This is a genomic window from Nonomuraea recticatena (assembly GCF_039533245.1).
GTDB classification, from domain to species: Bacteria; Actinomycetota; Actinomycetes; order Streptosporangiales; family Streptosporangiaceae; genus Nonomuraea; species Nonomuraea roseola.
In genome coordinates, this window is record NZ_BAAATE010000017.1 from 55833 (window position 1) to 169718 (window position 113886).

Here is a 113886-nt window from a genome sequence, read left to right on the forward strand (position 1 = left end):
GCCGGTGACACGCCATTGACACTGGCTGCCAGGCGCGGCGCGCTCGGCGTGGTGCAGGTGCTGCTGGCGGCCGGCGCGGACGTCGGGAAGTACGACGGCGACGGCGACAGCGCGCTCGACATCGCGGCCGACTGGGTGGGCGTGCATCTCGAGAGCGCGCTGCTCGACCAGATCCAGCACGACGGTCCCGACGACAGGCAGTACGTCGTGACCAGGCAGTACGCCAAGGACGGCACCGAGCTGGTGACGGTGACGGCGCTGACCGCCGACGGCGAGCGCACCGTCGAGGCCCAGGCGCAGCGCGGCCACGCCGCGATCGCGACCGTGCTGGAGGAGGCCGAGGGCGTCGAGACCCCGGTGGAGCAGCTGGTCGCGCGGGCGCTGGCGCACCGCGACACCGACGAGGACGCCGAGACCTGGTGGATCGTCGCCGACAACCTCGCGCGGCGCGGCGACGAGGCGACCTACGAGGCGCTGTCCAGGCTGTGTGTCAGCGAGGACGCCCGCGAGCGCGAGTTCGGCGTCGACGCGATCGCCCAGTTCGGCGTGACCGAGGACGGCGAGAAGCCCTATCGCGAGCGCACCCTGCCGCTGCTGCAGAAGATGGCCACCACGGAGGGCAACCCGCAGGTGCTGCGCTCGGTGCTGTCCGCGCTCGGCCACCAGGGCGACCACAGGGCGCTGCCGCAGGTGCTCGACATCATCGGCAGGCCCGGCCACAAGCGGACGATGACCGACGCCATCGCCCTGGCCGACGTGCTGCCGAACGACCACGCCGAGGGGCTGGCGCTGCTGATCGACATGACGGGCGACTCCGACGAGGAGGTCCGCGACTGGGCCACCACCGGTCTCGCCAACCTCGACGCCGACACTCCCGGCATCCGCGAGGCCCTGGCCGCGCGGCTGACGGACACCGATCTGCACACCGTGGCCGAGGCCGCCCGCGGGCTCGCGCTGCGCAAGGACGAGCGGGCCAGGCAGGGCATCGAGCGGGTGCTGGCCGAAAGCGACGACGACTACGCCCGCGACGTGGCCGAGGAGGCCAGGACGACGCTGGGCTCCTGACGGCGCAGGGGAAGGCGGCTGACGAGCCACGCCGTGAGGCCGTTCGGTTCACACGGAGTGTCAGGTCGCGCTAACGTTCCGTGGTCACCTCCGGCTTGGCCACCCGCAAGGAGCGTGTGTGAAGACCAGACTCGCTGTCGCTTCGGCGTTGCTCGTCGCCGTCCTGCCGGGCCCGGCCGCCCAGGCGGCCGCGCCGCGCCGTGACGCGTGCGCGGCCGACGCCGCCAGGGCGCTCGACGCCCAGCTGCGGCGGCATCCAGGAGGCAGGCGGGTCGACGGCAACACCGTCTCCTACGACGGCGGGGCGCTGTCGGTCCACGTCTTCCCCGAGACCTGCGCGCGCTTCGACGGCCTCGGCGACTGCGACTCGGGCGTGGCCTGCTTCTGGCAGAAGGCGGGCTACCTGGGCACGCAGTGGGTGCTGAGCGCCGCCGACAGGTGGACCGACCTGCGGGTCGGCTCGTTCGGCTCGGCGCACAACAACCACCGGGGCCAGCTGCTGCTGCGACGCGAGAGGACCGGGGCGACGGTCAAGATCTTCCCCTCCGACACCGGCAGCCGCGACACGAGGCCTCCAGGCGAGGCCGCGCCGGTGGGCAGGGCGGGCTGGGCCTGCCTGCGGACCTCGTCGCGCGGCTGCGCCTGACGGACGGGCGAGCCCGCGCGATGACACGCCCCCTGGCGTGGCAGGTTACGCACGGTTACCGGGATATGTTGGGATTTTCCAGCGAAAGGACATCGCCATGGCGACCACTCGTACCGCGACGACCCAGTGGAAGGGCGCGCTGCTCGACGGTTCGGGCACCGTTTCGCTCGACACCTCGAAGGTCGGCACCTTCGACGTCTCCTGGCCCTCGCGCGCCGAGGCCGCGAACGGCAAGACCTCCCCTGAGGAGCTCATCGCGGCGGCGCACTCCTCCTGCTTCTCGATGGCGTTCTCGCACGCCCTCGCCCAGGCCGGCACCCCTCCGCAGACCGTGGAGACCAAGGCCGACGTGACCTTCCAGCCTGGCGAGGGCATCACGGGCATCGTGCTCAGCGTGCGCGCCCACGTGCCCGGCATCACGGCCGAGCAGTTCCAGGAGACGGCCGAGGCGGCGAAGGCGAACTGCCCGGTGAGCAAGGCGCTCACCGGCACGACCATCACGCTCAACGCCGAACTGCTCTCCTGAAGCGCCGCGGCCTCCCGCGCCCCGCGTGGGAGGCCGCCCAGATGACCCGAATTGGAACTCCAGGTGAGGTGCAAGAGCCGTCCTGGCGACGAAGAGGCGGACACGTGCGACAATTGGGCCACATGCGAGAGGTCTGGCCGGGCGAGCCTTATCCACTCGGCGGCACCTGGGATGGAGTCGGCACCAGCTTCGCGGTGTTCTCCGAGGTCGCCGAGCGGATCGAGCTGTGCCTGTTTCACGATGACGGCTCTGAGGAACGCCTCGACCTTCCCGAGGTCGACGGCTTCGTATGGCATGGCTACCTACCGGGGATCGCCCCTGGCCAGCGGTACGGCTACCGCGTCCACGGCCCCTACGATCCCTCACGGGGCTACCGAAGCAACCCCGCCAAGCTGCTGCTCGATCCCTACGCCAAGGCGATAGAGGGTGAGCTGCGCTGGAACGAGGCGGTCTTCCCCTACCACTTCACCGACCCTGCGAAGATCAACACCGTCGACAGCGCGCCGTACATGCCGAAGAACGTGGTCATCAACCCGTTCTTCGAGTGGGGCAACGACAGGTCGCCGCGCACGCCGTACCACCAGACGGTCATCTACGAGGCGCACGTACGCGGGCTCACCATGCGCCACCCCTCTGTCCCCGAGGAGCAGCGCGGCACCTACGCGGGCATCGGGCATCCCGCGGTCATCGACCACCTGCTCTCGCTCGGGGTCACCGCGGTCGAGCTGATGCCGGTGCACCACTTCGTCCCTGAGCACTTCCTGGTCGCCCGAGGGCTGACCAACTACTGGGGCTACAACACGATGGCCTACCTGGCCCCGCACGGCGCCTACTCCAGCGCGGGGCAGCGCGGCGAGCAGGTGCTGGAGTTCAAGGCGATGGTGCGGGCGCTGCACGAGGCGGGCATCGAGGTGATCCTCGACGTGGTCTACAACCACACCGCCGAGGGCGACCACATGGGCCCGACCCTCGGCTTCCGCGGCATCGACAACAGCGCCTACTACCGCCTGCACGACGGCGACAGGCGCTACTACCTCGACTACACCGGCTGCGGCAACAGTCTCAACGTGCGCTCGCCGCACGCGCTGCAACTGATCATGGACTCCCTGCGCTACTGGGTGCTCGACATGCACGTCGACGGCTTCCGCTTCGACCTGGCCGCCGCGCTGGCCCGCGAGCTGCACGACGTCGACAGGCTGAGCGCCTTCTTCGACCTCATCCAGCAGGACCCGGTGATCTCGCAGGTCAAGCTCATCGCCGAGCCGTGGGACGTCGGCCCTGGCGGCTACCAGGTCGGCAACTTCCCTCCCCTGTGGACGGAGTGGAACGGCAAGTACCGCGACTCGGTGCGCGACTTCTGGCGCGGCACCGGCTCGGCGCTGCCCGAGTTCGCCTCCAGGCTGGCCGGCTCCGCCGACCTCTACGCCTCCTCCGGACGCCGCCCGGTCGCCTCCATCAACTTCGTCACATGCCACGACGGCTTCACCCTCAACGACCTGGTCTCCTACAACCGCAAGCACAACGAGGAGAACGGCGAGGAGAACCGCGACGGCACCGACGACAACCGCTCGTGGAACTGCGGCGCCGAGGGCCCGGTCGAGGATCCCGAGATCGTCAGGTTGCGCCACCGCCAGCGCCGCAACTTCCTGACCACGCTGTTCCTGTCGCAGGGCGTGCCGATGATCTCGCACGGCGACGAGCTCGGCCGCACGCAGCGCGGCAACAACAACGCCTACTGCCAGGACAACGACATCTCCTGGGTCGACTGGTCGCTGGCCCGCACCGAGAACGGGCTGCTCGACTTCGTCCGCGCGCTGTCGAGGCTGCGCCGCGAGCACCCGGTCTTCCAGCGCCGCCGCTTCTTCGCGGGGCGCACCCATGAGGACAACAGGCGCGACCTGGTCTGGCTGACCCCCGCGGGCGCCGAGATGAGCGCGGGCGACTGGCACACCGGCTACGCCAAGTCCATGGGGGTCTACCTCAACGGCGAGGCGATCACCGAGCCTGGCCCTCGCGGCGAGCGGATCGTGGACGATTCCTTCCTGCTGCTGATCAACGCCCACCACGAGGACATGACGTTCACGCTGCCCGGCGCGGAGTTCGCCGCCTCGTGGGTGGTCGTGCTCGACACCAACGACGACACGCCCCGCGAGGACCCCTATCCCGACGAGCAGCTCGCGCCCGGCACGCAGGTGGAGGTCACCTCCAGGAGCATCCAGGTCCTGCGCCACCCGCGGCGGGTCGTCTAGCTCGCCGGACCAGGGCCGCGGCTAGCCGATCGAGGAGGCGGCCACCAGCACCAGGACGAAGGTCGTCAGGCCCACCAGGCCGTGGGCCACCACGGCCAGCACGGGGAAGCGCTGCTCGGCGCCCCTGGCATGCCGTCCGCCGCCCAGCCATCGGGTGAACATGGTGAAGCCCAGCAGCGCGGCCACCGAAAGCACGGCGAAGGCCAGCCAGGCCAGCAGGCGCTGGCCGGTCAGCAGGTAGGCCACCCAGAACGCCAGCGCCGTGACGGCCAGCGCGGGGTGGGAGAAGATCAAGGTGGTCGGGAAGCGCGTCACCTTGGTCGCCTGCTGCCGCAGCCCACCGCCCGACAGCCAGAGGTAGAGCAGATAGACGCCGATCAGAGCATTGATCACCCAGGCCGCAACCGTGACCAGACCCACAGGGCCTCCCAGATTCCCCGATCCCTGCCGCCACGTTATGCACAAACAGCTATGTACGTCCTCTGATACACCAAACTGCTAATAACGCCCCTCGCCCCGGTTGTCGGGGCCGTGTGCCAAGGTAGAGGGGTGCGTCGCATCCATCCCGACATAACAGACGATCCAGACATCCCCCAGGCCTACGCCTACCCCGCCGACCGGCCGTGGCTGCGCGTCAACATGGTCGCGAGCGCCGACGGCGGCGCGTGGATCAAGGGCCTGTCCGGCGGCCTGTCCAGCAAGGGCGACAGGCGCATCTTCGGAGTCCTTCGCGGGCTGTCCGACGTCGTCCTCGCCGGAGCGGCGACCGTCAGGACCGAGGGCTACGGCCCCGCCAAGCCCCGCGAGTCGTGGGTGCCGCTGCGGGAGGGCAGGCCCGCCGCACCGCCCGTCGCGGTGGTGACCCGCAGGCTCGACCTCGATCTGGGCAGCCCCCTGTTCACCGAGGCCGCGCCCGACGCCAGGACCATCGTGATCACCTGCGAGGCCGCGCCCAAGGACCGCCGCACCGAGGCGGCCGATCGGGCCGAGGTGATCGTCGCGGGCGACGACAGGGTCGAGCTCGACCTGGCCGCCGCCGCGCTGCACGAGCGCGGGCTCACGAGGATCCTGTGCGAGGGCGGGCCCAGGCTCAACGGGCAGCTCGCGGCCGCGGGCCTCATCGACGAGCTGTGCCTGTCGGTCAGCCCGATGCTGATCGCGGGCGGCGCCGCGCGCATCCTGAACGGCGAGGCGGGCCAGACCGACCTGCGTCTCGCGCAGGTGCTGGAGGAGGAGGGCGTCCTCTTCTGCCGATACATCAGGGAGTAGGCCATGGACGACGAACTCGAACTCCACCTCGATCTGCCCGTGCTGCCGCCGGTCGCGCCGATGCTGGCCAAGGCGGTCAAGGGCATGCCCAAGCAGAACGGCACGCTGTTCTACGAGCCCAAGTGGGACGGCTTCCGCTGCGTCATCTTCCGTGACGGCGACGAGGTCTTCCTGGGCAGCCGCAACGAGCGGCCCTTCACCCGCTACTTCCCCGAGCTGGTCGAGGCGGTCAGGGCCGAGCTGCCCGACAAGTGCGTGGTCGACGGCGAGATCGTGCTGCGCAAGGGGCAGGAGCTCGACTTCGAGGCGCTGCAGCAGCGCATCCACCCGGCCGCCTCGCGGGTGAAGATGCTCTCCGAGCAGACGCCCGCCTCGTTCGTCGCCTTCGACCTGCTCGCCTTGGGCACGCAGTCGCTGATGGAGACCCCCTTCGCCGAGCGCCGCGCCCGGCTGGAGTCGATCTTCCCCGAGGCGGGCGGGTCGATCAGGCTCACCCCCGTGACCACCGACGACGAGCGGGCCTCGGAGTGGTTCGAGATGTTCGAGGGGGCGGGGCTCGACGGCATCATCGTCAAGCCGGGCGACCAGCCGTACCTGCCCGACAAGAGGGCCATGTTCAAGGTCAAGCACGAGCGCACGGCCGACGTGGTGATCGCGGGATACCGCGAGCACAAGAGCGGGCCGATCGTGGGGTCGCTGCTTCTGGGGCTCTACGGCCCCGACGGCAGGCTGCACCACGTGGGCGTGGCGGCCTCCTTCCCGATGGCGCGAAGGGCCGAGCTGGTGGAGGAGCTCACGCCCTATCTCGCCAAGCTGGGCGAGCACCCGTGGGGCGAGTGGGCCGACCAGGCCCTGCTGCGGGTGGGTCAGCCGGCGGCCACCCCGTCGAGCGGCGGGCAGCGCATGCCGGGCGCCGTCTCACGATGGAACGCCAAGAAGGACCTGTCGTTCATCCCGCTCAGGCCCGAGCTGGTGATCGAGGTGGCCTACGACAGCATGGAGGGCGACAGGTTCCGGCACACCGCGCAGTTCCGCCGCTGGCGGCCGGACCGGACGCCCGAATCCTGCACGTATGAGCAACTCGAGAAGCCGATTTCGTACAACCTCGATGACATTCTTGCCCGCTGACCACAAGATGCGTTATATCTCGATCTATGACGTCATCAACGGGCGATGAGCTGCGCGCGGCCGTCGCGGCACGCCGCGACCTCGGCCCCGACTTCGAGGACTCCATCGTCGAGTCCTTCCTCGACAAGATGGGCAAGGAGGTCGACAGGCGCGTCGACGAGCGCATGGCGGCCGACTCCGGCCACGTGCGGCGCCAGCTCCAGCAGCAGCAGAACGCCGCGGGGATGCGGCTGGCGCTGGCGATCGTCTCCCTCGTGATGGGCACGATCGCGACCGTCGCCCTCACCCTCGGCGAGTCGGACATGCTGGCCTATCTGGCGGTGTGGGGCGGCGTCGCACTGGTCAACATCGCTTTCACGCTGAGCTCGACGCGCCGCTAGCCGCCGCCAGTCAAGCAAGCATATGCTTGGTTGCGTGATGGAGTATCGCAACCTGATCGGCGGCAGGCTCGTTCCCTCGGCCGACGGCCGCACCCTCGACTCGGTCAACCCCGCCACCGGCGAGGTCTGGGCGCGCGTCCCCGCCAGTGGCAGGGCCGACGCCGAGGCCGCCGTGGCGGCCGCCCGCGCCGCGCTGCCCGCGTGGTCGGCGATGCCCGCCCTCGGCAGGGCGCACTTCCTGCGCCAGGTGGCGGCGGTCTTCGCCGAGCACACCGAGGAGCTGGCGACGATCGAGACCCGCGACAACGGCCGCATCCTTCGCGACACACTCAAACGTGACCTGCCCGGCATGAGGTTCCTGTGGGAGCTGGCCGCCGGCCAGGTGCTCGACGCCGTCAGGGGCGACACCGTCATCCTCGGCCCCGACAGCCTGGGGCTGACCAGGCGGGAGCCGTACGGTGTGGCGCTGGCCGTCATCCCGTGGAACTCCCCGATCTCCACCTTCTCCGCCAAGGCCGCCTTCGCGCTGGCCGCCGGCAACACGGTGATCGTCAAACCGGCCGAGCAGGCCAGCGCCTCGGTGCTGCGCCTGGGCGAACTGCTGGCCGACGTGCTGCCGCCTGGCGTGCTCAACCTCGTCTCCGGCATGGGCGAGGACGTCGGAGAGGCGCTGGTACGGCACCGCGGCGTCAACAAGATCAGCCTGACCGGCTCGACCCAGACCGGCGTGGCCATCACCCAGGCCGCCGGGATCAAGCCGCTCACCTTCGAGCTGGGCGGCAAGTCGCCGAACATCGTCTTCCCCGACGCCGATCTCGACGCCGCCACCCAGGGGGTGACGGTCAACTCCATCTACACCGGCAACGCGGGCCAGGTGTGCGTGGCGGGGTCGCGCATCCTCATCCACCGCTCGATCTGGGAGGAGATGCTGGAGCGGATCTCCGCCGCGGCGGCCGGGCTGGTCCTCGGCGACCCTCTCGACCTGGCCACCACCATGGGCCCGATCGTGTCGGCAGGGCAGTACGAGCGCGTCGCCTCCTACCTGGAGATCGCCGAGAAGGAGGGCGCGCGGCTCGTCTTCGGCGGCAGGACCGGCGCCGAGGTGGTGCCCGGCCTGCCCGGCGGCTACTGGGTAGCGCCGACCCTCTACACCGTCACCGACAACACGCTGCGGATCTGCCAGGAGGAGATCTTCGGACCTGTGGCGGTGGCGCTGCCGTTCGAGAGCGACGAGGAGGCCCTCGCCCTGGCCAACGACTCGGACTACGGGCTGGCAGCCGGGGTGTGGACGCGCGACCTGGGACGCGCCCACCGGTTCGTGCGCGACCTCGAGTGCGGCACGGTGTGGGTGAACACCTTCCGCCAGATGCCGCCGGGCCTGCCGTTCGGCGGCGTGAAGGACAGCGGCTACGGGCACGACGCGGTGCTGGAGTACACCAGGGAGAAGGCCGCGATCATCAACCTGTGATCGCCCCTGGCCACCGACCGAATAAGGTTCTAGATTCGGGCGCATGGGCATCGCACTGACAGAGGAACACCTGGCCCTGGCGAGCTCGGTCAGGGGGCTGCTCTCACGGTCGCCCGGGCATGAGGCTCTGGCCGCACACGGACTCCTGGGGCTGCATCTGCCCGAGGAGGCGGGCGGGCAGGGCTACGGGCTGGTCGAGCTCGCGGTGGCGCTGGAGGCGCTGGGCGAGGGGCTCGTCGGAGGGCCCTGCCTGCCCACCGTGCTGGTCTCGGCGGTGCTGGCGAGGTCGGGCAGGTGCCTGTCCCTGCTGCCTGGCCTGGCCGACGGCACGACCACGGCGGCCGCCGTCCTGGAGGGGCACGGGCTCGGCTCGCCCGACGCCAGCCTCTTCCTGCTGCCCGTGCGGGACGCGTGGGCGGTGCTCGACAGCTCCGATGTCGAGGTGGAGCCGCTGGAGGGCATGGACCTGTCACGCCCGCCGGTGCGCGTCAGGGCGCTGAAGGTGCCCGAGGAGCGCCTCCTGGGCGCCGCGCCGGTGCGCGAGCTGGCGGCGGTGCTGCTCGGCGCCGAGGCGTGCGGAGTGGCCGAGTGGGCGGTGGCGACGGCCGCGGCCCACGCGAAGGTCCGCGAGCAGTTCGGACGCCCGATCGGGCAGTTCCAGGGGGTCAAGCACCGGGTGGCGGCGGCGCTGGTCGCGCTCGAACAGGCGAGGGCCGCCGTGTGGGACGCCGCCCGCGCCCTCGACTCTTCGGGCGGAGGGCCCGTCCCCGAGGAGGCGCGGCTGGCGGCGGGGGTGGCCGCGGTGCTCGGGCCCGACGCGGCGGTGCGGTGCGCCGCCGACGCCATCCAGGTGCTGGGCGGCATCGGCTACACCTTCGAGCACGACGCCCACCGCTACTACCGGCGCGCCCTGTCCCTGCGGATGCTGGCAGGAGAGCCGGGCGGCTGGGCGGAGGAGGTGGCGGGGCTCGCCGTCGGCGGCGTGCGCAGGAGCATGGAGCCCGACCTCCCTCAGGAGGCCGCCCCCATCAGGGAGCGGATCAGGGCAGAGGTGGTGGCGCTCGCCGAGGAGGAGCCGCCTGCCAGGCTGGGCAGGTTCGCCCGCGAGGGCTGGATCATGCCCCACCTGCCCGAGCCGTGGGGCCGAGGGGCCTCGCCGCTGGAGCAGGTGATCATCCACCAGGAGCTGCGCGGGCTCAGGCGGCCCAACCTCGGCATAGCCGCGTGGGCGGTGCCCTCCATCGTCCGGTACGGCACGCGGGAGCAGCAGGACCGCTTCCTGCCGAAGACGTTCACCGGCGAGATCGTCTGGTGCCAGCTGTTCAGCGAGCCAGGAGCCGGCTCGGACCTGGCGGGGCTGTCGACGAGGGCCGTACGGGTCGAGGGCGGCTGGTCGATCAGCGGTTCGAAGATCTGGACCTCTCTCGCTCAGTACGCGCACTGGGGCATCTGCCTGGCCAGGACGCGCCCCGACAGGCCCAAGCACGAGGGGATCACCTACTTCCTCGTCGACATGGCCGCGCCGGGCGTGACCGTGCGGCCGTTGAAGGAGATCAACGGGGACGAGCTCTTCAACGAGGTCTTCCTCGACGACGTCTTCGTCCCCGACGACCTGGTCGTGGGCGAGGTGGACGGCGGGTGGCGGGTCGCGCGCGACACGCTGTCGCACGAAAGGGTGGCGCTCGGCGACAGCTGGGGCCCCGGCTCGCAGCACACCGACATGGTGAAGCTTCTCCAGCGCCTTCCCGATCTCCGGCAGGCCCGGCGCGAGCAGGCCGGACGGCTGTGGGCCGAGGGGCAGGCGATCTCGGCGCTCGGCCTGCGGGTCACGCTCTCGCAGCTGGCCGGGACCGACGCGGGGACCGCCTCCAGCGTGCGCAAGCTGCTGGGCATGCGGCACGCCCAGGCGATCTCGGAGTTCTGCTGGTCGCTGGCGCCCGCCGATCCGCACTGGGCCAGGATGATCCTCACCACCAGGGCGTTCACCATCGGCGGCGGCACCACGGAGGTGCAGCTCAACATCGTCGCCGAGCGCGCGCTCGGGCTGCCCCGCGACCCCTGACCCGGTCAGCTCCCGGGGTGGTAGGCGTGCGCCAGGTGGGCGTAGACGATGGTGTTGTCCTGGTAGCTGTGCGCCTTCCTGTCGAAGGCGCCGCCGCAGGTCACCAGGCGCAGGCCCGCGTACTTCACCTTGCCGAAGACCTTCTCGGTGGGGAAGACGCGCTTGGCGACCTGCTCGACCCTGTCCACCACGAAGATGGCCACCGACCTGTCGGCCCGCATCACCTGCACCTGGTCGCCCCGCCTGATCGACCTGAGCCTGGCGAACACCGCGGGTCCCGTGCGGGTGTCGAGGTGACCGGTGATGACCGCGGCGCCGCGCGCGCCGGGGACCGGCGCGTAGCGGTACCACCCCGCCACGTTGGGATGGTCGAGCGGCGGGTTCTCGATCGCGCCCTTGGCGTCGACGCCGAGCTCCATGAGCGGCGCGGAGATGCCGAGCTTGGGGATGTAGACCGCGGTCGGCCTGGCGGTCCTCATCGGCTTGGCCACCCGCCCGACCAGCACCTCGGGCGGCTCGGTCAGCGCGGGCGCGCCCACCCTCGGCAGCTTCGCCGCGGCTGTGGCGGAGACGGGCGCGGGCTCGGCGGCGCCGCTCACCATGCCGCTGACGCCGAACCCGATCAGGGCGATCCCCGCCAGCGAGACCACCACCGCGCCCACGAGGACGAGCCGCTGCCCAGGAGGCGTGCTCACTCCGCCGTCGCGGGGCGTCCCCGCCGTTGTGCGAAGCCGGCCAGGCCCGCGCCCGTCAGCAGCGCCGCGCCACCGGCCGCGAACGGCCACATGGGGTCGGCGCCCGCAAGACCGCCGGCCCCCGTCTGCGGCGGGCCGTCCGGCATGCGGTGCCTGTCCTCGTCGACCGGCTTCCACGGCGCCTCCTGCTTCGGAGGCTGCGCGGGGCCCGACGACCAGGTGTCCTGAGGGGCCGGCGCGTTGGACCAGGTCTCCTGAGGGGCCGGCGCGTGGGACCAGGTGTCCTGCGGCGCGGGGGCGTTGGACCAGGTGTCGTGCGGAAGCGGGACGTCGGGCACCCTGACGTCGGGCTTCCACGGGTCGTCAGGGTCTCCGCCCTGCACGGGCTCGTCGCAGACCAGGACGAGCAGCTTGCAGTCGCTCGCCATGGCGGTGCCCGCACCCGCCACCATGGTCACTCCGCCGACGATGAAGGCCGTCACCGCTCCCGCGGCGGCGAGCCGTCGTGCTGATGCCAAAGCCATAGCCCGAGAGCCTTCCGAACTATTGGACCGGGCGTCAAGTAATGTGATTCAAGTGATACACGTCACTCGTCGCGCGCCTTGCTCGGCTGCACCCGCTTGGGCTCGCCCGGCATCTTCGGATAGTTCGGCGGGTACGGCATGTCGCCGCGATCGTCCTTGGCGTACCACTCCAGGAGCGGCTCGATCGAGAAGGCCCGCTCGTCGATCGCCTCGTGCACGTCGCCGACCCTCGCGAAGCGCTCGGGCATGGTCCTGATGTCGAAGTCGGCAGGCTCGGCGTCGGCCAGCTCCTCCCAGGTCAACGGCGCCGAGACGGACCCGCTCGGCTTGGCGCGCACCGAGTAGGCGCTCGCGATCGTCCTGTCCCTGGCGTTCTGGTTGAAGTCGATGAAGACCCTGTCGCCGCGCTCCTCCTTCCACCACGCCGTCGTCACCAGGTCGGGCGCGCGCCCCTCGATGGCCCTGGCCAGCGCGATGCCCGCGTGCCGTACCTCGACGAAGTCCCAGCGGGGCTCGATCCTGACCGCGACGTGCACGCCCCTGTTGCCCGAGGTCTTCACGAAACCGGTCATCCCCGCCTCCTCCAGCACCTCGCGGGCCAGGAAGGCGGTACGGCGGGCGGTGTCGAAGCCGAGCCCAGGCTGCGGGTCGATGTCGATGCGCAGCTCGTCGGGGTGCTCGACGTCGGCGGCGCGCACCTGCCACGGGTGGAAGTCGATGGTGCCGAGGTTGGCGCAGTAGGCGATCGAGGCGACCTCGGTCACCCTGAGCGCGTCGGCCGTCCTGCCGCTGGGGAAGGTCACGGTGACCGTCTCGAGCCACTCGGGGTGCTTGGCGGGCATCCGCTTCTGGTAGATGGCCTCGCTGCCGACCCCGTCAGGATGCCGCTTGAGGTGGGTCGGCCGGTCCCTGAGCGCGCGCAGCGCCCCCTCCCCGACGCTGACGTAGTACTCCACCAGCTCGCGCTTGGTGGCGCCGAGCTCCGGAAAGTACACCTTGTCGGGGTTGGTGACCTTGACGGTACGCTCCCCGACCTGCAGCTCGATGAAAGGTGACGGCATGCGCTGAACCTACCCCGATTCGGCGCGAAGAGTTGGGTGGGTCCGTCCCGGAGACCGCCACGGTGGCGGGACCGGGCACTCGACGGGACGGACCTGAAGACCGTCCGCCTCGTGCCGCACCGGACGCTGGCGCGCCGTCCGGCCGGCCTCGGTGGGGCCACCGGCGCACAACACGGGCGCGGCTGTGCAGCGGCGACGGCCCCGGGCGAGCGGTCTCACCCCTCAGTGAGGAGGCGATGCCACACCTCCTACATAGACAAAGACGCCGAAATGCCGCAGAAAGGATGCTTCGCCCATGGAGATCTTTCCGCGCTCGCATAAAGTGGGGTCATGGACAAGGTCGTCAAGAGCGAGGCCGAGTGGCGCGCGCAGCTGTCACCCGAGGAGTACCACGTGCTCAGGGAGGCGGGCACCGAGCGCCCCTTCACCGGCGAGTACGTCGACACCAAGACCGAGGGCGTCTACTCCTGCCGCGCCTGCGGCGCCGAGCTGTTCCGGTCCGACACGAAGTTCGAGTCGCACTGCGGCTGGCCGAGCTTCTTCGAGCCGTCGAAGTCCGAAGCGGTCACGCTGATCGAGGACCACACCCACGGGATGGTCCGCACCGAGGTGCGCTGCGCCCGCTGCGACTCCCACCTGGGCCATGTCTTCCACGGCGAGGGCTACGCGACCCCGACCGACGATCGCTACTGCATCAACTCCGTGTCCGTACGGCTGGAGCCCGCGCCGTAGCGGGCGTCAGTCCGTCGCGGGATGGGTGACCCTGCAGTCGCCGTCGTCGGGGCCGAGGACGTTGGCGAGCACGGGGTTGCCGTTCTCGCCGAACTCGGCCTGCACGAAGACCACGGGCCGCTCCTCGCCCATCTCCTTGAGGTACTCCAGACCCCGCTCGCACAGCGTGATGGCCTGCTTGGAGTTGTCGGCCGACTCCGGCAGGTCGGTGTAGATGCGCAGGTAGCCGCCGACGGTGCGGATGTCCTTGAGCCGCTTGGCCGCCTTGTCGCCCTTGCCCCAGCGCTTGTCGAAGTACTCGGCGGCCTTGGCGTCGGTGTGCCCGCTTTCCGCGGCGCCCGAATCGTCCTTCACGCTCGCGGGCGCGGGCGGCTCGGGCGGTGACGCGGAGGGAGAGGCGGCCGGGGGCGACACGGCGGGCACGGGTGCGCTCACCTGGCTGGCCACCTCGCCGTTCCCCGTCCTGGCCTGCTTGGCGGCCTGCCCGCCCGCCGCGACAGGAGCGCCGGGCGAGCCTGGCCGCTCGGTCGAGCCGCCGGTCGCCCCTGCGGAGGGCAGGCGCGCCGCGGCCTGCTCGGAGCCTTCCCGCGCCAGCATCCCGCCGCCGACCGCGAGCCCCGCGACCATCAGCGCCGCCCCGGCGACCGAGCCTCCCAGCGCCCATGGCCCGCGCGACTTCCTGCGCCGCCGCCTACCCCGCGAACCGCGTCTGGAGCGTGCCAGACTCCCGCCTTCATGCACCCTTTGCCTCACTACGACAGGGGATTTCCCCTGATTATGGCAAAGAAATGTGGATCAGGAACCAGAGATGACACGGGCGAGTGCCTTTACAAAGTCAGGCAAGCGCTGCGATCAGCTCGCCGACCGGCTTGCGGACCCCGGTGTAGAACGGCACCTCGATCCTGGTGTGCATCCTCGCCTCGGCCCCGCGCAGGTGGCGCATGAGATCGACGATCCTGTGCAGCTCGTCGGCCTCGAAGGCCAGCATCCACTCGAAGTCGTTGAGCGCGAAGCAGGCCACCGTGTTGGACCTGACGTCGGGGTACTCGCGCGCCATCATCCCGTGCTCGGCCAGCATCCTGCGCCGCTCGCCGTCGTCGAGCAGGTACCACTCCAGTGAGCGCACGAAGGGGTAGACGCACACGAACCCCCTGGGCTCCTCCTCCGCGAGGAACGCGGGGACGTGCGACTTGTTGAACTCGGCGGGCCTGTGCAGCGCCATCGCCGACCAGACGGGCGTGCTCAGCCTGCCCAGCGTGGTGCGCCTGAACCTGGAGTAGACGTCCTGCAGGTCCTCGGCGGTGGGAGCGTGCCACCAGAACATGTAGTCGGCGTCGGCGCGGAAGCCGGCCACGTCGTAGCAGCCGCGGGTGACCACGTCCTTGCCCGCCGCCTGCTCCAGCAGCTCGTCGACCTCGTCGGCCATGCCCTCACGGTTGCTCGGGCACTGCTCGGCGGTCTTGAAGACCGACCACATCGTGTAGCGGATCACCTGGTTCAGGTCGCGAGCCTTGGGCCGCTGGGTCGCCTCTGTCATGTTCTCATTCTCCCTGCGTGGCGAGGTGGTCCAGAATCCGGGCGGCCGCCGTGCGCGCGGTCGAGACGCAGGCGGGCACGCCGAGCCCGTCGTAGGCCGCGCCGCACACCGCCAGCGCCGGCTCGACGGCCACCGCCGCGCGGACGCGGGCGACGCGGTCGAGGTGGCCGACGTTGTACTGCGGAAGCGAGCCGCCCCAGCGGCTGACCCTCGAGTCGAGCGGCAGCCCGCGCACCCCCATGACCTCGCTCATCTCGGCCATCGCGACCGCGACCAGCTCGGCGTCGTCGCGCTGGAGCACGTGTTCCTCGCCGACGCGGCCGATCGAGCAGCGCACCAGCAGCACCGAGGGGTCGGCCTCGGTCAGGTGCGGCCACTTGACCGAGCTGAACGTCGCCGCCTTCACCACCCTGCCCTCCACGGGCGGCACCAGATAGCCGCTGCCGGTGGGCGGCGAGGGGAAGGCCGACAGAGGGTAGGCGAGCGTGACGATGGCCATGCTGGAGTACTCGATCCTGGCCAGCTCCGCCGCCGCCTTCGGCACCTCGTCCTTCAGCAGCCTGGCCGACGACGTGGCGGGCGTGGCGACGATGACCGCGTCGGCCTCCAGCGTCTCAGGTCGCGGCACGGGGCCGGTGACCAGCTGCCAGCCGTACGGCGTGCGGCGCAGCTCGCGGACGGTGACGCCCGTCCTGATGTCGGCCCCCGACGCCTTGGCCACCGCCTCGGGCAGGCCGCCGAGCCCGCCGCGCAGGCTGGTGAAGACCGGCCCCGCGTCCTTGGGCGTCTCGCGCACGATCTCCCGCACGGCGCCGAGCAGCGAGCGCTCCGAACGGGCCGCGGTGGCGATGCGCGGCATCGTCGCCTCCAGCGACAGCCTGTCGGAACGCCCCGCGTAGACGCCGCCGAGCAGCGGCTCGATCAGCCGTTCCACGACCTCTGACCCCATGCGGGCGCGGATGTAGGAGGCGACGGAGACGTCGCTGCGTACCAGCGTGGCGGGCAGCACCTGGTCCAGCGGCACCCTGATGAGCCCGCCCGGCGAGACCAGGCCCGATCGGGCCAGCTCGGCCAGGTCGCCGGGCACGCCCATGACCTGGCCCTTGGGCATCGCCCTGAGCTCGCCCCTGGAGTAGATGGCCGCCTGGGTGGTGCCGGGGGCGACCAGATCGCCGCCGAGGCCGACCGCTCTGGCCAGGTCCTTGCCCTCGGGCCGCCTGGCCAGCATCGACTCGGCGCCCTCGTCCACGCTGACACCCGCGACCTCGCTGGTCCGCAGCTTGCCGCCGATCCTCGGGCCCGACTCGAGGACGGTCACCCGCACCCGCTCGCCGCCGCCCTGCCTGAGGAACCACGCCGCCGCGAGACCCGAGATCCCGCCGCCGACGATCACTACATGCCGTCGATTCCCTTCCACGTCTCAAGACGCTATCGCCTCACCGCCCCGGACCTGCTACCGGAGCCGGTAGGAGCTGACGGCGTAGGGCCTGCCGCCGTCGTGTTCGACCTGTTCGTCCCGCCTGACCAGCAGCGGGTCGCCGTCCACGAAGTGGTGCAGGCGGCGGGCCTCGGGCCACGGGTGCACCAGGACGAGCGTGCCGCCGGGGGCGAGGAAGGAGCGCAGCCGCTCGGAGGCCAGGCGCAGCCTGTCGTCCCTGCCGACGTAGTAGAGCGTCTCCGCGCACACGACCAGGTCGAAGCGCCCGCCGGGGTCCTGGTTCAGGAAGTCCATCGCCGCGAACCTGGTCCTGCCGCTCGGGCGGGCCTTCGACCTGGACGCGGCCCTGTGGACGGCCCGCTCGGAGACGTCCACGCCGAGCACGTCGGCCTGCGGATAGGACTCGGCCGCCAGCAGCGTGAAGGTCCCCTCGCTGCAGCCCACGTCGAGGACCCTGTCGAAGGTGTCGCCCTCGACGTGCGCGAGCGTGGTGGCGTACTTCCTGGCCTCGTAGGGGTCGACGGCGTGCCGCCACGGGTCGGGCGTGCGGTGGAACCACTCGAAGTAGTGCCGCAGAAGGAGGCCCTGTCCTCTGGCGGGCAGCAGCGACATCGACCTGAAGAACGTCCTGTGGAGTTTGTCCGGAAGCGAGCGCATCTCTTCAGCCTGTGTCACGAGATCGTCTCCCTCGTCGTACCCCAGGATGACTTCGCTGCCCTCCAAGTGGTCGCCGTGATCGACCGGAGGGATGAACGTGACATCTTCGTGACAGCACAGGGCGGCTCGCGTCCGTCTCACGGGTATGACCAGATTCCGGTACGGCATGGCGTTGACCGCGGCGTGCGCCGCACTCCTCGTGTCCGGCTGCGGCGGCGGAGGCCATGTCGCCACATCGGGCTCCGCCCCCCAGCGGATCAGCCCCGCCTCTGACTCCGACGTGAGAGAGCAGTCCGACGAGCGCCTGAGCACACAGGCGACGCGCGCGGGCGGGCGCGGGGCCGAGCAGGTCAAGGTCGCGCCCGAGCAGCGGTCGATCATCTACGTGTCCCAGCTGACGGTGCGCGCCAAGGACGTCACCAAGGCGGCCGACCAGGCCAAGCAGCTGGTCACCGGCGCGGGCGGCCATCTGGCCAGTGAGGACTCCGGCTCCTTCGACGGCGGCGGGGGCGAGGCCACCCTGATCTTCAAGGTGCCGCCCGCGGTCTACGCGCAGGTGCTCGACCGGCTCGGCAAGGAGATCGGCAAGCGCGAGTCGCTACGGCAGAACACCAGCGACGTGACCGAGGAGGTCGCCGACGTCGCCAGCAGGCTGAAGTCGGCCGAGCAGGCGCTCGCCGCCATGCGCGCGCTGCTGGCCAAGGCCGACACCGTCGGCCAGGTGATCCAGGTCGAGCGGGAGATCGCCTCACGCGAGTCCGAGATGGAGTCGCTGCAGGCCAGGCAGAAGGCGCTGGCCTCGCAGGTCGCGATGGCGACGCTCACGCTGCGGCTGGTCGGGCCCTCCACGCCCGTGGCCGAGCCGTCCGACGAGCCCGCGGGCTTCCTCGGCGGGCTGGCGGCGGGCTGGGCGGCGCTGGTCGGCTTCGTGAAGGTGCTGCTGACCGTGATCGGCGCGCTGCTGCCGTGGCTGATCGTCATCGTGCCGCTGGTCGTCGCCCTCCTGCTGCTCGTCCGGCGGCTGCGCACCCGCCGTCCCTCGCCGCCGAAGGCTTCGCCGCCTCCCGTGCCGGTGACCCACGGCGCGCCGTCCCGTCAGCCCGAGGACGACGACGCTCGTCCCTCCTCCGACTGATCCGCGCGCGCGGCGGTCAGCCGATCCAGCACGCCCCGGATCTCCTCGGCGCGGGCGCTCTCGCCCACGCCGGCCGACAGTCGCGCCGCCTCGGACAGGACGGCGGCCGCCTCTCTTGTCCTGCCCATGCCCGCCAGCGCCTTTCCCTTGCCCTCCAGGCCCATCGCGACGTGGGCCAGGTCGCCCCAGGAGCCCGCGACCTCGACCACGGTGCGGTACAGCTCGTGCGCCCTGGCGTGCTCGCCCCTGCGCGACGCGATCCTGCCCAGGCGGGTCGAGACCTCCACCTCGATCCGCCCGATGCCGAAGGTGGGCACGCCGGCCAGCAGCTCCTCCGCCTCGGTGTAGCGCCCCAGGTCCTCGTAGACGCCCGACATGAAGCACAGCGTGAGCCCGAGGGCGGGCGGGTCCTGGGTCTGCCGCACCAGGGCCAGCGCCTCCTCGTAGAGCGGGAGCGCCGCCTCGGGCCTGCCCGTCCTGCGCTCGACCGAGGCCAGGTTGACCAGGGCCAGGATCCTGGTGTGGCCGCTCACCTCGGGCAGCGCCTCGGTCAGCAGCGGGCGCGCCTCCGCGTAACGGCGCTCGAGCGTCGCCAGCGCCCCGAGCGAGACCAGCATCGCGTTCTCGCCCTTCCTGTCGCCATGGGCGCGGCAGGCTCCCAGCGCGAGCCGCGCGGTGGCCCTCCAGTCGTCGAGGTAGCCCCTGAGCTCGTACAGCCGCACCCCTGACAGCGCCAGGTCCCAGCAGTGTGTCGTCAGGCCGAGCTCGGCCGAGCGTTCGACCAGCCCCGTGAGCGTGCGGCGTTCGGCCTCCAGCCAGGCCAGCGGCTCGGCGAGCACGATGGCGGACACCTCGGGCGCCGGCCTCCAGCGCGGCGCCTCGCCGTGGAAGGGGATGAAACCGTCGAGATAGTCACGGGAGACCGCCTCCTCCGCCAGCGCGAGGAAGGCCTCGAACGCCCTGCTCAGCGCCTCCCGCCTGACGGCGGGCTCCATGGCGGCGTCGGCGCGCTCGCGGGCGAACAGCCGGATCAGGTCGTGGAAGCGGTAGCGCTGCTGGCCGGCGGGGTCGGTGCCGAGCGGCAGGACGAGCTGGGCGTCGGCCAGCCGTTCGAGCAGGTCCGCCGCCTCCTCCGTCGAGCTGTCGAGCAGGGCGGCGGCGATCCAGGGCGCGTAGCCGCCGGGCAGGTCGAGCAGGCCGAGCCGTTCGAAGAGGGTCCGCTCGGCCCCGGGCAGGGCGCGGTGGCTCAGCTCGAGGCCCGCCCGCACGTCGAGCTCCCCCGCGCGCAGCTCGTCGAGGCGGCGGCGCTCCCTCTCCAGCCTGGCGGCCATGTCCTGGACGGTCCAGCCTGGCCGGGTGGCCAGGCGCGCTCCCGCGATGCGCAGCGCGAGCGGCAGCCCGTCGCACAGCGCCGCCACCCGCGACAGCGACTCCTCCTGCTCCCGCCTCGCCCCGCCCTCGGGCCGCTCCCGCGAGGCGAGGCTGGCGACCAGGGCGGCGGCCTCCTGCGGCGGCAGGACGTCGAGCTGGAGGGGCAGGGCTCCCTCCCCCGCCACGAGCCCGTCGAAGCGCCTGCGCCCCGTCACCACGACGCAGCAGCCTTCCGCGCCGGGCAGCAGCGGCCTGACCTGCGCGTTGCCCGCCGCGTTGTCGAGCAGGATCAGCATCCGCCTGTCGTGCAGCAGGCTCCGGTAGAGCGCCGTGCGCTCCTCGAGCCCCGCCGGCAGGCGGGTGACGCCGAGGGCGTGGCAGAAGCGTTCGAGCACGTCGGCGGGGTCCAGCGGGGCGGCCTGTCCTCGCAGGTCCACGTAGAACTGGCCGTCGGGGTAGCGGTCGGCCACCCGGTGGGCCCAGTGCACCGCCAGGCCCGTCTTGCCCACCCCTCCGGTACCGCTGATCACGATGAGCGGCGGCGCGCCGTCCAGCGCGGACAGCTCGGCGGCGCGTCCTGTGAAGGGGAAGACGTCGGGCGGCAACTGCGCGGGCCGCCCGGCGGCGACGGGGCTCTCCTCGCGCAGCATCTCCGCGTTCAGCTCCCTCAGCCCGCGGCCGGGCTCGATGCCGAGCTCCTCGGCCAGCAGCTCGCGCGCCTCCTGGTAGCTGCGCAGGGCGTCGGCGCGTCTGCCGGCCAGGCGCAGCGCCCTCATGAGCTGCTCGCGCAGCCGTTCGCGCAAGGGGTGGGCGGCGACGGCGGCGGCCAGCCCTTCGACGGTCTCCTCTGCCCTGCCGAGGGCGAGCATCGACGCTGCGCGCTGTTCGACCGCGCGCAGGCGCAGCTCCTCGAGCCTGGCGGCCTCCTCCCCCACGGCCTCGTCCGGCAGGTCGGCGTAGGCGGGGCCGCGCCACAGCGCGAGCGCCTCTCCGAGGACCTCGGCGATCCTGGCGGGGTCGTCGAGGTCGGCGGCCGAGGCGCACAGCCGCTCGAAGCGCTCGGCGTCGAGCTCGCCGGGGTGGACGGTGAGGAGGTAGCCCTCGGGCCTGCGGGTGAGGCGGTCGCCGCCGAGCGCCTGCCGTACGTGGTGGACGTGCCAGCGCAGCGTCGCGGGCGCGGGAGGGCTCTCTCCCCAGGCGGCGTCGGCCAGTCTGTCGGAGGGCACGGGCCTGTTCGCCTCGGTCAGCAGCACGGCCAGCAGCGTGCGCTGTTTGGCGGAGGTCACCTCGACCGCTTCCCCGTCACGACTGATCGACAGCCGCCCTAACACCCCGAACTGCACCCACCCAACGGTGGCACAACGGCCGCCCAACGGCCACTTGGGACCTTCCCCTCAGGGGACCGGGGCACTTCGGGGGATATCAGGTGGAAGTCGAGCTGATCTTGTTGTTGCTCGCCGTCGCGCTGGCCGCGGGGTGGGTGGACGCCGTCGTGGGCGGAGGAGGGCTGGTGCAGCTGCCCGTCCTGCTGCTCGCCCTGCCCGCCGCACCGCCGCCCGCCGTGCTGGCGACCGACAAGCTGTCGTCGATAGCGGGGACGACGGTCTCGGCGGTGGGCTTCGCCAGGAGGGTCCGCGTGCAGGCGCGGGTGGCGGTGCCCGCGACGGTGCTGGCGGTCGCGCTCTCGGGGGCGGGCGCCGTCACCGCGGGCCGGGTGCCCGCCGAGGTCTTCAGGCCCTTCGTGCTGGTGACGCTGGCCCTGGTGGCGGTGCTGGTGGTCGCCAGGCCCACCCTGGGCACGCGCGTACAGCCGCGCCCCGCGCGCCGGCGCACCCTGGTGCCCGCGGTCGTGCTGGTCGGGGTCGTGCTGCCGTTCTACAACGGCCTGGTGGGGCCGGGAACAGGCGCGATGATCCTCATCGCCCTCACCACGCTGCTCGGGCTGGACTTCGTCATGGGCTCGGCGACGGCGAAGGTCGTCAACGTGGGAGCCAACCTGGGCGCGCTGGTGGTCTTCGCCGCGCAGGGCCAGGTGTTCTGGCTGCTCGGGCTCGGCATGGCCGCCTGCAACGTCCTCGGCGCCCGCGTGGGCACCCGCACGGCGCTGCGCAGGGGCGCGGCCTTCATCAGGGCGACGCTGCTGTGCGTGGTGGCCGCCCTGATCGTCAAGCTCAGTCTGGACCAGCTGCGCCTGTGAGGCGTCAGCGGAAGGAGTGGACCAGGTCGGTGAGGCGGCGCAGCTGGTCGGGGTCGGTGCTCGGCAGCACCCCGTGACCGAGGTTGAACACGTGACCCTCGGCCGAGCGCCCCTGTTCGAGGATGCTCAGCGCCTTGCGCTCGACGGCCTCCCACGGGGCCAGCAGGATCGCGGGGTCGAGGTTGCCCTGCAGCGCCCTGCCGGGCCCGACGCGCCGCGCGGCCTCGTCGAGCGGCACGCGCCAGTCGACGCCCACCACGTCGGCGCCCGCCTCGCCGAGCACGCCGAGCAGCTCGCCCGTGCCGACCCCGAAGTGGATGCGCGGCACGTCGGGCACCGCCTCGAAGATCCGCCTGGTGTACGGCAGGACGAACTCGCGGTAGTCGTCGGGCGCGACCGCCCCCACCCATGAGTCGAACAGCTGGATCGCCGAGGCGCCCGCGTCGATCTGGACGCGCAGGTGCCGGCTCACGATGTCGGTCAGGCGCTCCATGAGCGCGTGCCACAGCGCGGGCTCGCCGTACATCATGGCCTTGGTGTGGTCGTGGTTCTTGGAGGGGCCGCCCTCGATCAGGTAGGAGGCGAGCGTGAAGGGCGCGCCCGCGAAGCCGATCAGCGGCGTGGAGCCCAGCTCGCCGACCAGGCTCTGGATCGCCTCGGTCACGTAGGGCACGTCGCCGGGCTCGAGCGGGCGCAGGACCTCGAGGCCCGCCCTCTCGCGGATCGGGTCGGCGATGACCGGGCCCACGCCCGGCTTGATGTCGAGGTCGACGCCGATGGCCTTGAGCGGCACGACGATGTCGCTGAAGAAGATGGCCGCGTCGACGCCGTAGCGGCGCACCGGCTGCATGGTGATCTCGACGATCAGGTCGGGCGTCGCGCACGCGGTCAGCATGGGCACGCCCTCGCGCACCTTGAGGTATTCGGGCAGCGAACGCCCTGCCTGCCGCATGTACCAGACCGGGGTGTGGTCGACGGGCTGGCGACGGCAGGCGCGCAGGAAGGCGGAGTCGGCGAGATTCACCATTCAAGGGTGCCACGCCATGGTGGCGGTCGCTCCACCGGCGCTAATCGGAAACATACGCATGCGAGGGCTAAAGTCACGATCAGGAGTCGAAGTAGAGGTTTAGCGCAGTTCATCCCTTTAGCTCGGGCCTGCCCTCCGGACCCGGCCCCGAGCTTCGCGTCGCCCAGGTACAGTTCATCTCACGGTCGCCCCCAAATCCCCTCCTGACTGGACCAAATGTTCGCCAATCCACCGCGCGTCATCGAATACCGCCTCACTTTCAGGACACGCCGAGCGCGTTGCGCGGAATTGTCAGCGCGGCATGCCAACGTCGGAGCCACGTCCGCGAAGAAAGGCTCCGTACCGATGACCGCGTTGTGGAGTTCCCCCGAGCGCCGCAGTGAGCACTGCCCCTCATGCGCAGGTGAGAGGCCGTTCGAGCAGCCGCCATGCATGGAGGGGCACGAGGCCTGCCCCGAGTGGGCGTGCCTCGAGTGCGGTCACGCGCTGCTCGCCGGTCCCTTCGAGCCGTCAGAGCCAGGCTCGCGCCCGCTGACGGTCGCGGCTTGATCGGCCCGGATGAGCACCCCCGTGGTCCCCATGCGACCGACCTCGACCTACGCTTCGGCTATGACCCTCGGTGACACGCCGCAGGCCCCCGCCGCCTTCAGGCGGGCGGTCGAGAGCCTGCGCATGGCCGAGGTCAGGCCGGAGATCGAGCTGGAGGACCTGCCGGCCCCCCAGCGGCTCGCGCCCTTCACCGCCGCCATCGGCGCCTCTGTCTACCGCGACGACGAGGAGCTGGCGGTCGGCAGGCTGATCCTGCTGTTCGACCCCGAGGGCCAGCGTGGCTGGCAGGGCCAGTTCCGCCTGGTCGCCTATGTCAGGGCCGACATGGAGCCCGAGATCACCTCCGACCCCATGCTGGGGCCCGTGGTGTGGAGCTGGCTGACCGAGGCCCTCGACTCTCGCGAGGCGGGCTACTCGGCGGCCGGCGGCACGGTGACCAGGGCGGTCTCCGAGGGCTTCGGCGACAAGGCCGACGACCCGGTCTCCACCGAGCTGGAGCTGCGCGCGTCGTGGTCTCCCTCGCAGGAGGACCTGTCCGGCCATGTCGCCGCCTGGTGCGACCTGATGTGCCTGGCGGCAGGCATCCCACCGCTCCCACCCGACGTGGCCACGATGCCGCGCCGTCGCGAAGATCCGGAGTCCACCAGGCCGTGACCGAAAGCAGTGAGAGCACCACCGAGGCCGTCGTTCCCCTCCTCGAGCCACGCGAGGGCATCCCGCCGGTCGTCACCTCCAGGCAGGGGCTCGAGGCCACCGTCGAGGCGTTCGCCAAGGGCGACGGCCCGGTGGCAGTCGACGCCGAGCGCGCCTCGGGCTACCGCTACGGCGGTCGCGCCTACCTGGTGCAGCTGCGCCGTGCGGGAGCCGGCAGCGCGCTGATCGATCCGATCGCCTGCCCCGACCTGTCGGAGCTCGACGCGGCGGTCGCCGACGCCGAGATCGTGCTGCACGCCGCCTCGCAGGACCTGCCGTGCCTGGCCGAGGTGGGGTTCAGGCCGCGCAGGATGTTCGACACCGAACTGGCGGGCCGGCTGCTCGGCTACGAGCGGGTCGGCCTGGGCACGATGGTCGAGACCGTCCTCGGGCTGCGCCTGGAGAAGGGGCACTCGGCGGCCGACTGGTCGACCAGGCCGCTGCCCGAAGACTGGCTGCGCTACGCCGCGCTCGACGTGGAGGTGCTGGTCGAGCTGCGCGACGTGCTCCACGACGAACTGGTCGCCAGCGGCAAGCTGGCGTGGGCGCAGGAGGAGTTCGCCGCGATCCTGGCCATGCCGCCCGCGCCGCCGAGATCCGACCCGTGGCGGCGCACCTCGGGCATCCACAAGGTCCGCAACGTGCGGGCGCTGGCGATCGTCCGCGAGCTGTGGACCATGCGCGACCAGATCGCCCGCGAGGGCGACATCGCTCCCGGCAGGGTCCTGCCCGACGCCGCGATCATCACCGCGGCGCTCGAGATGCCGCGCACCAAGAAGGCGCTGACCGACATCACCGCCTTCACCGGCAGGTCCGCCAGGCGCCACATGGGGGCCTGGCTCGACGCCGTCCACAGGGCGCGCACGCTCGCCGACTCCGAGCTGCCCGCGCCCAGCACGCCCGGCGAAGGGCCGCCGCCGGCCAACCGATGGCCCGACCGCGATCCCGCCGCCGCCAAGCGGCTGGCCGCCGCCCGCGCGGTGGTCGCCGCGCTGGCCGACGAGCACCGCATGCCGACGGAGAACCTCCTGCAGCCCGAAGCGGTGCGCAGGCTCACGTGGGAGCCGCCCGCCCAGATCAGCGACGAGACGGTCGCCGAGCGGCTGCGCTCGCTCGGCGCACGCGAGTGGCAGATCGGCCTGGCCGCCCACCCGCTGGCCAAGGCGCTCGACAGGCTCGAGACCAAGGGCATCCTCTAGACCGCTTGACGCCTCGGCGTCCACGGCCTTACGGTCATCTGGAAAGCGCTTTCCCCTTAGGAGAGGTCACATGAGCGTGCGCACCATCAGCGTCGTGATGAACGGCGTCACCGGGCGGATGGGCTACCGCCAGCATCTGGTCCGGTCGGTCCTGGCCATCAACGAGCAGGGCGGCGTGACGCTCTCCGACGGCGACAGGGTCGTCCTGCGCCCGATCCTGGTCGGCCGCAGCGAGGCCAAGCTCGCCGACCTCGCGGGGAAGCACGGCATCGCCGACTACACCACCGACCTCGACGCCGCCCTCGAGCAGTCCGACGTCTACTTCGACGCCCAGGTCACGCAGGCGCGGGTCAAGTCGGTGCTGAAGGCGATCGAGGCGGGCAAGCACGTCTACGCGGAGAAGCCCACCGCCGAGACCGTGCAGGAGGCCGTGGCGCTGGCCGAGGCGGCCAAGGCCAAGGGGATCAAGAACGGCGTCGTGCAGGACAAGCTGTTCCTGCCCGGCCTGCTCAAGCTGAAGCGGCTCATCGACGGCGGCTTCTTCGGCCGCATCCTGTCGGTGCGCGGCGAGTTCGGCTACTGGGTCTTCGAGGGCGACTGGCAGAGCGCGCAGCGGCCCTCGTGGAACTACCGCTCGGCCGACGGCGGCGGCATCATCCTCGACATGTTCCCGCACTGGCACTACGTGCTGGAGAACCTGTTCGGCGAGGTCGAGTCGGTCTACGCCAAGGCCGTCACGCACATCCCCTCGCGCGTCGACGAGCAGGGCCGCACCTACGAGGCGACCGCCGACGACGCCGCCTACGGCGTCTTCGAGCTGAAGGGCGGCATCATCGCGCAGATCAACTCCTCGTGGGCGGTCAGGGTGAACCGTGACGAGCTGGTGGAGTTCCAGGTGGACGGCACGCACGGCAGCGCCGTCGCGGGCCTGCGCAACTGCCGCGTGCAGAGCCGCGCCACCACGCCCAAGCCGGTCTGGAACCCCGACCTGCCCGTCACCGCGCGCTTCCGCGACGACTGGCAGGAGGTGCCCGACAACGCCGACTTCGACAACGGCTTCAAGACGCAGTGGGAGCTGTTCGTCAGGCACGTCGTGGAGGACGCCCCCTTCCCCTACGACTTCGCCTCGGGCGCACGCGGCGTGCGGCTGGCCGAGCTCGGTCTGCGCAGCTCGGCGGAGGGCCGCAGGATCGCGCTGGAGGAGCAGTGAGGATCGACCTGCCCTCGGGCCCCTACACGCTCGCCGAGCCCGTCGTCTGGCCGGTCGTCGAGCGGCCGGCCACCAGCCGCGTCGTCTACGCGGCCGCCCACGTGGTCGCCGACCCGCTGGGCGACAACACCCCGGGCTCCCCCGCCGCGGTCGACTGGGAGGCGACGCTGCGCTTCAGGCGTCACCTGTGGTCGCACGGCCTGCGCGTCGCCGACGCCATGGACACCGCGCAGCGCAACATGGGCCTCGACTGGGCGGCCACCCGGTCGCTGATCAGACGCAGCGCCGAGGAGGCCCGATCCTTCGGCGACGCCGCCGAGCTGGTGGCCTGCGGCGCGGGCACCGACCACGCGCCGCAGGCGGCCACCCTCGACGAGATCACCGCCGCCTACACCGAGCAGATCGAGACCGTGCGCGACGCGGGCGCGGGCGTGATCGTGATGGCCTCCCGCCAGCTGGCCCGCGTCGCCACCGGCCCCGCCGACTACCACCAGGTGTACGGCAAGCTGTTCGGCGTGGCGGGCCGCCCGGTGATCCTGCACTGGCTGGGCGAGATGTTCGACCCCCAGCTGGCCGGATACTGGGGCTCGCGCGACGTGTCGCGGGCCACCGAGTCCTTCCTCGAGCTCATCCACGCGCACGCCTCCTCCGTCGAAGGCGTCAAGGTGTCGCTGCTGGACGAGGAGCACGAGGTGGCGCTGCGGGCCTCGCTGCCCGAGGGCGTCAAGCTCTACACCGGTGACGACTTCAACTACCCCTCGCTGATCAGGACCGGCTCGCACGCGCTGCTCGGCATCTTCGACGCGATCGCGCCCGCCGCGGCGGCCGCCCTGCAGGTGCTCGACGCGGCGGAGGCCGCCTGCACCGAGGAGGCCCGCGAGCGGCTGCTGGCCCACTACGACGAGATCCTCGCCCCGACGGTGCCGCTGTCGCGCAAGATCTTCGAGACGCCCACCTACAACTACAAGACCGGCATCGTCTTCCTGGCCTGGCTCAACGGCCACCAGGACGCCTTCGCCATGGTCAACGGCGCCCAGGCGGCCAGGTCGCTCCCGCACCTGTGCGAGGTGTTCACGCTGGCCGACCGGGCCGGCCTGCTGGCCGACCAGGAGCTGGCCGTCCACCGGATGCGGTCGCTGCTGGCGGTGAACGGGCTGTGAAGCCGGCGCTGAACCAGTGGACCACCAAGCGGTGGACGGTGGCCGAGGCCGTCGACGGGTGCGTCAGGCACGGCCTCGAGGCGATCGGGCTGTGGCGGCAGGAGGTCGCCGCGCAGGGTCTGGCCGAGTCGGTCAGACTGGTGCGCGACGCCGGCCTGCGGGTCTCGTCGCTGTGCAGGGGCGGCTTCCTGACCAGCGGCTCGAAGGAGGCCCTCGACGACAACCTGCGGGCGATCGACGAGGCCGCCGAGCTCGGCGCGGCCTGCCTGGTGATGGTCGTCGGCGGCCTGCCCGGCATCCCCGCGGGCCAGGCTCCCCCCGAGGGCTTCTCCCGCGACCTGGCGGGCGCGCGCGCCCAGGTGGCCGAGGCGCTGTCGGTGCTGGCGCCCTACGCGGGCGAGCGCGGGGTACGGCTGGCGCTGGAGCCGCTGCACCCGATGTACTGCGCCGACAGGGCCGTGCTCTCGACCCTCGGCCAGGCGCTCGACCTGGCCTCGCCGTACCCGTCGTCGCAGGTGGGAGTGGTCGTCGACACCTTCCACGTGTGGTGGGACCCCTCGGTGTACGAGCAGATCGCGCGGGCGGGCGAGCGGATCGCCTCCTACCAGGTGTGCGACTTCCTGCAGCCGCTCCCCTCCGACGTGCTGCTCGGCAGGGGCATGATGGGCGACGGCGTGATCGACTTCGCGCCGCTCACGAAGGCGGTGCTGGAGGCGGGTTACACCGGCGACATCGAGGTGGAGATCTTCAACGCCGACGTGTGGGCGGCCGACCCCGACTCGGTGATGGCGACGATGAAGGAGCGCTTCGCCGCCCTCGTCGCCTGACGCCGCCTCCTCCCGGGCGCCGGGAGCCGGCGCCCGGCCCCCTCCCTCCGGAGGGGCCGGGTCAGCCGGCGACCGAGACGATCCCGCCTGAGCCGTCCACGGTGATCGTCGCGCCTGTGACGATCACGTGCGTGGCGTCGGCCACCCCGACGACCGCGGGGATGCCGTACTCCCTGGCCACCACCGCGCCGTGCGACATCGAGCCGCCCATCTCCATCACCAGCCCTCCCGCCGTCAGGAACAGCGGCGTCCAGCCCGGGTCGGTGGAGGGCGCGACGAGGATCTCGCCCGGCTCCAGGTGCGCGCCGGTCGGGTCGAGCACCACCCTGGCGGTCCCTGTGACCGTCCCCGCCGAGGCGGGGGTGCCGGTGAGCCCGCCCTCTCCCGCCTCGGCCCTGACCGCCAGCGCCTCCGGCTCGGTGCCGTCGGACAGCAGCATCCTGGGCACGTGACGGCGGCGCACCTCCTGCTCGTAGGCGGCTCTGCGCCCGGCCACCAGCTCTCTCAGCGAGCCGCCGGTCAGCGCCTGGCGCGTCTCGCGCAGGTCGAGGAAGTAGACGTCGTCGGCGCTGTCGAGCACGTCCTTGGCCACCAGCTCCTCGCCCACCACGCGCATGCTGCGCCGTACCGCAGCCAGCACCTCGACCGCGTAGTACTTCGGCAGCTCGCGCAGTCCCGCGAACATCCTGGTCCTGCGCAGGGCGAAGGCCGCCAGCCGTCCTCGACGCCTGCCCTTGGCCGCGGCCATGGCGACGATCGTCCGCACCGCCCGCTCGGCTTCCTGGGCGCCCCTGGCGAACATCGCGTCGGGCGCCAGGTCCTCGTTGTCGAGGCGCAGGTAGTTGGCCAGCACGCCGAGGATGTGCGCGGGCTCGTCGGACCAGCGCGGCATTCCCAGGTCGATCTCGGCGACGCCGCGGTGGCCGTACCTGGACAGGAAACCCGCGACCGCCCGCTGCGCCCTGAGCTCGCCGCGCTCGTAGGCGTCGGCGAGCTCGCTCACCCGCGCGGACCTGAACTGGCCGGCCGCCTCGGGGTCGGCGGCGATCTCCCTGGCCAGGTGCCACAGCTCCAGGTCCATCTCGGTGGTGGGGTTGTTCGGCAGGCTGCGCAGGACGGCCTGCAGCTGCTCGCCCTTCGCGCCCGACAGCTTTCCCGCGAGGCCCAGGCCCGCGTAGCCTGCGATGGCGATCGGCATGATCGACAGGATCGTCGGGAACGTGCCGCGCAGCACCCGCTCGGCGTGGTCGAGCCGCTGCTCGGCGGTGGCGTCCGGGCTGATCGCCAGCCTGGCCTCCAGCTTGTCTCCGAGACGCCTGGTGAAGGCGAGCGCCGCCCGCGGCCTGGCCAGCGCGAGGGCCACGCGCTCGGGCGCGCCGACGCGGCCGGCCGCCCGCATCGCCGTACGGATGAGGGGGAGCATCGAGGTGCTGGTGACCGAGAGCCTGGGGTCCTGCGCGACCTGCTGGAAGATCACCCCCGCGCGGGCCTCGCCGACGGCGAGCATCCGCGGCAGGATCATCCGCCCCGCCCTGCTCCGGACGGCGGGCGTGATGTCGAGGAACACCCGCTGCCCCGCCTCGGCCATGATGGGCGCTCCGGCCAGCCGGTCGGCGGGCGGGAAGCCGCACAACGCCGCCGCGCCCGCGCTCACCAGTTTGAAGGCCGCCATCCCCATCGGGGTGAAGGGGCGCATGACGCCCTGGACGACGTTCACCGAGAAGTAGACGCGCAGGCCGTCCCTGGTGGTCTCGGGCACGGGGTAGAGGGTGGTGATCGGCCTGGCCTGGGTGAGCCAGAGCGTGCCGTGGGCGTCGATCGCCCACTCGGTGTCCTGCGGGGAGCCGTAATGGTCCTCCACCCTGGCGCCCAGCGCGGCCAGAGCGCGCACCCGCTCGTCGGTGAGGCACGGCTCGTCCGAGGGGGTCTCGATCCGCTCGGTGCCGCCTCCGGGCAGCGAGCGGATCGCCACCCGCTTGTCGCCGATCCTGCGCTCGACGATCCGCGTGCTCGCCAGGTCCACCACGAACCTGTCGGGGTTGACCGCCCCCGACACCACGGCCTCGCCGAGCCCGGGAGCGGCGTCGATGACGGCCTCACGGCGGCGCCCCGTCACCGGGTTGGCGGTGAACATCACACCCGCCACCTCGGCCTCGACCATCCGCTGGAGCACGACCGCCAGCCGTACCCCGGCGTGGTCGATCCCGTTGGAGGCGCGGTAGGCCACCGCCCTGTCGGTCCAGAGAGAGGCCCAGCAGCGGCGGACGGCGTCCTGCACGGCCTCGACCCCGACGACGTTGAGGTAGGTGTCCTGCTGACCCGCGAAGCTCGCGTACGGCAGGTCCTCGGCGGTCGCCGACGACCGCACCGCCACCGCCGCCCCCTCGCCGAGCCGCGCGTAGCACCCGGCGATGGCGGCGCGCACCTCCTCGGGGACCGGGGCCTGCAGCAGCAGCGCTCTCGCCCTGCCCGCCAGCTCGGCCAACGCGGGGGTGTCCGTCGCCGCCGTGCCCGCCAGCTCGGCGATGACCTCCTTGAGGCCGGCCCCCTCGGCGACGCGGTGGTAGGCCCGCGTGGTCAGGCAGCAGCCGGGGGGCACCGGCAGGCCGGCCCTGGTCAGCTCACCCAGGTTCGCCGCCTTGCCGCCGACCTCGGCGAGCATCGCCGCGTCGATGTCGCCGAACCCGAGTGCGAGCGATGCGCTTGCGGTCCTCATCGGGCGTTCCCCTTGCCGTCAGTCGTGCTCCTCACCCTGTTCGTCAGAGTCTGCAGCGCACGGCGGCATGGCGGAATGCCTTTCCGCAAAAAAATTCATCAAGTGATGAACTTCTGTCCTTCGCGACTGATCACCCCAGGATGCCCACGCCCAGTACCTCGGGCCGCTCGGCCGGGGAGGCGCCGCTCACGAGGCTGCGGCGGGGGCGTGGCGGCGCACCCACGCCGCCGCGCCGGGCAGGATCTCCTCGACCGGGGCGACCTGCGGATACCAGGTGCGCTCCCACTCCAGGGAGACCCACCCGTCGTAGCCGTGCGCCCGCAGCAGCTCTCCCGCCTCCTCCAGCGGCACGGTGCCCGAGCCCATGGGCACGGGCGTGGTGTCGGTGGCGGAGACGGCGTCCTTCACCTGGACGTAGGCCAGGTGGGGAGCCAGCGCCGCCAGGCTCTGCGCGGGAGACTCCCCGTGCCGCCAGGGGTGCAGCAGGTCCCAGAGCGCGACGGCGGCGTCGGGCCTGCCGGTCAGATCGAGCAGCCTGGCCACGGCCGCGCCGGTGGCCATCTTGTCGTGGGTCTCGACGAACACGCGCACGCCCAGGGCGGCGGCCTCGTCGGCGACGGCGCGCAGGCGGCGGGCGCCCACGGCGGGATCGTCCCCGCGTGGGAAGACCCGCACGCCCTGCGCCTCGAGATCGGCCGCCAGGCGGAGATCGGCCAGGAGGGCCTCGACGGCGGCGGTGTCCGCCACCGCGGAGTCGCATATACCGACATATCCCGCCAGGGCGGCGACGGTGAGACCCGCGTCGGTGATCTGCCGCAGCACCGCCTTCCGCTCCTCGGCCGCCAGCCCCGCGTGCACCCCCGTGTCGGGATGCAGCCGCAGTTCGAGCCCTTCACACTCCCCCGCCGCCGCGATCGAGATCGACGACGTCAGGTCCTGCCCCGGCATTCCCAGGGTGCTGACCGCGAGCCTCACTTATGCCTCCACTGCTCTGACGCTCTCACGCATGACCACCTCACCGCTCACCCGCTCCACCCGCGCCTCCTCACCGAGGTCGAGCGCCATGGCCAGCGCCCTCGCCCCCATGTCGGCCAGCGGCAGCCGTACCGTCGTGAGGGCGGGCACGTGGTCGCGCAGGGTCGTGATGTCGTCGAAGCCGGCCACGGACACGTCCTGCGGCACCCTGACGCCCCTGTCGCGGTAGGAGGCCAGCGCGCCGACCGCCATCACGTCGTTGACCGCGAACACGCAGGTCGCCTCGCCCGTCCTGGCCGCCGCCTCGTAGCCGCCGTCGCGGTCGAAGGGGCCGTGGAGCACCAGCGGCTCGGGCAGCCCCAGCTCGGCGAGCGCGCCGGTGAAGCCGGCGCACCGGTCGGCGGCGGTCAGCAGCCCAGGGGGCCCGGCCAGCACGGCGAAGCGGGTGTGACCGAGCGCGGCCAGCGACCTGGCAAGGTCGGCGGCGCCTTCACGGTTGGCGGGTGCGACGGTGTCGACGTCGAGCAGGTCCTGGCCGACGCAGGCCACCCTGCCGCCGCTGGCGAGGTAGCGGCCGAGCTCCTCGCGCAGCCTCCCTGTGACGTGCGGGTCGTCCACCCTCGATCCGGCCAGCAGGACGGCCCGCACCCGCTGCGCGTTGAGCGAGGCGACGTAGGCGATCTCCTGCTCGGGATCGCGGTGCGTGGTGCCCACCATGACCAGCAGGCCCTCCTCGGCGGCCACCCGCATGGCGCCGTCGGCCAGCGCGGCGAAGTAGGGGTCGGTGAGGTCGTGAACCACGATGCCGATGACCTTGCTGGCGCCGCGGGCCAGCGTCTGCGCCGCGAAGTTGGTGCGGTAGCCGAGCTCGGCCGCGGCCTGCTCGACCCGGGCGCGCAGGGAGGCGCCCACCTGGCGGGTGCTGCCGTTCAGCACGCGCGAGGCGGTGGCGAGCGAGACGCCCGCCTGTTTGGCGACGTCCTCCAGCGTGACCATGAGCCCTCCCGGAAAGCGATTTCCAGTCTGTCAGACCGGCGGCCTTCGCGCGATCGTACGGTAATGACGACGGCAGCCGCCCTCCCCCTCTGGGGAAGGCGGCTGCCGGGAAGGTCGTGCTAGCCGAACAGCCAGTCCAGGAGGCCGCCCCTGCGCGGCTCCTCGGCGGGCTGCTGCTGCGTGGGAGCGGGCGCGGGCTGCTCGGTGGCGGCCGGAGGCGCCTCGGTGCTGTCCGAGGACGAGGGGGCCTCGGACCTGGACTCCGAGGGGGACTCCGTCTTCGACGTCCCGTCCCTGGCGGTGTCGTCCTTGAGCGAGCGCACGGGGGTGGCGCTCGGCTTGCGGGTGGCGGGGGCGACGGCGCGGCTCACCGTCGGCCTCGGCGTGGGCGTCCTGGTCGGCCGGACGCGAGTCACCGGCTCGGGGCTCTCACTGACCGTCGCGGACGCCTCGGGCGTCTGGGACGGGTCGAGCGGCGGCTCCACCACGGCGTCGGTCTCGGTCTGCTCGATGGGAGCGTCGGTGGCGACGGGCTCCAGCGAACGGCTGGAGGCGCACGCTCCGCCCGCGCAGGAGTCGCCGCCCGAGCCGGTCAGCATCCAGCCGCCCGCCGCTCCGATCACCACGACGGCCGCGGCGCCCGCCAGCAGGAGTCTGGTGCGCCTGCGCACCTCACGCTCGGGCGCCGCGCTGTCCTCGGTCCATCCCGAGCCGAGGAAGCCCCGGGGGGAGGAGTCGCCCGACACGTCGTAACCCTGGTCGAGGGGCAGGTACTGCGCCTCGGTGTCGGGCACCTCCAGCGCGACCACGGGCGGCGCGTCCAGGACCGTCACCAGCGGGACGTCCTCGGGGGCGACGGGGTCGGCCGGACCGGCGGCGACGAGGACGTCGGCGGCCTCGGGAGGGATCTGCTGGGTGGTCGGGACGGGCGGAGCGGCGGCCTGGGCGGGCGCGGGCGCCTGGTCGGGCGTCCGCGGCTCTCCCTCCGCATCGACGGCGGGCTGCTCGTCGGTGTCGGCCGAGTCAGGGGTCCAGCGGTCCGACAGCACGTCCCCGGTCATCTCGGGCCTGTCGTTCTCGTCGCGCGCCACGGTGAACCTCTCTAGTGCTTACTTGATCGCGCACCTTCCTAACAGACCCCACCACTTTTTGTCCGGATATTTCACAAGTTCCAGCGATCTAGTGCTCCAGGTAGTGCCGCGTCCCCCGCCTCCGAGGTCCACGCCACGTAGCCGTCCGGCCTGATCAGCAGGGCTTCGAAGGGGCTGTCGGCCTTCCCTCTGACGACCTCGGCCCGCGCGCCGACGGCCGAGACCAGGTCGTCCCTTCCCGCCAGGTCGAGGAAGAGCGTGCGCCCCCTCCTCAGCAGCTCGACCAGCGTGACCCTGCCCCCGTCGGTCTCGACGGCGAGATCGGGCGCCATCCAGCCGGCGCCGGGCACCCCGACGTCGTAGACGGTGTCCACGCCGCTGACCATGCCGCTGAGGTAGGCGTTGACCTGGTCGAGGCGCATCAGCTCGGCGAACAGCTCGCGCAGCGGGTCCATGCGGGGATCGGGGTCGGCCAGCGCGTTCTGCGCCGCCACGTTCCACCGCACCCTCGCACCGACGGGGTGCCGCTCGGCGTGGTAGGTGTCGAGCAGCCCCTCGGGCGCCCTGCCCTTCACCTGCGCGGCCAGCTTCCATCCCAGGTTGAAGGCGTCCTCGAGGCCGGTGTTGAGCCCCTGGCCGCCCCACGGGAAGTGGACGTGCGCGGCGTCGCCGGCCAGCAGCACCCGGCCGCTGCGATAGGTCTCGGCCTGCAGGGAGGCGTCGCCGTACCTGGTGAGGCTGCGCGGCTCCGACATCGGGACGGGGAAGCCCGCGATGTGCTCGGCCGCCTCCATCAGCTCCTCGAGCGTGACGGGGGCGTCCCTGTCGGGGTGCGGCCCCCTGTAGTCGTAGGTGGTGATCCTGCCGCCAGGCCAGACGATGAGCCAGCCTCGCGGGGTCCTGTGGTAGCCGCCGGGCAGGCCAGGCGGCAGCCGTACCTCGCCCATGAGGGCGGCCACGCGCGCGCCGCTGCCGGTGAACCGGATGCCCGCGGCCTTGCGGACGGCGCTGCGGGCGCCGTCGCAGCCCACCACGTAGCGGGCCTCGACACCGTTGGACAGGCGCACGTGGTCGTCGTGCTGGACCAGGCCGGTGACCTCCTGCCCGCGCAGGATCGTGGCGCCGAGCGAGACGGCCCGCTCGGCGAAGACGTGCTCGGCCCACGCCTGCGGGCTGCCCACGAGCGTCGGGCCGTCCTCGACGACCGCGCCCAGGTCGAGCCCGAACATGCCGGAGAAGTGGAAGCGCACGCTCCCCCAGGTGGAGTGGCCCACCTCGGCCAGCAGCCCGCGCCGTTCCAGGCTCTGCGCGGTGCGCGCGTGCAGCGTGCCCGCCCTGGACTCCGCCGACGGTACGGCCCGCCGCTCGACCACCACGACGTCGACCTCCTGGAGGGCGAGTTCGGCGGCCAGCAGCATGCCGACGGGACCGCCGCCGACGACGGCGACATCGAACATGTGAGATCTCCTCTGGTGAGTACGCGCGACGATGTGCTGAACACCGTCGGCGGTGTGGTGGTTGCGTCAGACGACGGCGGGGCGCAGTTCGGGCCGCGCCTTCCTGGCGAAGGCGAGCGAGACGAGCGCGCCGAGCAGCATGCCGGCCGCCGCGACCAGCACGGCCGTGCGCACCCCTCCCGCCAGCGCCGCGCCGGTGGACTCGCCGACGCCGCCCACCGCGACGAGCACCGCCAGGCCGATGGCCGAGCCGACCTGCAGCGCGGTGGAGGCCATGCCCGAGGCCACGCCCTGCTGGGCGGGGGCCACGCCGGTGGCGGCGGCGATCCACATGCCGGTCCAGGTGAAGCCCTGGCTGACGCCCATGACCACGATGCCGGGCAGCGCGCTCCAGTAGCTGCCGCCCTCGCTCACCCCGAGCGCCAGCAGCGCGGTGCCTGCCGCGCCGCCGAGCGTGCCGATGAGCAGGGTGGCGCGCATCCCGATGCGCCCCGCCATCCTGCCGCCGAGCTGGGTGCCCAGCGCGATCAGTAGAGAGGGCAGCAGGAAGGCCAGGCCCGTGGTCACCACGCCGTAGCCGAGCACGGTCTGGAAGTAGACGGTCAGGAAGTACGGCAGGGCGTTGAAGGTGCCGCCGAAGACGAGGATGACCACGATCGCGGGGGTGAGGCTGCGGTTGCGGAACAGGCGCAGCGGCATGAGCGGGTCGCCGCTGCCGCGCTCGACGGCGACGAAGGCGGCCAGCAGGACGGCGGCCGCGACGAAGGCGCCCAGCACCGGCGCGGAGGCCCAGCCGCTCTCGGGGCCCTGGATGAGGGCGAAGGCCAGCAGGCTCACTCCCGCCGTGGCCAGCACCGCGCCCGGCAGGTCGAGGCGCCTGCCGCGCTCGCGGGGGCCGTCGGAGGGGATCAGCGCGTAGGCGGCCGCGATGGCCAGCACCGCCAGCGGCACGTTCACGTAGAAGACCGCCTCCCAGCCGAAGGCGCCGGTCAGCAGACCACCGAGCAGGGAGCCGAGCGCCAGGCCGCTGGCTCCCGCGCCGCTCCAGACCGCCAGCGCCGCGTTGCGCGCCCTGCCCTCCTCGAACAGGGTGTTGACCAGGGAGAGCGTGGCGGGGAAGAGCAGCGCGCCGCCCAGGCCCTGCACGGCCCTGATCACGACCAGGGCGGCGGGTTCCGTGGCCAGCCCCGCCGCCAGGGAGGAGAGGGCGAACAGCGCCAGCGCGGCGACGAACATCCTGCGCCGCCCGGCCAGGTCGGCCAGCCGCCCGCCGAGCAGCAGGAAGCCGCCGTAGGCGACGGCGTAGGCGCTGGAGACCCATTGCAGGCTCTGCGCGGAGAAGCCGAGGTCGCTGCCGATGTCGGGCAGGGCGACGACCACGATGAAGAAGTCGAGTGCGGTGATGAGCTGCGAGAGCGCCAGCAGGGCGAGCGTCCAGCGGGTGTGCGGCATGGAATCCTTCAACCGTCCGGGAAATACGAACAGTACGGGATTCTCGTACGATCGAACGACAGGCGTCAAGTTCGATAGTTCCGTACAATGGTTGGATGACGGCGCTTCATCCCACGAGGGAGCAGATCCAGCTGGTCGAGGTCCTGGCCGCGCTCGGCCATCCGGTGCGGGCCCAGATCGTCCGCACGCTCTCGGCGCAGCCACCCGACACGGAGATGTTCTGCGGTTCGGTCCTGCCCGACGTCCCCAAGTCCACGCTGACCAACCACTGGCGCGTGCTGAGGGAGGCCGGGGTCATCGTCCAGCGCCCCGAGGGGCGCAAGCTCTTCATCACCCTGCGCCGCGCCGACCTCGACGCCCGCTTCCCCGGCCTGCTCGACCTGGTGGTCCAGGAATCCCACGCGATGTGAACGAAGCGGGAGCCCGCGGCGGCCATGATGACCGGCATGGTTACCACCCATCCCGGCGCGGACGCCATCGCGGGCCTGCGCGCCCACGCCCGGTCGGCCCGGCACCTGGCCGTGGCCGTGCTCGTCGCCTCGATCGCCTCGCTCGCCACGGCGCAGATGCTGGCCGAGCGGGCGCCGACCAGGGAGGGCACGCGGCCCTTCGCGTGGCTGGCGTTGGGCGTGCTCGCGCTGGCCGTCCCGGCCATGACGTTGACACAGGCGGCCTGGGGCGCGCGCTCGCGCCGGGTGCGCGTGCGCGAGCAGGCGCTCTACGCCAAGGTCTCGTCAGGGCCTCTGCAGGCCGCCTCCAGGCTGGGGGTCGCCGCGGGCTGGGCGGTGACCCTGCTGCTCGGCTTCACCGTGCCGCGCCTGTTCAGGGAGTCCGCGCTGTACGGCCTGGCCACGGCGATGAGCCAGGCGATCGAGGTCGTCGCGCTGGCAGGGCTGGCCGCAGCGGTGTTCTACGCGATCTGGTGGATGCGCGACACCCTGGCGCACGCGACCGCCTCCCCCGGCGACCCGTGGGATCCGGGGCATCGGGGGCCCGGCCAGGAGCGCCGCCCGGCGTGGGCGGGGGCGGCGGCGGCCACCTGCGCGCTCGTGGCGGCCCGCGCCCACCTGTGGGAGCCGGCCACCTGGCTGCTGTGCGCCCTGCTCGCCCTGACCCTCGCCTGCCTGCTGGCGGCATGGGCGGGAACCCGGCGACAGGAAGGACTAGTTACTCATGAGTAGCATAGGGGGCGAACCAGTCCTGCAACGAGGAGCGAATCCGTGCCTTCCTCTCGTGACGTCGTTTTCGTCGACGGCGTTCGCACGCCGTTCGGCAAGTCGGGGCCCAAGGGCCTGTACGCGGAGACCCGCGCTGACGATTTGGTCGTCCGCGTCATCCGTGAGCTCATCAGGCGCAATCCGAACCTTCCTCCCGAGCGGGTGGACGAGGTCGCGATCGCGGCGACCACCCAGATCGGCGACCAGGGCCTGACGATCGGCCGCTCGGCGGCGGTGCTGGCGGGGCTGCCCAAGAGCGTGCCCGGCTACGCGATCGACCGCATGTGCGCGGGCGCGATGACCGCGGTGACCTCGGTCGCCGGCGGCATCGCCTTCGGCGCCTACGACGTGGCCATCGCCGGCGGCGTCGAGCACATGGGCCGCCACCCGATGGGCGAGGGCGTCGACCCCAACCCCCGCTTCCTGTCGGAGAAGCTCGTGGACGGCAGCGCGCTGGTCATGGGCATGACCGCGGAGAACCTGCACGACCGCTACCCGGCCATCAGCAAGGAGCGCGCCGACGCCTACGCCGCGCTGTCGCAGGAGAAGGTCGCCAAGGCCTACGCCGACGGCAAGATCCAGCCCGACCTGGTGCCCACGGCCATCAGGACGGCCGAGAAGGGCTGGGGGCTCGCGGTCGCCGACGAGGCGCCGCGCCCCGGCACCACCGTCGAGGGCCTGGCCGGGCTGAAGACGCCCTTCCGCGCCCACGGCCGCGTCACGGCGGGCAACTCCTCCGGCATCAACGACGGCGCCACCGGCTGCGTCCTGGCCGCCGCCGACGTGGCCGCCGAGCTCGGGCTCACGCCCAAGATGCGCCTGGTCTCCTACGCCTTCGCCGGCGTCGACCCCGAGGTCATGGGCGTCGGCCCGATCCCCTCGACCGAGCGGGCGCTGCGCCTGGCGGGCCTGTCCATCGACGACATCGGCCTGTTCGAGATCAACGAGGCCTTCGCCGTCCAGGTGCTCGCCTTCCTCGACCACTTCGGCATCTCCGAGGACTCCGAGAAGGTCAACGCCTACGGCGGCGCGATCGCCTTCGGCCACCCGCTGGCCTCCTCGGGCGTGCGGCTGATGACGCAGCTGGCCCGCCAGTTCGGCGAGCGGCCCGACGTGCGCTACGGCATCACCACCATGTGCGTCGGCATGGGCATGGGCGGCACGGTCATTTGGGAGAACCTGGCATGAGCAACATCAACGACCTTTTCGCCGGCGAAGTCGTCACCAAGGCCCTGGTGCGCGACGTCGAGCTACCCCACGGCGCGGGCACGATGGCGCTGATCACCCTCGACAACGGCTTCGACCACACCAAGCCGAACACCTTCGGCCCCGGCGGGCTGACGCTGCTGAACGAGGCGATCGACGCGATCGCGGCCAGGACCGACCTGGCGGCCGTCGGCGTCACCGGCAAGCCGTTCATCTTCGCGGTCGGCGCCGACCTCAAGGGCGCGGCGCTGGTGCGCACCCGCGAGGAGGCGCTGCAGATCGGCAGGCTGGGCCACGAGGTCTTCCGCCGCCTCGGCGAGCTGGACGTGCCGAGCTTCGCCTTCGTCAACGGCGCGGCCATGGGCGGCGGCCTGGAGATCGCGCTGCACTGCACCTACCGCACCATCTCCTCGGGCGTGCCCGCCGTGGCGCTGCCCGAGTGCTTCCTCGGCCTGGTGCCGGGATGGGGCGGCACCCAGCTGCTCCCCCGCCTGATCGGCCCGGCCAAGGCGATCAGGCTCATCGTCGAGAACCCGCTGTCGCAGAACCGCATGATCAAGGGGCGTGAGGCGTTCGCGCTCGGCGTCGCCGACGCGATGTTCGAGCCCGCCGACTTCCTCGAGGAGTCACTGCGCTGGGCCGCCCAGGTGCTGGGCGGCTCGGTCACGGTCGAGCGGCCCGCGATCGAGGAGGACTGGGACAAGGCCGTCGCCGACGCCCGCTTCCTGGTCGACATGAAGCTGCGCGGCGCGGCCCCCGCCCCCTACCGGGCGCTCGACCTCATCGCCTCGGCGAAGGACGCCTCCCGCGACGCCGGGTTCGCCGCCGAGGACGAGGCGCTGGCCGACCTGCTCATGGGCGACGAGCTGCGGGCCGGGCTCTACGCCTTCGACCTGGTGCAGCGCAGGGCCAAGCGACCCGCGGGCGCGCCTGACAAGGCGCTGGCCCGCAAGGTCACCAAGGTCGGCGTGGTAGGCGCGGGCCTGATGGCCTCGCAGATGGCGCTGCTGTTCGCCCGCCGCCTCGAGGTGCCCGTCGTGCTGACCGACCTCGACCAGGCCCGCCTGGACAAGGGCGTCGGCTACGTGCACGCCGAGGTGGACAAGCTGCTGTCCAAGGGCAGGGTCAGCCAGGACCACGCCAACAGGCTCAAGGCGCTGGTGACCGGGTCGCTGACCAAGGACGCCTTCGCCGACGCCGACTTCGTCATCGAGGCCGTCTTCGAGGACATGGGCGTCAAGAAGAAGGTCTTCGCCGAGGTCGAGGAGCACGTCTCGGCCGAGTGCGTGCTGGCGACCAACACCTCCTCGCTCTCGCTCAGCGAGATGGGCTCCGAGCTCAGGTACCCCGAGCGCCTGGTCGGCTTCCACTTCTTCAACCCGGTCGCGGTGATGCCACTGCTGGAGATCATCAAGGGCGACTCGACCGACGACGCCACGCTCGCCACCGCCTTCTCGGTGGGCAGGTCGCTGAAGAAGTCGGCCGTGCTGGTCAAGGACGCGCCCGCGTTCGTCGTCAACAGGCTGCTGACCCGCTTCATGGGCGAGGTCATCGCGGCCGTGGACGAGGGCACGCCGCTGGAGCTTGCCGAGCACTCCCTCGACGACCTCGGCCTGCCGATGTCGCCGTTCGCGCTGCTGCAGCTGGTCGGCCCTGCGGTCGGCCACCACGTGTCGGAGACGCTGCACGCGGCCTTCCCCTCCCGCTTCGGGGTGTCGGAGAACATGGCCAAGCTGGTCGCCTCCGGCAAGCCGGGCGTCTACGCCCCCGACTTCTCCCTCGACCCCGAGGCGGTGGCGCTGTTCGCCGGCGGCGAGCATCCCTCGACGGCCGAGCAGGTGCGCGAGCGGGTCCTCGGGGCGCTGGCCGAGGAGATCCGGATCATGCTGGACGAGGGCGTGGTCGCCGCGGCGCAGGACATCGACCTGTGCATGATCCTCGGCGCGGGCTGGCCTTTCCACCTCGGTGGCGTCACGCCGTACCTCGACCGCGCGGGCTTCGCCCAGCCGCGCTTCCTCGAGCCCGGAGTCGCCTCGGTTCCCGCCTGATGCCCGATCGGTCTCGCTCGACTCGCCCCACGCCGTGGTCTTCTAGCGTGGGGCGATGAGAGCGATCAAGATACTGGCCCTCACGGGGGCGTTCATGATGGCCGCGACCGCTCCGGCGCTGGCCGAACAGCGGCCGAGGTCCTCGCTGAAGGTGGCGGTGACCGTGGCCGACACCGCGAAGACCGTCAGGCTCACCTGCGACCGCGACGGGGGCAACCACCCCACGCCCCGGGCGGCCTGCCGCCTGCTGCGCGCGGTGAAGGGCAGGCCCGCCAGGCTCGAGGTGAGGAAGAACCCGATCTGCACCAAGGAGTTCAGGCCGCACACCGTCGAGATCTGGGGCGCCTGGCGGGGCAAGCCCGTCCGCTTCACCAAGACCTACTCCAACGCGTGCCTGATGAAGGCCGCGGGCGGAGCGGTCTTCACGCTCTGACGCGCCGCCGGACGACCAGCCAGGCCGCCCCCGCGACCGCGAGCAGGCCGAGCGCCACGCCGTAGGGCAGGAGCGAGGCGGAGGCGGCCAGGGCCGGCGCGGTCGAGGGGGCGGGGGCGGCGGGGGCCACCGCGCCGGCGGCCGGCGCGACCGCCGCCTTCGACAACCCCGGTGGGCGCACCTGGCCCCACGGGTCCTTGCCGCCGTTCATCTCCAGGTAGCGCGGGAGCATGGCCTTGAGCTCGGGATCGAGCGGCTTGACCGCCAGCGCGCCCGGCACCTGGAGGGTGCCGATCTCGAACGGGGCGAACCACCCCTGGATCGCCTCGACCTTCCACCGGCCCGCGGGCAGGGCGAGCGCGGCGGCGTAGTGGGCCTTCTCCTTCAGCTCGACGCCGGTGAACTCCAGGCTCCTGGCGCCGTCGGTGAACTTCAGCCCGACCTTGCCCAGGTCCGGCCCCTCGTAGGGATGGGTGCCGTGCTGAAGCATCCAGAAGCCCACGGTGTAGGTGGCTCCCGCCTGGAAGGAGGCGGGCACCGGGTCGAGGTAGGTGGCGGCCCAGCCCCCCGCCCTGGCGGGCGCCGCGAGGGCCAGGCCGGGCAGCAGGAGCGCGAGCACGAGCAGAATGCGTCTCATGCTCCGAATACACCGGAGCGCGAGAGGAGGTTCCCTCCGGGTCGCGGCTGAGCGTGGCAGAGGCCCAGCCGCCGGACCTGTACGACCGGGGGCCTCATGCCCTCGGCCCGCGTGTCAGAAGCCCTGGCCCTTCGGCCCTGGCGCGCGGTAGCCGCGGACGGTGCTGTGGCGGTAGCCGTACAGGAAGTAGATCACCACGCCGATCAGCAGCCAGGCGAAGAACCGCAGCCACGTCTCCACCGGCAGGTTCATCATCAGGTAGAGGCAGGCGAGCACCGAGGCGATCGGCAGCACGGGCACCAGGGGCACCCGGAAGGCGCGCGGCAGGTCAGGGCGGGTCCGGCGAAGGATGATCACGCCCGCCGACACCACGACGAACGCGAACAGGGTGCCGATGTTGACCAGTTCGGCCAGCGCGCCGAGCGAGATGAACCCCGACAGCACCATCGTGACGAACCCGACGATCAAGGTGATCCTGGCGGGCGTGCCGTAGACGGGGTGGACCTTGGCCAGGGTGCGCGGCAGCAGCCCGTCACGGCACATGGCGAACAGCACCCTGGTCTGGCCGAGCATCAGGATCATGACCACGGTGGTCAGGCCGGCGATGGCGCCGATGCTGATCAGGCCGGCGATCCACGGCTGGCCGACGGCGGTGAAGGCGTCGGCCAGCGGGGCGTCCTCGCTGAGCTGGCTGTAGGGCTGCATGCCGACCACGACGAGCGACACCGCGACGTAGAGCAGCGTGCAGATGACCAGCGAGCCGATGATGCCGCGGGGCAGGTCGCGCTGCGGCTCGATGGTCTCCTCCGCCGCGGTGGCCACGATGTCGAAGCCGATGAAGGCGAAGAAGACGATCGCCGCCGCGGAGAAGATGCCGATGACGCCGAAGGCGACGGGCGTGATGCCGAACAGCACCTGGATCAGCGGCGCGCCCAGGCCCTCCACGGCGGGGGTGGCCTTGGGGGCCGGGATGAAGGGCGTGTAGTTGGCCGTGCGGATGAAGAAGAGCCCCGCGATGATCACCAGCAGGATCACCGTGACCTTGATCACCACGATGGCGAGGTTGACCCTGGAGGACAGCTTGATGCCCGCCACGAGGATGCCGGTCAGGATCGCCACGATCAGCATCGCCGGGTAGTTGATGCCGGCCAGGTCGGGCAGGGGGATGCCGATCGTGGCCAGCAGCGAGGTGAAGTAGCCCGACCAGCCGACCGCGACCACCGCCCCCGCCAGGGCCATCTCCAGCATCAGGTCCCAGCCGATGATCCAGGCGGGGAACTCGCCGAGCGTGGCGAAGGCGAAGGTGTAGGCCGAGCCCGCGACCGGGATGGTCGAGGCGAACTCGGCGTAGCAGAGCGCGGCCAGGCCGCACACGACGGCGGCCACCACGAACGAGAGCGCGACGGCGGGCCCCGCGGTCTCCCTCGCCACCCTGCCCGTCAGCACGAAGATGCCGGTGCCGACGATGACTCCGATGCCGAACACGGTCAGGTCGACGGCCGACAGGCGCCGCTTGAGCCGGTGCTCGGGCGCCTCGGTGTCCTCGATCGACTGCTCGACGCTCTTGGTCCTCATTATCTCTGCCACGTCGTGATCGTTCCCTCACGATGGGCGATCATGCGGCCCGCAGGCCGGAGTCTCTCCGGGTCGGCTCGGGGTTCGCCCCGATGACCTGGGCTTTTCGCTCCGCCATGGTGAGAGGCATGTTCGGCGATCTGCTCGACACCCTGGCCGCCCAGGACCTCGTCCTGATGTGGGCCGCTCCTGCTCGCCTTCCTCACCCTGGACGCCTCGGTGGGCGTCGGCCTGATCGTCCCTGGCGACGCGCTGCTCATCGTCGCGGGCACCACGGCGGGCAGCCCGCCCGAGGTCCTGGCGCTCATCGCGGCCGGGGTCGTGGCCTGCGTGGCGGGCGCCTCGGGAGGCCACTGGGCGGGCAGGACGCTCGGCCCACGGCTGCGCCACGGAAGGCTCGGCCGCGGGATCGGCGAGCCTGCCGGTGGCGGCGGTGGCGGCCCTGGTCGTCGTGGCCGTCTCCGCCGCCGTGCGCGGGGCGATCAGCCCTGGGCGGGCTGGTTCTCCAGAGCCGAGCTCCGCTTCGCGACCGCCTCGGTGATGTCGCGGGCGAGGTCCTGCCCCGTCAGCCCCGCGTAGCCCAGGATCTTCGGCCGCTTGGCGTGGTCGAGGAACTCCTGCGGGATGCCGAAGGTGCGCACCGGCACGTCGATGTCGTGGTCGCGCAGCAGGCGGGCGACCGCGTCGCCGACGCCGCCCACCCTGCCGTTGTCCTCCACGACGGCGACCAGCTTGTGGGCGGCGGCTGCCTCGGCGAGCGCGTCGTCGAGCGGCTTGACCCAGCGGGGGTCGACCACGGTGGCGGAGATGCCCTGCGCGTCGAGCAGCACGGCGGCCTCCATCGCGGCCTGCGCCATCGGGCCGACGGCCACCAGCAGCACGTCGGGCTCGCCGCTGCGCAGCACGTCCATCTCGCCGAGCCTGCCGACCGCCTCGACGGTGGCGGCCACGGGGCCCTTGGGGAAGCGCAGCACGGTCGGCGCGTCGTCCACCGCGACGGCCTCGCGCAGCAGCTCGGTCAGCCGCTCGCCGTCGCGCGGCACCGCGATGCGCAGCCCGGGGACGACCTGCAGGATCGACAGGTCCCACATGCCGTTGTGGCTGGCTCCGTCGTCGCCGGTGACGCCCGCTCTGTCGAGGACCACCGTGACCGGCAGCCTGTGCAGGGCGACGTCCATCAGCAGCTGGTCGAAGGCCCTGTTGAGGAAGGTGGCATAGACGGCGACGACCGGGTGCAGCCCGCCGAGCGCCAGGCCCGCGGCGCTGGTGAGGGCGTGCTGCTCGGCGATGCCGACGTCGTAGGTGCGGTCGGGGAAGGCCTCGGCGAAGGCGTTGAGACCCGTGGGGTGGAGCATGGCGGCGGTGATCGCCACCAGGTCGTCGCGCTCCTTGCCGAGCGCGACCAGCTCCTCGCTGAAGACGTTGGTCCAGATGCGGCCCTTGGGCTTCTCCACGCCCGTGGCCCTGTCGAAGGCGCCCGGCGAGTGGAACTGGTCCTCGTCGTGGTTCTCCGCGGGGGCGTAGCCGCGGCCCTTCTGGGTGAGGGCGTGCACGATGACGGGCCCGCCGAAGCCGCGCGCCTTGCGCAGCGCCTCCTCCACGGCCTGCTCGTCGTGGCCGTCGATCGGGCCGACGTACTTCAGGCCGAGGTCCTCGAACATCACCTGGGGCGCCAGGACGTCCTTGACGCCCTTCTTGAAGCCGTGCAGCGCGTCGTAGACGACGGGAACGTTTCCGATCTTGTTCTTGACGAACTCGAGCATGTCCTCGTAGCGGCGGTTGACCCGCAGCTTGGCCAGGTGCGTGGCCAGCCCGCCGATGGTGGGCGAGTAGGAGCGGCCGTTGTCGTTGACGACGATCACGCACGGCAGGTCCTTGACCGCGGCGATGTTGTTGAGCGCCTCCCATGCCATGCCGCCGGTGAGGGCGCCGTCGCCGATCACCGCGACCGCCACCCTGTCGCGCTCGCCGCGCAGCTTGAACGCCTTGGCCAGGCCGTCGGCGTAGGACAGGGCGGTGGAGGCGTGGGAGTTCTCCACGAAGTCGTGCGGCGACTCGGCCTGGCTCGGGTAGCCGGACAGGCCGCCCTCCTGCTTGAGCGCGTCGAAGCCGTCCGAGCGCCCTGTGAGCATCTTGTGGACGTAGGACTGGTGGCCGGTGTCCCAGATGATCGGGTCGCGCGGCGAGTCGAAGACCCTGTGCAGCGCGATGGTGAGTTCGACCACGCCCAGGTTGGGGCCCAGGTGCCCGCCGTTCCTCGCACAGGAGTCGACCAGCAGATCACGAACCTCCTGGGCGAGCTGTGGCAGCTCCTCGGCCGCCAGCCGTTTGACGTCGTGCGGTCCCTTGATCGAGGCCAGCAGCCCGCTCACGGAATCATCCCCTCATCCACTCGCCAACGGATCGAGTCTAGTTCGTGGACCACGCGATGACTCACCGGAGTCAAATGCACCCTGATTTGTCCGATCTTGGCCTATGGTTTACCCACTATGAACACTGTCCCCCTGAGGAAACTTCCGTCACTTGTGGCCGCCGGGCTGGTGCTGGCCATGGCCGGCGTCGGCACGGCAGGCGTCGCCCAGGCCTCCGCCGTCACCACCACGGAGGCCGCGCAGGTGGCGCCTCCCCGAGGGAAGGCCGCGGCCACGAGCAGCCCGTTGTACAAGACGGGGACGCTCGCGCGCTCCAACTGCGCTCCCGGCGAGATCCAGCGCGGCAGCACCGCCGCCTACAAGCACTTCCTCCAGGCTTTCACCAACTGCCTGAACCGCGCGTGGGCCGCCGAGTTCAAGCAGGCCAGGATGCCCTTCTCCAAGCCGCGCCTGCGGATCATCACGACCAAGCGCAACACCGCCTGCGGCAGGTGGCTGACCGGCGCCTCCGGCGTGTACTGCTCCTCCGACAGGACCATGTACATGTTGATCACCAAGACGGAGCTGCGCAATCCTTCGCCCGTCGGCATCGGCCGCCTGATGGCGCACGAGTACGCCCACCACGTGCAGCAGGTCGCCGGCATCATGCCGTGGTACGGCCAGGTGCACTGGCGCGCCAGCAAGGCGGGCAAGCTCGCCTACTCGCGCCGTCTGGAGCTGCAGGCCGAGTGCCTGTCGGCGGTCTTCATGAAGTCGGTCAAGGACACGCTGCCCGTGGACGAGGCCTACTACCAGCAGATCATCGACTGGTTCGGCGAGAAGGGCGCCTCCATCTGGCCGCAGAACGACCACGGCTCCAGCCGTAACCAGGCCAGGTGGATGCAGCGCGGCTGGGACTACGGTGCCGCCGCCGCGTGCAACACCTGGAACGTCTCCGCCAAGTACGTCTCCTAGCCCGCTCCCCGCCGGCGGTCGCGCCTTCCGGCGTGACCGCTTGGTGGTCTAAAGTCCTGTGACTATGCGTTCCCCCCTATTCGCCGTGCTTTCCGGCGCCCTCGCGAGCCTCCTGTTCGCCGGTACGGCTGCCGCTGGCACCCCCTCCTTCCCGCCGGTCCTGACCTCGAACAAGGTCTACAAGAGCGGCGCGATGGAGCTCAAGGAGTGCCAGGAGCAGCCGATCCAGCGCGACGACCTGGACGGCGCCAGGGTGTACCTGGAGTTCGTGCTCGACTGCCTCAACGACTCGTGGAGCCGTCAGCTCGCCAAGGCGAAGATCCCCTTCAGCAAGCCGAAGTTCGGCGTCGTCAGCAAGGCCGGCCAGTCGGTCGGCAAGTGCGGCAAGTTCCCCGCGGGCGCGCAGGCGCTCTACTGCCCGCCCGAGCGCAAGATGACGGTCCTGCTCGACCCCCTCATCCTGTCCGAGCCCACCGAGCTGTTCCTCATGGAGGTCGTGGCGCACGAGTACGGCCACCACATCCAGGAGCTGACCGGCATGATCGACGTCGTCGACCGCAGGAAGGGCAAGAGCAAGGCCCGCATCTACGACGAGGCCCGCAGGATCGAGCTGCAGGCCGAGTGCTTCTCCGGCGCCTTCATCGGCAGCGTGTGGCAGTCGCTCGGCCGCCGCGACTTCGACTTCAAGTACATCCTCAAGGTCGCCCAGGCGGGCTTCGACGACGGGATCCACGGCAAGCCCGCCAACATCGCCTACTGGCTGAAGAGGGGCTTCGACGCCGAGTCGCCGAACGCCTGCAACACCTTCAGCGCTCCCAAGGCCCGCGTCTCCTAAGCATGTCGTGATTTTTCATTTGATGTCCGCGGTCTTAGCTGATCGCGGACATCAATCGCTTTTCAAGCGCATGTCTGGACAATGCGCCCCATGAGATTCCCCTTTCTCGGCGCCGCCGCCACCGTGGTGCTGGCCGTCCTGCTCGTCGGCGGCACCGCCGTCCCCGCCTCGGCCGCCTCGGGCGCCTATCCGATCAAGGGTCCGCGGCTGACCAAGAACACGTTGTACGGCGGCGGCCCGCTCAAGGCCTCCTCCTGCCCCGAGAGAGCGATCGCCGCCGACGACCGCGCCTCGGCCAGGCGGTACGTGCTGGGCGTCTACGAGTGCCTGAACAACTCGTGGGGTGAGCGCTTCGCCGCGATGGGCGTGAAGTTCACCAGGCCGGGCATCAGCTTCACCACCAGCCCGACCGCGACGTTCTGCGACGAGAAGGTGGGCGACGCGGCGGGCGTCTACTGCACGCCTGAACGGCGTTTCACCATCGTGCTGGACAAGAAGGCGCTGGAGTATCCCTACGACCTGTTCCTGTTCGACACGGTGGCCCACGAGTACGCCCACCACGTCCAGAACCTGACGGGCATCACCCGTGCCTTCGAGTACGAGCCCTTCAGCGGCAGGAAGGAGGAGCTCGAGCAGACCCGCCGCTTCGAGCTTCAGGCCGAGTGCCTGGCGGGCGTCTTCATCGGCAGCGTCTGGGACTCCCTCGACCGCACGGACGCCGACTGGCAGGAGCTGCTGCTCATCGACAGGCAGAGCGGCGACGAGGTGAGCAAGGTGCGCGACCACGGCAAGGGCCGCAACATCGCCGACTGGCTCGACAGGGGTTTTCGCAGCGCCGACCCCGCCTCGTGCAACACCTGGACGGCCCCCGCCTCCAAGGTCTCCTAGCCGCCCACCCTGGCCAGCGCCTCGAGCGGATCGGCCAGCACGTGCGCGAAGGCCAGCTCGGCCGCGCCGACCAGCGTGGCGTCGTCGGCCAGCTCGGAGGTGCGCAGCCGCAGCTTCTCCCTGTGGGCGGGCAGCGCGTCGATCGCGAGGCGGCTGCGCACCTGGGCGGCCGAGCCGAGATAGACCTCGCGCAGCATCCCTCCGAAGATCACCATCTCCGGGTTGAAGATGTTGACCAGGTTGGCCACGCCGAGGCCGAGCCAGTCGCCCACGCGGCTCAGCGCGGCCTGCGCCACGATGTCACCCCTGTCGGCGGCGTCGACCACGGCCCTGACCGCGTCGCGTCCGAGGGGCCCCTCGGTGGTGCGGCCCGCCGCCTCCAGCAGCGCCCGCTCCCCCACCTCGGCCTCCAGGCAGCCGTGTGAGCCGCATCCGCACAGCCGTCCGCCGGGGTGGACCACCATGTGGCCCACCTCGCCGCCGAACCCCTCGTGCCCGCCGAGCAGGTGCCCGCCCGCGATCACCCCTCCGCCCACGCCGACGTCGCCGTGCAGGTAGATCAGGTCTCTCACGGACACGCCGACGCCCCTGGTGTGCTCGGCCAGCGCGCCGAGGTTGGCGTCGTTGCCGACGCTGACCTGCAGGCCGAGGCCCAGCTTCCTGGCCAGCGCCTCGCCGAAGGGGGCCTCGGCCTGCAGGAGGTTGGGGCCGTACCTGACGACCCCGTCGCTCCTGTCCACGCCGCCTGAAACCGCGGCCGCCGCTCCCACGCAGACGGTGTCCGCGCGGGTCTTGCGGTGCATCTGCCTGGCGAAGGCGGCAAGCGCGCCGACGACCTCCTCCAGGTCGAAGGCGCCGCGTCGCCGTACGGACTCGCGCCGGTCGAGGATCACCCCGCCCAGCCCGACCCGGGCCACCGCGAGCCGGTCGGGGCCGACGTCGAAGGCGAAGACGTAGACCCGCGAGGACTCGGGCCGCACCACGAGCGAGGGGCGACCGGCCCTGCCCGTCTCGCGCGGCAGTTCCTCGCGCACCAGGCCGGCGGCGGTCAGGTCGGAGGTGAGGGCCATGATCGTGCTGCGGTTCAGGCCCATCCTGGAGGTCAGCTCGGCCCTGGAGGTGGGCCCGCCCAGGTGGACATGGCGAAGCAGCGCGCCGAGGTTGTGACGCCTGATCTCCTCCTGGGACGGGCCCGCTCGCATCGTCAGTGGATCCTTTGCCGTGCCGAAGTCGCTGATCACCTTAGACCAGCGGCGGCCGCCCTACGACGGGCGAGCGCGTCCACCCCTGCCGCCAGCAGAAGCACCGATCCCGTGACGATGTACTTGACGCTGGAGCCGTAGCCCATGAGACCCATGCCGTTGTCGATGACCGCGATGACCGCGCCGCCGAGGACGGCGTCCATCACGCGGCCCTTGCCGCCGAACAGGCTGGTGCCGCCGATCACGGCGGCGCCGACGGCGTAGAGCAGCACCTGGCTGCCGCCGGTGTTCGGGTCGACGGAGGCGCCCCTGGAGGCGGCGATGATGCCGCCGATCGCCGCGATGCCGGAGCAGATCACGAACGCGCTGATCTTGATCCGGTCCACGTTGATGCCCGCCCTGCGCGAGGCCTCCGCGTTGCCGCCGACCGCGTAGATGTGCCTGCCGAAGGCGGTACGGCGCAGCACGAACGTCCACACGACCAGCAGGGCGAGCACGATCGGCACCACGATGGGCACGCCGGTGAGCGACACCAGGCCGGGGTTGCGGCTGCGCTCCAGGTTGAGCACGTAGACCGCGAGACCGGCGATCAACGCCATCGTGCCGACGCGCGCGGCGATCAGCGAGGCGGGGTCGGCGACCAGGCCGCGCCGCGACCGCTTCAATGACCTGACGATCTGGACGGCCGCGTAGCCGCCGACCCCGACCAGGAACAGGCCCCAGCCCAGCATCGGGGTGAGGTTCCTGTTGGCGATGGCCAGGATCGTCTCGTCGCGGATGGAGATGTTGGTGCCCTCCTCCAGGAGCACGAGCAGCACGCCCTGGAAGGCGAGGAAGCCCGCCAGGGTGACGATGAAGGAGGGTATGCCGAGTTTGGCCACCAGCACGCCCAGCATCAGGCCGATGAGGACACCGGTGAGGATGGCCGCCAGCACGCTGACGTACCAGGGCATGCCCATGTCGGTCAGCGTCACGGCGAGCACGGCGGCGCACACGCCGCTGGCGAAGCCCGCCGACAGGTCGATCTCGCCCAGCAGCAGGACGAAGACCAGGCCCATGGCGATGACGGTGATCTGGCCGCCCTGGGTGAAGAGGTTGGCGAAGTTGACGGGGGTGAGGAAGGTGGGCCGCAGCAGCGCGAAGACGGTGCAGAGCACGACCAGGCCGAGCACGGCGGGCAGCGCGCCCATGTCGCCGCCGCGGACCCTCTCGGTGTAGGCGCGGGCGCTGTTGCCGATGGAGGGCTGCCGCACTGCGGTGACGATGGCCTCGTCGTTGGCCAGGAGCTTGCTCATGTCGAGACCCCGTTCGTGAGGCCCAGGTCTCCGCTGCGCCCCGAGGTGATGAGTTCGACGACCTGCGCGTGGGTCACGTCGGCGGTCTTGACCTGGGCTGCCATCCGCCCGAGGTAGAGCGCGGCGATCCGGTCGGAGACGGCGAACACGTCGTTCATGTTGTGCGAGATCAGCACGACCGCCAGACCCTTGTCGGCGAGCCTGCGGACCAGTTCGAGCACCTGCGCGGTCTGCGCGACGCCGAGCGCGGCGGTGGGCTCGTCGAGGATGACGACCTTGCTGTTCCACAGCACGGCCTTGGCGATGGCGACGGTCTGCCGCTGCCCGCCCGAGAGGCTGGAGACCTGCTGCCTGATGGACTTCACGGTCCTGACCGACAGGCTGGTGAGGGTCTGCTGGGCCATCTCCTCCATCGTGGCCTCGTCGAGCACCAGCCCGCTCCTGCGCTCCCTGCCCAGGAACATGTTCTGGACGATGTCGAGGTTGTCGCAGAGCGCGAGGTCCTGGTAGACGATCTCGATGCCCAGCTCGCCCGCGTCGCGGGGGCCGCCGACGTGCACCTGCTCGCCGTCGAAGAGGTAGTCGCCCGCGTCGATCGGGTAGATGCCGCCGATGCACTTGACCAGGGTGGACTTGCCCGCGCCGTTGTCGCCGACCAGTGCGGTGATCTCGCCCCTGTGCGCGGCGAAGGTGACGTCGTGCAGGACCTGGACGGGACCGAAGCTCTTGTCGATCCCTCTCACTTCTAGAACGGGGTTCATATGCTCCTCCGCAGGGGTACGGCTGCCGCCAGCCGTACCCCTGACCGCGTTTACTGGATTCCGGCCTCGGTGCACTTGGCGGCGAACTCGCCCGTGCACAGCTCGTCCTTGGTGACGAAACCGTCGGCCACGACGTCCTTCACGCTGTCGAAGAAGATCCCCTGGGGGTCGAGCAGCACGGCGGGCACGTCCTGACCGCTCTCGGTGTCCTTGACCGTGCCGGTGGCCGAGGGCTTCTCACCCTTGGCCAGGGAGACCGCCAGCGCGGCCGCCGCGTCGGCCTCCTTCTTGATCGCCTTGTAGACCGTCATGCACTGGTCGCCGGCGAGGATGTTCTGCAGGCCCTGGACGGTGGCGTCCTGGCCGGTGACCGGCACCTTGCCGTTGAGGTTGTTCTTCTTCAGCACGGTGATGGCGGCGTTGCCGAGGCCGTCGTTGGCCGCGAGCACGCCCGCGATCTTCGGCTCGCCGGTGAGCATCTGCTCGAAGATGGTGCCGGCCTTGGCGTTGTCCCAGTCGGGCACCGACTCCTCAGGGCCCTTGACGTACTCGCCCGAGTCGAACTTCGGCTTGAGCACGCCGTCGTAGCCGGCCTTGAACAGCGTCGCGTTGTTGTCGGTGGGCGAGCCGTTGAGGTAGGCGACCATGGGCTTGTCGGCCTTCTTGTCGGCCAGGCACTTCGACAGGCCCTCACCCTGCAGGGTGCCGACCTTGGTGTTGTCGAAGCTGACGTAGTAGGCCGCGCCGCCGCCGAGCGTCAGCCTGTCGTAGTCGATGGTGGCCACGCCCTGCGCCTTGGCCTTGCTGAGCACGGCCTTGCCGGTGCCCGAGTCGAGGTTGACGATCATCAGCACGGTCGCGCCGTTGGTGATCATCTGGTCGGCGATCGTCTGGAAGGCGTTCTTGTCGCCCTGGGCGTTCTGGATGTCGTAGGCGACGCCCGCGGCCTTGAAGGCCTCTTCCAGGTACTTGCGGTCCGCGGTCTCCCACCTGGCCGAGGACTTGCTGTCGGGAAGGATGACGCCGATCTTGCCCGCGGCGGCCGCGCTGGAGGCGGGCGCCGCGCTGGACTGGGCAGGACTGGCCTGGGTGGTGCCACCGCTGTCGCCCCCGCACGCGGTGAGACCGAGGGTCGTCGCCGCTACCGCGGCGGTCAGGCTGAGGATCCCCTTGCGCATGGTGCACGGGTCCTTTCTCAGGGGGAACGGATGGGGGGTTGCTCCGCCCGCGTACGGCGGCGCCTGCCGTACGCGGTGAATGTTGTTTGCGGCAACGTATTCCGCCTCGGCCTGCTTTGGAAGACCCACGGGAGGGCGAGTTTGTTGTGGCGGGTAACAATCCAGAAACGCCCGGGAAACCGGCGTTCGCCCAGCGCCAAGAGGCGGCGACGCTCCCCCGCCGGGCAAGGCGCCGGCGCGCCGCCCCGAGGTCGGGCTCGGCTCGGTGAGGACGAAGACCTGCGGGGAGGGCGGGCCGCGCTCACAGCAGGCTCTGCGCGACCAGCGCCAGCGCGGAGAGCGCCGCCACCACGAGGACGGCGCGCCTGACCCCGCCGCCGTCGAGGTGGCGGCGCAGCGGCCCGGAGACGAGGAACCCCACCACCAGGAACGGGATCAGCAGCGCGCCCGACCACAGCGCCCTGACCGGCAGCCGGTCCACCCACCAGAGGATGAGCAGCGACTGGCTGGCGCTGAGGAAGAAGAAGGCGGCCAGCGTCGCGCGGATCTCCGGACCCCTGGCGTTCTGGTAGACCAGCCCCATCGGCGGCCCTCCGATGCCGGTGGCGGTCCCCGTGACACCCGAGGCGAAGCCCGCCGCGGTGGTCGTCCAGCCGTTACGCGGCACCGCCATCGCCCGTGCGGTCAGCGCCACGGCGATCAGCACCATGACCCCGACGAAGACGCCGAGGGACGTGGCGGAGACATGGACGACGATGACGGCGCCGATCGCGCTGCCTGGCAGCCGGCCGAGCAGCGCGAAGCCCAGCCCCCTCCAGTCCGCCCTGCGCCACTCCACGGCCAGCGTGAACAGCGGCAACGTGGCGTTGACCACCTGGATCGAGCCCGGCATGAGGGTGGGGTCGAGCATCGTCAGGACGGGAGCGGCGACCAGTCCGAGGCCGAACCCGACCCCACCCTGGACAACCGCCCCCACAAACACCGCCAAACCCGCCAGAATCAGGATCAACACCGCGTCTGTCATGGGCTCTATGCTCCAGGGTCGTGAGAATCCCCCTTCGCCGGGTCGCCACCGGCGCCCTCGCCCTGGTCACGACCGGTGCTCTCGCCGTCCCGCCCGCTCACGGCCAAGCAGGCCCGCCGGGACGGCTGCACGGGACCGGCGCGCTGCGCGCCGCCTCCTGTCCCGAGCCGCCGCTGATCTCGGGCGGCATCCCCCGATCGAAGGAGTACCTCACCGCGATCGTCAGGTGCATGGACACCGGGTGGTCGGCGCACTTCCGCAGGGCGGGGCTGCGCTACCGCGCCCCCAGGGTCCTCTACTTCGAGCAGCCGCAGGACGAGGTGTGCGGGCTGCCGTGGCCGGGCGGCGCGGCGGCCTTCTACTGCACCCGGCGCGCCACGCTCGTCTTCCCTCTCGAGGGCCCTTGGATCGAGGGGCGTACCGATCTGTACCCGCTGAAGGTCGCCGCCCACGAGTACGGTCACCACGTGCAGCAGCAGGCGGGCGTCAGGAGCGGCTACGAGAGGCTGGTGCGCGCCCGCAGGGGCGATCAGGCCGAGCTGGGCAGGCGCTACGAGCTGCAGGCCGACTGCCTGGCGGGGGTGTTCATCGCAAGCGTGTGGCGCTCGCTCGGCCGCTCCCCCGCCGACTGGACGGCGCTCGTCGAGGCGGTGAGGGCGAGCGGGGACGAGCCCGAGGGTCGCCGCAGCCACGGCAAGGGCGCCAGCCGCGCGTACTGGCTCGGACGCGGCTACGCGGCCGCGTCGCCCTCGGCGTGCGACACCTGGTCGGCACCGCCGTCCAGGGTCTCGTGACGGGCCGCGCCGAAGGCGCGTGCCATCGCAGGGTCTCGTGACGGACCGCGCCGACGCGCGTGCCATCGCGGCGGTGAGCCGCGGGGGCGCGGAGAACGCCGACGCCCCGCGCGGGATGGTGCGCGGGGCGTCGGTCAGATCGGGTGGTTCCCCCGAGTGGGGCGCGTTGAGGGTCGCGCCCGCCCGGCCCATGGCCGGGCCCCCGCCGCCCGCCCCCGGCTGATGGCCGGGTGCGGGAGCGGGAAGTCCCCCTACTTGGCCAGCAGCGAGCGCAGCACGTACTGCATGATGCCGCCGTGACGGTAGTAGTCGGCCTCGCCGGGCGTGTCGATGCGGACGACCGCGTCGAACTCGACCTCGCCCGCCTTCACGTGCACGGTGCCGGGGATCGAGCCCTGGTTGAGCGCCTCGACGCCGGTGATGTCGAAGCTCTCCTCGCCGGTCAGGCCCAGCGACTGCGCCGTCTGTCCCTCGGGGAACTGCAGCGGCAGGACGCCCATGCCGATCAGGTTGGAGCGGTGGATGCGCTCGTAGGACTCGGCGATGACGGCCCTGACGCCGAGCAGCGCGGTGCCCTTGGCGGCCCAGTCGCGCGAGGAGCCGGAGCCGTACTCCTTGCCGGCCAGGACGACCAGCGGCGTGCCCTCGGAGGCGTAGTTGACCGAGGCGTCGTAGATGAACGACACCGGGCCGTCGGCCTGGGTGAAGTCGCGGGTGTAGCCGCCCTCGGTGCCCGGCGCGATCTGGTTGCGCAGGCGGATGTTGGCGAACGTGCCGCGGATCATGACCTCGTGGTTGCCGCGCCGCGAGCCGTAGGAGTTGAAGTCCTTGACCTCGACGCCGTTGGCCTGCAGGTACTGCGCGGCGGGGGTGCCGGGCTTGATCGAGCCCGCGGGCGAGATGTGGTCGGTGGTGACCGAGTCGCCGACCTTGACCAGGACGCGGGCCCCGGTGATGTCGGTGACGGGCTCGGGCTTCTCCGGCATGCCCTCGAAGTAGGGCGCCTTGCGCACGTAGGTGGAGGCGGGGTCCCACTCGAAGGTGTTGCCGGTCGGGATCGGCAGCGACTGCCAGGTCTCGTCGCCCTTGAAGACGTCGGCGTAGTCGCGCTCGAACATCTCGCGGCCGATCGAGGAGTTGACGACCTCGGCGACCTCCTCGGGCGAGGGCCAGATGTCCTTGAGGAAGACCGGCTGCCCGTCGGTGCCGGTGCCGAGCGGCTCGTTGTCGAGGTCGATGTCCATCGTGCCCGCGAGCGCGTAGGCGACCACCAGCGGCGGCGAGGCCAGGTAGTTCATCTTCACGTCGGGGTTGATGCGGCCCTCGAAGTTGCGGTTGCCCGACAGGACCGCGGTGACGGCCAGGTCGTGCTCCTGCACGGCGGCGGAGATCTCCTCGGGCAGCGGCCCGGAGTTGCCGATGCAGGTGGTGCAGCCGTAGCCGACCAGGTTGAAACCGATCTTGTCGAGGTACGGCTGGAGCCCCGAGCGCTCGAAGTAGCCGGTGACGACCTGCGAGCCGGGGGCCAGCGAGGTCTTGACCCACGGCTTGCGGGTCAGGCCCTTCTCCACCGCGTTGCGCGCCAGCAGGGCCGCGCCCAGCATGACGAACGGGTTGGAGGTGTTGGTGCACGAGGTGATCGCGGCGATCGAGACGATTCCGTGGTCGATCTCGAAGGAGGTGCCGTCGGCCAGGGTGACCGGCACCTTCTTGTGCGGGCGCGACCCGTTCAGCGCGGGGGCGTGCGGCTGGTCGCCGTTGCCGTCGTGGCTGATCGCCGGGGAGTCGGAGGCGGGGAAGGACTCGGCCGAGGCCTCGTCGGCGGGGCCGAAGTCGGTCTCCGTCGCGTAGTCCTTGACGGCCGCGCGCCAGGCGCTCTTGGCGTCGCTCAGCGCGATGCGGTCCTGCGGGCGCTTCGGGCCGGCGATCGAGGGGACGACCGTGGCCAGGTCGAGCTCGATGTACTCGGAGAAGACCGGCTCCTCGGCCGAGGGGTCGAGCCAGAGGCCCTGCTGCTTGGCGTAGGCCTCGGTGAGGGCGATCTGCTCCTCGGAGCGGCCGGTCAGGCGCAGGTAGTCGATGGTCTGGCCGTCGATCGGGAAGATCGCGCAGGTGGAGCCGAACTCGGGGCTCATGTTGCCGATCGTGGCCCTGTTGGCCAGCGGCACCGAGGAGACGCCCTCACCGTAGAACTCGACGAACTTGCCGACCACGCCGTGCTTGCGCAGCATCTCGGTGATGGTGAGCACCAGGTCGGTGGCGGTCGCGCCGGCCGGCAGCTTGCCGGTGAGCTTGAAGCCGACCACGCGCGGGATCAGCATCGAGATCGGCTGGCCGAGCATCGCGGCCTCGGCCTCGATGCCGCCGACGCCCCAGCCGAGCACGCCGATGCCGTTCTCCATCGTGGTGTGGGAGTCGGTGCCGACGCAGGTGTCGGGGTAGGCCTTGCCGTCGCGGGTCATGACCACGCGGGCCAGGTGCTCGATGTTGACCTGGTGGACGATGCCGGTGCCCGGCGGCACCACCTTGAACTCGTCGAAGGCCGTCTGGCCCCAGCGCAGGAACTGGTAGCGCTCGCGGTTGCGCTCGTACTCCCTCTGCACGTTGCGCTGGAAGGAGTCGGGGTGGCCGAAGAAGTCGACGATGACCGAGTGGTCGATGACCATCTCGGCGGGGGCCAGCGGGTTGATGCGGGCGGGGTCGCCGCCCAGGTCGCGTACGGCCTCGCGCATCGTGGCCAGGTCGACCACGCAGGGCACTCCGGTGAAGTCCTGCATGATGACGCGCGCGGGCGTGAACTGGATCTCCACGCTCGGCGTCGCGCTCGGGTCCCACTGGCCCAGCGCACGGATGTGGTCGGCGGTGATGTTCGCGCCGTCCTCGGTGCGGAGGAGGTTCTCCAGCAGGATCTTCAGGCTGTAGGGGAGGCGGGCAGCGCCCTCGACGGCATCAAGCCGGAAAATCTCATACGACGCGTCGCCGACGCGTAGCGTGTCACGGCTGCCGAAGCTGTTCGCGGACACGGTGATTCGCCTCCTCGTTAGACAAGTTCTCAGTCACAAATCCTGCCGCACCATGCGACCTCCTATGACGTTAGGTCACCCTAACCAGGAGGTGGACAGGTCTCTCGACATCAAGATATCCGGCAAAGTATCTCGACATCAAGTTACCCGCTAGTACGCGAGACGCCAGAACAGGAGGCCGACAATCGCCACGGAAAGTACCGGCGCGAGAATCTTCTGCTCGAATTTCTTGCCGGTCTTGATGCCGATCTTCCACGGCAGCATGAACTTGTAAGCCATCGGCCACAGCACGGGACAGCCCCGCTCGGTCATGCAGTCGCCGACCACGTGGATGAGCGAGCCGATGCCGACCGCCAGCCCGAGCCACGCGTAGCCCACACCCAGCGACATGAACACGACGTAGAGCCCGGCGGTGAGCCCGATGTTGACCATCGCCGAGCCCATCTTGTTGCCGGGGATGCCGATGCCGATCGCGCGCAGGGACAGGCCGATGAGCAGGACGACCATGATGTCCCTGCCGATCGGATAGGTGCTGGCCAGGTAGTGCGCGCCAAACCCCGCCGCCACGGCGAAGGCCAGCGAGTGCGTGGCCCCCCTGTGCCCGCCCGACAGCCACGAGACCATCTTGCTGAGCAGCCAGGTCACGGGGCCGAAGGTCTGGGCGATGGTGGCGCTGGGGTGATCGAGGTCGGGCAGCATCGCCGCGCCCGCGCACACCAGCGCGCCCGCGATGAGTTCGGCGGGGGTCAGGGCGCCCGCCATGATGCCCGTCTCGATGAACCTGCTCGACTCGTTCACCAGCGGGAGCGCGGCGAAGACGGGCGCGAGGCCCAGCCAGGCGGCGGCTCCGGTCAGCGCGTGCGTGTGCCCCATCATGTCAAGATCACGCTACGTCATCGTAGAGCAAAGCGCGTGCGGGAGACGGGGACAAAAAAGACGAGGTCGCTACCGCGGCGACAGCACCCCCCAGCCCTGCCGACGCGGAACGACCTCGTCTGCTCTAGTTAACGGCCCCCGTCCCATCCATGTTCCCGAATTCCGCGACTTTTTCGTGATCTAGGTCACTCCGCGCCACTCCTCCACAGCTGTCCCGAAACCGGCCTTGCTTTCAGAATGTTAGCGATATATCTTTGAAGCATCGAGAGCGGTCGAAAGTCGATCGCGTAAGAACGGAGAACACACCATGAGTTCCGCACAGGCAATGGGCGGCGGCCAGTGGGCCGACCCCCGCGAGATGAAGAGGGCCGCCCGCGAGGCGTTCCGCATGATGGCCGGGGCGTGGCAGCACGGCGGCCATCACCACCAGAGGCAGGGACCGCCGCACGAGGGCGGCCCGCACGAACACCGGCAGCGAGGAAGAGGCAGGCCAGGCCCGTTCCCCTTCGAGTTCGGCAGAGGCCCTTGGGGCGGTCCTGGCGGGCCGTTCGGGCGTCACGGGTTCGGCGGCAGCGGCCGCAAGGCCAAGCGCGGCGACGTCCGCGCCGCCATCCTCGCCCTGCTCGCCGAGGAGCCGCGCAACGGCTACCAGGTCATCCAGGAGATCGCCGAGCGCAGCGAGGGCGGCTGGAAGCCCAGCCCCGGCGCCGTCTACCCGGCCCTCCAGCAGCTCACCGACGAGGGCCTGGTGATCGCCGAGGAGAACGAGGGCCGCAAGACCTTCCGCCTCACCGAGGCGGGGCAGGCCTACATCGCCGAGCATCCCGAAGAGGTCCGCGCGCCGTGGGACGCCATGCGCCCCGACATCGACGACAACTCGGCCGAGTTGATGGACATCGCCAAGCAGTCGGCTTTCGCGATGATGCAGATCCTGCACTCCGGCACGGAGGCACAGGTGCGCGAGGCCCGCAAGGCGCTGGTCGAGACGCGCCGCAAGCTCTACCAGATCCTGGCCGACGGCGACCCCGACGAGGAGTGACCTCCCGCCATGACCACAGGTGAAGAGCTGCGCATCGGCGACGCCGAGCGCGACGAGACGATGGCCGCTCTGCGCGAGCACTACGCGCAGGGCCGCCTGACCCGCGAGGAGCTCGACGAGCGTCTCGGCCTGGCCCTGACGGCGAAGACGGCGGGCGAGCTGACCCGCGTCTGCGCCGATCTGCCCGGTCCCGCTCGCCACTCCCCCGAGGAGTACGCCTACGGCTGGCCCGAGGCCATGGCAGCTCACCGCCACCACCTCGCGCAGCTGCGAGGGCGCCCGCACCACCTCCCCCGTGCCCGCTGGAGCCCGCACCACCACAGGCGCCACCACAGGGGTCCGGGGCCGATCGCGCCCTTCCTACTGCTCGCGCTGGTCATCGGCATCGCCGTCGGCGGATGGTCGGTGCTCAAGGTGCTGTTCTTCGTGTGGGTGGCCGCGATGGTGTTCGGTTTCGTCCACCGCCGCGCGCGTCCGCACCGGCTGCGCCCCTGACCACCGTCCCGCGCGGATCGCCGGCCCCGATCATCCGGGGCCGGCGGCGACGGCCGGCGCGGCATCCACCCGCGGAACGGATCTAGCCGAGGACGGCCGGCTCGGACGGGGCTGCCTGCCGGGCGGCGGGGTCGCGTTCGGCGGAGCGGAGCACGGCCAGCGCGACCACCAGGGCCGCCAGCAGCAGGCCCGCCGCGATGCCGAACGCCAGCCGGTAGCCGCCGGTCAGGGCCGCGGCCTGGGTCGCTCCCCCTGCCAGCAGCTCTCCGGTTCGGGAGGCGGCCATGGTGGACAGTACGGCCACGCCCAGCGCCATGCCGATCTGCTGCGTGGTGTTGAACAGCCCCGAGGCCAGCCCCGCGTCGTCGGCCCTGGCCGCGGACATGCCGAGCGTGGCCAGGGCGGGCAGCACCAGACCGCCGCCGGCGATCAGCAGCATGACCGGCAGCAGGTCGTGGACGTACGACGCCTGCACCGGCACCCTGGTGAGCCAGCCCATCGCGGCGAGCAGCAGGATCAGGCCCGCGACGAGGACGGCGCGCGCTCCGAAGCGGTTGTTGAGCCTGGCGGAGACGAACAGCGAGATGCCGCCGATCGCGACGGCCGCGGGCAGCATCGCCAGGCCGGTCTCGAGCGCGGTGTAGCCCAGGACCTTCTGCATGTAGAGCGCGACGAGGATCTGGAAGGCGAACATCGCCGACAGGCTCAGCATCTGGGCCAGGTTCGCGCCTGAGACGTTGCGGGAGCGGAAGACCCTCAGCGGCATGAGCGGGGCTGCGGCCTTGGCCTGCCGGACGAAGAAGCCGGCCAGCAGGACCAGCGACACCGCGCCGAGGCCCAGGGTGTGACCGGCGAGCCAGCCGTACTCCTCGATCTTGACGACGGTGTAGATGCCCAGCATCAGGCCGCCGGTGACCAGCGCGGCGCCGAGCGCGTCGGCGCCCGCCGCGAGCCCTGCGCCGCGGTCGGCCGGCAGGACGCGTACGGCCAGCGCGACGGTGGCCAGCCCGATGGGCAGGTTGATGAAGAAGATCCAGTGCCAGGACAGCGCGTCGGTCAGGACGCCGCCGAGCACCTGGCCGATGGAGGCTCCGGCGGCGCCGGTGAAGCTGAAGACGCCGATGGCCTTGACCCGCTCCCTCGGCTCGGTGAACAGCGTCACCAGGATGCCGAGCACCACCGCCGAGGCCATCGCGCTGCCCACACCCTGCAGGAAGCGGGCGGCGATCAGCAGGCCAGGCGTGGTGGCCGCGCCGGCGAGCAGGGACGCGGCGGTGAAGACCACGTTGCCGGCCAGGAAGACGGCCTTGCGGCCGATCAGGTCGCCCAGGCGTCCGGCAAGGAGCAGCAGTCCGCCGAACGGGATCAAGTAGGCGTTGACGGTCCAGCTCAGCTCGGCGGCCGTGAAGCCCAGGTCCTGCTGGATGGCCGGCATCGCGACGGTGACGATGCTGCCGTCAAGGATGGTCATCAGGCTCGCCGCCGACAGAACGATCAGCGCGAACCAGCGTGAGGGGGTGGGGGACATGGCCTCTCCTGTTCAGATGCGACAAGAGAGACCGTAGCAGATAGTTCCGTTACAGACGATCCTTGACGGGCCTACTTTTGGGACTGCCGGGCCCTGCGGGCGCCCTGACCGAGCTCCACCGGGGTCGACAGATGGCCCTCGACCAGCCGCTTCATCGCCCTGAGCAGCACCTCTCGCTCATCCTTCGGCAGGGCCTCCAGCGCGTCGCGATGCACGCCGTCGACGATCTGCTGGCTGCGCCTGGCGACCTCGGCGCCCTTCTCGGTGACCATGATGATCCGCGCCCGCCGGTCGGTGCTGGAGGGACGGCGCTCGGCCAGGCCCGCCTTCTCGAGGGCGTCGACCGTGACCACCATGGTCGTCTTGTCCATGTCGCCGATCTCGGCGAGCTGGATCTGCGTGCGCTCCTCCTCCAGGGCGTGGACGAGCACGCAGTGCATGCGCGGCGTCAGGCCGATCTCGGCCAGTTCGGCCGCCATTCTCGTGCGCAGCACATGACTGGTGTGGTCGAGCAGGAACGACAGGTCGGGCGCGGTGCGGCCGGGTGCCATGGCGGTCATGTCCCCAGCCTACTCAATCGTCCGCAAAGGGATTATCCGCAACGGCCTGGCCGCTGGGCGGCTACCCCATCTCCTCCAGCTTGCGGCCCCTGGTCTCCCTGACCCACCTGGTGACGAAGACGAACGACAGCGCGGCGAAGACGGCGTAGCCGAGGTAGGTCATCGACAGGTTCCACTCCGACAGCAAGGGGAACGTCTCGGTGATCAGCCAGTTGGCCAGCCACTGGGCGGCGGCCGCGACCGACAGCGCGATGGCCCTGATCCGGTTGGGGAACATCTCGCCCAGCAGGACCCAGACCACCACGCCCCAGGACAGGGCGAAGAACAGGACGAAGACGTTGGCGGCGACCAGCGCGATGGCGCCCTCGGGGTTGGGCAGGGTGACCCTGCCGCCCGCCTCGACGGCGGCGCTGAAGGCCCACGACGCGACGGCGAGCGAGATCGCCATGCCGGCCGAGCCGATGAGCAGCAGCGGCTTGCGTCCGATCTTGTCGACCAGGGCGATGGCGATGAAGGTGCCGATGATGTTGATGATCGAGCTGGAGAAGCTGATCAGCAGGGAGCTGCTCTGGCCGATGCCCACCGACTGCCACAGCACCGACGAGTAGTAGAAGATGACGTTGATGCCCACCAGCTGCTGGAAGACCGACAGGACGATGCCGATCCACACGATGGGCAGCAGGCCGAGGGCCGGCCCGCGCAGGTCGCGCAGCGTCTGACGCCGCTCGGTCCGCAGCACGCTCCTGATCTCGGCGATCCTGGCGTCGAGGTCGATGTCGTCGCCCTCGACCTCCGACAGCACCGTGCGCGCCTTGTCGTCCCTGCCGACGCCGACCAGGAAGCGCGGCGACTCGGGAATGACCGAGGCGAAGACGAAGTAGAGCGCGGCGGGCACGAAACAGGCCCCGAGCATCCACTGCCAGGCCTCGAGGCCCCACAGCCTGTTGTTGACGTCACCGTCGGCGACCTGGGCGATCAGGTAGTTGACCAGCTGTGAGACGGCGATGCCGAGCACGATGGCCAGCTGCTGGAAGGAGCCGAGCCGCCCCCTGTAGGCGGGCGGGGCGACCTCGGCGATGTAGGCGGGGCCGAGCACCGAGGCCATGCCGATCGCCATACCGGCCAGGACCCGCCACGCGGCCAGGTCCCAGGTGGCGAAGGGCAGCATCTGGCCGATGGAGCTGACCGCGAACAGCGCGGCGGCCAGCTGCATGGTCCTGGTGCGGCCCCAGCGGTCGGCCAGCCCTCCGGCGAACCAGGCGCCGACCGCCGAGCCGAGCAGCGCGATGGCCACGACGAACCCCGTCTGGCCGGGGCCCATGCCGAAGTGCTTCTGGATCCCGGTGACCGCGCCGTTGATGACGGAGCTGTCGTAGCCGAACAGGAACCCGCCGATCGCCGCCGCCGCCGTGATGAACACGACGTGCCCGAGGTGCTCCTCGTGCCCCTTCGTAGTCGCCATGAACTGGGGCTACCCTGACGATCTCCCCGTACGGCGGCGCATACGCAATCTTGACCGTCACAGGCGCGGATCGACCGGCTCCGACTCCATCGCCAGCACGGCGAAGACCGGTTCGTGGACCCGCCAGAGCGGGTCCCCGTCGGCCATCCTGGCCAGCGCCTCGAGGCCGAGCGCGTGCTCGCGCAGCGCCATGGAGCGCTTCTTGCCGAGGAAGCGACGGCGCAGCAGGTCGAGCGAGTCGGTGTAGTCCGGGCCGTAGATGATGCGCAGGTACTCGCGTCCGCGCACCTTCACCCCCGGCTGCACCCTTCCCCGCTGATGGACGGCGGGCTTGACGACCATGCCCTCGCCGCCCTGCCCCGTCAGCTCCTCCCACCACGCGACCGCCTTCTCGCGCGACTCGGCCGAGGTGAGGTCGACGAACAGGTGCCTGGTCGGCGTGATGATCGGGTCGTCGAGCAGCGCGAGGGTGTCGAGGTGCCAGGCGTGCGGTTCGAGCGCGGTGTTGCGTCCCTCGCAGGCCAGGATCTGGAACGGCGCCAGCCGTACTCCTTCGAGGCCGTTCACCGGCCAGCAGTAGCGCGCATACGCCTCGCGGAATCGGGCAGCGTTGTCCTGACGGCGGCGGGCGCGGTCCAGCAACTCGCTCACATCCAGCCCGCGTCCTGCCGCCGCCTCCAGCGCCGACGTGGCCGCGGGCAGCGCGGCGCCGGCCGCCGCGCCCACCGCGGCGTACTGCACGCGGATCAGCTCGCCCGCCTTGGCCGACCAGGGCAGCAGCTCGCAGTCGAGCGCCACCCAGTCCGAGCCGAGCGCCTCCCAGAGCGGCTCGCAGGCCGCGCGCAGCCGGGCCACCAGCGGGCCGAGGTCGTCGAAGAACGGACGGCCCGTCCGCGTGTAGACCGCTCCAGCCGAGCCGTCGGTGACGCCGAACCGCTCGGCGGCCACCTCGGGCGTCCTGGCCAGGACGGCGACCGCCCGCGAGCCCATGTGCTTCTCCTCGCACACGACCTCGGCCACGCCCTGGGCGGCGAACTCCTCGAACGCCTCGTGCGGGTGCTCCAGGTAGCCGTCGAGCTTCGAGGTCTCCGGCGGGGCCATGGTCGGCGGCAGGTAGACCAGCCAGCGGGGATCCACGGCGAACCTGCTCATCACCTCGAGCGCGGCCGCGGCGTTCTCCTCCATGACCTTGACCCTGGTGCCGAAGCGGGTCTCGATGTGCCTGGTGCCGCTCACGTCGCCGATGTCGAGCGTGACGGGGTCGCGGTAGCCGGGCGCCGACAGCGGCTTGACCGGCTCGTACCAGACCTTCTCCGCCGGCACCGAGACGATCTCGCGCGAGGGGTAGCGCAGGGCGGTCAGGCTGCCGCCGAAGACGCATCCGGTGTCGAGGCAGATCGTGTTGTTGATCCACTCGGGCTTGGTCGTCGGGGTGTGCCCGTAGACGACCATGGCGCGGCCCCTGTACTCCTGGGCCCACGGGTAGCGGACGGGCAGGCCGTACTCGTCGGTCTCGCCCGTGGTGTCGCCGTAGAGGGCGAACGCTCGTACCCTGCCGGAGGCGCGGCCGTGGTAGGCCTCCTTCAGCCCCGCGTGGGCGACGACCAGGCGCCCTTCGTCGAGCTGGTAGTGGCTGATGAGGCCGTCGAGGAAGGCGGTCGCCTCGCGGGTGAACTCCTCGGGCTCGGCGGCGAACTGCTCGAGCGACTGCTCCAGGCCGTGCGCGACCTTGACCTTGGCGCCCTTGAGCGCCCTGACCAGCTTCTCCTCGTGGTTGCCCCGCACGCAGACCGCGGTGCCCGCGGCGACCATGCCCATGACGAGCCTGACGACGCCCGGCGAGTCGGGCCCTCGGTCGACCAGGTCGCCGACGAAGACGGCCGTCCTGCCCTCGGGGTGGACGGCGCCGACCGCCCTGCCGTCCACGCGGGTCAGCTCCCAGCCCAGCTCGGTCAGCAGCGTCTCCAGCTCGGACCTGCAGCCGTGGATGTCGCCGATGAGGTCGAAGGGGCCGGTGAGGTCCTTCTTGTCGGTCCACGCCTTCTCGTAGGAGACGGTGGCGTTGTCGATCTCCTCGACGCCGCGCAGCACGTGGACCCTGCGGAAGCCGTCCCTGCTGATCTTGCCGAGGGAGCGGCGCAGGTCCTTGCGCTGGCGGATCACCACTCCCGCGCCGAAGTCGCGGTCGGGACGGCCCGCGTTGCGCTCGATCGCCACCTCCTCCGGCACGTCGAGCACGATCGCGTCGCACAGGACGTCGTGCTTCCTGGCCAGCGCGATGAGCTTCTGGCGCGCGGCGAACTGCACGCTGGTGGCGTCGACGACGGTCAGCAGGCCGCGTGAGAGCCTGGTCCCGACGATGTGGTCGAGCAGGTCGAAGGCGGCCTGGGTGGCCGACTGGTCGTTCTCGTCGTCGGAGACCAGGCCGCGGCAGAAGTCGGAGGAGATGACCTGGGTGGGCTTGAAGTGCCTGGCGGCGAAGGTCGACTTCCCGCTGCCGGAGACGCCGACGAGCACCACCAGCGACAGCTCCGGGATCCTAATGGTCACGGGTGAAGACTCCCATCTGGGTCGGAGCCCCGTGCTCGGGGTCCTCCTCGCCGATCGGCGTGAAGGCGACGCGGTAGCCGTACAGCTGGGCGGTCGCGGTGGCCCACGCGGTGAACTCCTCGCGGGTCCACTCGAAGCGGTGGTCGGGGTGGCGCATGCCGGTCAGGAACTCGTAGTGGACGTTGTACTCGGAGTTGGGGGTGGTCACGATCACGTGCACCGGCCTGGCCTGGCCGAACACCACCCGCTCGAGCGCCGCCAGCCTGGGCGGGTCGACGTGCTCGACGACCTCCATGAGGACCGCCGCGTCGTAGCCGGAGAAGCGCGGGTCGGTGTAGGTGAGCGCGCCCTGGAAGAGGGTGAGCCTGGCCCGCTTGGCGTCGGGCATCCGCTCCAGGCGCAGCTTGCGGGCGGCGATGGTCAGCGCCAGCGTGGAGACGTCCACGCCGGTGATCCTGGCGAACCTCGGCACGGCCAGCAGCGCGCCGATCAGCTGGCCCGACCCGCACCCCAGGTCGATGACGGAGGCCGCGCCCAGCTCCTCCAGCGTGCGCACGACAGCCTCGCGGCGCAGCGTGTTGAGCGGGACGGACCTCTCCTTCTCCTCCTCGATCCGGGGCTCGAGCGCCTCCTCGGTCTCGTCGCCCACCTCGGCGAGCCTGGCGAAGGCCGTACGCTCGAGGGCCCTGCGCCGCCCGAGGTAGCGCCGGGTGATCAGGGTGCGCTCGGGGTGGGCGGCCAGCCAGCCCTCGCCCGCGCGGATCAGCTTGTCGACCTCGTCGGGCGCGATCCAGTAGTGCTTGCCGTCGTCGAGCACGGGCAGCAGCACGTACAGGTGGTTGAGCGCGTCGGCCAGCCTGAGGCTGCCGCGCAGCCTCAGGCTCACGTACCGCGAGTCGCCCCACTCGGGGAAGTTCTCATCGAGCGGGACGGCCAGCGCCTCGCACTCCCAGCCGAGCGGCTCGAAGAGCCTGCGCGCCAGGTCGGGCCCTCCCCTGCAGGGCAGGGCGGGGATGGCGATCTCCAGCGGCAGCGCGCCCTCCGCCAGCTCGGGCCTGGCGTTGCAGCGGCCCGCCCTGGCGGTGCGGAAGACGTCGCCGAGCGCCACGGCCAGCAGCGAGGAGGCCGCGTAGGGCCTGTCGTTGACGTACTGGCCCAGGCTGAAGTCGGGCGAGTTCCTGCCTCGCGAGCGGACCAGCGCCACGGGGTCGACCTCGAGCATGAGCGCGGCGGTGCATCTGCTCTCGTCCGCCTCGGGGTAGAACACCCTGGCCGTGCCGAACGACTGGGAGAACTCCTGCACCCTGTCCGGATGCTTGTGCAGGAGGAACCCCAGGTCGGTGGCGGGCGTGGCGGTGGTCGAGATCGTCAGCAGCACGCGTCAAGTGTGCCGTAGGCCCGATAAGTACCGCCATGTCTTTACACGTGCGGGAGGATCTCGGCCGCGATCAGCTCCAGGTGGTCCAGATCGGACAGGTCGAGCACCTGGAGGTAGATCCGCTCCGCGCCCAGCTCGGCGAACCTGCCGATCTTGTCGAGCACCTCGGACGGGGTGCCCGCCAGGCCCTCCTCGCGCAGCCGCTCCACGCTGTTGCCGATCGCCGCCGCCCTGCGCTCCAGCTCGGCCTCGTCGGCGCCGACGCAGACGACCTGGGCCGCCGAGTAGACCAGCGGACGGCCCGCGGCCTGCCGTACGCGCTCGAACGCCTCGCCGGTCTGCTCGACGGAGTGGAAGGGGACGTTGTACTCGTCGGCGTACCTGGCGGCCATCCTCGGCGTCCGCTTGGCGCCCGTGCCGCCGATGATGATCGGGGGACGGGGCCGCTGGACGGGCTTGGGCAGGGCGGGCGAGTCGGCCAGCCGGTAGTAGGTGCCCTCGAAGGAGTAGTCCTTCTCGGCCTCCCACAACCCCGTGATGATCTCCAACTGCTCCTCCCAGCGGGCGAACCGCTCCCCCACCGGCGGGAACGGGATGCCGTAGGCGGTGTGCTCGCCGTCGAACCAGCCGGTGCCGAAGCCGAGCTCGACCCTGCCGCCGCTCATCTGGTCCACCTGCGCGACGCCGATGGCCAGCGGCCCCGGCAGGCGGAAGGTCGCGGGGGTGACCAGCGTGCCCAGCCTGATCCGCGAGGTCTCCCTGGCCAGGCCCGCCAGGGTGATCCACGCGTCGGTCGAGCCAGGCCCCTGGTCGCCGGATCCGATGCGCTGGTAGTGGTCGGAGCGGAAGAAGGCGTCGAAGCCGAGCCGTTCGGTGGCCTTCGCCACGGCGAGCAGGTCATCGTAGGTGGCGCCCTGCTGGGGCTCAGTGAAGATCCTTAGCTGCATCTGGCCATTATCCGGTCACATTCTCCCAACGACTGCTAGCGTTCACCATCGGTCATCGGGCTGACACGGTAGGTGATGATGGCGCGTCACAGGGAGCCAGGCACCCCGCCCCGTCCGCTGGTGGTGCTGGCAGGGCTGGGCCTCGCGGCGGTGACAGGGCTGGCGATCTGGTTCCTGCCCGCCCAGGCCACCCCCGACTGGTCGGCGCCCGGCCCCTCGCACGCGGCCAGGGTCTCGGCCGCCCCCTCGCCGTCCCCCTCCTCCTCGGCCGCCGAACCCGTGCCTTCGGGATTCGTGGCCTTCGTCGACACCGCGCGCACGCCACGGCTCGACCTGGCACAAGCCCTGCGCCGTACCGGCGTGCGCTGGTTCTCCCTCGGCAGGTTGATGGCGGGGCCAGGCGGGTGCGAGCCCACGTGGGCCGGCGGCCTCGCCTCCGGCCGCACCCCCTTCGCGGGCCGCGTCGCCGGCCTGCGCGCCGCGGGCGGTCAGGCAGGACTGCTGTTCGGCGGGCCCGACGGCCCGGAGGCGGCCGCCGCCTTCGCCGCCTTCGCCGCGCTGACCTCCGCCTACCGCGAGGTGATCGGCGCCTACGGCGCCCCCTTCGTGGAGTTCGAGGTGCGCGACAGCGCCGACCTGCCCGCCGTACGGCGCAGGGCCACGGCCGTGGCGGCGCTGCAGCGCGAGGGCGACCTCCTGGTGACCTACAGCGTGCCGCTCGGCCCCGAAGGGCTGGCCCCCGCCGACCTCGAGATGCTCAGGCAGACCACGGCGAAGGGAGCGCGCCTCACGACGGTCAACCTGCTGACGGCGATCGAGCCGCAGGCGGCGGGCGAGGGCCGGATGCGCAGGGTGGCCTCCTCGCTGAAGGCCGCGCATCGCCAGGTCGCCGAGGTCTTCCAGGTCGACTCGGCCGCGGCGTGGCGGCGCATGGCGCTGACCTCCGTGCTGGCAGGGCCCGACGACCTCAGCGCGCTCGACGCGCGCAAGCTCACGGTCTTCGCCGAGCGCGCGGGCATGGCGTGGAGGTCGGCGCGCGGCGTCCCGCCGTCCGCGCAGGTCGCCAGGGTGCTGTGGGGCGGCGGAACCTGAGCGCCGCGGCCGTAGGCCGTGACGGCGACCCGGGTCCGCGCGGCCACATCGCGGCCACATCGCGGTCAAGCGTCGTCGTGGGATGCAGGTTCGTGCACGATCTCTGCATCTTGTTCACCTTCTGCCGGATCCGACCCTCGACCATCCTTCCTGACTGACGGCACGCGAAGGCGGCTCGCTCTCCGCGCCCTGCCTACCCGCCGCGCTTCACGCTCACGGAACGGACGTCATCATGCTCAGGAAGATCTCGCTGACAGCGGCCTCCGCCGTCGTCGTTCTCGCCACCGTCGGGGCGCCGGTGGCGTCCGCGGGTGCGGTCACGGACAGGCCTGCCGCCCTCGCGCAGCGCGCGCAGGCGGCGGCACCCGCCGACAACCTGGCCCCCGGCCCGTACCACCGCACGCTCGACCCCCTGGTCGGCACCTGGAAGGCGGTCAAGTACAACTACATCCTCGGGACCGGCGGCAAGCCGATCGTCTCCCGGGACATGACCGTGCGGGTGCGCTGGATCAGCAAGACCGGCGGCCGGTTCCTTGAGGAGAAGACCGAGGGGACCCTCGGCGACAGGGCGTACTACCGGCTCGGCGTCCTGGGCTTCTCCCCCATCGACCGGCGCTACGAGTGGACCACCTTCGACAGCGTCACACCGACGGCGATGACCTACCGCGGCGCCCCGGTCAGCGACAAGACCTCGGTGCTCTCCATTCCCGGCGAGTTCACCGACCCCGGTGTCCTCGGCCCCGACTATCTCGGCGAGACCATCCCCATGCGGACCGTGATCACCGTCAGGTCGAAGAACCGGCACACGTTCGACCTCTACTTCACCCCGCCGGGCCAGCCCGAGCGTCTCGTCGACAGGGTCGTCTACACCCGCAAGCTCTAGGGGAGCCCTTCGGGTCCGAGCAGCTTCGAGCAGGTCAGGAGCCGGAGAGGGGGGCGCGTGGTCACGGCCAGGACAGCACGCGGCCGAACCGCACCAGCTCCCCGTAGAGGGCCGGGTCCGCCTCAGGCGCGAGCGCCAGCTCGACCAGCGCCACCGCCGCCTGCTCGGGCGTCTGCGCCCCCGTCATGTCGAACCACGGCCGCGACGACGCCGTGTCGATCATCCCGGGGCAGACCGCCACGAGCAGGCGGTCGTGCGCGAGATCCTCGGCGCGGCGCTGTCTGGCGAGCGTCCGTACGGCGGCGACCTGGCCCACCTTCGAGGGGATGTTGATGAACGCGGGCCAGCCCTCGTCGCCCGCCCGCCCCGTGAGCACGGCATCGCGCCACGCCAGCAGCGTGGCGTCGAGCTCGTCCAGCGTCGCCGCCTCGTCGAACGGGCGACGCAGCGGCTCGGGCAGTTCGCGCAGCCGTCCGAGGCTGCTGGAGACGACGACGAAGCGCCCGCCCCGGCGGAGGACGGGCAGGAACGCCCGCAGCATCCGGGTGGTGCCGAGGTTGTTGGCGTCCACGTAGGGCTCGATCACCTCGGCGGGCACGTCCTGCGGCACCGTCCTGAGGTAGTGGTTGGAGAAGACGATGTCCACGCCGCCGTGCTCGTCACGCAGCCGTCCGGCCAGCGCGGCGACGGCCTGGCCGTCGCGTACGTCCAGCAGGCAGGTCCTGACCTCGGCCTTGGCCTCCGTCACCTGCTCCCGTGCCCGCGCCACGCGCCCGGCGTCGCGTCCGGTGAGGTAGACGACGTCGTCGGGGCCGAGCCGTCGAGCGAGCCCCTCCACCAACGCGAAACCGAGCCCCTGGTTGGCGCCCGTCACAACTGCGATCTTGGACATGTCCGCACCGTATGCGGGGGGCGGCTCGTGCGACAAACGACGATCGCGCACACCTGCGATGCCCGCCACGCATGGGACGTCGGCCGGTCCGCGGCGCGCGGTTCGGCTTCTACATGTTGATCCACTTGTGCGACTTGATGCAGAGGCTGCCGCGACCGGGGTCCTGCGACGGGTTGGTCCACGCCTCCTGCTCGCCGTTGTAGAGCCCCCAGTGCGCTCCGCCGCAGGTGACGAGGTGCACGTCGTCCAGGCTGCCCGCGTACCCGTTGTTCCACAGGGACTTCACCCTGCCGCTGAAGGAGCACGGCCGCCCGCCACCCGCCCAGTTGCCGTCGTCACCCGACCAGCTGCAGCGGCTGCCCCCGCCGCTCACCCCGCTGTAGGCGCACAGGCTGCCCTTGGGGCAGTCGCCGAACCAGTACCCGCCGCCGCTCCTGGCCGAGGCGGCGCTCTCCTCCGCTCCCGCGGGCGACGGCGACGCGGCAGGGGAAGGCGACGCCGACGTGGACGGCGCCGCGGACAGCGACGGCGACGGGGCGGGTGCGGGACTCGAAAGGGCCGGGTCGGCGCTGGCGACCCCGCCCGCACAGGCCGCCGCGAGAAGGACGGCCGCCCCGATGGAGGCCAGTCGCTTGATCGTCATCGTCTGCTCCCACTGTCTGTCGAAAGGTCAGTGGGGTGGACGCTAGTGTCGCCTCGTTGGCGCGATGTTGGGCGCGGGTTGGGCGGCGTCGCAGCCCGACAGGCGGTTCCGCGTCCGAGCGCGATCGCCTCCATTTCCTCGCCACGTGATCCTCGCGGACGGCCATGCGCCATGGGACCGGGGAGCCCGACAGGCTGGCAGGGCGACTTCGACCAGCGCCCGGGTCGGCGTCAGGCCGACACCGCCTCGGCGTAGGCGGCGGGGAGCTCCATCGGCATCAGGTGTCCCGCGCCCTCGAACACGCGCAGCCCCCAGTCAGGCCGGCGCTCGAGCAGGAAGTCGACCGTTGACCGCTCGATCAGCGGGTCCTGGTCTCCCCACAGCAGCAGCGTGCGCGCCCGCACCTGGTCGATCGCGTCGAGGACCGGGCGCCTGTCGACGTACATCGCCGAGACGACCGAGGCGAAGGCCACGACGGCGTCTGCCATCCTGCCCGGCTGGTCGCGCATCTCCTGACGTTCCTCCGTCTGGAGCGCGACCAGTTCGGGCGAGACGCGCGTCAGGTCGCCCCGTGCCAGGTCGAGTCCGCCACCTGGCGCGGTCACGGGGTCGCCCCTGCTCAGCTTGGCCTCCAGGAGCCGCCTGCCGTACAGGCGCAGCGTGCCGCGCAGGGCCGGGACGGCGGCCGCCAGCGTGAGCCGGCCCAGCGTCTGCCAGGCCAGCGCCTCGGACCTCGTGAGAGGACCGGGCAGCGTCGGGCTGGTGAGCACCAGCCGCTCCACGGCCCTGGCGCGCCGGGCGAACAGCAGGCTCACCAGCCCGCCCATGGACCAGCCGTGAACGGTCAGGCGCTCCAGTCCGAGCGTGCGGGTGAACGCCTGCAGGAACCTGGCGTTGACGTGCGCCGTCGCCGCGCGGGGATGCGGTGTCTCGGTATGGCCCGCGAACGTGCCCGGCAGGTCGGGAGCGATGACCGGCCCCTGCGCGGCCAGCAGCGGGATGACGTCCAGCCAGAAGGTCCCTGTGGCGCCCATCGGATGCACCAGCAGCTGGACGGGCTGGCCGGCCCGCCCCCTGGCGTGCAGGTAGTGGACGCTCGCGCCCTGGACGTCCACCGTCTCGCTGCGGATTGCGGCCCAGCGCGCCGAGCGCTCGCCCCAGTCGCCGTATCGCACGATGCGCCTCCAGGTCCTGGGTGCCTGCCTGCGATGCTAGACCTCGCGCTCAGACCTCCCGCATGACGACTACAAGCCGCCCACTCGTCATCCAAGGCCGCGTCCAGTCGTACACCGCCGTCGCTTCGACAACAGCCCCCGCCCTCCTCCTGGAGAGCGGGGGCGCCTTTGCTTTTTCAGGATTCAGGGCGACTTGGGACAAGCCATAGGAAGGATCCACTCACAATGGCATGCGACCAGAGGAACAATGGCTGATTTGGACCCGCCGGCCACCCCAGAGCGTTCGGTCTGTTCATCGAACGCCCTTGAAAGGTTGGGCTGCCAAGAGGGGCAGCCGTGCCCGCAGCCTGGCGGCACGGGCCGCTCAGAAAATTCGAGCACCCCGTGCCGCCGGACACAGGCGCTCCACTTACGGCCTCGCGAGCTTAGCTACCTAACCTTTTTCGGCTTCTTCGCCTTCTTCGGCTTCCTCGGCTTGGGCCCGAAGCGGTAGTCCGCCTGCAAGCGCACCGGGAACATAGTGAGGATGGACATGCCAACCTCCGATAACAAATGGGGTACTCCTTCAGGGGTACAATACCGGCTATCTTTGGCCATTCACCCCAAATTCATGTCAATCCGGTCATGGGGTCTTTGGCGAACATTTTGGCTGGGTGCGCGCGGCAAGTTTTTCATCCAATTGGGCCTATGCCAGGCTCCGTGGACGCAGGGGAACACGCGAACGCCCAGCTCAAGTGCTGGAAGATTCTTTCGTGCGCTGCGCGCTGCAGCCCCGGCGAGACCGGCACCAGCGGCGACCCGACAACTGTTCACAACGGCCAGCAGGTAGCAGCGCGAAGCCCCGCTCCTCCCTTCGGAGTGGGCGGGGCTGTTTCATGCTGTCCAAGGCCCCGGTTTACCGGTCCTTGTAATCGAACCACCACGAGCCGTTGTACATGTAACAGTCCGTGACCAGGTAATACCGCCTGAATTCCGTGCGTTCGCTGATGCAGCGGCTGTAGTCGCCGAACGGCCCTCTGGGCTGCCAGTACGGCGCCTGGATGGTGATCGGGTCGGTTGTCGCGGACGGGCTGGCGTGCGCCACTGTTCCCAGCGGCGCCAGGGTGGCGAGAGAGATCAGGGCGACCGTAGCGGCCCTCTTCACAGCATGGATCACGAGCACCCACCTTTAGGAAAGAGTGTTGTGTGTGCTCATCTTGAGAGTTCTGCAGTCGTCTTACTATCGCCATCCCTGCCAAAGATCGCCTGAATAGTGCCATCGCGCCACGATCATTCTCTTCGGAGGGTGGGGGCCTTCTTTGCATCGCCGGGTTTCTGGGACGATTCGGGCGGATCGAAGGATCACCTCACGCGTCACAGTGGCTGGTTGCGACGTGCCCGCAGACCAGGCAGCTGAGCGCCGGGATGGTAGTCGCCCGCCTCGATCGCGCCGAGTAGCTCGGCCGCGATCTCCTCGAAGGCGTACCCTCGGCGCTCATCCCACCCATCCCTTCTGATCGTGCGCATCTGGTGCGCAGAACATGGGCTGGGGCGGCGGTCATCCTCGGGTGTAGCCGTGCATCATGTGTTGCGTTCCCAATGGTCACAGCCTTGATCGCTCATCTGACCAGCAGGGCCACGCACTCCACGTGATGCGTCATCGGGAAGGCGTCGAAGGCGCGCAGGTCGGCCAGGTCGTAGCCGAGTTCGGCGAACCAGGCCAGGTCGCGGGCCAGCGTGGCGGGGTCGCAGGAGACGTACACCAGGCGGGAGGCCTCCAGCGAGGCGATGCGCGTGACCACCTCGCGTCCCAGGCCCGACCTGGGCGGGTCGACGACGACGAGGTCGGCGCGTTCGATCTCGAAGCGGTCGAGGGCGTCCTCCACCCGTCCGCGTTCGACCTGGGCCCACGGCAGGTCGCGCAGGTTCGCGCGGGCGTCCCGTACGGCAGCGGCCTCGTTCTCGACCCCGAACACCGCGCCGGAGGGGCCGACCGCCTCGGCGAGCCCGGCGGCGAAGAGGCCGACCCCGCAGTAGAGGTCGAGCGCCCACTCGCCCGGCTCAGGGGCGGCGTAGCTGAGCACCGCGTCGAGGAGGGTCTCGGCGGCCCCGGGGTGGACCTGCCAGAAGCCGCTGCCCGTCACCTGGAAGACCCTGTCGCCGACCTGCTCGTGCAGCATGCCGGAGCCGTGCCTCGGCTCGGAGCGGCCCTTGCCCTGGTTGACCAGGATGGAGGCGGGCGCCTCGAGCGGGGGCACCGCGACGGAGCTGCGCGGCTTGGGCGCGATGACGACGGCGTGCTCGCCACCGGAGGAGGCGATGACCTCGACGCCCATGGAGTTGCGCCAGGTGTGCGTCTCGACGCCGACCTCCTCCACGGAGGGGTGGGCGATCAGGCAGGCCTCGACGGGCTGGATGTCGTGGGAGCGGTGCTTGCGGAAGCCGAGCACGCCCTCGCGGGTGGCGGCGAACTGGACGCGGGTGCGCCAGCCGAGGCCGTCCTTCGCGCCGGGCACCTCTTCGACCAGCACGTCCCTGGTGATGCCCGCCAGCCTGCTGAGCTGCTCGGCCACCACGCTCGCCTTGAGGGCTCGCTGGGCCTCGAGGGTGGCGTGCTGCCAGTCGCAGCCGCCGCACAGGCCCGGCCCCGCGTAGGGACAGGGCGGGGTCACCCTGTCGGGTGAGGCTTCGAGGATCTCCACGGCGTCGGCGCGGAGGAAGCGGGTCGTCTCCTCGGTGATCTCGGCGACGACCCGCTCTCCTGGGAGCGCGTGCCGTACGAAGACGACACGTCCTTCGTGTCGCGCCACACACCAGCCACCGTGGGCCACGGGCCCTACCTCGAGTTCCACCACCTGCCCAGACTACTCGTCACGCCTGTCGGGCTCGACCTCGTGCCACGGACGGCGGACCGATCCCGCGGCGTACGGGTCGCGGCGGCCCCTCAGTCTGTCGGAGGAGTGCAGCTGCCACGGCACGCTGGTCACCATGACGCCCGGCTTGAACAAGAGCCTGGCCTTGAGCCGCAGCGCGCTCTGGTTGTGAAGCAGGTGCTCCCACCAGTGGCCGACGACGTACTCGGGGATGAAGACGGTGACCACGTCGCGCGGCGAGCGCCGGCGTAGGGCCTTGACGTAGTCGAGGATGGGCTGGGTGATCTCCCTGTACGGCGAGTCGAGCATCTTGAGCGGGACGGGGATCCCTCTGCGCTCCCACTCCTCCTGCAGCGTCCTGGCCTCCGACCCCTCGACGCCCACCGTGACGGCCTCGATCGTGGAGGGACGGGTGGCCCTGGCGTAGGCCAGCGCCCTCAGCGTCGGCTTGTGGATCTTGGAGACGAGCACGATCGCGTGGTTGCGGGCCGGCAGGATCGACTCGTCGATCCGCTCGTCGACCTCGAGCTCGGCGGCCACGTTGTCGTAGTGGCGGCGGATGCCCTTCATCATCAGGAACAGGATCGGCATCGCGATGCAGACGATCCACGCGCCGACCAGGAACTTGGTGAACAGCACGACCACCAGCACGACCGCGGTCATGACGGCGCCGAAGAAGTTGATGGCCCGCGAGCGGTGCATCTGGTGGCGCACCCTGAGGTCGGTCTCGGTCTTCAGGTGGCGGGTCCAGTGGATGACCATGCCGGTCTGGCTGAGGGTGAAGGAGACGAAGACGCCGACGATGTAGAGGTTCAGCAGACGGCTGACGTCGGCCTGGAAGCCCCACAGCAGCAGGCAGGCGCCCAGCGCCAGGATGACGATGCCGTTGGAGAAGGCCAGGCGGTCGCCGCGGGTGTGCAGCTGGCGGGGCAGGTAGCGGTCCTGGGCGAGGATCGAGCCGAGGACGGGGAAGCCGTTGAAGGCGGTGTTGGCGGCCAGGAACAGGATGAGCGCGGTGACGGCCGAGACGATGACGAACATCAGCGAGCCACTGCCGAAGACCGCGTCGGCGACCTGGGAGATGATCGGCTGCTGGTAGTAGTCGGGGCCGACCGGCGTGCCGTCGGGACGCAGCAGGTCGACGGCGACGTGCTGCGGCTCGGCCACCGTGACGCCCGAGGCGAGGCCGAGCCCGATGATGCCGGAGAACATCGTGACGGCGACCAGGCCCATCATGAGCAGGGTGGTGGCCGCGTTCTTGCTCTTGGGCTTGCGGAACGCGGGCACGCCGTTGCTGATCGCCTCGACGCCGGTCAGGGCCGCGCAGCCGGAGGAGAAGGCGCGCAGCACGAGGAAGGCGGCGGCGAAGGCGGTGAGGTTGGTCTGCTCGGCCACCACCTGGAATCCGGCCGTCGGCGCCCTGAGGTCGTCGCCGAGCACCAGCAGCCTGAATCCGCCCCAGGCGACGAGGCCGAGCACCGAGATCATGAAGGCGTAGGTCGGGATCGCGAAGGCGGCGCCGGACTCGCGCAGGCCGCGCAGGTTCACGATCGTCAGCAGCACCACGATGGCGATGGCGACGGCGGGCTTGTGCTGGGCCACGAACGGGACCGTGGCGCCCACGTAGTCGACACCGTTGGCGACGGAGACCGCCACGGTCAGCACGTAGTCGACCATCAGCGCGCTGGCCACGGTGAGCCCGGCGTTCTTGCCGAGGTTGACGGTGGCCACCTCGTAGTCGCCGCCGCCGCTGGGGTAGGCGTGCACGTTCTGCCGGTAGGAGGCGACGACGGTCAGCATCACGACCACGACGGCGATGGCCACCCACGGGCTGTAGCTGTAGAACGACACCCCCGCCAGCGACAGGATGACGAGGATCTCCTGGGGTGCGTAGGCCACGGAGGAGAGCGCGTCGCTGGCGAAGACCGGCAGAGCCACGCGCTTGGGCAGGAGCTGCTCATGGAGTTGCCCGCTGCGCAGCGCGCGTCCGACCAGGACACGCTTGACTAGATCCGTCACCTTCGCCACGTCTGACGATGCTAGTCCTCGTCACCCTCCCTGCCGACGCGGCACTCCACGTGCGCGCCATACTGAGGGGAAGGCACACCCGTGGGGAGCACATGCATATCGTGATCATGGGATGTGGTCGGGTGGGGTCCACCCTCGCCCACATCCTGGAGGACAACGGCCACTCAGTCGCGATCATCGACCGCGACCCGCAGGCGTTCAGGCGGCTGCGGGCGGGTTTCAGGGGACGCCGGGTCACCGGCGTCGGCTTCGACCGCGACGTGCTGCAGGAGGCCGGCATCGAGTCCGCGGCCGCCTACGTCGCCGTGAGCAGCGGCGACAACTCCAACATCATCTCCGCGCGCGTCGCGCGAGAGACCTTCGGCGTCGACAACGTCGTGGCCCGCATCTACGACTCCCGCCGCGCCGAGGTCTACCAGCGTCTCGGCATCCCGACCGTGGCCACCGTGCGCTGGACGGCCGACCAGATCCTGCGCCGCATCCTGCCGGAGGGCGCCGAGCCGCTGTGGCGCGACCCCACGGGCACCGTGGTGCTGGCCGAGGTCGCCACCAACCCGGCATGGATCGGCACCAAGGCCACCAAGCTAGAGGAGACCGTCGGCGCCAGGGTCGCCTTCATCAACCGCATGGGCGAGGCGCTGGTCACCAAGTCCGACACGGTGGTGCAGGAGGGCGACATCCTCCACGTCATCGCCGCCGAGAACGACATGGACCGGATCAACAAGGTGCTGGCCGCCGCACCGGAGGAGGACCACTGATGCGCATCGCCATCGCAGGCGCGGGCGCGGTCGGCCGCTCCATCGCCTCCGAGCTCCTGGAGAACGGCCACGAGATCCTGCTGATCGACATCGACCCCAAGGCCATCAAGATCGACGCGGTGCCGCGGGCCGAGTGGCTGCTTGCCGACGCCTGCGAGATCTCCTCCCTCGACGAGGCCGGGCTCAACAACTGCCACGTCGTGGTCGCCTCCACCGGTGACGACAAGGTCAACCTGGTGGTCTCGCTGCTGGCCAAGACCGAGTACGGCGTGCCGCGCGTGGTCGCCCGCATCAACCACCCCAACAACGAGTGGCTGTTCAACGAGTCGTGGGGCGTCGACGTCGCGGTCTCCACCCCTCGCCTGCTGTCGGCGCTGGTGGAGGAGGCGGTCAGCGTCGGTGACCTGGTCCGGCTGATGACCTTCCGCCAGGGCCAGGCCAACCTGGTCGAGCTCACCCTGCCCGAGGACGCGCCCGTCGTCGGCCAGCGCGCGGGCTCGGTGCCGTGGCCCGTCGACTCGGCGCTGGTGGCGATCCTGCGCGAGGGCAGGGTGCTGGTGCCCACGGCCGACGACCCGCTGGAGGCGGGCGACGAGCTGATGTTCGTCGCCAGCCAGGAGGTCGAGGACGAGCTGGCCCAGCTGCTGTCCCCCCACTAGCCCGGACGGCGGGCCGCCCACCACGCCCATGCGGTGTGCAGCGCCCAGCCGGCGGCCGTGAGCTCGGGCAGCGCCTCCAGCAGCCTGGTCGTGAGGGCGCTGCGCCCTGCCAGGTCGATCCAGAGGTGCGCCACCGTCAGGGCGGCCATGCAGGCCGTCGCCGCCGCTGCGACGGCCGCCGCCGCGCGGGAGCGCCGCCACGGCCGCGCCGAGGTCGTGGCGGCCCATGCGGCCAGCAGCGCGTAGGCCAGGCTCGTCGTCACGTGGGCGGTGGCGCCCGTCTGGTAGCCGCCCAGGTAGCCGGCGAAGGCCACGAACGGCAGCGCCCTGGTGAGGGTGGCGTTGACGCCGCCGTCCGGCAGCAGGTCGCGCGGGAGCACGGCGGCCAGCAGCGCGACAGCGGCGAACAGCACCAGCAGGGCGGTGCCGGGGGCGAGGAGGGTGAGCTCGGTCCCCATCCGCCTGGCCACCCTGGGCACGGCGTAGGCGAGCACTCCCAGCGTCGCCGACGTCACGGCGCCGAACCTGAGCCCCCTGGCCAACACCGCCGCCGCGCCTCCCGCCTCACGCGCCGGCCCGCGCTCCCCCGCCGACCGCGCCGGCGCCTCGCGCAGGACCTCCGCCCCGGCCGTCCCCGCCGGAGAGGCCGTCCCCGCCGGAGAGAGCGGGGGCACGGGACCGGGGAGCGGGTCCGCCGCCTCGGATCTCCCCGGCGACCGAGAGGCCGCCGAACCGGGCGTCTCTGGAGTGGACGTGGCCGGTGTCTCGGGCGCCCTCGGAGAGGACGCGGCGCCGTGCCCGCCCCGAGCGGCCGGAGCAGGCGCCCCTGGACCACCCGGCGAGAGTGCGTCCCGCGCGCCGGAAGAAGGTACGGGCAACCCGGGGGTGCCGGGAGCAGGCGGGGTGGGCGCTCCGGAAGCGTCTTGTGCACGCGAAGCAGGCGACCCAGAGGCGTCCTGAGCAAGCGGGACATGCGACCCGGGGGTGCCGGGAGCTGGCGGGGTGGGTGACTCGACACCGCCAGGAGACGGCGGGGTGGACCAGCCGGATGCAGTTGGAGCAGGCGGGGCGGGCGACCCGGGAGCGTCCTGGGCGGACGGGGCGGGGGAATCGGGGGTGTCCTGGGCGGGCGGGTCGGGGGCCGGCGAAGCGGGGCCGGGGTCCTGGGGCTGGGCTCTGAGGGGGTCGGTGGGAGGGTCGGGGTCGATCTGGTCCTGGCGTACGAGCAGCGCCAGCGCCCTCGATCCCTCCCGTCTGCGCGCCTCCTCGCCGTGCCGCCGCCCCGCCACCACCACCAGCGCCGCGCTCGCCGCCTCCAGCGTCAACCGCTCCTCGGGTGACCTGCGCATGAGCCCCTCCACCACGGGACGCAGCCGCATGCCACGGCGCATGGGGCGGGGTTCGCGCATCAGGATCGCCGCCATCACCGCGACAGGGCTGTCCATCGCGTACGGCGGCGCCCCCTCGACCGCCGTGTACAGCGTGGCGCCGAGCGCCCACAGGTCGGAGGCCTCGCCCGCCGGCTCCCCCTCGAGCCGCTCGGGCGCCATGTACGCGGGCGAGCCCATGAGCATTCCGGTCGCGGTGAGCGTCGGGGAGTTGGCCACGTGCGCGATGCCGAAGTCGGTCAGCACCACGCCCCCGTCGTCGAGGAGCAGCACGTTGGCGGGCTTCACGTCCCTGTGGGTGATGCCGGCGGCGTGAGCGGCCCTGAGCGCCCCGAGGAGCTTGACGCCGATGTCGGCGACCACGTACTCGGACAGCGGCCCCGACCGCTCCAGCACCTGGGCCAGCGACGAGGCCGGCAGCAGCTCCATCACGATCCACGGATGGCCCTCGTCCACCACCACGTCGTGGATGGTGATCACGTAGGGGTTGCGCAGCCTGGCGGTGGCTCTGGCCTCGCGCAGAACCCGTTCGAAGGCCCTTTCCCTGTCCTGCTCGCTCATCCAGCCGGGCACCAGCACCTGCTTGAGCGCCACGGGCCGGTCGAGCACCTGGTCGTGGGCGCGCCAGACCGCCCCCATCCCGCCCCTGCCCAGCTCCTCGGCCAGCAGATACCTGCCGCCGATCAGCCGGCTTTCGGAAGGATCACCCACAGCCAGCCCCTACCCCCACATCCACCCCGCTACATCCGCAATGTCCACCTTCGCACAGTCGTCGACGGGTCATGCGGAGCACGCGAGCGGTGTCGCCGGAGTCGGCCGACCGGTCTTCGAAGGGAGCGAGAGCGGCGGGCATTCCAGAGAGTCAAAGGGAGCGAGAGCGGGCGGGGCCCCAGGGAGTCGAAGGGAGCGAGAGCGGGCGCGGCCCCAGGGAGCCGAGGCGAGCGAGAGCGGGCGAGAAGCGCCAGACAGTCGAAGGGAGCTCGAGGCCCCGGCCGGTCACGGGAGGGATGTCCGCGACGCCGAGATCGAAGAACGCGCCCGGCATCCCCGGCGTAACGGCGGGTCACCGGCGCCGCTGGAGCGCCGTGAACGACAGAGGGCCACCGGTGACCCCGGTGGCCTCTCCCGTGCTGTGCCGTGAAGGATGAAGAAAGGATCAGGTGGCGGCGGCGGCGATGGGGGTGCGGCCGCGGCTGAGGAGCCAGGCCATGGCGGCGAGGCTGGCCACCTGCAGCGGCCACCCCATGAGCACCTTCGCGATGCCCAGGGCCGCGATCGCCTCGTCGCCCCCGCCGAACAGGTAGATCGGCAGCTGCACCGCCACCCGCACCACGCACGGCAGCATGAGCAGCCACGTCAGCTTCGTGCACAGCCGCACGATACCCGCGTCCTTGTGCCAGGCGGTCGGATCGCCGGTGACCGAGCCGATGAGGAAGCCCACGACCGGCCATCTGGACACGATGGAGACCAGCATCGCGGCGGCGTAGCCGGCGTTGTAGAGGATGCCGGGCAGGTAGACGTCGCGCGCGTCGCCGGTGCGCGAGGCGAAGAACCAGCCGATGCCGATGCCGATCAGGCTGTTGATCACGAACTGCGGCGTCGAACGCTGCACGAGACGCACCACCAGCAGCACCGCCGCCAGGGAGGCGCTGATGATGAGCGAGAGCTGCAACCGCTCGGTCACCAGCCACGACACGGTGAAGGCGATGGTGGGCACCGCCGCCTCGACGATGCCGCGGATGCCGCCGAGGGCCTTGGACAGCTGGGACCTGATGGCCGCCTCGACGGTCTCGTGCGCCGTAGCCTGCTCAGTCACGGATGGGTCGCTCCTTGTCAGGCGCTTGGGCGCAGTTCGTAACGCGGGTTGAACATCACCTTGCGCCCGTCTTGCATGCTGACCAGGCCCTCGGCTTTGACGATGCGGCCAGGCTCGATGCCCGCGATCTTGCGTCGGCCCAGCCAGACCAGGTCGATCACGTCGGAGCCGTCGTAGAGCTCGGCTTCGAGAGCGGGGGCGCCACCGCGTGGCCGCAACGTCACTGTGCGTAGCGTACCGGCCACACAGAAGCGGCGCCTGCCACCACAGGAGACGATGGGCGTGGCGCCCGCCTGATCGGCGTCCTCCCGCAGCTCTTCCGCCTCGAGTTCGGCCTGCGTGGATGCCAGCCTGCTGAAGAAGCCGCGCAATCCCCCACGTTTGTGGGGCTCTGCCGTACTAGTCATGATGACCCAGCTTATGCGATGAAAAGCTCAGCGGAGCTCGCTGATCTCGGGGCCTCTCCTGAACGGGTTGAGAGGGACGTTCTGCTCGGCGGTGGCCGCCGGACGCTCGCCGGGAATGCGCAGCAGGATCGGCTCCTCGGGCGCCATCGGGTCGTCGCCGCGCACGACGACGACGTCGCGGATGACGTCCTCGAGGGGCTGGGCGACGTCGGCGTCGAGGGCGGCCTTGCCGCTGATGACCGCCCGCAGGAACCAGCGCGGGCCGTCGACGCCGAGGTAGCGGACCGGCTGGGTGCCGCCCTCGCCGGGGATCTGCCCCGCGAGCTCGGGGCCGAAGGGGCCGTCCTTGCGCTCGACCGTGCCTCCCGCCTCCTTCACGCTGGCGGCCAGCTTGGTCCTGACCTCGTCCCACAGCCCGCCCCGCTTGGGGGCGGCGAAGGCGTGCAGTTGCAGGGCGCTGTCGTGGTGGATGACCACGACGCCGATCGGCTGGTCGCCCGCGACGGCGACCTGGACGTCGTAGTCGGGGCTCACGCTGATGCGCATACCGCCGAGGTCGACCCTGTCCCTGTCGGGATGGGGCTCGTCGGCGTCCCACGGGCCCGACTCGCGCGCCTCCTGCAGGGGAGCCGCTTCCGCGACAGCCTGCTCGGGCTGCTCACGCTTGCGACGTCGGAACACTGTCGATCACTCCCTCATCGTCCTGTGGATCCGAAACCGCCCGCGCCGCGTACGGAGCCCGGCAGCCGGTCCACCTCGTAGAAGGAGGCCCGTTCGACCCGCTGGATGACCAGCTGGGCGATCCGGTCGCCGCGGCGTAGCCGGAGGGCCTCCTTGGTGTCCGTGTTGAGCAGCGTCACCTTGATCTCGCCGCGGTAGCCGGCGTCGACCGTGCCCGGCGCGTTGACGATGGTGACGCCGTGCTTGACCGCCAGGCCCGACCTCGGGTGCACGAACGCGGCGTAGCCGTCGGGCAGCGCGATCGCGACGCCGGTGCCGACCATCGCCCGCTCGCCCGGCAGGAGCTCGACGTCCTCGGCGGCCACAAGATCGGCCCCCGCGTCGCCCGGGTGCGCGTAGCTGGGCACCGGCAGCTCGGGGTCGAGGCGGTGGATGAGCACCTCTACGGTCATGCGGTCTCCTCGCTCAACCCCAACGTACGCGTCATGGGGCACGAGACTACCCCTTGGGCTGCCCGGATTCGCTCTTGACGGGACCCTCCGGTGGTGTCGGCGGCGCCGGTGGCGGCAATGCTGGCGGTTCGTGCCGAAGCTCGGGTAGCGCCCGGTAGATCACCGCTGCGACCGGTACGGCCACGGCCGCCCCCGCGATGCCGCCCATGATGCCGCCGACCGCCAGGACGATGATGATCGCCAGCGGGTGGAAGTTGAGGGCCCTGCCGACGATCAGCGGCTGCAGCACATGGTTCTCCAGCTGCTGCTCGACGATGAGCACGGCCAGGAAGATCAGCGCCTTGATCGGGCTGGTGGTGCCGAGCACGACCAGCGTGGCCACGGTGCCCGCGAAGAAGATGCCGACGATCGGGATGAAGCTGGCCAGGAAGATGAGGATGGCCAGCGGCGCCCACAACGGCACGCCGAGCCCCGCCAGCACGATGCCCATGACCAGGCCGTGCACCGCCGCGACCGCCACGGTGCCCTGCACGTAGTGGGAGACCGTGAGCCAGGCGGCCCTTCCCGCCCTGTCGACCCTGCCCGACATGCCGCCGAAGCCCTTGAGGAACCAGGCCCAGATGCGGTCGCCGTCCTTGAGCATGAAGAACGTCACGAACAGCATGAGCACGATCGAGGCCAGTACCTCGATGGCGACCTGCCCCGCGGTCAGGACCGTGTTGGTGATCGCGGTCTGGGAGGTCTGCAACTGGTTGGTTATGGTATCGACCCAGTCGTCGAGCTGCTTGGTCTCGAGGTGGATGGGCCCCGTCACCAGCCAGTCGCGCAGCTCGTTGATCGACTTCTGGACCTGCTCGACCACGGTGGGGAACTCGTCGCTGGCCCTGGCCCCGATCAGCCAGCCCGCGCCCACGATGATGGCGAGGGCGACCAGCAGCGTGATCCAGGCGGCGTAGATGGGCCGCAGGCCGGCACCGCTCAGCCTGCTGGACAGCGGATAGAGCAGCGCGGTCAGCAGCAGCGCGACGGCCACGGGCAGCGCCACGAAGCTGAGCCGGGCCACGATGAGCGCGAAGATGTAGACGACCACGCCGACGACGATCAGGCACACGCTCCAGGCGGCCATCTTGGCCAGCACGGGCGGCACGAGCTTGGTGGGGCGGTCGGAAATCACGTGTTCAAGACTGGCACGCCGCGCGGCAGAACGCGCGCGGTTATCGCCGTGGACGAAAAGATCGAGTGGGGGTACGACCTGGCCGTACCCCCACGCGATCAGGCCAGCTCGACCGAGACGGTCAGCTCCTCGCCCTGCTCCAGCACGAACTCGTCGACGTTGCCCGACCCGCACAGGTCGTCGGCGCCCTGGCGGATCAGCTCGGCCTGCGGGCCGCGGACGGTCAGCCTGGCGATCTCGGCGCGCATCGACACCTTGGCCTCCGACTTGGCCTTGCGGATCTGCCTCAGCACCTCGGAGACGACCGCGAGCAGCGCGGGGTCGCCCTGCCCCGCCTCCGCCGACGGCCAGGTGGCGCGGTGCACCGAGCCCTCGCGCCACCACGACCACACCTCTTCGGTCACGAACGGCAGGAACGGCGCGAACAGCCGCAGCTGCACGTCGAGGGCGCGCCGCAGCGCCGCGTGGGCCGAGGAGGCGGCCGCGTCGCTGTCGTAGGCGCGGGCCTTGACCAGCTCGAGGTAGTCGTCGCAGAAGGACCAGAAGAAGCGCTCGGCCACCTCCAGCGCCCTGGCGTAGTCGTATCCCTCGAACGCCTCGGTCGCCTCGCGCACCGTCTGCGCCAGCGCCGACAGCATCGACAGGTCGAGCGGCTGGGTGACCTCTCCCTCTCCTTCGGGGAAGCCCAGCACGAACTTCGACGCGTTGAGGATCTTGATCGCCAGGCGGCGGCCGATCTTCATCTGACCGGTGTCGAAGGTGGTGTCGGTGCCGGGCCGGCCGCCCGCGGCCCAGTAGCGGACCGCGTCGGAGCCGTACTCCTCGAGCATCGCCATCGGCGTGGTGGCGTTGCCCTTGGACTTGGACATCTTCTTGCGGTCGGGGTCGAGGATCCAGCCGGAGATCGCCACGTTGCGGAAGGGCAGCGAGTCGAACTCCTGGTGGGCGCGGACCACGGTGGAGAACAGCCAGGTGCGGATGATCTCGTGGGCCTGCGGGCGCAGGTCCATCGGGAAGACGCGGCCGAACAGGTCGGGATCGTCCCTCCAGCCGCCGACGATCTCGGGCGAGAGCGAGGAGGTGGCCCAGGTGTCCATGACGTCGGTGTCGCCGACGAAGCCGCCTGGCACCCCGCGCTGCTGCTCGGTGTAGCCGGGCGGCACGTCGGAGGAGGGGTCGACGGGCAGCATGTCGTCGGTGGGCAGGATGAGCGCCCCTGTGTCGACCTCGTACCAGACGGGGAACGGCACGCCGAAGAAGCGCTGGCGGGAGATCAGCCAGTCGCCCGCCAAGCCCTTGACCCAGTTCTCGTAGCGCACCCGCATGTGGGCGGGGTGCCATTCGAGCTCGGCGCCGCGCTGGAGCAGCCGCTCGCGCAGCTCGGCGTCGCGCCCGCCGTTGCGCAGGTACCACTGCCTGGTGGTGACGATCTCGAGGGGCTTGTCGCCCTTCTCGTAGAACTTCACCGGCCTGGTCACGGGGCGCGGCTCGCCGTCGAGGTCGCCGGACTCGCGCAGCATCTCCACGATCCGCTCGCGGGCGCTGTGGACGGTCTTGCCCGCCAGCTCCTTGTACGGCTCGGGCTCCACCCCCTCGGGCGCGTCGGGCAGCAGCCTGCCGTCCCAGCCCATGACGGGCCTGGCGGGCAGGCCGAGCTCGCGCCACCACGTGACGTCGGTCAGGTCGCCGAAGGTGCAGATCATCGCGATGCCCGAGCCCTTGTCGGGCTCGGCCAGGTGATGGGCCACGACCGGCACCTCGACGCCGAACAGCGGCGTCAGCACGGTGGTGCCGAACAGGCGCTGGTAGCGCTCGTCGTCGGGGTGGGCCACCAGAGCGACGCAGGCGGGGATGAGCTCGGGCCTGGTGGTCTCGATCCAGACCGGGCCGTGGTCGCCGTAGAAGGAGACGCGGTGGAAGGCGCCAGGCCACTCCCTGTCCTCCAGCTCGGCCTGGGCCACGGCGGTGCGGAAGGTGACGTCCCACAGCGTCGGCGCCTCGGCCTGGTAGGCCTCGCCCCTGGCCAGGTTGCGCAGGAAGGCGCGTTGCGAGGTGGCCCGCGAGGCGCCGTCGATGGTGGCGTAGGTCAGTGTCCAGTCGACCGACAGGCCGAGGCGCCGCCACAGCTGCTCGAAGGCCTTCTCGTCCTCGATCGTGAGCCGTTCGCACAGCTCGATGAAGTTGCGCCGCGAGATCGAGATCTGCTGCTTTCCCGGTTTGTCGGGCGGCTCGAAGGCGGGGTCGTACGGCACGGAGGCGTCGCCGCGCACGCCGAAGTGGTTCTGGACCCTGCGTTCTGTCGGCAGTCCGTTATCGTCCCAACCCATCGGGTAGAAGACCTCGCGCCCCCGCATGCGCTGGAAACGGGCGATGGTGTCGGTGTGGGTGTAGGAGAAGACGTGGCCGACGTGGAGCGAGCCGGAGACGGTCGGAGGCGGGGTGTCGATCGAGTAGATCTGCTCGCGCGTCCTCGACCGGTCGAACCGGTAGACGGCGTCGGCTTCCCAGCGCTCTACCCATACCTGCTCCAGGCCGTCGAGAGAGGGTTTCTCGGGCATGGGCGCACGGCGTGATCGCTGAGTCATGCCTCTAAATGGTACGCGTCGAAGACGAATAGGGTTGCACACATGAAGACAGAGGAGAAGCCGGACATCGCCTGGCGCGTGATCGGCGGCCTGGTCGGTCTCGGCACCGCATGGGCGGCCAAGAAGGTGCTCGGGATCGCGTGGGTGAAGATCACGGGCAAGGAGCCGCCCATCGACACCGACTCCGACGAGGTCGGCATGGCCGAGGCGATCGGCTACGCAGTGCTGATGGGCGTGGGCATGCAGGTGGCCCAGATCGTGGTGAACAAGACCGCCAAGAAGCGCTACCTCGCCTGGAAGGCGCTCAAGACTCCAACGCGGTGAGGAACTCGCTGGCCCAGCGGTCCACGTCGTAGGTCGAGACCCGGCGGCGCATCGTGCGCATCCGCCTGGCCACCTCGTGCGGCGTGGCCCGCATGGCCGCGAGCATCGTACGCTTGAGCCCCTCCACGTCGTAGGGGTTGACCAGGTACGACTGCCGCAGCTCGTCGGCGGCCCCGGCGAACTCGCTGAGCACCAGGGCGCCTCGCAGGTCGTTGTGGCAGGCGACGTACTCCTTGGCCACCAGGTTCATGCCGTCGCGCAGCGGTGTCACGACCATCACGTCGGCGGCCAGGTAGAGCGCGGCCAGCTCCTCGCGGTCGTACGACTGGTGGAAGTACTGGATCGGCTGGTGGCCGAGCATCGAGTGCTCGCCGTTGATCCTGCCGACCTGCAGCTCGATGTCGTCGCGGAGCCTGCGGTACTCCTCGACCCGCTCCCTGCTCGGGGTGGCGATCTGGATGAAGACCGCCTCGCTGGCGTTCAGCCTTCCCTCGGCCAGCAGCTCGCCGAAGGCCTCCAGGCGCTGGCCGATCCCCTTGGTGTAGTCGAGCCTGTCGACGCCCAGCAGGACGTGCTCGGGGTCGCCGAGATCGGAGCGGATCTCCTTGGCGCGCTGCACGATGTGCGGCTCGCGTACCAGGTTGTCGAGCTCGGAGAAGTCGACGGAGATCGGGAAGGCCTGCGCGGTGACCGAGCGGCCGTCGCCGGTGTAGACCTCGTTGCCCTTGTAGGACAGTCCGAGCAGTCGGCGGCAGAGCCTGATGAAGTTGGAGGCGCCCCCCGGCCGCTGGAAGCCGACCAGGTCGGCGCCGAGCAGGCCCTCGACCAGCTCCGTGCGCCACGGCAGGCGCCAGAACAGCTCGACGGGCGGGAAGGGGATGTGCAGGAAGAAGCCGATGCGCAGGTCGGGACGGCGCTTGCGGAGCATGGCCGGCACGAGCTGCAGCTGGTAGTCCTGCACCCAGACCACGGCGCCCTCGTCGGCGGCCTCGGCCGCGGCGTCGGCGAAGCGCTCGTTGACCTTGCGGTAGGTGTCCCACATGTGGCGCTCGAAGACCGGCGGGGCGACCACGTCGTGGTAGAGCGGCCAGAGCGTGGCGTTGGAGAAGCCCTCGTAGTAGAGCTGGACCTCCTGCTCCGACAGCGGGACGGGGATGAGGTTCATGCCGTCCTGCTCGAAGGGGCCCAGCTCCTCGTCGGGGGCGCCGTGCCAGCCCAGCCACGCGCCGTGACGGCGCTGCATCACCGGGGCTATGGCGGTGACGAGCCCGCCAGGACTCCTGCGCCAGGAAGCGGTGCCATCCGGTTGCACGCTCCTGTCCACCGGCAAGCGGTTCGCGACGATCAGGAACGAGCTTCGGGCGGCCACCTATGTCCTCCAGGGATGTCGAAAGTCCGTTGTCATTTACCCGTGGAGTGCGCAAACAAACACAAACCGGTCAGCTATCCCAGACGTAGAATCCCTTACCGCTCTTACGGCCCAGCTCTCCCCTCGCGACCATCTCACGCAGCAGGACAGGGGGCTCGAAGCGGGGGCCGAGCCTGGCGTGGAGGTACTCGGCGATGGCCAGCCGCACGTCGAGGCCGACCAGGTCGCCGAGCTTGAGCGGCCCCATGGGGTGGCCGTAGCCGAGGGTCATGGCGGTGTCGATGTCCTCGGCGCCGGCCACGCCCTCCTCCACCATGCGGATGGCCTCGAGACCGACCAGCACGCCCAGGCGGCTGGTGGCGAAGCCGGGCGAGTCGTTGACCACCACCCCCGTCTTGCCCAGCGCCTCGACGTACCTCCTCGCCCTGCCGAGCACCTCGGGCGGGGTGTGCGGGGTGACGACGATCTCGACCAGACGCTGGACGGGGACGGGGTTGAAGAAGTGCAGCCCGATCAGCCGGTGCGGGCCGCGCAGGGCCGCCGACAGCTCAGTGATCGACAGGGAGCTGGTGTTGGTGGCGAGGACGGCCTGCGGCCCCATGCGCGCCTCGGCCTGAGCCAGCACCTCGGCCTTGAGCGCGGGATCCTCGGGCACCGCCTCGATCACCAGCTCCGCGCTCTCCGGCACGGGCCCCAGGCTGAGCCGTCGCAGCGCCTCGTCGGCCCGTACGTCAGGCCGCCTGGCCTCGGCCGTCCTGAGCCCCTTGGCGATGCGCCCCTCCGCCGCCCTCGCCGCCTCCTCGCCGGCCTCCTGCACGCTCACCCAGGCGCCCTCGGCCAGGAAGACCTGGGCGATGCCCGCCCCCATCCGCCCGCCGCCGATCACCGCGACCCGCACGCTCACCGCCTCCTCAGGGCTCGGACGTCAGGCGTGACGGCGCGACTGGACGAGGTGGAAGCGCCCCGCCACGAAGCCGGGATCGGTCAGCGAGGCGGTCGCGGCCGGATTGGCCCCTGTGCCGTGGTAGTCGCTGAAGGCGGCCGACTGGTTGACGAAGACGCCGCCGGTCAGGTTGCACGACAGGTTCACCCCCGCCTCGAGCGCCGCCCTCTCCGCCGACTCCAGCACCTGCTCGGAGGTGGAGTAGACCGAGGCGGTCAGCGCCCCGCGGCCGGCGATCGTCCGCCTGAGCACCTGGAGCGAGTCGTCGGTCGAGGCCGTGGCGACCACGAAGGCGATGGGGCCGAAGTGCTCGCGCCCGTAGACGTCCTCGCGCTCGGCGGGCAGCTCGACGATCACCGGGGTCCGCACCGTCGCGCCGGGGAAGGAGGGATGCGCCACCGCCCTGGACTCGAGCACGACCTCCCCGAGCGAGGGGGCGGCCTCGAGCCGCTCGAGCACGCCCGCGTTGACGATCGCCCCCGTCAGCTCGACCGCCCGCGCGTCGTCGCCCAGCAGCCCGCCGACGGCCGCGGCCAGGTCGGCCGCCACCTCGGAGAAGCTCTTGTGCCCCACGTCGGTCGCGATGCCGTCGGAGGGGATGAGGATGTTCTGCGGCGCGGTGCACATCTGGCCGCTGTAGAGCGACAGCGAGAAGGCGATGTTGCCGAGCATGCCCTTGTAGGCGTCGGTGGAGTCGACGACGATCGTGTTGACCCCCGCCTTCTCGGTGTGCACGAGCGCCTGGGTGGCGTTGCGCTCCAGCCAGTCGCCGTACTCGGTGGAGCCGGTGAAGTCGACGATGCGCACGTCGGGGTGGGTGGCCAGCTGGGTGGCCAGGCCCTGCCCCTCCTCGGCGGCGAGCGTGACGAGATCGGGGTCAAAGCCCGCCTCCGCCAGCACCTCGCGGGCGATGGCGACGGTGATCGCGAGCGGCAGGACGGCGCCCGGGTGCGGCTTGACGACGACGGGGTTGCCCGTGACCAGCGAGGCGAACAGGCCAGGGTAGGCGTTCCAGGTGGGGAAGGTGTTGCAGCCGATCACCAGGCCGACGCCGCGCGGCACGACGGTGAACTTCTTCGACATCACCAGCGGCTCGCCCTTGGCGGGCTTCTCCCAGCGCGCCGAGGGCTGGGCGGCGGTCATGGCGGCCAGGCCGTAGGCGACGGCCTCGAGACCGCGGTCCTGCGCGTGGGGGCCGCCGGCCTGGAAGGCCATGACGAACGCCTGTCCCGTGGTGTGCTGGACGGCGTTGGCGATCTCGAAGCTGCGCTGGTTGATCCGGTGCAGGATCTCCGCGCAGACCAGCGCCCGCGCCTTCGGGCCCGCGTCGCGCCACGCGGGCATGGCCGCCTTGGCCAGCTCCACGAGCTGCTCGGGCGAGGGCTCGGGGTAGGTGATCCCGAGCTCCATGCCGTACGGCGAGCGTTCGGCGCCGATCCAGTGGCCGGTGCCGTGCTGGTCGAGAGGGAAGGGCTTGCCGAGGTAGGACTCGAAGGCCTCCTTGCCCCGTTCGGCCGCGCCCTCGCCGTACACGCGGGGGCTCGGGGACTCGGGGTAGGCGCTCCAGTAGCCGCGTTCGGCGATCGCCTCCATGGCCCTCGACAGCGTCTGTTCGTGCTGGTCGAACATGGTTGTCCCTCCCTTGACAGGACCCGCCGACGATGATGTGTTTACCGAACATTCGGTCAGCTGACAAGGGAGACATCCGTGGAAGGCGCGCGTCGGATGATGGCCGACGACGCGGCCTCGGCCGCGCTGGGCATCGAGCTGACCGAGCTGGCCGAAGGGGCCGCCGACTGCCGCATGACGGTGACCCCTGCGATGATCAACGGCCACGGCCTGTGTCACGGCGGGTACGTCTTCCTCCTGGCCGACACCGCCTTCGCGTGCGCGTGCAACAGCCACGGGCCCGTCACCGTGGCGGCGGGCGCGGAGATCATCTTCGTCTCCCCCGCGAGGGAGGGCGAGGTGCTGACGGCCTCGGCCCGTGAGCGCACCCGCTTCGGGCGCAGCGGCGTCTACGACATCACCGTGCGGGGAGAGGACGGGCGGGTGGTCGCGGAGTTCCGCGGGCGCAGCCGTACCTTGAGGGAGGGTCCATGACGTCACCGGACGAGCTCGCCGCCCTTCGGCTGGAGCGGCCCCGGGTCGGCGGGCACGCAGCAGCGCATGGCGGACCTTCGGGATAATCGACCACATGACCACCACTCCGGCCCGTCAGCGCGGGCGAGGGCACGACTCCGAGTCCGTGCTGCACGCGGCTGTGACGGTCTTCAACGAGCGCGGGTACGACGGCACCAGCATGGAGGACCTCGCCCGCGCGCTCGGCATGACCAAGTCGGCGATCTACTACCACGTTCCCGGCAAGGAGCAGCTGCTGGCGCGGGCACTGGACAGGGCGCTCGACGGACTGTTCAGCATGGTCGACGACAGCATGGCCACCTCGGGCCCCGCCATCGCCAGGCTGGAGTGGGTGGTACGGCGCAGCGTGTCGATCCTCGTGGAGCGCCTGCCGTACGTGACGCTGCTGCTGCGGGTGCGCGGCAACAGCGCCACCGAGCAGCACGCGCTGGAGCGGCGCAGGCAGTTCGACAGGTTCGTCAGCGGCCTGGTGAAGGAGGCGGCGGCCGAGGGGCACGTCAGGCCCGACGTGGACCCCGCGCTCGTGACGCGGCTGCTGTTCGGCGCCGTCAACTCGATCACCGAGTGGTACCAGCCCTCGCGCGGCGGGTCGGCTGAGGATCTCGCCGACGCCATCGTCAAGATCGCCTTCGACGGCCTCCGCACGCGCTGAGTCCGGGGGCGGGCCGGGGGAGGGCCCGCCGCCCGGACACGTCAGCTCTCGAGCTCGGCCGACCCGGCGGGGCGAGGCAGGGCGGGCCGCTTGATGCGCAGGTCCGCGCGGACCGCCTCGCCGAGCTTCTTGGTCGCGGCCCTGTTGAGCATGCCGCCGGCCACCGCGCCGGTCAGGAACGGGCCGAGGGTCGTCAGGTGCCGTCCGAGGGTTCTCATCAGCCTGTTGCGCAGCGCGGTCTTGGTCGCGGCGCCCAGAGCGAGCGTGACTGAGGCGGGCGCCAGCGGATCGATGCCCCGCTGCTTGGACCAGGCGGCGGCGAACGCCACGGCCCGCTGCGTTCCCGTGCCGGGCACGTCGATGCCGTAGACCGCGTGCAGCTCCGCCAGGAGCTTGACCTCGACGGCGGCCACGACGATGGTCTCGGCCACGAGCTGGGCCGGCGCCGACAGCAGCAGGGGCGGGGCGGCGAACTCGGCGGCGGCCAGGGCCCCGCCGATCGCGCCGACCGTCATCGTGGCCTTCTGCGCGGTGCGGACCAGGTCGTCGGCGAGCTGCTCGCCGGTGAGGCCGTGGTGGTGCTCGGAGAGGGTGGCCAGGTCCCTGATCGGAATTCTGGGCGCGATGCTGAGGAAGACGTCAGCCAGCCAGCGGCCCCTGCCCACTCCTGAGGCGCCCGCCTTCCTGCCTCCGTCGGCCAGGGCCTTGGTCAGGCGGCCGAGCAGCCTGCGCCGCTCGCCGCCCTCGAGCTCGTCCGCCTGGACCAGACGTCCGACGAGCTCGCCGACCTCTTCGTTCGGGTCCTTCTCCTCGGCGGAGGCAGCGGGAGACTCTGCGGGTCCAGAGTCGTTCACAAAGTCGTCCCGCTCCTCTTTCTTCGGTGACACGATGCGTTGCCCTCTCCGTCAGGCGGCGCACTCCCTGCAGACCTGCTGACCGTTCCTCTCGGAGGCCAGCTGGCTGCGGTGGTGCACCAGGAAGCACCGTGAACAGGTGAACTCGTCGGCCTGACGAGGAATCACCCTCAGGGACAGCTCCTCGTTCGACAGGTCCGCGCCGGGCAGCTCGAGCGACTCGGCGAGGTCGGTCTCGTCGATGTCGATGCTGCCGGATGACTTGTCCGTGCGCCGCGCCTGGAGTTCCTGGAGGCTGTCCTCCCCCAGGTCGTCATCGGTCTTGCGCGGGCTGTCGTAGTCGGTAGCCATGGTGCTCGCTCCATCCCCCTCATCTATGGTTTCGCGCTCGTCGCGCGTGTCTAACGTCCGAGAGGCCCATCTTGTGCCCGATTCCTTCAGGGAGATTTGTGCATCGGTACCCCGCGGGAACGGCCACTGAACCTCCCTACACGAAGGGCGTGCTGCCAACGGCCCGTGGTTAGCCAAATATGGCGAAACACACAGCATTGGCGGCATGCACCACCGTGTTCGACGGCACATCCAACCACATGTACGGCGTGAACGAGACTCCCCCGTCAGATCAACACGCCGGACTACCGCCCAGGGAGTCGAATGGTCACGACAAGTCCACCGCCGTCGCGCGGCACCGCGGCCACGTTTCCGCCGTGCGCCTGCACGACCGCGCGGACGATGGACAGGCCGAGCCCAGATCCCTTCGCCGAGTCCACGCGGTCGGCGTGGAGCCGCCTGAAGGGCTCGAACAGGCTGTTCACCTCGTACGCCGGGACATGCTGTCCCGTGTTGGCCACCTGAACAACCAGTGCCCCGTCCGCCATTCCCGTGCGGATCCACACTTTTCCGTTTTCTTGCACGTTGTACTTGACGGCGTTCTCCAGCAGGTTGCTGATGGAGCGCTCCAGCAGCACGGGGTCCCCCACCGTGGGCGCCGCCGACAGGTCGGTGGTGACGGTCACGCCGCTCTCGGCGGCGAAGGGCGCCAGCTGCTCCACGGCGGTCTGCGCGACCTCCCTGACGTCCACGGGCTTGCGCACGGCGAGCTCGCGCTCGCTGCGCGCCAGCAGCAGCAGGCCCTCGATCAGCTTCTCGTTGCGCGCGTTGACCTCGAGGAGGGTACGGCCGAGCGCCTTCAGATCCTCGGACGCCTCAGGGTCGGACAGGGCGATCTCCAGGACCGTCCTGTTGATGGTGAGCGGCGTGCGCAGCTCGTGCGAGGCGTTGGCGACGAACCTGCGCTGGGTGTCGAAGGCGACGTTGAGCCTGGTCAGCATGGCGTCGAAGGTGTCGGCCAGCTCCTTGAGCTCGTCCTGGGGCCCCTTGAGGTCGATGCGCTGGTGGGCCAGGTTGCTCTCGGAGAGCTTCTTCGCCGTCGCGGTCATCTGCGCGACGGGGCGCAGCGCCCTGTCGGCCACGAAGTAGCCGAGGATCAGCGCCAGGATCCCGACCCCGATCAGCACCATCACCGACTGCCTGACGAGGTACTCCAGCACCGCGTTGGTGTTGTTGTTGGCCAGCAGCTCCGACTGCTCGTTGAGCCAGTCGGCCAGCGACGGCGGCGAGCCCGCGGGCAGCCTCAGCGTGAAGGAGAGGCTGTCGAGCACCGACCTGACGATCAGGTGCATCGCCACCAGGAGCACGGCGCCCGCCATGAAGAACAGCGCCCCGTAGGTGAGGGTGAGCCGCCACCTGATGCTCACCCTGTCGCGCATCGCCCTGATCCGCTCGCCGAGCGTGTCCTCGCCGACGGCCTGGACGGGAGGCAGCCCGCCCCAGCCTCCCCCTGCGTCCGGTTCTTCCTTCCTCGCCCTCGTCATGCTGGTCCGCTCCGAGTGAGGGCTGATCATCGGATGGGTCGGCACGGCCGGGCGATCCGGCTTCTCGCTCACAACTTGTATCCCACTCCCGGAACGGTCTCGATCACCTGCGGCTCGCCCAGCTTCTTGCGCAGCGTCATCATGGTGACGCGCACGACGTTGGTGAACGGGTCGATGTTCTCGTCCCACGCCTTGTCCAGCAGGTCCTCCTGGCTGACCACGGCGCCGTCGGCGCGCAGCAGCTCCTCGAGGACCGCGAACTCCTTCTTGGTCAGCACGATCTCCTTGCCGTCGCGCTCCACCAGCCGCTTGCCTGGGTCGAGCCGCACGCCCGCCCTCTCCAGCACGGGCGGCAGCGCGGGGGCCGACCTGCGGCCCAGCGCCCGCACCCTGGCGACCAGCTCGATGAAGACGAACGGCTTGGCCAGGTAGTCGTCGGCGCCGAGGCCGAGGCCCTCGACCTTGTCGTCGACGTCGCCCGCGGCCGTCAGCATGAGGATGCGCGAGGCGCTGCGCTCGGAGACCAGCCTGCGCGCCACCTCGTCGCCGTGCACCACGGGCAGGTCCCTGTCCAGCACGATCACGTCGTAGTCGATGTAGGAGGTCTTCTCCAGCGCCGTTCCGCCGTCGTAGGCGACGTCCACGGCCATGGCCTCGCGGCGCAGCCCAGTCGCGATCGCGTCCGCGAGCACCCGCTCGTCCTCAACCACAAGCACCCGCACGGCCCCTGGCACCTCTCCCCATCTCTGGATCCGGCCCTCATTTTGACCACATCCCCGATAAACGCACGGTAAGCCATCGACGAAGCGGCCGTGACGCAGGGCACACGAAGCCGGAGGTTTCGGATCGGCGCCGTTGTGGGTAGACCCGCGGGACACCCATCGCCGCGTGCCCGGAACCCCTGTGACCGCACGCTCGGCGCCCCCCGTGATGTTGCTGAGAGAGAAGGTGAGATGGGCGAGTTCACGACCACGATCGAACGCCGCCTCTGCCAGGCCAAGAGGGGTCTCGACGAGGCGAGGTCCGTCGGCGACGACTACCTCGCCGACACCCTCACCGCCGAGATCGAGGACCTGCGCCGCCTGGCAGACGAGCACGGCGTCCTCCTGCCGCGCTGAACCGCACGCCTGAGAGAACGGCCGGGGCCCCCGGGGGCTCCGGCCGTTCTCCGCGTGGCTCAGGGGCTGGCGCTCACGAGTCGCGCTCGGGGCCGAGGGGCACCAGCAGGTCGTGCAGCTCCTCGAACAGTCCCTGCGCCGCGCACAGCGTGAACTCGCTGCTGGGCCCCTTGCCGTTGAGCCCGCCGAGCCTGGCCCCCGCCTCGCGGGCGATCAGGCCCGCGGCGGCGTAGTCCCAGTAGTTGATCCCGCGCTCGTAGTAGGCGTCCACCCTGCCCGCCGCCACCGAGCACAGGTCGATGGCGCACGAGCCGCCCCTTCTGATGTCGCGCACCGCCGGCAGCACGGCGGAGACGACCGAGCCCTGCACCGCGCGCCGCGTCGCGTCGTAGCCGAAGCCGGTGGCCACGAGGGCCTGGCCCAGCGGCACGCCGCTGTTGCAGCGCAGCCGCGAGAGCGCGAGGCCGTCCTTGTGCAGGACGGCGCCGCCGCCCAGGGAGGCGCTGAACAACTCCCCTCGCGGCGCCACGTTGACCACTCCCGCGACGATCTCGCCGTCGACCTCGACGGCGATGGAGACCGCCCACTCGGGCAGGCCGTACAGGAAGTTGACCGTGCCGTCGATGGGGTCGACCACCCAGCGCACCCCCGAGGTCCCGGGGGTGTCGCCGCCTTCCTCGCCGAGGATCATGTCATCCGGCCTGGCCTGCCTGACGCGGGCGCGGATGAGCTCCTCCGAGGCGCGGTCGAGCGCGGTGACCACGTCCGTGGGGCTGGACTTGGTCTGCACGACCTCGGGGTTGGAGGGCCGCTTGGCCAGGAGCATGTCCCCCGCCTCGCGGGCGATGTCCTCGGCGAGGGTGAGGAAGTCCGTCACGCCACCGACTCCGGCCGCTTCCACTCCTGGCCGAGCACGTGCTGGGCCAGGAAGGCCAGGACCGTCTCGTACCAGGCGACGGCGTTGCCTGGCTTGAGCACCCAGTGGTTCTCGTCGGGGAAGTAGAGGAACTTGGAGTCGACGTTGCTGCGCTGCAGGTCCCACCACAGGCGCAGGCCCTCGCCGATCGGCACCCGGTAGTCCTTGTCGCCGTGGATGACCAGCATCGGGGTGGTGATCTTGTCGAGGGCGGCGTGCGGCGAGAGCCTGGTGTAGCGCTCCGAGCCCGGCACGCCGAACTCCCGCTGCCAGTACATCGACGCGTCGGTGGTGCCGGCGAACTGGTCGAGGTTCCACAGCGAGGCGTGGGTGACGATCGCCTGGTAGCGGTCGGAGTGGCCGGCCACCCAGTTGGCCATGTAGCCGCCGAAGGAGCCGCCCATCGCGGCCAGCCGCGTGTCGTCCACCTCGGGCAGCTTCAGGGTCTGGTCGACGATGGCGTCGAGGTCGGCCAGCGTGCGGGGGCCCCAGTCGCCCCAGCCTCGGTCGATCATGTGCTGGCCGTACCCGGTGGACATCGCGGGGTCGGGCAGCAGGACCGCGTAGCCGTTCTCCGCCATGATCCACGGGTTCCAGCGCCAGGACCAGTCGTTCCACGAGGAGACGGGACCGCCGTGGATCCACAGCAGGAAGGGCGCGGGGTTCTCGGCCGAGGCGTCCTTCGGCAGCACCAGCCAGCCGCGGATCTCCTGCCCGTCGTCGGCCAGCGCCGAGATCTCCGTGAGCGTGCCCGGCAGCTCCAGCGCGGGCCCGGGAGAGGGCAGTTCGACGACCTCGCCGGTGGCCACGTCGATCCTGGCCGGGGTGGCGGGGGCGTGGTAACCGCTGCGCAGCGCGTAGACGAAGCGGCCGTCGGGCGAGGCGTTGAGCGCGAGGTAGGCGGCGTCGTCGGTGGTGAGCCTGTCGAAGGCGCCGTCGAGGGACACCCGGAAGACGGGGCGGCGGCCCTGGTGGTCGGCCGCGAGGTAGACGGCGCTCGAGTCGGGCGCCCACGCGAGGTCCATGGGGAACAGGTCGTCGGCGTAGGCCCTGCCCTCGCCGGTGGCCAGCTCGCCGATCCACAGCTCCGAGCGGGCCGAGAGGTCGAGCGCGGTGTGGCGGCTGCGCGAGCAGGCCACGCGGGCGCCGTCGGGCGAGATCCGCAGCGGCCCCTCGAAGTCGTGGTCGGCGGCGGCGAAGAGCGTGCGCCGCTCGCCGGTGGCCACGTCGATGGCGACGATTTCGGTGCGCTGCCGGCCCGCGCCGAGCGGCACCGTCCACGTGGTGACCACGGTGGCGCCGTCGGGGGTGAGCGCGAAGTCCAGGTGGTCGTCGAGGTGACTGCCCGAGTCAGGGGTCAGGTCACGGACGTCCTCCAGCCGGTCGGCGCCCAGCCTGGCCGCGAACAGGCGGGTACGGCCCGGCCCGAGGTCGTGGTCCCAGTAGCGGACCGGGTAACCCTCGTGCAGGATCGCGCTGATGCCCGCGTCCTTGCGGGCCTTGCGCCGCTCCTCGTCGGTGGCCTCGTCGCCGGGCAGCACGTCGGAGGCGAACACGACGACGTCGCCTGCCGTCCTCGCCGCGCCGATGCCGCCGGGGCGGGTGGCGACCTGCCGCGCCTCGCCGCCGCCGCGCGGCAGCAACCAGAGCGCGGGCACCTCCTCGTCGGAGTCCTTGACCGTGGGGTCGGGACGGCGGGAGGTGAACAGCACGTCACCCGCCGCGGTGAACTCGGTGCCCGTCTCTCCCTTGGCGCTCCTCGTCAGCCGATACGGCTCGGCGTCCAGCGGCAGCGACCACAGCGCGGTGCCGTAGGACTTGCCGTCGGGATTGAGCGACTGAACGGCGCTGACGAGCCGGGATCCGTCCGGCGACAGCTTCAGCGAAAGGACTCGAGGGATGGCCACATAGTCACGAATATCCTTGAATGCGCTCACGTCCCGAACCTACATGCTGACCCCCATAGGCTTACCAGCGTGGGGAACTACGACGCACTGCTGCTGCTGTCCTTCGGCGGTCCCGAGGGGCCCGACGACGTGATGCCGTTCCTGGAGAACGTCGTGCGGGGCAGAGGGGTGCCACGCGAGCGGCTGCTCGAGGTGGCCGAGCACTACCAGTCCTTCGGCGGGGTCAGCCCGATCAACGGGCAGAACCGCGACCTGATCGAGGCGCTGCGGCCCGAGCTGGACGTGCCGATCTACTGGGGCAACCGCAACTGGCAGCCCTTCGGCGAGGACACCGTGCGCCGGATGAAGGCCGACGGCGTCAGGAAGGCGGCGGTCTTCGCCACCTCCGCCTTCGCCGGGTACTCCAGCTGCCGCCAGTACTACGAGGACATCGCGCGCATCTCCGTCGAGGGCGGGCCCGAGCTGGTCAAGATGCGGCACTTCGGCGACCATCCTGGCTTCGTCGCCGCGATGGCCGACCACACCAGGCAGGCGCTCGACAGGCTGGGCCGCGACGACGCCAGGCTGGTGTTCACCGCGCACAGCATCCCGGTGTCGATGGCCGAGACGGCGGGCCCGTCCGGCGGGCTCTACGAGGCGCAGCTGCGCAGGTCGGCCGAGCTGGTCAGCAGGGCGCTCGGCCGCGACCAGCCGTGGGAGCTGGTCTGGCAGTCGCGCAGCGGCCCTCCCCAGGTGCCGTGGCTGGAGCCCGACGTGCTCGACCACCTCAGGAAGACCAGCGCTCCCGCGGTGGTGCTGGTGCCGATCGGGTTCGTCTCCGACCACATGGAGGTCGTCTTCGACCTCGACGTGGAGGCCAGGCAGCTGGCCGCCGAGCTGGGCCTGCCGCTGGAGCGGGCGGCCACGGCGGGCACGCACCCGGCCTTCGTCCGGATGGTGGGCGAGCTGATGGCCGAGCCCGAGCCGGTGCCGTGCGCCCTGACCTGCTGCCCCGCGCCCGTGCGGCGCCAGGCGTAGGGACCGGGCGCTGGGACCGGGCGCAGGGACCGGGCGCAGGGACCGGGCGCAGGGACCGGGCGCAGGGGTCAGGCGTAGGTGCGGGCGTAGGCCTCCGAGAGCCCGAGGACCTTGTTCACGTACGCCCACGAGTGGTTGTAGAACCACACGGCCTTGCGCAGCTTCTGCCCGCCCTGGCCCGCGCCGTTGGCGCACAGGTAGTTGGCGGCGCCCGGCACGGCGTCGTAGGGACTCCAGATGTCCTTGATGCCGTCGCCGTCGCCGTCCACGCCGTAGGCCTTCCAGGTGGCGGGCATGAACTGCATGGGGCCGAGCGCGCCCGCGCTCGAAGGGCCGTTGTTGCGCCCGTGCGAGCTCTCCACCTGCCCGATCGCGGCCAGCACCGTCCATGACAGGCCGGGGCAGCGGGTGGCGGCGGCCTTGTACAGCTCCAGGTAGCTGCCCTGCCGTACGACCTGCTTGTCGGCCTGCGGGCTTCCCGCCTGCTGGTTGCCCGCCTGCTGCTGTCCCGCCACGGGCTGCGGGGCGACGGCGCCGGCGCCGACCGGAAGCACCTGGACCTGTTTGCCCAGCAGCTTGCGCACGGCCGCCTCGCGGATCTTGCCCTCCTTGCCGTGCAGGAGCACGGCGACGCCCTGCATCAGGCCGAGCGAGCGGCCGACCTCGGCGCTGACGATGCCGTCCACGCCGGGCAGCCCGAGTGTGGCCGAGGCCGCCACCCGCAGCCTGGGCCCGCCGTCGACCTGGTAGGAGGCGCCGAGCGCCATGCCGAACCTGCGCACGGCGGTGGTGTCGGCGACCAGCTCGCCCCTGGCCAGCGCGCTCCACACCTCGGGCTGGTCGGCGACCGCCTGCGGCGTCCAGGAGCGGTACTCCGCCGGCTCGACCGCCAGCAGGTTCACCGCCGTGCCCGCCACCTTGACCGAGCCCGCGTCGACCACGATGACCTTCTGCACGTGCTTGAGCCGCGACAGCGCGTAGCGGGTCTTCTTCGGCACCGTGGCAGGGGCGATGGCCAGCAGGCGCGGCGGGGTGACCGTGACCCCCGGGCCGCCCTGCCCGAACCGCCGCACCGGCTCGATCGTCTCCAGCCGGGGGGTCTCGTCCTTGAGCTCGACGGTGGGCGCGGAGGCGGAGGCGGAGGTGGAGCGGGAGGTGGCGGTCTTCTCCTCGTTCAGCACGAGAGCGAACGCGCCCGCCGCACCCACCGACACCACGACGGCCGTGACGATCAGGAACCCGCGGACAGAGGGAAGAGCAGACACTCGGCACACGTTAGACGATCGCGCGGAAAATCACTTGCTGTCCGGACAGACGGTGCGTAAAGGTTGGGCGCTTGAAGAGTGGGGAGACGCAGTGGTAGGGCCGTACCGAGGGCTGTTCGACACGCCCGGGGCTAAGGGATTCGTCGTCGCGGGATTCATCGGCAGGATGCCGATGTCCATGCTGGGCATCGGGATCATCCTCCTCATCTCGATGATCACCGGCTCGTACGCCACGGCAGGCGCGGTCGCCGCCACCACGAACGTCTCCTACGCCGTCGCCGCCCCGCTGTCGGGCCGCCTGGTCGACAGGTTCGGGCAGGCCAGGGTCGTCACGCCGCTCGCCCTCGTCAACGGCGCCGCGCTGGTCGCGCTCATGCTGTGCGCGCTGTGGGGCCTGCCGCACTGGACCCTCTACGCCACCGGCTTCGTCGTGGGCGCCACCTCCGTCTCGCTCGGCTCGATGGTGCGCGCCCGCTGGTCGAACCTGCTGGGCGGCTCGGCCAAGCTGCACACCGCCTTCGCCTTCGAGTCGGTGGCCGACGAGGTCATCTTCGTCACGGGGCCCGCGATGGTGACGGTGCTGGCGACGGCCATCAACCCGTACGCGGGGCTGATCGCGGCGCTGGTGTTCATGCTGGGCGGCTCGCTGGTCTTCGCGATGCAGCGCGGCACCGAACCTCCCATCACCGGCGTACGGCACGCCGGCGGCAGCCCGATCACCATCCCCGCCATCGCCCTGCTGTCGTGCGTCTACCTCGCGCTCGGCGCGGTCTTCGGCTCCGTCGACCTGATCACCGTCGCCTTCGCGGAGGAGCAGGGCGTCAAGGGCGCCGCGGGCTTCCTGCTCGCGGCCTTCGCCGGCGGCTCGATGGTGTCGGGCCTGTGGTTCGGCTCGCGCGCGTGGCAGCTCTCCCTGCGCACCAGGTTCGTCAGGGCGATCATCGTGTTCGCGGTGGGGCTGCTGCCGATCGCCTTCATCGGCAGCGCGCCCGTCATGGCGATCGGCCTGTTCGTCGCGGGGCTGGCGATCTCGCCGACCCTCATCACCGGCTTCTCGCTCACCGAGCGCCTGGTACCCCCGTCCCTGCTCACCGAGGGCATGGCGTGGATCTCCACCTCCATCGGGTTCGGCGTGGCGGTCGGCGCGTGGGCGGGCGGACGGCTCACCGAGGCGTTCGGCGCCTCCAACGCCTACGGCTTCTCGCTCGCGTGCGCGCTGCTGGCGGCGATCGTGGGCATCGGAGGTTCGGGTTTGCTGAGACTTCCCGAGGCTCCTTCACCCGCCAAAGGGTGATCCGCTACGGTCGGGAGATCCCCTCAGACACACCCTCCACACAGGAAAGTCTGTTATGTCCCGACATTTTGCTTCACTTCTGGCTATTGCGGTTGTTGCTATCACTCTGACCCCAGGGGCCGCGTCCGCCGCTCCGAAGGAGAAGGAGGTCGACTGCACGCAGGTCAAGTGCATCGCCCTGACCTTCGACGACGGGCCGGGCAAGTACGCGGGCGAGCTGCTCGACACACTGAAGAAGCACAACGCCAAGGCGACCTTCTTCCTCGAGGGTCAGTACGTGAAGTCGCGCCCCGCCTTCGCCAAGCGCATGGCGGTCGAGGGGCACGAGCTCGGCAACCACAGCTACAGCCACCCGAACTTCACCACGATCGGTCCGGCGGCCATCCGGAGCGAGATCCAGAAGACGCAGGACATCGTCAAGCAGGTCACGGGCGTCGAGCCCAAGCTGCTACGCCCGCCGTACGGCATGGCCGACCTCCAGGTCTCCGACATCGCCGCGGAGTTCGGGATGCCGATGATCCTGTGGACGGGCGGGTCGCGCGACTGGGAGTCCAAGAACGAGGAGGCCATCAAGAAGCAGACGCTCGCGGTGGCCAAGCAGGGCAGCATCGTCCTCATGCACGACTGGGTGAAGCAGACGGTGGACTCGATGCCCTCGCTCATCAAGACGCTGCAGAACAAGGGCTACCATCTGGTGACCGTCTCCGAGCTGATCAAGGACCAGAAGCTCGAGCCCGGCGACATCTTCCCCGTTCCCGAAGGCTGGGAGAAGTGAGTATCGTTCGCGTTTAACCGAACGTCATTCGCAGGAGGGGTGCATGGCCTTCACGAACTGGGCCCGTAACCAGTCGGGCACCCCTGCAGAGACACGCACCCCGTCCTCGGTGGAGGACGTGGCGCTGGCCGTACGGGAGGCCACAGAGAGCGGGCGCCGCGTCCGCATGGTCGGCACGGGTCACTCCTTCACGGGGGTGGCCCTCACCGACGGGATCATGCTGCGCCCCCACGGCCTGACCGGCATCCGCTCCATCACCAAGGACAACGGCTCCAGCTCGGTCTGCGTGCTGGCAGGCACCCCGCTCAGCGTGCTCAACGAGGAGCTCGACAGGCGCGGCCTGGCCCTGGCCAACATGGGCGACATCACCGCGCAGACCGTCGCCGGCGCGATCCAGACCGGCACGCACGGCACGGGGCGCGACACAGGCGGCCTGGCCGACCAGGTGCTCAAGCTGGAGATGGTGCTCGCCGACGGCTCGGTCGTGACCGCCGCGCCCGGCGAGGACCTGTTCGACGCGGCCAGGGTCGGGCTCGGCGCGCTGGGCGTGCTGACGGCCGTCACGCTGCGGGTGGAGCCCTCCTTCCTGCTGCACAACAGGCGCCAGGCGATGCCGCTGAGCGAGATCCTCGACAGGCTCGACGCGATGACCTCGGCCAACGAGCACCTCGACTTCTTCTGGCTGCCGCACACCGACGCCTGCCTGGTCAAGTCCAACAACCGGCATCCGGGCCCGGCCAGGCCGCCGGCCGCGCTGAAGCACTGGCTCGACAACGTCTTCCTGGAGAACACCCTGTTCGGGGCGTTGTGCGGGGTGGGCGGCCGCTTCCCCGCCGCCATTCCCCGGCTGAACGCCGTCTCCGCGGCCTTCCTCGGCGACTCGGAGTCGGTGAACACCTCCTACAAGATCTTCACCTCGGTCCGTGACGTGCGCTTCCTCGAGATGGAGTACGCCGTCCCCCGCGAGCGTCTCGGCCAGGCGCTGAGGGAGACCCGCGACCTCGTCGAGCGCATGGACTGGAAGATCACCTTCCCCATCGAGGTGCGGGTGACGCCGCCGAGCGAGGCGTGGCTGTCGACCGCGTACGGCAGGCCGTCGGCCTACATCGCCTGCCACGTCTACCGGCCGACCCCGAACCCCGCCTACTTCGAGGGCGTCGAGGAGATCATGACCCGCCTGGACGGGCGTCCTCACTGGGGCAAGCTCCACACCCGCGACGCCGCCTACCTGGGCAAGGTCTATCCGCGTTTCGCCGACTTCGTGTCGCTGCGCGACAGGCTCGATCCCGCGAGGCTGTTCGCCAACCCCTATCTGGACACCGTGCTCGGCCCCTGAGAGCGCAGCCGCGCGCTCATGTGGACGAGCTTGTCGGGGTTGACGACCGTCCTGACCGTGCTGACCAGGCCGTCGGTGATCTCCAGCACCATAACGCCGAGCAGGCGGCCCTCGGCCACGCCGTACAGGGCGGGCTGGCCGTTGACCTCACCGATGGCGACGCCGATCTCGGCCGCGCCGTTCTCCACCCACGAGCCCAGGTAGCGGGCGACCTTGGCCGCGCCCACGATGACGCGGCGGGCGGCGGTGGACTTGCCGCCGCCGTCGGCCCATGCCGCCACGTCGGCGGCCAGCAGCGACTCCAGGCTCCGTAGGTCGCCGACCGCCGCGGCGCGCAGGAAGCGTTCGGCGATGGCGCGGCCCTCCGCGCGGGTGGCGCGGAAGCGCGGACGGCCCTCGGCGACCCGTTCCCTGGCGCGATGGTAGAGCTGCTGCGCGCCGGCCTCGGAGATCTCCAGGACGGCGGCGATCTCACGATGGCTGTGGCCGAAGGCCTCCCTCAGCACGAACGCCGCCCGCTCGGCGGGGGTGAGGCGTTCGAGGAGCAGCAGCATCGCCATGGAGACGGCCTCCCGCTGCTCGGCGCTCTCCATCGGCCCGAGCCGCGCGCCCTCGGTCATGACGGGCTCGGGCAGCCACGGACCCACGTAGGCCTCGCGCCTGACCCTGGCTGAGGCCATGCGGTTGTGGCACAGGTTCGTGACGACCCTGGTCAGCCAGGCCGCAGGGGTCTCGATCGCGGCCCTGTCGGCGGCGTGCCATCGCAGGTAGGCGTCCTGCACCGCGTCCTCGGCCTCGGCGGCCGAGCCGAGGAGCCGGTAGGCCAGCGAGAACAGGCGCGGCCTGAAGCTCTCGAACTCCTCTGCCTCACGTGCGCTCACCTTCGGCATCCTACGAAGTCAGGGAGCTTCGGGGACGCTCTCGAGCCGGTCCTGCGCGGGAGCGCTCTGATCGGGGTCGGGGCCCCTGTCGCCCTGGTCCTGCGTGGGCTCCTCGCTCCCCGTGGGCTCCTCGCCCGGAGCGCTCTCGCCAGGAGTGGGGGTCGCCGTGGGCTCCTCGGTGGTCGGCGCCGGTGTCGGCGTGCCGCTGGGCGTCGGTGTCGGCGTTGGCGTGGAGGTGGGGGTGGGAGTGGGCGTCTGGCTCGGCGCCTCTGGACTCTTCGACGTGGGCGGCGCGACGGGCGCGTCGTCCTCCCGCTCGTTCTGGGGCGCCCTGTGGTGCTCGACCGCCGGCACGTCGCGCGCGCCCCTCGTCTGCTCGTCCACCCGTGAACCCGACACGCCCTGGTAGGCGAGGATCACGCCGGTGCTGATCGTGAAGACGAGGGCGGCCGCCGCCAGCAGCCGCGCCCACGGGATCCGCCTGCGCCGCTCGATTGGGGCCATCACCAGCGTGTCGGAGTGGGGCTCGTCCGGGCGGACGGTGGCCTGCACGGCCGTGGCCAGCTCGCCCTCACCGTCCACGTGGATCGGCGCCGTGTCCTCCCTGTCCTTCCACGCGATCACCGTGTGCTGCTTGATCTGCTCGTTGGCCCGCTTCAGGTAGTGCGTGTACACCGCGCCGCCGATGGTGCTGGCGATGCTCGCCACCGCCGCTCCCACGAACGTCCCCGCCACCCCGAGGTACGACGCCGCCACCGCCGCGGTCACCGCGGCCAGTGCTCCCCCTGCGATCTGCGGCACGCTCAGCTCGAACCTGGGCTGCTCGCCGCTCATCCCCCGGATCAGTCCCCTCTTGTCACGCGTTCGGTAAAGAGCTTTCTCGTAATAGACGCGGCGGCGTGTCTTGTTGTTCCTGTGACCTGCGTGACAGGCAGATTCGACAGCCGTGCCCCGCCGATTCGGTCTCCCTTCCGTGTACGCCGCCGCGGCCCTGGCGACGGCCGTGACGACAGCGGCTCCCGTGGTGGCCTCCGTCATCGCCCCCGCCGCCTCCGCGCCCGTCTCCGACCTGCCCGCGCGCCCCTATCTCGTGACCGCCGCGGGCAGGGCCGAGGCCCGCGCCCTGCTGACCGACGGTCACCTGCGCGTGCGCCGCTACTACACCTCGGCCCTGCCCGGGTTCGCGACCTGGCTGACCGACCACGAGGCGGCGGCCCTGCGCGCCGACGCGAGGGTGCGATCGGTGGAGCCCGACCGCGAGGTCCGCGCGCTCGGCCTGCCCCCGCTGGGCGAGCCGTCCAGGCCCTCGCTCGCCGGCGAAGGCGTCACCGTCTACGTCCTCGACACCGGCGTGGACGTCACCCGCAAGCAGTTCGGCGACAGGGCGTGGCGCGCCTTCGACGCCACCGGCCCCCGCGTGCGCGCCTCCGACGCCGCCGCCGATCACGGACAGAGCCCGGACGCCGGCCATCACGGGCAGGGCTCCACCACCGGAGGTGACGGGCATCGCCCGGACACCACCGGCGGTCGCGGGCGGGGCTCCGCCACCGGGGGTCACGGGCAGGGCTCGGACGTCACCGGCGGTCGTGAGCGCGCTCCCGGCGTCGCCGGCTCTCGCGAGCGGGCCTGCGGCCGTCACGGCACGAGGGCCGCCGCGCTCGTCGCGGGCAGGAGGTACGGCGTGGCGCCCGGCGCGCGCGTCGCCTCGGTCAAGGTGCTCGGCTGCGACGGCTCGGGGCCGCTGTCCGACGTGGTCGCGGGGCTCGACTGGGTGCGAGGCCACGCGAGACGTCCCGCCGTGGCCGTCCTGGCCGTCTCCGCCGGGGACTCCCCCGCCGTCGAGGCCGCCACGCGCCGCCTGCTCAGGTCCGGCGTGCTCGTCGTGACCTCTCCCCTCGCGGCCGGTACGGTGGCCCGCCACCTGGAGTCCCATCCGGCCCCGGCCCCATCGACTCTCGCGTCTTGGCTGAAGTCCACAACGACGCACGACGCGATTCGCCAGAATCCGTCGAGGACACCTAACCTCCTGCTGCACGGTGGCGGGCTGTAATTCCGGATGGAATCGACAAATGTGACCGGCGTCACATCGACCTGGGCCCATCCCATGAAGGCGATGTTCGGACATGCCGGGTACGGTGCTGGCAGGCAACCGGCACACGCGAGAGACTCAAGGGTCCGGGGGAAGATTGAGCACGACGCTGACGAAGGGACTCGCATGCAGGAGCTCCGACTCGTCGCGGTGAGCGAGGACGGCACCTATCTCGTGCTGGCTACGGCCGGGAGAGGGACCCGCTTCACGCTTCCCGTGGACGACCGGCTCCGTGCTGCCGTCCGCGGAAACTTCTCCCGTCTCGGCCAGTACGAGATCGAAGTGGAGAGTCCGTTGCGCCCCAAGGAGATCCAGGCCCGCATACGCGCCGGGGAGACCGCGGAGGAGATCGCCGCGACCGCGGGAATCCCCGTCGAGCGGGTCCGGTGGTTCGAGGGCCCCGTGCTCCAGGAGAGGGAGTACGTGGCCCAGCAGGCGCAGCGCGTCGCCGTGCGCATGCCCGGCGAGTCCGCCCCAGGTCCGACGCTCGGCGAGCTGGTCGCCGAGCGGCTCACCCGCCGCGGCGTGCCTGCCGACGAGATCGACTGGGACTCCGCCAAGCGCGACGACGGCCTGTGGCGGGTCAAGCTCGGCTACGTCTGGAACGGTCACACCCGGCACGCCGAGTGGCTGTTCGACCCGCGCCGCAGGCACGTGACCCCGCACGACGACGAGTCGCTGCGGCTGTCGTCGGCCGACTTCGACCCGAACCCGCCGGTCGAGGACACCATCGTCACGCCGTTCGCGCCCCGGGTGGCCAAGCTGCAGCCGGTGCCGCCACTGGCGGCCGAGCCGTTGATGCAGCCGCCCGTGCCCTTCCCCTCGGTCTCGCGCCAGGACCCGCCGTACGCGCAGCCGCCGGCCTCCCGCCCGGAGCCCGCCTGGAGCCCAGGCTTCTCCCGTACAGCCGAGCCGCCGGCGCGGGCCGCCGCGCGCGAGCCCGAGTCGATCTACGCACCCGCCGCTCCCGAGCCCGCGGTGGAGCCGTCGTTCCTGCCCCACGAGTCGGCGACGACCGCCGATCCCCCCGCGGCGCCGCTCCTCCCGCCCCCACTCCGCCAGCCCCCTGCCTCCGAGCCCGCGCCCGCTTTGTCGCGTTCGCCCGAAGAGTCGTCGTCGCCTTCGACCGAGATGGCGTCTTCCTCTGAGGTGACACCTTCGTTGCCTCCCGCGGCGTCCGCCGCTCCCATCGAGCCGCCCCCCACCCCCGAGGTCGCGGCAACCGCAGCGGACGGCGTCGCGCCGGAAGCCCCTTCCGACGCCGTCGTGTCGTCCGAGCCGATCGCCGCGACCGATCCCGCCCAGGCACCCGCAGCCCCCGAGATCTCTGAGGCGCTCGCAGCCTCCGAGGCTGCCAAGGCCTCCGAGGCGCTCGCGGCGCCCACGACCTCCGGCGCTTTTGACACACCTGAGGCCGCCGGGGCACTCGAAGCATCCGACACCTCTGAGGCTGGGAAGGCTTCCGAGGCAGGCGAGGCTGCCAGCGTCTCCAAGCCCGTCGCCTCGACCGACGCCGCCGCCGCTGTCCCGGAGGCTCCAGCCACACCCGTGCAGGTCGCCCCACCCGAGGCCGTTGCCGCGCCTGAGCAGGCCGCTGCACCGGAGGCCGTGACCGCACCCGAGCAGGCCGCCGCGCCCGAGGCCGTTGCCGCGTCTGAGCAGGCCGCCGCACCGGAGGCCGGGGCCGCACCCGAGGGCGCGCCCGAGACGGTGGCCGCACCCGAAGCCGCACGCAAGGTCGCGCCCGAGGCGGCATCCGAGGTCGTGGCCGCGCCGAAGTCCGAGTCGGTCGCCGCGCCCGACACCGTCGTCACGCGCGAGGCGGACAGCGCCCCTGGCCCCGGCACCACCGCCACGCCCGCGACCGGCGCGACACCCGAGACGGTCGCCACGCCCAAGGCCGGCGCCGCACCCGAGGCCGTCGACAGGGTCGCGGCCCAGGAGACCGGTCAGGGCGGCGAGGTCGGCAAGCCGGCCGACACCGGCGAGCCCACGTCGGTCACATCACCCGTCACCGCAGGAAAGACCGCCACGGAGCAGGCCGCCTCCGAGCAGACGTCCGCCGAGCAGACGTCTGTCGAGACGGCCTCCGCCAAGCAGGCATCCGTCGAGCAGGCCGAGGCGGCCGCCGCCACCACGCCGGAAGCCCGGCCGACCGTCGCCGAAGCCCCGACCACGAAGGCCGGCGAGCAGGCCACCGCGAGCGACGCGCCCAAGGAAGCCCCGCGGGAGAAGCCCGAGGAGCCGAAGGCCGAGACCCTCAAGGCAGGCGCTCCCCCGGTCGAGGCCCACACGGTCGAGACGCCCTCGACGCCCGACGCCCAGACCAAGACCGACGAGCCCACGCAGGCGACCTCGACCGAGAAGGCCGCACAGAGCCCCCAGCCCGAGCAGCCGAAGGCCGAGGAGTCGAAGCCCGCAGAGCCGAAGGCCGAGCAGCCGAAGGCCGAGGAGCGGAAGCCCGAGGAGTCGAAGGCCGCAGAGCGGAACGCCGCAGAGTCGCCGCAGGGAGCCGAGGCGGAGGTGTCCTCGCAGGGGGCCAAGGCGTCCGCCGTACAGGAGGAGACCGCCGCGGTCCCCGCGGCGCGCCCGAGCGCCGAGGAGGACACGGCGGCGCAGGAGAAGCAGCCCAGGCCGCCCGTCCCCAAGAAGCCGCCCGCCGACCCGACCCCTGTGCCCGTGCCGTCGCCGCCGCCCGCGCCGGCCGCGCGCCAGCCCAAGAAGAACGCCAGAGGCCGCAGGGCCTCGGTGCCGACCTGGGACGAGATCATGTTCGGCGCCCGCCGCCAGGACTGACCACACCGAAAGACCGCCGCCAGGACTGACCACGCGGGAAGGACCGCCGTCACGACGGACCACACCCGGAAGACCGCCGTCACGACGGACCATGCCTGGGAGGCCGTCGCAGGATCGACCTGGCCGAGAGACTGCCGCAGGAACCGGCCAGATCCCGGAAGATCGGGAGCGCGGCTGACCGGACATCGAAGATCGAGGGGCGCTCCCGGACAGGGAGCGTCCCTCAGTCGCGTGTCAGGAACGGCGTCAGCCACTCGGGGGTGACTTCGGCGGGGAAGGCGACGCCCTGCTCCTCCGAGACGTCCATCGCCTCGTAGCCGCCCTTGCCCGCGCCCACCCCCGCGACGAGCGTGAGCACGCCCGCCCTGCGCTGGAACCACGTCTGGCGCAGCCGCCAGCCGACGACCGCCCGCCGTTCGATGACCGCCTGTGAGCGCCGCAGCGACCCCGAGCGCACCGACAGCAGCCTGACGCCGTCGTAGCCGTGCCCGAGCGAGCGGTAACGGTCGTTGCCGAGGGGAACGCCCAGCCCGGCCAGCACGAGCGCCACGGCGGCCGGGATCCACCAGGCCGGCGTGGCGGTCGCCACCGCGAGGACGGCGGGCACCGCCGCCAGCGCGAGCCACGGGACGATCGCCCTGAACAGGCGGCGGTTGCGGGCGACCGGAGGGTGCGGGCGCAGCGGCGCGGTGAACGGGCCGACGGACTGGGAGGCGACTTCCAGGGCGACGGGCCTCGGGACGTCGGGCAGCAGCTGCCCCCTGGTCTCCGAGTCGCCGAGGCCGGTCACGATGGCCCACATCCTGACGACTCCGGCCCTCCGCTCGGCCAGCGCGTCGACGATCTCGTAGCCGCGGGTACGGCGGGCCTCGAGGGAGACGCTGCGCCTGGTGACGAGGCCGCGTTCGGCGACGAGGTAGCCTTCGCGCTCCTTGAGCGTGAAGTCCCAGTTGAACACCGCGTACATCACCGCCGCCACGAACGGCATGGCCACGATCAGCGCGAGGACCACCGCCACGATGAGGATCGGGTGGTCCCACACCCAGCGGCCCGCGTTCCACGCCGCGTCGCGACCGAGCC

The 113886-nt window shown here is 71.2% G+C and carries 103 protein-coding genes (2 of these 103 running past the window's edge); 44 read left to right on the forward strand and 59 right to left on the reverse strand.

Going from position 1 to position 113886, the window contains the following annotated elements; genetic code table 11:
- The 4 genes from ABFX50_RS28785 to glgX all read left to right on the forward strand — a co-directional run.
- On the forward strand, window positions 1–1065 hold the 3' portion of the coding sequence (locus tag ABFX50_RS28785; RefSeq protein WP_346150554.1) for an ankyrin repeat domain-containing protein. 303 nt of this gene lie to the left of the window's left edge; only the last 1065 of its 1368 coding nucleotides appear in the window; its start codon lies off the left edge, out of view; the stop codon is at window positions 1063–1065.
- A 118-nt stretch (window positions 1066–1183) separates the two neighbouring features.
- Complete coding sequence (locus tag ABFX50_RS28790) at window positions 1184–1711, forward strand: hypothetical protein (RefSeq protein ID WP_346150556.1); 528 nt, start codon at window positions 1184–1186, stop codon at window positions 1709–1711.
- A 97-nt stretch (window positions 1712–1808) separates the two neighbouring features.
- The gene (locus ABFX50_RS28795) at window positions 1809–2237 is read left to right on the forward strand and encodes an OsmC family protein (RefSeq protein ID WP_183646218.1); all 429 of its coding nucleotides are present in this window, start codon (window positions 1809–1811) and stop codon (window positions 2235–2237) included.
- Window positions 2238–2359: 122 nt separating this feature from the next.
- The gene (glgX, locus tag ABFX50_RS28800) at window positions 2360–4486 is read left to right on the forward strand and encodes a glycogen debranching protein GlgX (protein ID WP_183646221.1); all 2127 of its coding nucleotides are present in this window, start codon (window positions 2360–2362) and stop codon (window positions 4484–4486) included.
- Window positions 4487–4507: 21 nt separating this feature from the next.
- Here glgX and ABFX50_RS28805 read toward each other — a convergent pair whose 3' ends face one another.
- Window positions 4508–4879, reverse strand: coding sequence for a hypothetical protein (locus ABFX50_RS28805; RefSeq protein ID WP_346150559.1), 372 nt, complete (start codon window positions 4877–4879; stop codon window positions 4508–4510).
- Window positions 4880–5035: 156 nt separating this feature from the next.
- On the opposite strand from ABFX50_RS28805, the gene ABFX50_RS28810 reads away from it, so the two are divergent.
- Genes ABFX50_RS28810 through ABFX50_RS28830 form a run of 5 tightly spaced genes read left to right on the forward strand, consistent with a single transcriptional unit; the run spans window position 5036 to window position 10793 of the window.
- Entirely contained in the window at window positions 5036–5755 is a 720-nt protein-coding gene (locus tag ABFX50_RS28810) for a pyrimidine reductase family protein (RefSeq protein ID WP_346150561.1), read from the forward strand.
- Between the two features lie 3 nt (window positions 5756–5758).
- A complete protein-coding gene (locus ABFX50_RS28815; RefSeq protein ID WP_183646229.1) occupies window positions 5759–6883 on the forward strand; it encodes an ATP-dependent DNA ligase in 1125 nt (374 codons plus the stop codon).
- A gap of 26 nt (window positions 6884–6909) precedes the next feature.
- Entirely contained in the window at window positions 6910–7263 is a 354-nt protein-coding gene (locus ABFX50_RS28820; protein WP_346150563.1) for a hypothetical protein, read from the forward strand.
- A 37-nt stretch (window positions 7264–7300) separates the two neighbouring features.
- On the forward strand, window positions 7301–8731 hold the full coding sequence (locus tag ABFX50_RS28825) for an aldehyde dehydrogenase family protein (RefSeq protein ID WP_346150746.1): 1431 nt from the start codon (window positions 7301–7303) through the stop codon (window positions 8729–8731).
- A 43-nt stretch (window positions 8732–8774) separates the two neighbouring features.
- Window positions 8775–10793 (forward strand): acyl-CoA dehydrogenase family protein, encoded by a 2019-nt coding sequence (locus ABFX50_RS28830; protein ID WP_346150565.1) that lies wholly within the window; start codon window positions 8775–8777, stop codon window positions 10791–10793.
- 5 nt (window positions 10794–10798) lie between these two features.
- On the opposite strand, the gene ABFX50_RS28835 is transcribed toward ABFX50_RS28830, so the two are convergent.
- From ABFX50_RS28835 to ligD, 3 genes are all read right to left on the reverse strand, one after another.
- Entirely contained in the window at window positions 10799–11488 is a 690-nt protein-coding gene (locus ABFX50_RS28835) for a class F sortase (protein ID WP_346150567.1), read from the reverse strand.
- Window positions 11485–12012: a hypothetical protein gene (locus ABFX50_RS28840; RefSeq protein WP_346150569.1), complete on the reverse strand. Its 528-nt coding sequence runs from the start codon at window positions 12010–12012 to the stop codon at window positions 11485–11487. The genes ABFX50_RS28835 and ABFX50_RS28840 overlap by 4 nt, the downstream gene beginning before the upstream one ends.
- Before the next feature lie 62 nt (window positions 12013–12074).
- The gene (gene ligD, locus ABFX50_RS28845; protein ID WP_346150571.1) at window positions 12075–13073 is read right to left on the reverse strand and encodes a non-homologous end-joining DNA ligase; all 999 of its coding nucleotides are present in this window, start codon (window positions 13071–13073) and stop codon (window positions 12075–12077) included.
- 330 nt (window positions 13074–13403) lie between these two features.
- Between ligD and msrB the strand changes: the two genes are divergently transcribed.
- On the forward strand, window positions 13404–13805 hold the full coding sequence (msrB, locus tag ABFX50_RS28850; RefSeq protein WP_183646246.1) for a peptide-methionine (R)-S-oxide reductase MsrB: 402 nt from the start codon (window positions 13404–13406) through the stop codon (window positions 13803–13805).
- A 6-nt stretch (window positions 13806–13811) separates the two neighbouring features.
- Here msrB and ABFX50_RS28855 read toward each other — a convergent pair whose 3' ends face one another.
- From ABFX50_RS28855 to ABFX50_RS28870, 4 genes are all read right to left on the reverse strand, one after another.
- Window positions 13812–14432, reverse strand: coding sequence for a hypothetical protein (locus ABFX50_RS28855; protein ID WP_346150573.1), 621 nt, complete (start codon window positions 14430–14432; stop codon window positions 13812–13814).
- Window positions 14433–14640: 208 nt separating this feature from the next.
- The gene (gene hemQ / locus ABFX50_RS28860) at window positions 14641–15342 is read right to left on the reverse strand and encodes a hydrogen peroxide-dependent heme synthase (protein WP_346150575.1); all 702 of its coding nucleotides are present in this window, start codon (window positions 15340–15342) and stop codon (window positions 14641–14643) included.
- 4 nt (window positions 15343–15346) lie between these two features.
- On the reverse strand, window positions 15347–16759 hold the full coding sequence (gene hemG, locus ABFX50_RS28865; RefSeq protein WP_346150577.1) for a protoporphyrinogen oxidase: 1413 nt from the start codon (window positions 16757–16759) through the stop codon (window positions 15347–15349).
- 36 nt (window positions 16760–16795) lie between these two features.
- Window positions 16796–17437 carry a class I SAM-dependent methyltransferase gene (locus tag ABFX50_RS28870; RefSeq protein WP_346150579.1) on the reverse strand — a complete coding sequence of 214 codons (642 nt, stop codon included), beginning with the start codon at window positions 17435–17437 and terminating at the stop codon, window positions 16796–16798.
- A gap of 145 nt (window positions 17438–17582) precedes the next feature.
- On the opposite strand from ABFX50_RS28870, the gene ABFX50_RS28875 reads away from it, so the two are divergent.
- A complete protein-coding gene (locus tag ABFX50_RS28875) occupies window positions 17583–18572 on the forward strand; it encodes a DUF4349 domain-containing protein (protein ID WP_346150581.1) in 990 nt (329 codons plus the stop codon).
- Here ABFX50_RS28875 and ABFX50_RS28880 read toward each other — a convergent pair.
- Window positions 18533–21286, reverse strand: coding sequence for an AfsR/SARP family transcriptional regulator (locus tag ABFX50_RS28880; protein WP_346150583.1), 2754 nt, complete (start codon window positions 21284–21286; stop codon window positions 18533–18535). The two genes, ABFX50_RS28875 and ABFX50_RS28880, sit on opposite strands and share 40 nt — an antisense overlap.
- Window positions 21287–21369: 83 nt before the next feature.
- Between ABFX50_RS28880 and ABFX50_RS28885 the strand changes: the two genes are divergently transcribed.
- On the forward strand, window positions 21370–22140 hold the full coding sequence (locus ABFX50_RS28885) for a sulfite exporter TauE/SafE family protein (RefSeq protein ID WP_346150585.1): 771 nt from the start codon (window positions 21370–21372) through the stop codon (window positions 22138–22140).
- Window positions 22141–22144: 4 nt separating this feature from the next.
- On the opposite strand, the gene hemE is transcribed toward ABFX50_RS28885, so the two are convergent.
- Window positions 22145–23164 (reverse strand): uroporphyrinogen decarboxylase, encoded by a 1020-nt coding sequence (hemE, locus tag ABFX50_RS28890; RefSeq protein WP_346150587.1) that lies wholly within the window; start codon window positions 23162–23164, stop codon window positions 22145–22147.
- A 612-nt stretch (window positions 23165–23776) separates the two neighbouring features.
- On the opposite strand from hemE, the gene ABFX50_RS28895 reads away from it, so the two are divergent.
- The 5 genes from ABFX50_RS28895 to ABFX50_RS28915 all read left to right on the forward strand — a co-directional run bounded on the left by ABFX50_RS28895 (window position 23777) and on the right by ABFX50_RS28915 (window position 28805).
- Window positions 23777–24370: a DUF3000 domain-containing protein gene (locus ABFX50_RS28895; RefSeq protein WP_183646266.1), complete on the forward strand. Its 594-nt coding sequence runs from the start codon at window positions 23777–23779 to the stop codon at window positions 24368–24370.
- Window positions 24367–25608 carry an HRDC domain-containing protein gene (locus ABFX50_RS28900; RefSeq protein WP_346150590.1) on the forward strand — a complete coding sequence of 414 codons (1242 nt, stop codon included), beginning with the start codon at window positions 24367–24369 and terminating at the stop codon, window positions 25606–25608. Before ABFX50_RS28895 ends, ABFX50_RS28900 begins: the two co-directional genes overlap by 4 nt.
- A gap of 70 nt (window positions 25609–25678) precedes the next feature.
- Window positions 25679–26818: a Gfo/Idh/MocA family protein gene (locus tag ABFX50_RS28905; RefSeq protein WP_346150592.1), complete on the forward strand. Its 1140-nt coding sequence runs from the start codon at window positions 25679–25681 to the stop codon at window positions 26816–26818.
- Window positions 26815–27978, forward strand: a complete 1164-nt coding sequence (locus ABFX50_RS28910) for a dihydrodipicolinate synthase family protein (protein ID WP_346150594.1) — start codon at window positions 26815–26817, stop codon at window positions 27976–27978. Before ABFX50_RS28905 ends, ABFX50_RS28910 begins: the two co-directional genes overlap by 4 nt.
- Complete coding sequence (locus ABFX50_RS28915) at window positions 27975–28805, forward strand: sugar phosphate isomerase/epimerase family protein (RefSeq protein ID WP_346150595.1); 831 nt, start codon at window positions 27975–27977, stop codon at window positions 28803–28805. Before ABFX50_RS28910 ends, ABFX50_RS28915 begins: the two co-directional genes overlap by 4 nt.
- A gap of 61 nt (window positions 28806–28866) precedes the next feature.
- Here the strand turns inward: ABFX50_RS28915 and ABFX50_RS28920 are convergent, their stop codons facing one another.
- The 6 genes from ABFX50_RS28920 to ABFX50_RS28945 all read right to left on the reverse strand — a co-directional run bounded on the left by ABFX50_RS28920 (window position 28867) and on the right by ABFX50_RS28945 (window position 37492).
- On the reverse strand, window positions 28867–31521 hold the full coding sequence (locus tag ABFX50_RS28920) for a PEP/pyruvate-binding domain-containing protein (RefSeq protein ID WP_346150597.1): 2655 nt from the start codon (window positions 31519–31521) through the stop codon (window positions 28867–28869).
- A gap of 186 nt (window positions 31522–31707) precedes the next feature.
- Entirely contained in the window at window positions 31708–32496 is a 789-nt protein-coding gene (locus ABFX50_RS28925) for a sugar phosphate isomerase/epimerase family protein (RefSeq protein ID WP_346150599.1), read from the reverse strand.
- Complete coding sequence (locus ABFX50_RS28930; RefSeq protein WP_346150601.1) at window positions 32497–33492, reverse strand: LacI family DNA-binding transcriptional regulator; 996 nt, start codon at window positions 33490–33492, stop codon at window positions 32497–32499. It abuts the gene before it with no gap.
- A 119-nt stretch (window positions 33493–33611) separates the two neighbouring features.
- Complete coding sequence (locus ABFX50_RS28935; protein WP_346150603.1) at window positions 33612–34583, reverse strand: hypothetical protein; 972 nt, start codon at window positions 34581–34583, stop codon at window positions 33612–33614.
- A gap of 71 nt (window positions 34584–34654) precedes the next feature.
- A complete protein-coding gene (locus ABFX50_RS28940; protein ID WP_346150605.1) occupies window positions 34655–36040 on the reverse strand; it encodes an FAD-dependent monooxygenase in 1386 nt (461 codons plus the stop codon).
- 66 nt (window positions 36041–36106) lie between these two features.
- Window positions 36107–37492, reverse strand: coding sequence for an MFS transporter (locus ABFX50_RS28945; protein WP_346150607.1), 1386 nt, complete (start codon window positions 37490–37492; stop codon window positions 36107–36109).
- Between the two features lie 95 nt (window positions 37493–37587).
- On the opposite strand from ABFX50_RS28945, the gene ABFX50_RS28950 reads away from it, so the two are divergent.
- From ABFX50_RS28950 to ABFX50_RS28970, 5 genes are read left to right on the forward strand one after another with little or no spacing between them, the layout of a single operon-like run.
- Window positions 37588–37902, forward strand: coding sequence for an ArsR/SmtB family transcription factor (locus tag ABFX50_RS28950; protein WP_183646297.1), 315 nt, complete (start codon window positions 37588–37590; stop codon window positions 37900–37902).
- A gap of 36 nt (window positions 37903–37938) precedes the next feature.
- Window positions 37939–38673 (forward strand): hypothetical protein, encoded by a 735-nt coding sequence (locus ABFX50_RS28955; RefSeq protein WP_346150609.1) that lies wholly within the window; start codon window positions 37939–37941, stop codon window positions 38671–38673.
- 39 nt (window positions 38674–38712) lie between these two features.
- Complete coding sequence (locus tag ABFX50_RS28960; protein WP_346150611.1) at window positions 38713–39897, forward strand: thiolase family protein; 1185 nt, start codon at window positions 38713–38715, stop codon at window positions 39895–39897.
- A complete protein-coding gene (locus tag ABFX50_RS28965) occupies window positions 39894–41963 on the forward strand; it encodes a 3-hydroxyacyl-CoA dehydrogenase NAD-binding domain-containing protein (protein WP_346150613.1) in 2070 nt (689 codons plus the stop codon). The genes ABFX50_RS28960 and ABFX50_RS28965 overlap by 4 nt, the downstream gene beginning before the upstream one ends.
- Before the next feature lie 55 nt (window positions 41964–42018).
- A complete protein-coding gene (locus ABFX50_RS28970; RefSeq protein WP_346150615.1) occupies window positions 42019–42396 on the forward strand; it encodes an SSI family serine proteinase inhibitor in 378 nt (125 codons plus the stop codon).
- On the opposite strand, the gene ABFX50_RS28975 is transcribed toward ABFX50_RS28970, so the two are convergent.
- Entirely contained in the window at window positions 42386–43033 is a 648-nt protein-coding gene (locus ABFX50_RS28975) for a hypothetical protein (RefSeq protein ID WP_346150617.1), read from the reverse strand. The two genes, ABFX50_RS28970 and ABFX50_RS28975, sit on opposite strands and share 11 nt — an antisense overlap.
- A 114-nt stretch (window positions 43034–43147) precedes the next feature.
- Complete coding sequence (locus ABFX50_RS28980; RefSeq protein WP_346150748.1) at window positions 43148–44608, reverse strand: amino acid permease; 1461 nt, start codon at window positions 44606–44608, stop codon at window positions 43148–43150.
- Window positions 44609–44827: 219 nt separating this feature from the next.
- Here ABFX50_RS28980 and ABFX50_RS28985 point away from each other — a divergent pair, with 219 nt between their 5' ends.
- Complete coding sequence (locus ABFX50_RS28985) at window positions 44828–45187, forward strand: DedA family protein (RefSeq protein ID WP_346150619.1); 360 nt, start codon at window positions 44828–44830, stop codon at window positions 45185–45187.
- Here ABFX50_RS28985 and dxs read toward each other — a convergent pair.
- Window positions 45091–46980 carry a 1-deoxy-D-xylulose-5-phosphate synthase gene (gene dxs, locus ABFX50_RS28990; protein WP_428834709.1) on the reverse strand — a complete coding sequence of 630 codons (1890 nt, stop codon included), beginning with the start codon at window positions 46978–46980 and terminating at the stop codon, window positions 45091–45093. The genes ABFX50_RS28985 and dxs overlap by 97 nt on opposite strands.
- A 117-nt stretch (window positions 46981–47097) precedes the next feature.
- Here dxs and ABFX50_RS28995 point away from each other — a divergent pair, with 117 nt between their 5' ends.
- The 3 genes from ABFX50_RS28995 to ABFX50_RS29005 all read left to right on the forward strand — a co-directional run bounded on the left by ABFX50_RS28995 (window position 47098) and on the right by ABFX50_RS29005 (window position 49657).
- Entirely contained in the window at window positions 47098–47934 is an 837-nt protein-coding gene (locus ABFX50_RS28995; RefSeq protein ID WP_346150621.1) for a neutral zinc metallopeptidase, read from the forward strand.
- A 64-nt stretch (window positions 47935–47998) separates the two neighbouring features.
- Complete coding sequence (locus ABFX50_RS29000) at window positions 47999–48769, forward strand: neutral zinc metallopeptidase (protein WP_346150623.1); 771 nt, start codon at window positions 47999–48001, stop codon at window positions 48767–48769.
- A gap of 90 nt (window positions 48770–48859) precedes the next feature.
- Window positions 48860–49657 carry a neutral zinc metallopeptidase gene (locus ABFX50_RS29005; protein WP_346150625.1) on the forward strand — a complete coding sequence of 266 codons (798 nt, stop codon included), beginning with the start codon at window positions 48860–48862 and terminating at the stop codon, window positions 49655–49657.
- Here the strand turns inward: ABFX50_RS29005 and ABFX50_RS29010 are convergent.
- From ABFX50_RS29010 to ABFX50_RS29030, 5 genes are all read right to left on the reverse strand, one after another.
- Complete coding sequence (locus ABFX50_RS29010; RefSeq protein ID WP_346150627.1) at window positions 49654–50859, reverse strand: ROK family transcriptional regulator; 1206 nt, start codon at window positions 50857–50859, stop codon at window positions 49654–49656. The genes ABFX50_RS29005 and ABFX50_RS29010 overlap by 4 nt on opposite strands.
- A 35-nt stretch (window positions 50860–50894) precedes the next feature.
- Window positions 50895–52154, reverse strand: coding sequence for a sugar ABC transporter permease (locus tag ABFX50_RS29015; protein WP_346150629.1), 1260 nt, complete (start codon window positions 52152–52154; stop codon window positions 50895–50897).
- Window positions 52151–52915 (reverse strand): ATP-binding cassette domain-containing protein, encoded by a 765-nt coding sequence (locus ABFX50_RS29020; protein ID WP_346150631.1) that lies wholly within the window; start codon window positions 52913–52915, stop codon window positions 52151–52153. The genes ABFX50_RS29015 and ABFX50_RS29020 overlap by 4 nt, the downstream gene beginning before the upstream one ends.
- Window positions 52916–52965: 50 nt before the next feature.
- A complete protein-coding gene (locus tag ABFX50_RS29025; RefSeq protein WP_183646334.1) occupies window positions 52966–54093 on the reverse strand; it encodes a sugar ABC transporter substrate-binding protein in 1128 nt (375 codons plus the stop codon).
- A 301-nt stretch (window positions 54094–54394) separates the two neighbouring features.
- On the reverse strand, window positions 54395–55117 hold the full coding sequence (locus ABFX50_RS29030) for a sulfite exporter TauE/SafE family protein (protein WP_346150633.1): 723 nt from the start codon (window positions 55115–55117) through the stop codon (window positions 54395–54397).
- A gap of 20 nt (window positions 55118–55137) precedes the next feature.
- Here ABFX50_RS29030 and ABFX50_RS29035 point away from each other — a divergent pair, with 20 nt between their 5' ends.
- Together ABFX50_RS29035 and ABFX50_RS29040 are read left to right on the forward strand one after the other, a co-directional pair.
- Window positions 55138–55911, forward strand: coding sequence for a neutral zinc metallopeptidase (locus ABFX50_RS29035; protein ID WP_346150635.1), 774 nt, complete (start codon window positions 55138–55140; stop codon window positions 55909–55911).
- Between the two features lie 37 nt (window positions 55912–55948).
- Window positions 55949–56134, forward strand: coding sequence for a hypothetical protein (locus ABFX50_RS29040; RefSeq protein WP_346150637.1), 186 nt, complete (start codon window positions 55949–55951; stop codon window positions 56132–56134).
- 28 nt (window positions 56135–56162) lie between these two features.
- On the opposite strand, the gene acnA is transcribed toward ABFX50_RS29040, so the two are convergent.
- Both acnA and ABFX50_RS29050 read right to left on the reverse strand, forming a co-directional pair.
- A complete protein-coding gene (gene acnA / locus ABFX50_RS29045; RefSeq protein WP_379506534.1) occupies window positions 56163–58940 on the reverse strand; it encodes an aconitate hydratase AcnA in 2778 nt (925 codons plus the stop codon).
- 144 nt (window positions 58941–59084) lie between these two features.
- Window positions 59085–59810: a metal-dependent hydrolase gene (locus ABFX50_RS29050; RefSeq protein WP_346150641.1), complete on the reverse strand. Its 726-nt coding sequence runs from the start codon at window positions 59808–59810 to the stop codon at window positions 59085–59087.
- Window positions 59811–60117: 307 nt separating this feature from the next.
- Between ABFX50_RS29050 and ABFX50_RS29055 the strand changes: the two genes are divergently transcribed.
- Together ABFX50_RS29055 and ABFX50_RS29060 are read left to right on the forward strand one after the other, a co-directional pair.
- The gene (locus tag ABFX50_RS29055; protein WP_183646343.1) at window positions 60118–60849 is read left to right on the forward strand and encodes a PadR family transcriptional regulator; all 732 of its coding nucleotides are present in this window, start codon (window positions 60118–60120) and stop codon (window positions 60847–60849) included.
- 9 nt (window positions 60850–60858) lie between these two features.
- On the forward strand, window positions 60859–61344 hold the full coding sequence (locus ABFX50_RS29060) for a DUF1707 SHOCT-like domain-containing protein (RefSeq protein WP_346150643.1): 486 nt from the start codon (window positions 60859–60861) through the stop codon (window positions 61342–61344).
- A gap of 82 nt (window positions 61345–61426) precedes the next feature.
- Here ABFX50_RS29060 and ABFX50_RS29065 read toward each other — a convergent pair whose 3' ends face one another.
- The 6 genes from ABFX50_RS29065 to ABFX50_RS29090 form a co-directional block, all read right to left on the reverse strand.
- On the reverse strand, window positions 61427–62872 hold the full coding sequence (locus ABFX50_RS29065; RefSeq protein ID WP_346150645.1) for a DHA2 family efflux MFS transporter permease subunit: 1446 nt from the start codon (window positions 62870–62872) through the stop codon (window positions 61427–61429).
- Window positions 62873–62943: 71 nt separating this feature from the next.
- A complete protein-coding gene (locus ABFX50_RS29070; protein WP_346150647.1) occupies window positions 62944–63432 on the reverse strand; it encodes a MarR family winged helix-turn-helix transcriptional regulator in 489 nt (162 codons plus the stop codon).
- A gap of 61 nt (window positions 63433–63493) precedes the next feature.
- Window positions 63494–64894 (reverse strand): sugar porter family MFS transporter, encoded by a 1401-nt coding sequence (locus ABFX50_RS29075; RefSeq protein ID WP_346150649.1) that lies wholly within the window; start codon window positions 64892–64894, stop codon window positions 63494–63496.
- A 57-nt stretch (window positions 64895–64951) separates the two neighbouring features.
- Complete coding sequence (locus tag ABFX50_RS29080; protein ID WP_346150651.1) at window positions 64952–67444, reverse strand: polynucleotide kinase-phosphatase; 2493 nt, start codon at window positions 67442–67444, stop codon at window positions 64952–64954.
- Window positions 67434–68822 carry a 3' terminal RNA ribose 2'-O-methyltransferase Hen1 gene (locus ABFX50_RS29085; protein WP_346150653.1) on the reverse strand — a complete coding sequence of 463 codons (1389 nt, stop codon included), beginning with the start codon at window positions 68820–68822 and terminating at the stop codon, window positions 67434–67436. Before ABFX50_RS29085 ends, ABFX50_RS29080 begins: the two co-directional genes overlap by 11 nt.
- A gap of 41 nt (window positions 68823–68863) precedes the next feature.
- Window positions 68864–69769, reverse strand: coding sequence for an LLM class F420-dependent oxidoreductase (locus ABFX50_RS29090; protein WP_346150655.1), 906 nt, complete (start codon window positions 69767–69769; stop codon window positions 68864–68866).
- A 78-nt stretch (window positions 69770–69847) separates the two neighbouring features.
- Between ABFX50_RS29090 and ABFX50_RS29095 the strand changes: the two genes are divergently transcribed.
- On the forward strand, window positions 69848–70861 hold the full coding sequence (locus ABFX50_RS29095) for a glycoside hydrolase family 18 protein (protein WP_346150657.1): 1014 nt from the start codon (window positions 69848–69850) through the stop codon (window positions 70859–70861).
- Window positions 70862–71093: 232 nt separating this feature from the next.
- Window positions 71094–71744, forward strand: a complete 651-nt coding sequence (locus ABFX50_RS29100) for a DUF1579 family protein (protein WP_346150659.1) — start codon at window positions 71094–71096, stop codon at window positions 71742–71744.
- Window positions 71745–71805: 61 nt separating this feature from the next.
- On the opposite strand, the gene ABFX50_RS29105 is transcribed toward ABFX50_RS29100, so the two are convergent.
- The 7 genes from ABFX50_RS29105 to ABFX50_RS29135 form a co-directional block, all read right to left on the reverse strand.
- The gene (locus tag ABFX50_RS29105) at window positions 71806–72636 is read right to left on the reverse strand and encodes an SDR family NAD(P)-dependent oxidoreductase (RefSeq protein ID WP_346150660.1); all 831 of its coding nucleotides are present in this window, start codon (window positions 72634–72636) and stop codon (window positions 71806–71808) included.
- A 109-nt stretch (window positions 72637–72745) separates the two neighbouring features.
- Window positions 72746–73279, reverse strand: coding sequence for a peptidase inhibitor family I36 protein (locus ABFX50_RS29110; protein ID WP_346150662.1), 534 nt, complete (start codon window positions 73277–73279; stop codon window positions 72746–72748).
- 230 nt (window positions 73280–73509) lie between these two features.
- Entirely contained in the window at window positions 73510–74454 is a 945-nt protein-coding gene (locus ABFX50_RS29115) for an alpha/beta fold hydrolase (protein ID WP_346150664.1), read from the reverse strand.
- Between the two features lie 895 nt (window positions 74455–75349).
- Window positions 75350–75610 (reverse strand): hypothetical protein, encoded by a 261-nt coding sequence (locus ABFX50_RS29120; protein WP_346150666.1) that lies wholly within the window; start codon window positions 75608–75610, stop codon window positions 75350–75352.
- A gap of 197 nt (window positions 75611–75807) precedes the next feature.
- A complete protein-coding gene (locus ABFX50_RS29125) occupies window positions 75808–75960 on the reverse strand; it encodes a hypothetical protein (protein ID WP_346150667.1) in 153 nt (50 codons plus the stop codon).
- Between the two features lie 92 nt (window positions 75961–76052).
- The gene (locus ABFX50_RS29130) at window positions 76053–77288 is read right to left on the reverse strand and encodes a class I SAM-dependent RNA methyltransferase (protein ID WP_346150669.1); all 1236 of its coding nucleotides are present in this window, start codon (window positions 77286–77288) and stop codon (window positions 76053–76055) included.
- A 9-nt stretch (window positions 77289–77297) separates the two neighbouring features.
- Complete coding sequence (locus ABFX50_RS29135; RefSeq protein WP_346150671.1) at window positions 77298–79334, reverse strand: APC family permease; 2037 nt, start codon at window positions 79332–79334, stop codon at window positions 77298–77300.
- 92 nt (window positions 79335–79426) lie between these two features.
- Between ABFX50_RS29135 and ABFX50_RS29140 the strand changes: the two genes are divergently transcribed.
- Together ABFX50_RS29140 and ABFX50_RS29145 are read left to right on the forward strand one after the other, a co-directional pair.
- On the forward strand, window positions 79427–80092 hold the full coding sequence (locus ABFX50_RS29140) for a potassium channel family protein (protein ID WP_346150673.1): 666 nt from the start codon (window positions 79427–79429) through the stop codon (window positions 80090–80092).
- Window positions 80092–80751 carry a potassium channel family protein gene (locus ABFX50_RS29145; protein ID WP_346119159.1) on the forward strand — a complete coding sequence of 220 codons (660 nt, stop codon included), beginning with the start codon at window positions 80092–80094 and terminating at the stop codon, window positions 80749–80751. Before ABFX50_RS29140 ends, ABFX50_RS29145 begins: the two co-directional genes overlap by 1 nt.
- Here the strand turns inward: ABFX50_RS29145 and ABFX50_RS29150 are convergent.
- The 7 genes from ABFX50_RS29150 to valS all read right to left on the reverse strand — a co-directional run bounded on the left by ABFX50_RS29150 (window position 80748) and on the right by valS (window position 89254).
- Window positions 80748–82850, reverse strand: a complete 2103-nt coding sequence (locus tag ABFX50_RS29150) for a serine/threonine-protein kinase (protein ID WP_346150675.1) — start codon at window positions 82848–82850, stop codon at window positions 80748–80750. The genes ABFX50_RS29145 and ABFX50_RS29150 overlap by 4 nt on opposite strands.
- Window positions 82851–83295: 445 nt before the next feature.
- Window positions 83296–83955, reverse strand: coding sequence for a DUF3159 domain-containing protein (locus tag ABFX50_RS29155; protein ID WP_312895497.1), 660 nt, complete (start codon window positions 83953–83955; stop codon window positions 83296–83298).
- Window positions 83956–83972: 17 nt separating this feature from the next.
- Window positions 83973–84362, reverse strand: coding sequence for an OB-fold nucleic acid binding domain-containing protein (locus tag ABFX50_RS29160; protein ID WP_183646395.1), 390 nt, complete (start codon window positions 84360–84362; stop codon window positions 83973–83975).
- Between the two features lie 27 nt (window positions 84363–84389).
- Window positions 84390–85043 carry a DUF3710 domain-containing protein gene (locus tag ABFX50_RS29165; RefSeq protein WP_346150678.1) on the reverse strand — a complete coding sequence of 218 codons (654 nt, stop codon included), beginning with the start codon at window positions 85041–85043 and terminating at the stop codon, window positions 84390–84392.
- 14 nt (window positions 85044–85057) lie between these two features.
- Window positions 85058–85495, reverse strand: coding sequence for a dUTP diphosphatase (gene dut, locus ABFX50_RS29170; protein ID WP_183646403.1), 438 nt, complete (start codon window positions 85493–85495; stop codon window positions 85058–85060).
- A gap of 46 nt (window positions 85496–85541) precedes the next feature.
- Window positions 85542–86669 carry an AI-2E family transporter gene (locus ABFX50_RS29175; protein ID WP_346150680.1) on the reverse strand — a complete coding sequence of 376 codons (1128 nt, stop codon included), beginning with the start codon at window positions 86667–86669 and terminating at the stop codon, window positions 85542–85544.
- A 98-nt stretch (window positions 86670–86767) separates the two neighbouring features.
- Window positions 86768–89254 (reverse strand): valine--tRNA ligase, encoded by a 2487-nt coding sequence (gene valS, locus ABFX50_RS29180; protein ID WP_346150682.1) that lies wholly within the window; start codon window positions 89252–89254, stop codon window positions 86768–86770.
- Between the two features lie 42 nt (window positions 89255–89296).
- On the opposite strand from valS, the gene ABFX50_RS29185 reads away from it, so the two are divergent.
- Window positions 89297–89578: a DUF4235 domain-containing protein gene (locus tag ABFX50_RS29185; protein WP_183646411.1), complete on the forward strand. Its 282-nt coding sequence runs from the start codon at window positions 89297–89299 to the stop codon at window positions 89576–89578.
- On the opposite strand, the gene ABFX50_RS29190 is transcribed toward ABFX50_RS29185, so the two are convergent.
- The 3 genes from ABFX50_RS29190 to paaN all read right to left on the reverse strand — a co-directional run bounded on the left by ABFX50_RS29190 (window position 89559) and on the right by paaN (window position 93519).
- On the reverse strand, window positions 89559–90947 hold the full coding sequence (locus ABFX50_RS29190) for an alpha,alpha-trehalose-phosphate synthase (UDP-forming) (protein WP_346150684.1): 1389 nt from the start codon (window positions 90945–90947) through the stop codon (window positions 89559–89561). The genes ABFX50_RS29185 and ABFX50_RS29190 overlap by 20 nt on opposite strands.
- 70 nt (window positions 90948–91017) lie before the next feature.
- Entirely contained in the window at window positions 91018–91851 is an 834-nt protein-coding gene (locus ABFX50_RS29195; protein WP_346150686.1) for a 3-hydroxyacyl-CoA dehydrogenase family protein, read from the reverse strand.
- A 21-nt stretch (window positions 91852–91872) separates the two neighbouring features.
- Window positions 91873–93519: a phenylacetic acid degradation protein PaaN gene (paaN, locus tag ABFX50_RS29200; protein WP_346150688.1), complete on the reverse strand. Its 1647-nt coding sequence runs from the start codon at window positions 93517–93519 to the stop codon at window positions 91873–91875.
- 96 nt (window positions 93520–93615) lie between these two features.
- Between paaN and paaI the strand changes: the two genes are divergently transcribed.
- Both paaI and ABFX50_RS29210 read left to right on the forward strand, forming a co-directional pair.
- Window positions 93616–93993, forward strand: coding sequence for a hydroxyphenylacetyl-CoA thioesterase PaaI (paaI, locus tag ABFX50_RS29205; protein WP_346150752.1), 378 nt, complete (start codon window positions 93616–93618; stop codon window positions 93991–93993).
- A gap of 94 nt (window positions 93994–94087) precedes the next feature.
- Window positions 94088–94684, forward strand: coding sequence for a TetR/AcrR family transcriptional regulator (locus tag ABFX50_RS29210; RefSeq protein ID WP_346150690.1), 597 nt, complete (start codon window positions 94088–94090; stop codon window positions 94682–94684).
- Between the two features lie 41 nt (window positions 94685–94725).
- Here the strand turns inward: ABFX50_RS29210 and ABFX50_RS29215 are convergent, their stop codons facing one another.
- The 4 genes from ABFX50_RS29215 to ABFX50_RS29230 form a co-directional block, all read right to left on the reverse strand.
- Window positions 94726–95538 (reverse strand): hypothetical protein, encoded by an 813-nt coding sequence (locus ABFX50_RS29215; RefSeq protein ID WP_312895500.1) that lies wholly within the window; start codon window positions 95536–95538, stop codon window positions 94726–94728.
- 51 nt (window positions 95539–95589) lie between these two features.
- Window positions 95590–95889, reverse strand: a complete 300-nt coding sequence (locus tag ABFX50_RS29220; protein WP_090929286.1) for a DUF4193 domain-containing protein — start codon at window positions 95887–95889, stop codon at window positions 95590–95592.
- Between the two features lie 284 nt (window positions 95890–96173).
- Window positions 96174–97412, reverse strand: a complete 1239-nt coding sequence (locus tag ABFX50_RS29225; RefSeq protein ID WP_346150693.1) for a sensor histidine kinase — start codon at window positions 97410–97412, stop codon at window positions 96174–96176.
- 68 nt (window positions 97413–97480) lie between these two features.
- The gene (locus tag ABFX50_RS29230) at window positions 97481–98134 is read right to left on the reverse strand and encodes a response regulator transcription factor (protein WP_183646423.1); all 654 of its coding nucleotides are present in this window, start codon (window positions 98132–98134) and stop codon (window positions 97481–97483) included.
- A 231-nt stretch (window positions 98135–98365) separates the two neighbouring features.
- On the opposite strand from ABFX50_RS29230, the gene ABFX50_RS29235 reads away from it, so the two are divergent.
- Window positions 98366–98530, forward strand: a complete 165-nt coding sequence (locus ABFX50_RS29235) for a hypothetical protein (RefSeq protein WP_183646425.1) — start codon at window positions 98366–98368, stop codon at window positions 98528–98530.
- Between the two features lie 73 nt (window positions 98531–98603).
- Here ABFX50_RS29235 and ABFX50_RS29240 read toward each other — a convergent pair whose 3' ends face one another.
- Entirely contained in the window at window positions 98604–99407 is an 804-nt protein-coding gene (locus tag ABFX50_RS29240) for an inositol monophosphatase family protein (RefSeq protein ID WP_346119184.1), read from the reverse strand.
- A complete protein-coding gene (locus ABFX50_RS29245) occupies window positions 99404–101383 on the reverse strand; it encodes a S9 family peptidase (RefSeq protein WP_346150696.1) in 1980 nt (659 codons plus the stop codon). Before ABFX50_RS29245 ends, ABFX50_RS29240 begins: the two co-directional genes overlap by 4 nt.
- 39 nt (window positions 101384–101422) lie before the next feature.
- On the opposite strand from ABFX50_RS29245, the gene ABFX50_RS29250 reads away from it, so the two are divergent.
- Window positions 101423–102370 (forward strand): ferrochelatase, encoded by a 948-nt coding sequence (locus ABFX50_RS29250; protein WP_346150698.1) that lies wholly within the window; start codon window positions 101423–101425, stop codon window positions 102368–102370.
- A 68-nt stretch (window positions 102371–102438) separates the two neighbouring features.
- On the opposite strand, the gene ABFX50_RS29255 is transcribed toward ABFX50_RS29250, so the two are convergent.
- The gene (locus ABFX50_RS29255) at window positions 102439–103635 is read right to left on the reverse strand and encodes a lytic transglycosylase domain-containing protein (protein WP_346150700.1); all 1197 of its coding nucleotides are present in this window, start codon (window positions 103633–103635) and stop codon (window positions 102439–102441) included.
- Between the two features lie 91 nt (window positions 103636–103726).
- Here ABFX50_RS29255 and ABFX50_RS29260 point away from each other — a divergent pair, with 91 nt between their 5' ends.
- Genes ABFX50_RS29260 through ABFX50_RS29270 form a run of 3 tightly spaced genes read left to right on the forward strand, consistent with a single transcriptional unit; the run spans window position 103727 to window position 107040 of the window.
- Window positions 103727–104929: an MFS transporter gene (locus ABFX50_RS29260; RefSeq protein WP_346150702.1), complete on the forward strand. Its 1203-nt coding sequence runs from the start codon at window positions 103727–103729 to the stop codon at window positions 104927–104929.
- Window positions 104930–104984: 55 nt separating this feature from the next.
- Entirely contained in the window at window positions 104985–105704 is a 720-nt protein-coding gene (locus ABFX50_RS29265; protein WP_346150704.1) for a polysaccharide deacetylase family protein, read from the forward strand.
- A gap of 43 nt (window positions 105705–105747) precedes the next feature.
- Entirely contained in the window at window positions 105748–107040 is a 1293-nt protein-coding gene (locus tag ABFX50_RS29270; RefSeq protein WP_346150706.1) for a D-arabinono-1,4-lactone oxidase, read from the forward strand.
- On the opposite strand, the gene ABFX50_RS29275 is transcribed toward ABFX50_RS29270, so the two are convergent.
- Together ABFX50_RS29275 and ABFX50_RS29280 are read right to left on the reverse strand one after the other, a co-directional pair.
- The gene (locus ABFX50_RS29275; protein ID WP_346150708.1) at window positions 107013–107930 is read right to left on the reverse strand and encodes an RNA polymerase sigma-70 factor; all 918 of its coding nucleotides are present in this window, start codon (window positions 107928–107930) and stop codon (window positions 107013–107015) included. The two genes, ABFX50_RS29270 and ABFX50_RS29275, sit on opposite strands and share 28 nt — an antisense overlap.
- A gap of 9 nt (window positions 107931–107939) precedes the next feature.
- Window positions 107940–108755 (reverse strand): hypothetical protein, encoded by an 816-nt coding sequence (locus tag ABFX50_RS29280; RefSeq protein ID WP_183646449.1) that lies wholly within the window; start codon window positions 108753–108755, stop codon window positions 107940–107942.
- Window positions 108756–108894: 139 nt separating this feature from the next.
- Here ABFX50_RS29280 and ABFX50_RS29285 point away from each other — a divergent pair, with 139 nt between their 5' ends.
- The gene (locus ABFX50_RS29285; protein WP_346150710.1) at window positions 108895–109971 is read left to right on the forward strand and encodes a S8 family serine peptidase; all 1077 of its coding nucleotides are present in this window, start codon (window positions 108895–108897) and stop codon (window positions 109969–109971) included.
- 165 nt (window positions 109972–110136) lie between these two features.
- A complete protein-coding gene (gene sepH, locus ABFX50_RS29290; protein ID WP_346150712.1) occupies window positions 110137–112806 on the forward strand; it encodes a septation protein SepH in 2670 nt (889 codons plus the stop codon).
- A 223-nt stretch (window positions 112807–113029) separates the two neighbouring features.
- Here the strand turns inward: sepH and ABFX50_RS29295 are convergent, their stop codons facing one another.
- Window positions 113030–113886 carry the 3' portion of a PH domain-containing protein gene (locus tag ABFX50_RS29295; protein WP_346150714.1) on the reverse strand. 727 nt of this gene lie beyond the right edge of the window, so only the last 857 of its 1584 coding nucleotides appear in the window; its start codon lies off the right edge, out of view; the stop codon is at window positions 113030–113032.

Excerpts from the sequence above, each read along its gene's own strand:
- ABFX50_RS28795 (WP_183646218.1), top strand. The coding sequence starts at position 1,809 with ATGGCGACCACTCGTACCGCGACGACCCAGTGGAAGGGCGCGCTGCTC.
- glgX (WP_183646221.1), top strand. The coding sequence starts at position 2,360 with ATGCGAGAGGTCTGGCCGGGCGAGCCTTATCCACTCGGCGGCACCTGG.
- ABFX50_RS28815 (WP_183646229.1), top strand. The coding sequence starts at position 5,759 with ATGGACGACGAACTCGAACTCCACCTCGATCTGCCCGTGCTGCCGCCG.
- ABFX50_RS28820 (WP_346150563.1), top strand. The coding sequence starts at position 6,910 with ATGACGTCATCAACGGGCGATGAGCTGCGCGCGGCCGTCGCGGCACGC.
- ABFX50_RS28825 (WP_346150746.1), top strand. The coding sequence starts at position 7,301 with ATGGAGTATCGCAACCTGATCGGCGGCAGGCTCGTTCCCTCGGCCGAC.
- ABFX50_RS28830 (WP_346150565.1), top strand. The coding sequence starts at position 8,775 with ATGGGCATCGCACTGACAGAGGAACACCTGGCCCTGGCGAGCTCGGTC.
- ABFX50_RS28840 (WP_346150569.1), bottom strand. The coding sequence starts at position 12,012 with ATGGCTTTGGCATCAGCACGACGGCTCGCCGCCGCGGGAGCGGTGACG.
- ligD (WP_346150571.1), bottom strand. The coding sequence starts at position 13,073 with ATGCCGTCACCTTTCATCGAGCTGCAGGTCGGGGAGCGTACCGTCAAG.
- msrB (WP_183646246.1), top strand. The coding sequence starts at position 13,404 with ATGGACAAGGTCGTCAAGAGCGAGGCCGAGTGGCGCGCGCAGCTGTCA.
- ABFX50_RS28855 (WP_346150573.1), bottom strand. The coding sequence starts at position 14,432 with ATGGTCGCGGGGCTCGCGGTCGGCGGCGGGATGCTGGCGCGGGAAGGC.
- hemQ (WP_346150575.1), bottom strand. The coding sequence starts at position 15,342 with ATGACAGAGGCGACCCAGCGGCCCAAGGCTCGCGACCTGAACCAGGTG.
- ABFX50_RS28870 (WP_346150579.1), bottom strand. The coding sequence starts at position 17,437 with ATGCGCTCGCTTCCGGACAAACTCCACAGGACGTTCTTCAGGTCGATG.
- ABFX50_RS28875 (WP_346150581.1), top strand. The coding sequence starts at position 17,583 with ATGACCAGATTCCGGTACGGCATGGCGTTGACCGCGGCGTGCGCCGCA.
- ABFX50_RS28895 (WP_183646266.1), top strand. The coding sequence starts at position 23,777 with ATGACCCTCGGTGACACGCCGCAGGCCCCCGCCGCCTTCAGGCGGGCG.
- ABFX50_RS28905 (WP_346150592.1), top strand. The coding sequence starts at position 25,679 with ATGAGCGTGCGCACCATCAGCGTCGTGATGAACGGCGTCACCGGGCGG.
- ABFX50_RS28920 (WP_346150597.1), bottom strand. The coding sequence starts at position 31,521 with ATGAGGACCGCAAGCGCATCGCTCGCACTCGGGTTCGGCGACATCGAC.
- ABFX50_RS28930 (WP_346150601.1), bottom strand. The coding sequence starts at position 33,492 with ATGGTCACGCTGGAGGACGTCGCCAAACAGGCGGGCGTCTCGCTCGCC.
- ABFX50_RS28940 (WP_346150605.1), bottom strand. The coding sequence starts at position 36,040 with ATGTTCGATGTCGCCGTCGTCGGCGGCGGTCCCGTCGGCATGCTGCTG.
- ABFX50_RS28945 (WP_346150607.1), bottom strand. The coding sequence starts at position 37,492 with ATGCCGCACACCCGCTGGACGCTCGCCCTGCTGGCGCTCTCGCAGCTC.
- ABFX50_RS28950 (WP_183646297.1), top strand. The coding sequence starts at position 37,588 with ATGACGGCGCTTCATCCCACGAGGGAGCAGATCCAGCTGGTCGAGGTC.
- ABFX50_RS28955 (WP_346150609.1), top strand. The coding sequence starts at position 37,939 with ATGGTTACCACCCATCCCGGCGCGGACGCCATCGCGGGCCTGCGCGCC.
- ABFX50_RS28965 (WP_346150613.1), top strand. The coding sequence starts at position 39,894 with ATGAGCAACATCAACGACCTTTTCGCCGGCGAAGTCGTCACCAAGGCC.
- ABFX50_RS28970 (WP_346150615.1), top strand. The coding sequence starts at position 42,019 with ATGAGAGCGATCAAGATACTGGCCCTCACGGGGGCGTTCATGATGGCC.
- ABFX50_RS28975 (WP_346150617.1), bottom strand. The coding sequence starts at position 43,033 with ATGAGACGCATTCTGCTCGTGCTCGCGCTCCTGCTGCCCGGCCTGGCC.
- ABFX50_RS28980 (WP_346150748.1), bottom strand. The coding sequence starts at position 44,608 with ATGAGGACCAAGAGCGTCGAGCAGTCGATCGAGGACACCGAGGCGCCC.
- ABFX50_RS28995 (WP_346150621.1), top strand. The coding sequence starts at position 47,098 with ATGAACACTGTCCCCCTGAGGAAACTTCCGTCACTTGTGGCCGCCGGG.
- ABFX50_RS29000 (WP_346150623.1), top strand. The coding sequence starts at position 47,999 with ATGCGTTCCCCCCTATTCGCCGTGCTTTCCGGCGCCCTCGCGAGCCTC.
- ABFX50_RS29005 (WP_346150625.1), top strand. The coding sequence starts at position 48,860 with ATGAGATTCCCCTTTCTCGGCGCCGCCGCCACCGTGGTGCTGGCCGTC.
- ABFX50_RS29010 (WP_346150627.1), bottom strand. The coding sequence starts at position 50,859 with ATGCGAGCGGGCCCGTCCCAGGAGGAGATCAGGCGTCACAACCTCGGC.
- ABFX50_RS29015 (WP_346150629.1), bottom strand. The coding sequence starts at position 52,154 with ATGAGCAAGCTCCTGGCCAACGACGAGGCCATCGTCACCGCAGTGCGG.
- ABFX50_RS29020 (WP_346150631.1), bottom strand. The coding sequence starts at position 52,915 with ATGAACCCCGTTCTAGAAGTGAGAGGGATCGACAAGAGCTTCGGTCCC.
- ABFX50_RS29025 (WP_183646334.1), bottom strand. The coding sequence starts at position 54,093 with ATGCGCAAGGGGATCCTCAGCCTGACCGCCGCGGTAGCGGCGACGACC.
- ABFX50_RS29030 (WP_346150633.1), bottom strand. The coding sequence starts at position 55,117 with ATGACAGACGCGGTGTTGATCCTGATTCTGGCGGGTTTGGCGGTGTTT.
- ABFX50_RS29050 (WP_346150641.1), bottom strand. The coding sequence starts at position 59,810 with ATGATGGGGCACACGCACGCGCTGACCGGAGCCGCCGCCTGGCTGGGC.
- ABFX50_RS29055 (WP_183646343.1), top strand. The coding sequence starts at position 60,118 with ATGAGTTCCGCACAGGCAATGGGCGGCGGCCAGTGGGCCGACCCCCGC.
- ABFX50_RS29060 (WP_346150643.1), top strand. The coding sequence starts at position 60,859 with ATGACCACAGGTGAAGAGCTGCGCATCGGCGACGCCGAGCGCGACGAG.
- ABFX50_RS29065 (WP_346150645.1), bottom strand. The coding sequence starts at position 62,872 with ATGTCCCCCACCCCCTCACGCTGGTTCGCGCTGATCGTTCTGTCGGCG.
- ABFX50_RS29070 (WP_346150647.1), bottom strand. The coding sequence starts at position 63,432 with ATGACCGCCATGGCACCCGGCCGCACCGCGCCCGACCTGTCGTTCCTG.
- ABFX50_RS29075 (WP_346150649.1), bottom strand. The coding sequence starts at position 64,894 with ATGGCGACTACGAAGGGGCACGAGGAGCACCTCGGGCACGTCGTGTTC.
- ABFX50_RS29090 (WP_346150655.1), bottom strand. The coding sequence starts at position 69,769 with ATGCAGCTAAGGATCTTCACTGAGCCCCAGCAGGGCGCCACCTACGAT.
- ABFX50_RS29095 (WP_346150657.1), top strand. The coding sequence starts at position 69,848 with ATGGCGCGTCACAGGGAGCCAGGCACCCCGCCCCGTCCGCTGGTGGTG.
- ABFX50_RS29100 (WP_346150659.1), top strand. The coding sequence starts at position 71,094 with ATGCTCAGGAAGATCTCGCTGACAGCGGCCTCCGCCGTCGTCGTTCTC.
- ABFX50_RS29105 (WP_346150660.1), bottom strand. The coding sequence starts at position 72,636 with ATGTCCAAGATCGCAGTTGTGACGGGCGCCAACCAGGGGCTCGGTTTC.
- ABFX50_RS29110 (WP_346150662.1), bottom strand. The coding sequence starts at position 73,279 with ATGACGATCAAGCGACTGGCCTCCATCGGGGCGGCCGTCCTTCTCGCG.
- ABFX50_RS29125 (WP_346150667.1), bottom strand. The coding sequence starts at position 75,960 with ATGCGCACGATCAGAAGGGATGGGTGGGATGAGCGCCGAGGGTACGCC.
- ABFX50_RS29140 (WP_346150673.1), top strand. The coding sequence starts at position 79,427 with ATGCATATCGTGATCATGGGATGTGGTCGGGTGGGGTCCACCCTCGCC.
- ABFX50_RS29145 (WP_346119159.1), top strand. The coding sequence starts at position 80,092 with ATGCGCATCGCCATCGCAGGCGCGGGCGCGGTCGGCCGCTCCATCGCC.
- ABFX50_RS29160 (WP_183646395.1), bottom strand. The coding sequence starts at position 84,362 with ATGACTAGTACGGCAGAGCCCCACAAACGTGGGGGATTGCGCGGCTTC.
- dut (WP_183646403.1), bottom strand. The coding sequence starts at position 85,495 with ATGACCGTAGAGGTGCTCATCCACCGCCTCGACCCCGAGCTGCCGGTG.
- valS (WP_346150682.1), bottom strand. The coding sequence starts at position 89,254 with ATGACTCAGCGATCACGCCGTGCGCCCATGCCCGAGAAACCCTCTCTC.
- ABFX50_RS29185 (WP_183646411.1), top strand. The coding sequence starts at position 89,297 with ATGAAGACAGAGGAGAAGCCGGACATCGCCTGGCGCGTGATCGGCGGC.
- paaN (WP_346150688.1), bottom strand. The coding sequence starts at position 93,519 with ATGTTCGACCAGCACGAACAGACGCTGTCGAGGGCCATGGAGGCGATC.
- paaI (WP_346150752.1), top strand. The coding sequence starts at position 93,616 with ATGATGGCCGACGACGCGGCCTCGGCCGCGCTGGGCATCGAGCTGACC.
- ABFX50_RS29210 (WP_346150690.1), top strand. The coding sequence starts at position 94,088 with ATGACCACCACTCCGGCCCGTCAGCGCGGGCGAGGGCACGACTCCGAG.
- ABFX50_RS29220 (WP_090929286.1), bottom strand. The coding sequence starts at position 95,889 with ATGGCTACCGACTACGACAGCCCGCGCAAGACCGATGACGACCTGGGG.
- ABFX50_RS29225 (WP_346150693.1), bottom strand. The coding sequence starts at position 97,412 with ATGACGAGGGCGAGGAAGGAAGAACCGGACGCAGGGGGAGGCTGGGGC.
- ABFX50_RS29235 (WP_183646425.1), top strand. The coding sequence starts at position 98,366 with ATGGGCGAGTTCACGACCACGATCGAACGCCGCCTCTGCCAGGCCAAG.
- ABFX50_RS29265 (WP_346150704.1), top strand. The coding sequence starts at position 104,985 with ATGTCCCGACATTTTGCTTCACTTCTGGCTATTGCGGTTGTTGCTATC.
- ABFX50_RS29270 (WP_346150706.1), top strand. The coding sequence starts at position 105,748 with ATGGCCTTCACGAACTGGGCCCGTAACCAGTCGGGCACCCCTGCAGAG.
- ABFX50_RS29275 (WP_346150708.1), bottom strand. The coding sequence starts at position 107,930 with ATGCCGAAGGTGAGCGCACGTGAGGCAGAGGAGTTCGAGAGCTTCAGG.
- ABFX50_RS29280 (WP_183646449.1), bottom strand. The coding sequence starts at position 108,755 with ATGAGCGGCGAGCAGCCCAGGTTCGAGCTGAGCGTGCCGCAGATCGCA.
- sepH (WP_346150712.1), top strand. The coding sequence starts at position 110,137 with ATGCAGGAGCTCCGACTCGTCGCGGTGAGCGAGGACGGCACCTATCTC.